The 111259-nt window shown below is 69.8% G+C and carries 106 protein-coding genes, 2 tRNA genes and 1 riboswitch (1 of these 109 only partly in view); of the genes, 67 read left to right on the top strand and 41 right to left on the bottom strand.

The annotated features are described in order from the left end of the window. Positions 1-128: 128 nt before the first annotated feature. From PKE78_RS01275 to PKE78_RS01260, 4 genes are read left to right on the top strand one after another with little or no spacing between them, the layout of a single operon-like run. Positions 129-707 carry a DUF1285 domain-containing protein gene (locus tag PKE78_RS01275; RefSeq protein WP_428981212.1) on the top strand — a complete coding sequence of 193 codons (579 nt, stop codon included), beginning with the start codon at positions 129-131 and terminating at the stop codon, positions 705-707. Next, positions 704-1342 carry an NUDIX hydrolase gene (locus PKE78_RS01270; protein ID WP_271199031.1) on the top strand — a complete coding sequence of 213 codons (639 nt, stop codon included), beginning with the start codon at positions 704-706 and terminating at the stop codon, positions 1340-1342. Before PKE78_RS01275 ends, PKE78_RS01270 begins: the two co-directional genes overlap by 4 nt. Then, positions 1342-1617, top strand: a complete 276-nt coding sequence (locus tag PKE78_RS01265; protein WP_271199030.1) for a DUF6111 family protein — start codon at positions 1342-1344, stop codon at positions 1615-1617. The genes PKE78_RS01270 and PKE78_RS01265 overlap by 1 nt, the downstream gene beginning before the upstream one ends. Further along, positions 1614-2852: a CCA tRNA nucleotidyltransferase gene (locus tag PKE78_RS01260; RefSeq protein ID WP_271199029.1), complete on the top strand. Its 1239-nt coding sequence runs from the start codon at positions 1614-1616 to the stop codon at positions 2850-2852. The genes PKE78_RS01265 and PKE78_RS01260 overlap by 4 nt, the downstream gene beginning before the upstream one ends. Positions 2853-2873: 21 nt before the next feature. Here the strand turns inward: PKE78_RS01260 and PKE78_RS01255 are convergent, their stop codons facing one another. The 6 genes from PKE78_RS01255 to PKE78_RS01230 all read right to left on the bottom strand — a co-directional run bounded on the left by PKE78_RS01255 (position 2874) and on the right by PKE78_RS01230 (position 10022). Beyond that, the gene (locus PKE78_RS01255; protein ID WP_271199028.1) at positions 2874-4475 is read right to left on the bottom strand and encodes a peptide chain release factor 3; all 1602 of its coding nucleotides are present in this window, start codon (positions 4473-4475) and stop codon (positions 2874-2876) included. 38 nt (positions 4476-4513) lie between these two features. Continuing rightward, positions 4514-4663 (bottom strand): hypothetical protein, encoded by a 150-nt coding sequence (locus PKE78_RS01250; protein ID WP_271199027.1) that lies wholly within the window; start codon positions 4661-4663, stop codon positions 4514-4516. Between the two features lie 49 nt (positions 4664-4712). Continuing rightward, on the bottom strand, positions 4713-5546 hold the full coding sequence (locus PKE78_RS01245) for a metallophosphoesterase family protein (protein ID WP_271199026.1): 834 nt from the start codon (positions 5544-5546) through the stop codon (positions 4713-4715). Continuing rightward, positions 5543-6499, bottom strand: coding sequence for a diacylglycerol/lipid kinase family protein (locus PKE78_RS01240; RefSeq protein WP_271199025.1), 957 nt, complete (start codon positions 6497-6499; stop codon positions 5543-5545). The genes PKE78_RS01245 and PKE78_RS01240 overlap by 4 nt, the downstream gene beginning before the upstream one ends. Before the next feature lie 23 nt (positions 6500-6522). Next, on the bottom strand, positions 6523-7917 hold the full coding sequence (locus tag PKE78_RS01235) for an APC family permease (RefSeq protein WP_271199024.1): 1395 nt from the start codon (positions 7915-7917) through the stop codon (positions 6523-6525). A gap of 212 nt (positions 7918-8129) precedes the next feature. Continuing rightward, a complete protein-coding gene (locus PKE78_RS01230; RefSeq protein WP_271199023.1) occupies positions 8130-10022 on the bottom strand; it encodes an OmpA family protein in 1893 nt (630 codons plus the stop codon). A 351-nt stretch (positions 10023-10373) separates the two neighbouring features. Between PKE78_RS01230 and PKE78_RS01225 the strand changes: the two genes are divergently transcribed. After that, positions 10374-11612, top strand: coding sequence for an alpha/beta hydrolase (locus PKE78_RS01225; protein WP_271199022.1), 1239 nt, complete (start codon positions 10374-10376; stop codon positions 11610-11612). Between the two features lie 190 nt (positions 11613-11802). Here the strand turns inward: PKE78_RS01225 and PKE78_RS01220 are convergent, their stop codons facing one another. The 4 genes from PKE78_RS01220 to PKE78_RS01205 all read right to left on the bottom strand — a co-directional run bounded on the left by PKE78_RS01220 (position 11803) and on the right by PKE78_RS01205 (position 17732). After that, positions 11803-12567, bottom strand: a complete 765-nt coding sequence (locus PKE78_RS01220; RefSeq protein ID WP_271199021.1) for a 2-keto-4-pentenoate hydratase — start codon at positions 12565-12567, stop codon at positions 11803-11805. A gap of 47 nt (positions 12568-12614) precedes the next feature. Then, positions 12615-13502, bottom strand: a complete 888-nt coding sequence (locus PKE78_RS01215; protein WP_271199020.1) for a LysR family transcriptional regulator — start codon at positions 13500-13502, stop codon at positions 12615-12617. Between the two features lie 66 nt (positions 13503-13568). After that, positions 13569-16199 (bottom strand): DUF2339 domain-containing protein, encoded by a 2631-nt coding sequence (locus tag PKE78_RS01210; RefSeq protein ID WP_271199019.1) that lies wholly within the window; start codon positions 16197-16199, stop codon positions 13569-13571. 84 nt (positions 16200-16283) lie between these two features. Beyond that, positions 16284-17732, bottom strand: a complete 1449-nt coding sequence (locus PKE78_RS01205; RefSeq protein ID WP_271199018.1) for a phospholipase D-like domain-containing protein — start codon at positions 17730-17732, stop codon at positions 16284-16286. A 197-nt stretch (positions 17733-17929) separates the two neighbouring features. On the opposite strand from PKE78_RS01205, the gene pqqA reads away from it, so the two are divergent. Continuing rightward, positions 17930-18010: a pyrroloquinoline quinone precursor peptide PqqA gene (pqqA, locus tag PKE78_RS18525; RefSeq protein ID WP_131002444.1), complete on the top strand. Its 81-nt coding sequence runs from the start codon at positions 17930-17932 to the stop codon at positions 18008-18010. 128 nt (positions 18011-18138) lie between these two features. Here the strand turns inward: pqqA and metC are convergent, their stop codons facing one another. After that, entirely contained in the window at positions 18139-19317 is a 1179-nt protein-coding gene (gene metC, locus PKE78_RS01200) for a cystathionine beta-lyase (RefSeq protein WP_271199017.1), read from the bottom strand. A gap of 255 nt (positions 19318-19572) precedes the next feature. Here metC and PKE78_RS01195 point away from each other — a divergent pair, with 255 nt between their 5' ends. The 5 genes from PKE78_RS01195 (at position 19573) to PKE78_RS01175 (ending at position 24261) form a co-directional block, all read left to right on the top strand. Then, positions 19573-20589 carry an amino acid ABC transporter substrate-binding protein gene (locus PKE78_RS01195; protein WP_271199016.1) on the top strand — a complete coding sequence of 339 codons (1017 nt, stop codon included), beginning with the start codon at positions 19573-19575 and terminating at the stop codon, positions 20587-20589. A gap of 162 nt (positions 20590-20751) precedes the next feature. Further along, a complete protein-coding gene (locus PKE78_RS01190; RefSeq protein WP_271199015.1) occupies positions 20752-21954 on the top strand; it encodes an amino acid ABC transporter permease in 1203 nt (400 codons plus the stop codon). Between the two features lie 25 nt (positions 21955-21979). Then, on the top strand, positions 21980-23110 hold the full coding sequence (locus PKE78_RS01185) for an amino acid ABC transporter permease (protein ID WP_428981234.1): 1131 nt from the start codon (positions 21980-21982) through the stop codon (positions 23108-23110). 105 nt (positions 23111-23215) lie between these two features. Next, positions 23216-23923, top strand: coding sequence for an amino acid ABC transporter ATP-binding protein (locus PKE78_RS01180; RefSeq protein ID WP_271200040.1), 708 nt, complete (start codon positions 23216-23218; stop codon positions 23921-23923). 77 nt (positions 23924-24000) lie between these two features. Further along, positions 24001-24261, top strand: a complete 261-nt coding sequence (locus tag PKE78_RS01175; RefSeq protein ID WP_271199013.1) for a hypothetical protein — start codon at positions 24001-24003, stop codon at positions 24259-24261. A gap of 33 nt (positions 24262-24294) precedes the next feature. On the opposite strand, the gene PKE78_RS01170 is transcribed toward PKE78_RS01175, so the two are convergent. The 12 genes from PKE78_RS01170 to PKE78_RS01115 all read right to left on the bottom strand — a co-directional run bounded on the left by PKE78_RS01170 (position 24295) and on the right by PKE78_RS01115 (position 34322). After that, positions 24295-24906, bottom strand: coding sequence for a thiamine phosphate synthase (locus PKE78_RS01170; protein ID WP_271199012.1), 612 nt, complete (start codon positions 24904-24906; stop codon positions 24295-24297). Beyond that, the gene (locus PKE78_RS01165) at positions 24903-25676 is read right to left on the bottom strand and encodes a thiazole synthase (RefSeq protein ID WP_271199011.1); all 774 of its coding nucleotides are present in this window, start codon (positions 25674-25676) and stop codon (positions 24903-24905) included. Before PKE78_RS01165 ends, PKE78_RS01170 begins: the two co-directional genes overlap by 4 nt. A gap of 1 nt (position 25677) precedes the next feature. Then, positions 25678-25875, bottom strand: coding sequence for a sulfur carrier protein ThiS (thiS, locus tag PKE78_RS01160; protein WP_271199010.1), 198 nt, complete (start codon positions 25873-25875; stop codon positions 25678-25680). Next, the gene (locus PKE78_RS01155; RefSeq protein ID WP_271199009.1) at positions 25844-26845 is read right to left on the bottom strand and encodes an FAD-dependent oxidoreductase; all 1002 of its coding nucleotides are present in this window, start codon (positions 26843-26845) and stop codon (positions 25844-25846) included. The genes thiS and PKE78_RS01155 overlap by 32 nt, the downstream gene beginning before the upstream one ends. Before the next feature lie 57 nt (positions 26846-26902). Further along, positions 26903-27003: riboswitch (TPP riboswitch) on the bottom strand. 52 nt (positions 27004-27055) lie between these two features. After that, positions 27056-28087: a CobW family GTP-binding protein gene (locus tag PKE78_RS01150; RefSeq protein WP_271199008.1), complete on the bottom strand. Its 1032-nt coding sequence runs from the start codon at positions 28085-28087 to the stop codon at positions 27056-27058. A 73-nt stretch (positions 28088-28160) separates the two neighbouring features. Further along, positions 28161-28598: a hypothetical protein gene (locus PKE78_RS01145; protein ID WP_271199007.1), complete on the bottom strand. Its 438-nt coding sequence runs from the start codon at positions 28596-28598 to the stop codon at positions 28161-28163. Positions 28599-28770: 172 nt separating this feature from the next. Next, positions 28771-29076, bottom strand: a complete 306-nt coding sequence (locus tag PKE78_RS01140; RefSeq protein ID WP_271199006.1) for a hypothetical protein — start codon at positions 29074-29076, stop codon at positions 28771-28773. 132 nt (positions 29077-29208) lie between these two features. After that, entirely contained in the window at positions 29209-30108 is a 900-nt protein-coding gene (locus tag PKE78_RS01135) for a polysaccharide deacetylase family protein (protein WP_271199005.1), read from the bottom strand. A 98-nt stretch (positions 30109-30206) separates the two neighbouring features. Beyond that, complete coding sequence (locus PKE78_RS01130) at positions 30207-31646, bottom strand: amidohydrolase family protein (protein WP_271199004.1); 1440 nt, start codon at positions 31644-31646, stop codon at positions 30207-30209. Positions 31647-31648: 2 nt separating this feature from the next. Continuing rightward, on the bottom strand, positions 31649-32674 hold the full coding sequence (locus PKE78_RS01125; protein WP_271199003.1) for an ABC transporter substrate-binding protein: 1026 nt from the start codon (positions 32672-32674) through the stop codon (positions 31649-31651). A 29-nt stretch (positions 32675-32703) separates the two neighbouring features. Next, positions 32704-33483, bottom strand: coding sequence for an ABC transporter permease (locus PKE78_RS01120; RefSeq protein WP_271199002.1), 780 nt, complete (start codon positions 33481-33483; stop codon positions 32704-32706). Next, positions 33483-34322 carry an ABC transporter ATP-binding protein gene (locus PKE78_RS01115; RefSeq protein ID WP_271199001.1) on the bottom strand — a complete coding sequence of 280 codons (840 nt, stop codon included), beginning with the start codon at positions 34320-34322 and terminating at the stop codon, positions 33483-33485. Before PKE78_RS01115 ends, PKE78_RS01120 begins: the two co-directional genes overlap by 1 nt. A gap of 114 nt (positions 34323-34436) precedes the next feature. Between PKE78_RS01115 and PKE78_RS01110 the strand changes: the two genes are divergently transcribed. Continuing rightward, on the top strand, positions 34437-35180 hold the full coding sequence (locus PKE78_RS01110) for a GntR family transcriptional regulator (protein WP_271199000.1): 744 nt from the start codon (positions 34437-34439) through the stop codon (positions 35178-35180). Between the two features lie 147 nt (positions 35181-35327). Here PKE78_RS01110 and PKE78_RS01105 read toward each other — a convergent pair whose 3' ends face one another. After that, positions 35328-35729 carry a nuclear transport factor 2 family protein gene (locus tag PKE78_RS01105; protein ID WP_271198999.1) on the bottom strand — a complete coding sequence of 134 codons (402 nt, stop codon included), beginning with the start codon at positions 35727-35729 and terminating at the stop codon, positions 35328-35330. 128 nt (positions 35730-35857) lie between these two features. Between PKE78_RS01105 and PKE78_RS01100 the strand changes: the two genes are divergently transcribed. Together PKE78_RS01100 and PKE78_RS01095 are read left to right on the top strand one after the other, a co-directional pair. Beyond that, complete coding sequence (locus PKE78_RS01100; protein ID WP_271198998.1) at positions 35858-37087, top strand: amidohydrolase family protein; 1230 nt, start codon at positions 35858-35860, stop codon at positions 37085-37087. A 16-nt stretch (positions 37088-37103) separates the two neighbouring features. Then, on the top strand, positions 37104-38312 hold the full coding sequence (locus PKE78_RS01095; protein WP_271198997.1) for a Zn-dependent hydrolase: 1209 nt from the start codon (positions 37104-37106) through the stop codon (positions 38310-38312). Positions 38313-38365: 53 nt separating this feature from the next. Here the strand turns inward: PKE78_RS01095 and PKE78_RS01090 are convergent, their stop codons facing one another. After that, positions 38366-39445 carry a D-TA family PLP-dependent enzyme gene (locus tag PKE78_RS01090; RefSeq protein ID WP_271198996.1) on the bottom strand — a complete coding sequence of 360 codons (1080 nt, stop codon included), beginning with the start codon at positions 39443-39445 and terminating at the stop codon, positions 38366-38368. Beyond that, entirely contained in the window at positions 39442-39900 is a 459-nt protein-coding gene (locus PKE78_RS01085; protein WP_271198995.1) for a RidA family protein, read from the bottom strand. Before PKE78_RS01085 ends, PKE78_RS01090 begins: the two co-directional genes overlap by 4 nt. A 221-nt stretch (positions 39901-40121) precedes the next feature. Here PKE78_RS01085 and PKE78_RS01080 point away from each other — a divergent pair, with 221 nt between their 5' ends. The 3 genes from PKE78_RS01080 (at position 40122) to PKE78_RS01070 (ending at position 43425) form a co-directional block, all read left to right on the top strand. Beyond that, positions 40122-41480, top strand: coding sequence for an 8-oxoguanine deaminase (locus PKE78_RS01080; protein WP_271198994.1), 1359 nt, complete (start codon positions 40122-40124; stop codon positions 41478-41480). A 313-nt stretch (positions 41481-41793) separates the two neighbouring features. Continuing rightward, positions 41794-42594, top strand: coding sequence for a hypothetical protein (locus PKE78_RS01075; protein WP_271198993.1), 801 nt, complete (start codon positions 41794-41796; stop codon positions 42592-42594). A gap of 165 nt (positions 42595-42759) precedes the next feature. Then, positions 42760-43425: a TetR family transcriptional regulator C-terminal domain-containing protein gene (locus PKE78_RS01070; protein WP_271198992.1), complete on the top strand. Its 666-nt coding sequence runs from the start codon at positions 42760-42762 to the stop codon at positions 43423-43425. Positions 43426-43547: 122 nt separating this feature from the next. Here the strand turns inward: PKE78_RS01070 and PKE78_RS01065 are convergent, their stop codons facing one another. Further along, positions 43548-44660 (bottom strand): BMP family ABC transporter substrate-binding protein, encoded by a 1113-nt coding sequence (locus tag PKE78_RS01065; protein WP_271198991.1) that lies wholly within the window; start codon positions 44658-44660, stop codon positions 43548-43550. A gap of 212 nt (positions 44661-44872) precedes the next feature. On the opposite strand from PKE78_RS01065, the gene PKE78_RS01060 reads away from it, so the two are divergent. The 5 genes from PKE78_RS01060 (at position 44873) to PKE78_RS01040 (ending at position 49423) form a co-directional block, all read left to right on the top strand. Next, positions 44873-45727, top strand: a complete 855-nt coding sequence (locus PKE78_RS01060; protein ID WP_271198990.1) for an aromatic ring-hydroxylating oxygenase subunit alpha — start codon at positions 44873-44875, stop codon at positions 45725-45727. A gap of 35 nt (positions 45728-45762) precedes the next feature. Then, positions 45763-46623, top strand: coding sequence for an aromatic ring-hydroxylating oxygenase subunit alpha (locus PKE78_RS01055; RefSeq protein ID WP_271198989.1), 861 nt, complete (start codon positions 45763-45765; stop codon positions 46621-46623). 11 nt (positions 46624-46634) lie between these two features. Then, a complete protein-coding gene (locus PKE78_RS01050; protein ID WP_271198988.1) occupies positions 46635-48398 on the top strand; it encodes a Rieske 2Fe-2S domain-containing protein in 1764 nt (587 codons plus the stop codon). A 45-nt stretch (positions 48399-48443) separates the two neighbouring features. After that, a complete protein-coding gene (locus tag PKE78_RS01045) occupies positions 48444-49082 on the top strand; it encodes a glutathione S-transferase family protein (RefSeq protein WP_271198987.1) in 639 nt (212 codons plus the stop codon). A gap of 131 nt (positions 49083-49213) precedes the next feature. Next, entirely contained in the window at positions 49214-49423 is a 210-nt protein-coding gene (locus PKE78_RS01040) for a hypothetical protein (RefSeq protein ID WP_271198986.1), read from the top strand. Between the two features lie 159 nt (positions 49424-49582). On the opposite strand, the gene PKE78_RS01035 is transcribed toward PKE78_RS01040, so the two are convergent. The 3 genes from PKE78_RS01035 to uraD form a co-directional block, all read right to left on the bottom strand. After that, positions 49583-52276 (bottom strand): molybdopterin-dependent oxidoreductase, encoded by a 2694-nt coding sequence (locus tag PKE78_RS01035; RefSeq protein ID WP_271198985.1) that lies wholly within the window; start codon positions 52274-52276, stop codon positions 49583-49585. After that, positions 52273-53088, bottom strand: a complete 816-nt coding sequence (locus PKE78_RS01030) for an FAD binding domain-containing protein (RefSeq protein ID WP_271198984.1) — start codon at positions 53086-53088, stop codon at positions 52273-52275. The genes PKE78_RS01035 and PKE78_RS01030 overlap by 4 nt, the downstream gene beginning before the upstream one ends. Before the next feature lie 75 nt (positions 53089-53163). Beyond that, positions 53164-53655, bottom strand: a complete 492-nt coding sequence (gene uraD / locus PKE78_RS01025) for a 2-oxo-4-hydroxy-4-carboxy-5-ureidoimidazoline decarboxylase (RefSeq protein ID WP_271198983.1) — start codon at positions 53653-53655, stop codon at positions 53164-53166. Between the two features lie 321 nt (positions 53656-53976). Between uraD and uraH the strand changes: the two genes are divergently transcribed. From uraH to PKE78_RS00990, 7 genes are all read left to right on the top strand, one after another. Next, complete coding sequence (gene uraH / locus PKE78_RS01020) at positions 53977-54330, top strand: hydroxyisourate hydrolase (protein WP_271198982.1); 354 nt, start codon at positions 53977-53979, stop codon at positions 54328-54330. A 4-nt stretch (positions 54331-54334) separates the two neighbouring features. After that, complete coding sequence (locus tag PKE78_RS01015) at positions 54335-55891, top strand: ABC transporter ATP-binding protein (RefSeq protein WP_271198981.1); 1557 nt, start codon at positions 54335-54337, stop codon at positions 55889-55891. Then, complete coding sequence (locus PKE78_RS01010; RefSeq protein WP_271198980.1) at positions 55884-56987, top strand: ABC transporter permease; 1104 nt, start codon at positions 55884-55886, stop codon at positions 56985-56987. Before PKE78_RS01015 ends, PKE78_RS01010 begins: the two co-directional genes overlap by 8 nt. 12 nt (positions 56988-56999) lie before the next feature. After that, complete coding sequence (locus PKE78_RS01005) at positions 57000-57920, top strand: ABC transporter permease (protein ID WP_271198979.1); 921 nt, start codon at positions 57000-57002, stop codon at positions 57918-57920. Between the two features lie 50 nt (positions 57921-57970). Further along, on the top strand, positions 57971-59056 hold the full coding sequence (locus PKE78_RS01000; protein ID WP_271198978.1) for a BMP family ABC transporter substrate-binding protein: 1086 nt from the start codon (positions 57971-57973) through the stop codon (positions 59054-59056). 76 nt (positions 59057-59132) lie between these two features. Beyond that, positions 59133-60464, top strand: coding sequence for a guanine deaminase (guaD, locus tag PKE78_RS00995; protein WP_271198977.1), 1332 nt, complete (start codon positions 59133-59135; stop codon positions 60462-60464). Between the two features lie 35 nt (positions 60465-60499). Further along, positions 60500-61696 carry a urate hydroxylase PuuD gene (locus PKE78_RS00990; RefSeq protein WP_271198976.1) on the top strand — a complete coding sequence of 399 codons (1197 nt, stop codon included), beginning with the start codon at positions 60500-60502 and terminating at the stop codon, positions 61694-61696. Between the two features lie 20 nt (positions 61697-61716). Here the strand turns inward: PKE78_RS00990 and PKE78_RS00985 are convergent, their stop codons facing one another. Then, positions 61717-62403, bottom strand: coding sequence for a GntR family transcriptional regulator (locus PKE78_RS00985; RefSeq protein WP_271198975.1), 687 nt, complete (start codon positions 62401-62403; stop codon positions 61717-61719). 522 nt (positions 62404-62925) lie between these two features. Here PKE78_RS00985 and PKE78_RS00980 point away from each other — a divergent pair. Genes PKE78_RS00980 through PKE78_RS00930 form a run of 11 tightly spaced genes read left to right on the top strand, consistent with a single transcriptional unit; the run spans position 62926 to position 73865 of the window. Then, positions 62926-64050 carry a BMP family ABC transporter substrate-binding protein gene (locus PKE78_RS00980; RefSeq protein ID WP_271198974.1) on the top strand — a complete coding sequence of 375 codons (1125 nt, stop codon included), beginning with the start codon at positions 62926-62928 and terminating at the stop codon, positions 64048-64050. 15 nt (positions 64051-64065) lie between these two features. After that, positions 64066-65184, top strand: a complete 1119-nt coding sequence (locus tag PKE78_RS00975) for an ABC transporter permease (protein ID WP_271198973.1) — start codon at positions 64066-64068, stop codon at positions 65182-65184. Continuing rightward, positions 65181-66107, top strand: a complete 927-nt coding sequence (locus PKE78_RS00970; RefSeq protein ID WP_271198972.1) for an ABC transporter permease — start codon at positions 65181-65183, stop codon at positions 66105-66107. Before PKE78_RS00975 ends, PKE78_RS00970 begins: the two co-directional genes overlap by 4 nt. Before the next feature lie 23 nt (positions 66108-66130). After that, on the top strand, positions 66131-66829 hold the full coding sequence (gene biuH, locus PKE78_RS00965; protein WP_271200039.1) for a biuret amidohydrolase: 699 nt from the start codon (positions 66131-66133) through the stop codon (positions 66827-66829). Then, the gene (gene atzD, locus PKE78_RS00960; protein ID WP_271198971.1) at positions 66829-67884 is read left to right on the top strand and encodes a cyanuric acid amidohydrolase; all 1056 of its coding nucleotides are present in this window, start codon (positions 66829-66831) and stop codon (positions 67882-67884) included. Before biuH ends, atzD begins: the two co-directional genes overlap by 1 nt. Further along, on the top strand, positions 67881-69395 hold the full coding sequence (locus PKE78_RS00955) for an ABC transporter ATP-binding protein (RefSeq protein WP_271198970.1): 1515 nt from the start codon (positions 67881-67883) through the stop codon (positions 69393-69395). Before atzD ends, PKE78_RS00955 begins: the two co-directional genes overlap by 4 nt. Position 69396: 1 nt before the next feature. After that, positions 69397-71205: an allophanate hydrolase gene (gene atzF, locus PKE78_RS00950; RefSeq protein WP_271198969.1), complete on the top strand. Its 1809-nt coding sequence runs from the start codon at positions 69397-69399 to the stop codon at positions 71203-71205. Beyond that, entirely contained in the window at positions 71202-71402 is a 201-nt protein-coding gene (locus PKE78_RS00945) for an AtzG-like protein (protein WP_271198968.1), read from the top strand. Before atzF ends, PKE78_RS00945 begins: the two co-directional genes overlap by 4 nt. Beyond that, the gene (locus tag PKE78_RS00940) at positions 71399-72757 is read left to right on the top strand and encodes an AtzE family amidohydrolase (protein WP_271198967.1); all 1359 of its coding nucleotides are present in this window, start codon (positions 71399-71401) and stop codon (positions 72755-72757) included. The genes PKE78_RS00945 and PKE78_RS00940 overlap by 4 nt, the downstream gene beginning before the upstream one ends. A gap of 9 nt (positions 72758-72766) precedes the next feature. Continuing rightward, positions 72767-73150: an oxalurate catabolism protein HpxZ gene (hpxZ, locus tag PKE78_RS00935; RefSeq protein ID WP_271198966.1), complete on the top strand. Its 384-nt coding sequence runs from the start codon at positions 72767-72769 to the stop codon at positions 73148-73150. 28 nt (positions 73151-73178) lie between these two features. After that, positions 73179-73865, top strand: a complete 687-nt coding sequence (locus PKE78_RS00930; protein WP_271198965.1) for a cysteine hydrolase family protein — start codon at positions 73179-73181, stop codon at positions 73863-73865. Between the two features lie 164 nt (positions 73866-74029). On the opposite strand, the gene PKE78_RS00925 is transcribed toward PKE78_RS00930, so the two are convergent. Together PKE78_RS00925 and PKE78_RS00920 are read right to left on the bottom strand one after the other, a co-directional pair. Beyond that, entirely contained in the window at positions 74030-74500 is a 471-nt protein-coding gene (locus tag PKE78_RS00925) for a DUF488 domain-containing protein (protein WP_271198964.1), read from the bottom strand. After that, entirely contained in the window at positions 74497-75021 is a 525-nt protein-coding gene (locus tag PKE78_RS00920) for a hypothetical protein (RefSeq protein WP_271198963.1), read from the bottom strand. Before PKE78_RS00920 ends, PKE78_RS00925 begins: the two co-directional genes overlap by 4 nt. A gap of 232 nt (positions 75022-75253) precedes the next feature. Here PKE78_RS00920 and PKE78_RS00915 point away from each other — a divergent pair, with 232 nt between their 5' ends. The 5 genes from PKE78_RS00915 to PKE78_RS00895 all read left to right on the top strand — a co-directional run bounded on the left by PKE78_RS00915 (position 75254) and on the right by PKE78_RS00895 (position 79943). Beyond that, complete coding sequence (locus PKE78_RS00915; RefSeq protein ID WP_271198962.1) at positions 75254-75580, top strand: usg protein; 327 nt, start codon at positions 75254-75256, stop codon at positions 75578-75580. A gap of 65 nt (positions 75581-75645) precedes the next feature. Next, positions 75646-77334: an NAD+ synthase gene (locus PKE78_RS00910; protein WP_271198961.1), complete on the top strand. Its 1689-nt coding sequence runs from the start codon at positions 75646-75648 to the stop codon at positions 77332-77334. After that, entirely contained in the window at positions 77331-77855 is a 525-nt protein-coding gene (locus PKE78_RS00905; RefSeq protein ID WP_271198960.1) for a hypothetical protein, read from the top strand. The genes PKE78_RS00910 and PKE78_RS00905 overlap by 4 nt, the downstream gene beginning before the upstream one ends. Positions 77856-77863: 8 nt before the next feature. After that, on the top strand, positions 77864-79204 hold the full coding sequence (locus PKE78_RS00900) for a glutamate--tRNA ligase (RefSeq protein ID WP_271198959.1): 1341 nt from the start codon (positions 77864-77866) through the stop codon (positions 79202-79204). A 73-nt stretch (positions 79205-79277) separates the two neighbouring features. Next, entirely contained in the window at positions 79278-79943 is a 666-nt protein-coding gene (locus PKE78_RS00895) for a hypothetical protein (RefSeq protein ID WP_271198958.1), read from the top strand. On the opposite strand, the gene PKE78_RS00890 is transcribed toward PKE78_RS00895, so the two are convergent. Beyond that, positions 79940-81202, bottom strand: a complete 1263-nt coding sequence (locus PKE78_RS00890; RefSeq protein ID WP_271198957.1) for a BaiN/RdsA family NAD(P)/FAD-dependent oxidoreductase — start codon at positions 81200-81202, stop codon at positions 79940-79942. The two genes, PKE78_RS00895 and PKE78_RS00890, sit on opposite strands and share 4 nt — an antisense overlap. Before the next feature lie 151 nt (positions 81203-81353). On the opposite strand from PKE78_RS00890, the gene PKE78_RS00885 reads away from it, so the two are divergent. Together PKE78_RS00885 and PKE78_RS00880 are read left to right on the top strand one after the other, a co-directional pair. Continuing rightward, positions 81354-83501 carry a two-component system response regulator gene (locus PKE78_RS00885; RefSeq protein WP_271198956.1) on the top strand — a complete coding sequence of 716 codons (2148 nt, stop codon included), beginning with the start codon at positions 81354-81356 and terminating at the stop codon, positions 83499-83501. After that, entirely contained in the window at positions 83498-86080 is a 2583-nt protein-coding gene (locus tag PKE78_RS00880) for a hybrid sensor histidine kinase/response regulator (RefSeq protein WP_271198955.1), read from the top strand. Before PKE78_RS00885 ends, PKE78_RS00880 begins: the two co-directional genes overlap by 4 nt. A 27-nt stretch (positions 86081-86107) precedes the next feature. Here the strand turns inward: PKE78_RS00880 and PKE78_RS00875 are convergent, their stop codons facing one another. Continuing rightward, positions 86108-87136: a crotonase/enoyl-CoA hydratase family protein gene (locus PKE78_RS00875; protein WP_271198954.1), complete on the bottom strand. Its 1029-nt coding sequence runs from the start codon at positions 87134-87136 to the stop codon at positions 86108-86110. Between the two features lie 514 nt (positions 87137-87650). Here PKE78_RS00875 and PKE78_RS00870 point away from each other — a divergent pair. Further along, on the top strand, positions 87651-88694 hold the full coding sequence (locus PKE78_RS00870) for a phytanoyl-CoA dioxygenase family protein (RefSeq protein WP_271198953.1): 1044 nt from the start codon (positions 87651-87653) through the stop codon (positions 88692-88694). 273 nt (positions 88695-88967) lie between these two features. On the opposite strand, the gene PKE78_RS00865 is transcribed toward PKE78_RS00870, so the two are convergent. After that, positions 88968-89387 carry a VOC family protein gene (locus PKE78_RS00865; RefSeq protein WP_271198952.1) on the bottom strand — a complete coding sequence of 140 codons (420 nt, stop codon included), beginning with the start codon at positions 89385-89387 and terminating at the stop codon, positions 88968-88970. A 36-nt stretch (positions 89388-89423) separates the two neighbouring features. Here PKE78_RS00865 and PKE78_RS00860 point away from each other — a divergent pair, with 36 nt between their 5' ends. The 7 genes from PKE78_RS00860 to PKE78_RS00830 all read left to right on the top strand — a co-directional run bounded on the left by PKE78_RS00860 (position 89424) and on the right by PKE78_RS00830 (position 92478). Then, positions 89424-90227: an SIR2 family NAD-dependent protein deacylase gene (locus tag PKE78_RS00860; RefSeq protein ID WP_271198951.1), complete on the top strand. Its 804-nt coding sequence runs from the start codon at positions 89424-89426 to the stop codon at positions 90225-90227. A 97-nt stretch (positions 90228-90324) separates the two neighbouring features. Continuing rightward, entirely contained in the window at positions 90325-90918 is a 594-nt protein-coding gene (locus PKE78_RS00855; protein WP_271198950.1) for a cold-shock protein, read from the top strand. A gap of 45 nt (positions 90919-90963) precedes the next feature. Continuing rightward, positions 90964-91437, top strand: coding sequence for a DUF192 domain-containing protein (locus tag PKE78_RS00850; RefSeq protein WP_271198948.1), 474 nt, complete (start codon positions 90964-90966; stop codon positions 91435-91437). After that, a complete protein-coding gene (locus PKE78_RS00845) occupies positions 91434-91841 on the top strand; it encodes a DUF2177 family protein (protein WP_271198946.1) in 408 nt (135 codons plus the stop codon). The genes PKE78_RS00850 and PKE78_RS00845 overlap by 4 nt, the downstream gene beginning before the upstream one ends. Before the next feature lie 129 nt (positions 91842-91970). Beyond that, positions 91971-92047: transfer RNA gene (locus PKE78_RS00840), tRNA-Pro, on the top strand. A 27-nt stretch (positions 92048-92074) separates the two neighbouring features. Further along, the gene (locus PKE78_RS00835; protein WP_271198945.1) at positions 92075-92380 is read left to right on the top strand and encodes an ETC complex I subunit; all 306 of its coding nucleotides are present in this window, start codon (positions 92075-92077) and stop codon (positions 92378-92380) included. Positions 92381-92401: 21 nt separating this feature from the next. Continuing rightward, a tRNA-Arg gene (locus PKE78_RS00830) sits at positions 92402-92478 on the top strand. A 217-nt stretch (positions 92479-92695) separates the two neighbouring features. Here the strand turns inward: PKE78_RS00830 and rpsD are convergent. Continuing rightward, complete coding sequence (gene rpsD, locus PKE78_RS00825) at positions 92696-93313, bottom strand: 30S ribosomal protein S4 (protein ID WP_271198944.1); 618 nt, start codon at positions 93311-93313, stop codon at positions 92696-92698. Positions 93314-93528: 215 nt separating this feature from the next. On the opposite strand from rpsD, the gene PKE78_RS00820 reads away from it, so the two are divergent. The 6 genes from PKE78_RS00820 (at position 93529) to PKE78_RS00795 (ending at position 99642) form a co-directional block, all read left to right on the top strand. Then, positions 93529-94107, top strand: coding sequence for a Uma2 family endonuclease (locus PKE78_RS00820; protein ID WP_271198943.1), 579 nt, complete (start codon positions 93529-93531; stop codon positions 94105-94107). Positions 94108-94246: 139 nt separating this feature from the next. Next, entirely contained in the window at positions 94247-96157 is a 1911-nt protein-coding gene (gene dnaG, locus PKE78_RS00815; protein ID WP_271198942.1) for a DNA primase, read from the top strand. 201 nt (positions 96158-96358) lie between these two features. Beyond that, on the top strand, positions 96359-98347 hold the full coding sequence (rpoD, locus tag PKE78_RS00810; RefSeq protein WP_271198941.1) for an RNA polymerase sigma factor RpoD: 1989 nt from the start codon (positions 96359-96361) through the stop codon (positions 98345-98347). 20 nt (positions 98348-98367) lie between these two features. Continuing rightward, positions 98368-98646, top strand: coding sequence for a hypothetical protein (locus PKE78_RS00805; RefSeq protein WP_271198940.1), 279 nt, complete (start codon positions 98368-98370; stop codon positions 98644-98646). After that, complete coding sequence (locus PKE78_RS00800; RefSeq protein WP_271198939.1) at positions 98643-98927, top strand: type II toxin-antitoxin system RelE/ParE family toxin; 285 nt, start codon at positions 98643-98645, stop codon at positions 98925-98927. The genes PKE78_RS00805 and PKE78_RS00800 overlap by 4 nt, the downstream gene beginning before the upstream one ends. 106 nt (positions 98928-99033) lie before the next feature. Continuing rightward, positions 99034-99642 (top strand): YceI family protein, encoded by a 609-nt coding sequence (locus PKE78_RS00795; RefSeq protein WP_271198938.1) that lies wholly within the window; start codon positions 99034-99036, stop codon positions 99640-99642. A gap of 48 nt (positions 99643-99690) precedes the next feature. On the opposite strand, the gene PKE78_RS00790 is transcribed toward PKE78_RS00795, so the two are convergent. Together PKE78_RS00790 and PKE78_RS00785 are read right to left on the bottom strand one after the other, a co-directional pair. Beyond that, on the bottom strand, positions 99691-101034 hold the full coding sequence (locus tag PKE78_RS00790; RefSeq protein ID WP_271198937.1) for a methyl-accepting chemotaxis protein: 1344 nt from the start codon (positions 101032-101034) through the stop codon (positions 99691-99693). Between the two features lie 101 nt (positions 101035-101135). After that, positions 101136-101858, bottom strand: coding sequence for an SIMPL domain-containing protein (locus PKE78_RS00785; RefSeq protein WP_271198936.1), 723 nt, complete (start codon positions 101856-101858; stop codon positions 101136-101138). Between the two features lie 217 nt (positions 101859-102075). Between PKE78_RS00785 and PKE78_RS00780 the strand changes: the two genes are divergently transcribed. Continuing rightward, complete coding sequence (locus PKE78_RS00780) at positions 102076-102579, top strand: YciE/YciF ferroxidase family protein (RefSeq protein ID WP_271198935.1); 504 nt, start codon at positions 102076-102078, stop codon at positions 102577-102579. A gap of 79 nt (positions 102580-102658) precedes the next feature. On the opposite strand, the gene PKE78_RS00775 is transcribed toward PKE78_RS00780, so the two are convergent. Next, positions 102659-103231 (bottom strand): DUF6481 family protein, encoded by a 573-nt coding sequence (locus tag PKE78_RS00775; protein ID WP_271198934.1) that lies wholly within the window; start codon positions 103229-103231, stop codon positions 102659-102661. A 289-nt stretch (positions 103232-103520) separates the two neighbouring features. Here PKE78_RS00775 and PKE78_RS00770 point away from each other — a divergent pair, with 289 nt between their 5' ends. Further along, positions 103521-104714, top strand: coding sequence for a glycosyltransferase (locus PKE78_RS00770; RefSeq protein ID WP_271198933.1), 1194 nt, complete (start codon positions 103521-103523; stop codon positions 104712-104714). Then, positions 104711-106777: a hypothetical protein gene (locus PKE78_RS00765; RefSeq protein WP_271198932.1), complete on the top strand. Its 2067-nt coding sequence runs from the start codon at positions 104711-104713 to the stop codon at positions 106775-106777. Before PKE78_RS00770 ends, PKE78_RS00765 begins: the two co-directional genes overlap by 4 nt. Positions 106778-106844: 67 nt before the next feature. On the opposite strand, the gene fsa is transcribed toward PKE78_RS00765, so the two are convergent. Next, positions 106845-107501, bottom strand: a complete 657-nt coding sequence (fsa, locus tag PKE78_RS00760; protein ID WP_271198931.1) for a fructose-6-phosphate aldolase — start codon at positions 107499-107501, stop codon at positions 106845-106847. 211 nt (positions 107502-107712) lie between these two features. Here fsa and PKE78_RS00755 point away from each other — a divergent pair, with 211 nt between their 5' ends. The 3 genes from PKE78_RS00755 to atpA form a co-directional block, all read left to right on the top strand. Next, positions 107713-109887, top strand: coding sequence for a primosomal protein N' (locus PKE78_RS00755; RefSeq protein ID WP_271198930.1), 2175 nt, complete (start codon positions 107713-107715; stop codon positions 109885-109887). Between the two features lie 318 nt (positions 109888-110205). Next, complete coding sequence (locus PKE78_RS00750; RefSeq protein ID WP_271198929.1) at positions 110206-110766, top strand: F0F1 ATP synthase subunit delta; 561 nt, start codon at positions 110206-110208, stop codon at positions 110764-110766. Then, positions 110766-111259 carry the 5' end (the start) of a F0F1 ATP synthase subunit alpha gene (gene atpA, locus PKE78_RS00745; RefSeq protein ID WP_271198928.1) on the top strand. It continues 1036 nt past the right edge of the window, so only the first 494 of its 1530 coding nucleotides appear in the window; it begins with the start codon at positions 110766-110768; the stop codon falls past the right edge of the window. The genes PKE78_RS00750 and atpA overlap by 1 nt, the downstream gene beginning before the upstream one ends.

The following is a 111259-nucleotide window of genomic DNA, read 5'->3' as shown; positions in this document are numbered from 1 at the left end:
AAAGGTCGAGGGCCGGGCGTTGCGCGGAGGCTGACCGCGCGCGGTCGCCGCCTTAACGTTAGGCAGAGAGCAGGAAAGGGGCGAGACCAAGGCCCATTTCCGCCCATGAGGAGCGTAAACCGAACGTGATGGCCGAAGACCACGCCGCCGCAGCCGCCGCGCCCGATCGTATGCAGGCGCTCGCCGACGCCGCCCGCGAGGCCTGTTCCCGCGGCGTCGCGCCTGTGCACAAGTGGAGCCCGGAGCGCTGCGGCGCGCTCGATCTTGTCATCCGCGCCGACGGGTCCTGGATCTACGAGGGCTCGCCCATCCGCCGTCCGGCGCTGGTGAAGCTGTTCTCGACCGTGCTGCGGCGTGATCCGGACGGCTATGTACTGGTCACCCCCGCGGAGAAGCTCGACATCACGGTCGAGGACGCGCCCTTCCTCGCCGTGGAGATGGCGAGCGAAGGCGAGGGCGAGAGGCGCCGCATCCGCTTCCGCACCAACGTGGACGAGGTGGTCGACGTGGGCGAGGGCCATGCGCTTAGGTTCGAGACGGCGGCAGACGGCGGCTTCAAGCCCTACGTCCATATCCGCTCCGATCTCTGGGCGCTGGTCGCGCGCTCGGCCGTCTACGACCTCGTCGAGCTTGCCGAGGAGCGCGACGGCGTGCTCGGCGTCTGGGGCGGCGGGCGGTTCTTCGCGCTGCCCGAGGCGTCGGCGTGAACGACGTCCGCGCCGCCGCCGCGCCGTTCTCGCTCGCCGACTTTCGCGACCGCGCCGCGTCGCGCCTCCTCGCCCATGCGCCGGACCCGGACGACCCCGAGACCGTGCCGATCGGCGAGCACGCGCTGCTCGCGCCGGACCGGGTCCCGCGCGCGGCGGCGGTGCTGGTCGGCCTGGTCGCCCGCGATGAACCGCAACTGCTCTTCACCCAGCGCGCGAAGCATCTGCCGGTGCACGCCGGCCAAATCTCGTTTCCCGGCGGCAAGCGCGAGCCGTCCGACGCCTCGTCGCTCGCGGCGGCTCTCAGAGAGGCGGAGGAGGAGATCGGGCTCGACGCCCGGCTCGTTCGACCGCTCGGCTATCTCGACCTCTACGTCACCAATTCCGGCTTCGCGATCGTCGGCTGCGTCGCGGAGATCGATCCGCGCTACGTGCTGCGGCTGTCGCCGGACGAGGTCGACGACGCCTTCGAAGTTCCGCTCGGCTTTCTGATGCGGGAGGAGAACCACAGCGTCGAGATGCGCGAATGGGCCGGCGGCTTGCGAAAAGTTCACCACATGCCGTGGCGCGAACGCCATATCTGGGGGGTGACCGCGGGCCTGCTGCGGAACCTCTACGAAAGGCTCTACGGCTGATGTCCCGCATCCTCTTCCAGGCGCTGCTGTTTCTGGCCCCGTTCATCGCCTATGGGATCTGGCTGCATTTCGCCGGCCACGGCTGGCGCGCTCCGGAGCGCTGGCGCGGCGTGCCGCTCGCCTGGCTGGTCGCGGCCGGCGTCGCGCTGACGGTCGGCAGCCTGTTCGCGCTCGGCCTCACCAGCGGCGGCTCGACCAAGGCGTCGTACGTTCCCGCGCACATGAAGGACGGCGTGTTCGTGCCGGGCCGGATCACGGAGCCGGGCCGAGAATGACTGCGACGGCGCGGATCGATGCGCCCTGGCTCGCCAAGCGGCCGCTCTCCGACCTACTCGCCGTTCTCGACTCGGACGGCGAGGAGGCCCGGATCGCGGGCGGCGCGGTGCGGGACGCCGCGCTTGGCCTGCCGCGCGGCGACGTCGACATCGCCACCACCGCCACGCCGGATGAGGTCGTCCGCCGCGCGTCCGCCGCCGGCTGGAAGACCGCGCCGACCGGGCTCGACCATGGCACCGTGACCGTGATCGCGCGCGGCCACCCGTTCGAGGTCACGACGCTGCGCCGCGACGTCGCGACCGACGGCCGTCGCGCCACGGTCGCCTTCACCCGCGACTGGGCGGAGGACGCGGCCCGGCGCGACCTCACCATGAACGGCCTCTACCTCGACCGCGCCGGCCATGTGCACGACCATGTCGGCGGTCTCGACGATCTCCGAGCCGGCCGCGCGCGGTTCATCGGGGATCCGGACGAGCGCATCCGCGAGGATTATCTGCGCATCCTGCGCTTCTTCCGCTTCCACGCCCGTTTCGCCCGTGGACCGATCGACGCCGCCGGGTTTCATGCGGCGATCGCGAACCGCGCCGGGCTGCGCCGGCTCTCGCGCGAACGCGTCCGGGCCGAATTGCTGAAGCTGCTAGTCGCCCCCGACGCGCCGGCGACCGTGCGGGTGATGGCGGAGGCGGGACTGCTCGGCCTCGTGCTGGGCGGCGTGGCGCGTCTCGTGCGTTTCGAAAGGCTGGCGGCCCTCGACGCTGGCGGCGACGCTCTTCTGCGGCTGGCCGCGCTCGGGCTGTTCGTGGCCGAGGACGCGGAGCGGCTGCAGGAGCGGCTACGACTTTCCAAGGCGGAGGCGCGTCGGCTCGCGGCGATCGGCGACGCCCGCCCCCCGCTCGCGCCGGCCATGGGGGAGGCCGCCGCGAGGGTCGCGCTCTATCGGCTCGGGGCGCCGGCGTTCCGCGACCGCGCGACGCTCGCCCGCGCCGAGGCTGGGGCCGGGGAGGGCGATGCGGGTTGGGCCGAGCTTCTCGCGCTGCCCGAGCGCTGGCCGCCGCCGGCGCCGCCGTTCGCGGCGAAGGACTTCCTGGCACGCGGCGTCTCCGCCGGTCCGGCGCTCGGACAGGCGCTCAAGGCCGCGGAGGAGGCGTGGATCGCAGCCGGCTTTCCCGCCGGCGCGGACGAGGTTTCGGCGCTGCTGGACGCGGTCGCGCAGCCTCACCTGTCCCGGCCTTGAGCCGCGACAAGAGACGCTCCCTTACGCCGCCTGCTTGCGCACGTCCTTGATGTCGGTGAAGGCGATCTTGGACCAGCGCTCCTGCGCGCGGGTCATCTGGAAGGCGGAGCCGGTCAGCAGCACGGGATCGCCGTCGAGGTCCTCGGCGAGGCTCGAGCGGTTGGCGTTCAGGAACTCGTTGAGATCGGCCTTGTTCGCCGCCGAAACCCAGCGGGCGAGGGCGTACTGGCTCTGCTCGAAGCCGACCTCGAGCCCGTACTCGCCCTTCAACCGGTCGGCCAGCACGTCGATCTGCAGAGGTCCGACCACGCCGATCAGCGACGGCGAGCCGTCGAACGGGCGGAACACCTGCACCACGCCTTCCTCGGCCATCTCCTGCAGCGCCTGCTTCAACTTCTTCGCCTTCATGGCGTCCTCGAGCCGGACGCGGCGCAGGATTTCCGGGGCGAAGCTCGGCACGCCGACGAAGGAGATGTCCTCGCCCTCGGTCAGGGTGTCGCCGATGCGGAGCAGGCCGTGGTTGGGGATGCCGACCACGTCGCCCGCATAAGCTTCTTCCGCCAAGGCCCTGTCCTGGGCGAAGAAAAACTGCGGCGCGTGCAGTCCGATCGTCTTCGCCGTGCGCGTCTGACGCACCTTCATGCCGCGTGACAGCTTTCCTGAACAAAGCCTTACGAACGCAATGCGATCCCGATGGTTCGGGTCCATGTTCGCCTGCACCTTGAAGACGAAGGCGGTCATGCGGTCCTCGTCGGGGGCGACCGCGCGCTTGTCGCTGTCGAGGCCCTGCGGCGAGGGCGCGAGATCGGCGAGGCCGTCGAGCAGATCGCGCACGCCGAAGTTCCGGAGCGCGGAGCCGAAGAACACCGGCGTCAGGTGGCCTTCGCGAAACGAGGCGAGGTCGAACGGCTTCAGCGCGCCGGCCGCGAGCTCCATCTCCTCGGTGACCTCCGCCAGCCGGTTCGCGTCGACGAGTCCGGCCAGCGCGTCCATGCCTTCGCCCGCGACCTCGCCCGAACCGTCCACGAGGCGGATGCGGCCGGTCGCGAGTTCGTAGGTGCCGGCGAAGTCGCGGCCGCGGCCGATCGGCCAGGTCAGCGGGGTGGCGTCGAGCGCGAGCGTCTTCTCGATCTCGTCGAGGATCTCGAACGGGTCGCGGCTTTCGCGGTCCATCTTGTTGATGAAGGTGACGATCGGGATGTCGCGCAGCCGGCAGACCTCGAACAGCTTCCGCGTCCGCGCCTCGATGCCCTTGGCGGCGTCGATCACCATCACGGCGCTGTCGACTGCGGTCAGCGTGCGGTAGGTGTCCTCCGAAAAGTCCTCGTGGCCCGGCGTGTCCAGCAGGTTGAACACGCAGTTACGGTATTCGAAGGTCATGACCGAGGTCACGACCGAGATGCCGCGCTCACGCTCGATGCCCATCCAGTCGGACTTGGTGCGCCGCCGCTCGCCCTTGGCCTTGACCTGACCGGCGAGCTGGATCGCGCCGCCGAACATCAGCAGCTTCTCCGTCAGCGTGGTCTTGCCCGCGTCCGGATGGGAGATGATGGCGAAGGTGCGCCGGCGGGCGACTTCTCGGGCGAGCGGCGTTTGGGGCGTGGCGAGAGCGGCGTCGGTCATGGCGGGCGGTGTGAGCGAAAAGACGCCGCGGGGCAAGTTCAATGCTCGCAGCGGCCGTCCCGCCAGGCGCCTCCGGCGTCGAGGCAGCGATCCCGCTCGATGACATCGATGACGGATGGAGCGATCCACATCGCCGCCAGAAGGATCGTCAGCAGGGCGGCGGCAAGCGCGAAAAGCCTGACGTTCATCTGGCAGGCGCGGTGTAGAGCTTCCGCCTCCGCGGCCGCCGTCGCCGCGTCACCCCAGCCCCGCCAAGTCGCCCGGCTCGTCCTTCGGCCGGCGCGCGCCCTGTTCGCGGGTGGCGACCTGGCGCCATTCCCGCCCGTCCCAGGCGCGCACCTCGAGCGCGACCGTGCCGGACTTGTCGATCTCCAGCCGGTGATAGGCGTTGGGCTCGCCGCGCAGCCGCGTCGAGGTGGCGGTGGAGGCCTGGATCACCAAGAGGGGCGGCAGCCCCTCCTGCGCGATCTCATGGGCGTGGACGTAGCCGCGGTGCAGGTGGCCGGCGAGCACCAGCCCGACGCCGTTCCTCTGGAAGCAGGCGAGCGCCTCGTCCGCGCGGCCCACGATGTCGAGATCGGGGGCGTGTTCCGGCGCGTGCAGCGGATGGTGCGCCACCACGATCCGGAACAGCTCCTTCGGCAGAGCCTCGAGCCTCTTGTTCAGCCGGTGGAGCTGGCGGAGCCCGAACCGGCCCTTGGACCAGTCGAAGCCCCAGGCCATGCGGCGCGCGGTGTTGAGGCCGACCACCGCCACGGTGTCGTCGGTCCAGGTCGGCTCGATCTCGCGCGAGATGAAGCGACGCCAGCGGGCGTAGGGGTCGAGAAAGCGCTGGGCGAGGTGGATGTAGGTGATGTCGTGGTTGCCGGGCACCGCGAGCACCGGCGCGTTCAGGCTGCGCAGAAAGGCGCCGGCGGCGCGGTACTCGTGGCGGTAGGCGTGCTGGGTCAGGTCGCCCGAGACGATGATCAGGTCCGGCGGATCGGCGTTGATCTCGGCCCTGAGCGCGTCCACCACGACCGGATCGACCCGGTCGAAGTGGATGTCGGACATGTGTACGAGGCGGGTCACGCCGCGCCCTCGGCCGGCTCCCGCACGGCCGGCGCTGCGCCGCCCGGCGCGGCGGCGGAGGCGAGGCGGGGCGCGAGCACTTTCAGCGCCAGCGGGCGGATCGCGTAATGGAGCGGCGGCTTGAGCAGCATGGTCTCCCCGTCGTTCATCACCCGCAGCAGCCGGCGTCGGCTCGTGACCTGGAGCGCGCGGACGTGGTGGGTTTCGAGGTCGACGTCCTTCGTCCATGTCCCGAGCGCCATGCGCACCGACAGGCGCACGAGCGGCCAGACGCTGAGACGCCTCGTGGCGTAAAGGACGAGTTCGCCACGGTCGAGATGCGATCGCGTGAGCACGTGGCCAAAGCCTTCGTCATAGGCGTTGTTGGCGACCACGATTGCCTTGGAGCGGAGCGCCGTCGGCCCCTCGCCGAGGTCGAGACCGATCCGCATCGGCGGGTAGCGGTAGAGCCCCTTGAGACCGGCCGCGAACAGCCGCCACCAGCCGAGCGCGCCCATGTGCTCGCGGCTCCTCTCCCGCCGCTCGGCGAGGCGCGAGGGCAGCCCGAGCATGGAGTTGCACAGGAAGACGTGGCCGTTGACCTCCCCGATGTCGATCGCCCGCGTCTCGCCGGCGGCCATGGCGGCGATCGCGGCGTCGAGCTCAAGCGGCAGCCCGAGGTCCTTGGCGAGCAGGTTCATGGTGCCGAAGGGCAGGGCGGCGAGCGCCTTGTCCGTACCGGCGAGAAGCTGGGCGGCGGCGGCGACCGTTCCGTCGCCGCCGGCGGTGACGAGCGCGTCGACCGGCAGGTCGCGCGCGCGCTCCATTCGCTCCACGATGTCCGAGGCGTCGCCGTCGGAAACGGCGCCCACCTCGAAGCCCGCCGCGGCGAGCTTTTCGGCGATCTCCTCGGCCGGGTCGGGGCGGCCGAGGAGCGCGCCCGCAGAGCGATTGACGACGAGAGCGACCTTCACGCGAACTCCTCAACCTCGGCCGCTCACGCCTCCGCCGCTTCTTCCTGGGCGATGAAGCGCTGCAGGCGCTCCTGGTCCTTGCCGGCTCCGGTCAGGAAGTACAACGCCGTGATGGCCGCGATGAGGCCGATCGCGATCGCCGGCGCCGTGAAGTCGCCGGTCTGGAACAGCCGCACCACGATCAGGCTGGAGCACACCAGCGCGCCGAGCGCCGGCACGATCACCGGCACCTCGAACGAGCCTTCCGGGGCGGGCTCGCGCTGCTTCAGGATCACCAGCGCGACGTTCACGACCGTGAACACGGTCAGCAGCAGCAGCACGGTCGACGACGCGAGCGCCTTGATGTCGCCGATCAGCGACAGCACCACCACGATCGCGAAGATCGCCATGATCGCCACATGGGGCGTGCGGCGGGACGCATTCACCTTCCCGAACGCCTGCGGCATCAGGCCCTGCCGCGACATGCCGTAGAGCAGCCGGGAGCCCATCACCCAGTTGACCAGCGCCGTGTTCGCGACCGCGAAGATGGTGATCACGGACAGGATGATCGGCGGGAACCACGGCCAGGCCTTCTCCACCACCGCGACGAGCGCGAGCGCCTTCGGAAGCTCGTTCCAGGGGATCACGGACACCGCCGTGATCGCGACCGCCATGTAGATCAGCGTGGCGGCCACCATCGCCATGATGATCGCGACCGGCATATTGCGCCGGGCGTCCTTCACCTCTTCGGCGACGTTCAGCATGTCTTCGAAGCCGATGAACGAGAAGAAGGTCAGCACCGCGCCCTGCATGATCAGGATCGCGATCGCGCCGAATTCGCCGTTGTGGCTCGCCTCGGGCGGGAAGGTCAGCAGATTTTGATCGCCCCAGTAGCTCACGCCGGACGCGATCACGATCAGCAGGCCTGTCGCCTCGATCACCGTGCAGACCGCGTTGAACCACATGCACTCCTTGATGCCGCGCAGCAGGATGCCGCCGATGACCATCAGGAAGCCGATCGCCAGAACCCAAATCGGTATGGTGAGGCTGAACAGTTTGGCGAGGCTTTCCGCCACGACGTTGGACTGGGTCGCGATCGAGGTCAGGCCCGAGCACACGACGGTGAGCCCGACCACGTAGGACAGCAGCGGAATCATGTAGGCGCGCTGGGTGACGTAGGCGGCGCCGCCGGCCTTCGGATAGCGCGACACGATGTTGGCGTAGGAGAGGCCGGTGAGCATCGCGGCGATCATCGAGACGATGAACGCCATCCACACGGCCGAGCCAAGCTGGCCGGCGGCCTGCCCGATCAGGCCGTAGATGCCGGCGCCGAGCATCGAGCCCAGGCCGTAGAGCGTGATCTGCCAGAGAGTGACGGAACGATCGAGGGTCGGTTCTCCGTCCGAACCCTTCGTTGCGGCGACGTCGCTTGCGGTCATCGTGCTCGAAGCTCCCCTTTTGCGGGCCGTTCACATTTGCGTCGGCTGCGTCATCAAAGGAGCTTAGGGCGCTGCTTGGACGCAACCAGCGCCGCGGACGTTATCCCGCCGCAATTTCGCCTTCACGGCGGGCATGCGCAAAAAAAAGGCGCGCCGGCGGTGAAGCCGGCGCGCCTCGTTTAGCTATCGGGGATCGTGGTCCCCGCGTCGTCTTACTCCGCCGAGCTGGTCTGCAGCAGCGGCGTGATGTTGCGGATCGAGACGCGGCGGTTGCGCTCCTCCGCCCCGTCCGTCTTCACCTTCAGATACTGCTCGCCGTAGCCCTGCGTCGTCAGGTTCTCGGCAGGCACGCTGAAGTACTTCGTCAGCACCGAGGCCACCGACTCTGCGCGCCGGTCGGAGAGCGACAGGTTGTCGTCGTCCGAACCCACGGCGTCGGTGTGGCCCTCGATCATGAAGATGGTCTTCGGGTCCTTCTTGACCGCGTCCTCCATCGCGAGGCCGATGTTCTCGAGCTTCGTGATCTGGTCGTCGCGGAGCTCCCACGAGCCCGTGTCGAAGGTGATCGAGTCGAGATCGACGCTGCGCACGCTCTCGCGTAGCGGCGGGTTGTAGCGCACCTCGTCGAGCGTGTACTTGCGCTCGAGCTTGCGCACCGGCGGCGCGGTGAACGCTTGTTCGATCTGGCCGTAGGAGGCCTCGTCAGCGTCGACGATGTACTCCTCGCGAGGGATGTCGATCACCGGCGGCGGCAGGTCGAGCGGCACGAAGGCGCCGCCGCGGAAGCCGCCGCGCGGCCGGTTGTCGATCAGCACGATCTCCTCGCCGCGGAAGCGGCGGCTACGGCGCAGCAGGCGGCCGTCGTCGTCCACGTAGGTGTAGATCTCCGACCCGTCCGGACGGACCGAAATGCGCACCGTCTCCGAGCCGCGGCGCTCCTCTCGCCAGTCGCGGGAGCCGTCGCGGAAGCGCAGGCCCTCGTCGCGGCGGATGTACGTGCGGTTGCCCTCACGAATGATCGTGCGGTCGCCCTCGGTGATAATGATCCGGTCGCCGTCGCGGCGCTCGCGGCGCTGGTCGCGCAGCCGGTCGATCCGCTCGTCGCGACGGTCGGCGCGGTCGCCGCGACGCTCCTCGCGAATGCGCTGCTCCAGCCGCTCGATCCGACGCTCCTGATCGGCCGTGCGGCCTTCCTCGCGGCGGTCGCGGCGGCCATCGCGGCGATCGTCCTGCGCCTGGTCGCGGCGGTCCTCGCGCAGCTCGCGCAAGCGATCGTCACGGTTGTCCCGGGCGTTGTCGCGGCGATCGCGCGGCTCGTCGCGGCGATCCTGGGCGTTGTCGCGCCGCTCCTCGCGAAGCTCGCGCAGACGGTCCTGGCGATCGTCGCGGGCGTCCTCGCGACGCTCGGGGCGGTCCTCACGGCGCTCCTGCGCGTTGTCGCGCCGGTCGTCCCGCTTGTCGCCGGCGGTCTCGCCACGCTCCTGCTGGCGCTCCTGCCGCTTCTCGCGCTGCTCCTGCTGGGCGTCCTTCAGGCGCTCCTCGCGGTTGAGGCCAGGCTTCTCGGCCTCCCGCGCGGGCCGCTCTTCGCGCTTGTCCTGCGCCTGCTCGCGCTTCTGCTCACGCTCCTGCTGACGCTTGTCCTGCGCCTGCTCACGCTCCTGCTTGCGCTGCTCCTGAGCCTGCTCACGCTGCTGCTGGCGCTGGTCGCGATCCGGACGCTCAGGGCGCTCCGGTCGTTCAGCGCGCTCGGGACGCTCCGGTCGCTCCGCACGCTCGGGACGTTCCGCGCGCTCAGGCCGCTCGGCCCGTTCCGGCCGTTCTGCGCGTGCAGGCTTCTCAGCGCGCTCGGCCCGTTCGGGACGCTCGGCGCGCTCGGGACGTTCACGCCCGCCGCTACGTTCCTCACGTCCACCGCCGCGCTCTTCGCGACCGCCGCCACGCTCTTCACGCCCGCCGCCACGGCGCGGGCCCTCTTCATCGGACTGCGCCAGAACGATCGGACGATCCGTCGCTCCGCGCATGTCGGCAAAAGCGATCGTCGGCGCAGACAGCGCCAGAACGGGCAGCGCAGCGCCCGCAAGCAGAAGAAGTCGGGTCGTTTTCATCACCAGCCTTGTGTGTCCTCTGGCGTCGCCGCACAGCGCGCAGCGCACCTTGTTCGCCCCAGTCAGTGCAGTCAGCTTCCGGCGGACGTGCCGTCCGAATGGCAATTTTGTGTCGCTTGTGAGCTATTCGACTTAGTTTCTGGCTTGATTAAACGGTATCTGACTGCCGTTGACCAAAGTCGAATGCAGACGTTAGCTCCACCGAACGCCTCAACTCACCAAAACGTTCCCTCACGATTTAAGGGCGGCGGTCGAAATGCTGCCGGTTTTGCTCATGGGCTCAGATTTGAGCTAGACGATCTGAACGCAGCATGAACCGCGCGCCGGCGCGGCCGAACGGGGTCGAAGACGATGGCGGGCGCCATGTGGGCGAAATGGGCAGCGTTGGCGCTCGCGCTGGGACTTGCCGGCTGCGCGGGCCGCGCGCAGGGCGTGTTGGTCCCATCGTCCGCCGAAGCGCCCGGCGCGTCGCGCGTCGACCTGATGGCCGCGACGACGCGCAGAAGCACCGTGCAGCCAGGCGTGCTGTTCTCGGGCGAACGCGGCACCCGGCTGGCTCTCACGCAGATCTCGGTGTCGATTCCTCCGGACACGTCTCGCAAGGCCGGCGAGGTCCAATGGCCCCGCCGTCTTCCCGCCGACCCCGCGAAGGAGTTCTCGACGGTGGCGGCCCGTCAGATGGACCGCGAGCAGGCGCGGGCGTGGTTCCGCAGCGAGACCACCGGCCGCAAGAAGCACGTGCTCCTATTCGTGCACGGCTTCAACAACGGCTACGAGGACGCGGTCTACCGTTTCGCGCAGATCGTCCACGACAGCGGGACCGACGCCGTGCCGGTGCTGTTCACCTGGCCCTCCCGCGGCAGCCTGTTCGCCTACAACTACGACCGCGAGAGCACCAACTACTCGCGCGACGCGCTGGAGGAGGTGCTTCAGAACCTCGCCGCAGCGCCCGAAGTGAAGGACGTCTCGGTGCTCGCGCACTCCATGGGCAGCTTCCTCGCGATGGAGTCCCTGCGCCAGATGGCGATCCGCGATGGCCGCATCGCGCCGAAGATCCGCAACGTCATCCTCGCCGCGCCGGACGTGGACGTGGACGTGTTCAAGCAGCAGCTCGGCGAAATGGGCGCCCCGGCTCAAAGGCCGCGTTTCACGGTGTTCGTCTCGCGCGACGACACCGCGCTGAGGGTGTCGAGCCGGATCGCGGGGCAGGTGCCGCGGCTCGGCGCGATCGACCCAAAGGCTGAGCCCTACCGCTCCGAGTTCGCGAGCCAGAAGATCGACGCCTTCGACCTGACGGATCTACGCACCGCCGATCCGCTCGCCCACGGCAAGTTCGCGGCGAGCCCGCAGGTGGTGAAGGCGATCGGCGGTCGACTTGTGGCCGGGCAGGAAATCTCCGCCAACGAGCTCAGCCTCGGCGAGCGTGTCGGGCAGGCGGCGGCGGGCGCCGCGGCGACGGCGGGCTCAGCCGCCGGCGCGATCGTCACCGCCCCGATCGCGATCGTCGATCCCGCCAGCCGGCGCACCTATGGCGACCGTCTGAACGATGTCCGCGGAAATGTTGGCGGAACGTTCGATTCCCTGCGGTAACCGCGAGGGCGGATAACGATGGACGCGCTACTGACGGTGGCGGAACTGCCACGGTCAAACTTCTGACCCGCATGGATGGGCCAAATCACTGGCGGGACGACGCGTTCGTCCCGTTCCTGATCGTCGGCGTGCCGGTCATCATCTATCTCGTCTGGTTCCAGTTCTTCCGGCGCGGCTGAGGGCGGCCGCCTCAGGACAGCGTCAGCTCCGCGGCCCCGAGCTCGGGGAACTCGGCCCGCACCGTCTGGCCGGCGCCGGCGACGTGGAACGGCGTCGCCGAGCCGGTGGTGATGACGTCGCCCGCCTTGATGTGGTTCGGTCCGCCGCGGAGCTCGTTGACGAGCCACAGCAGCGGCCGCACCGGATCGCCCGCGGTGTTGCCGCCCACATGGTCGAACACGGTCTCGCCGTCGACGATCAGCTTCACCGGCATCTCGGCGAGCGGAACCGAAGGCGGCGCGTCGACCGCGGGCCCCAGCACCAGCGCGCCGTGGCTCTGGCGGTCGGCGATCTTCCAGAGCTTGGGCGCCGCCTTCCAGTCCGCGAAAGCGCTTTCAAGAATCTCGATCGCCGCGTGCCAGCTCCCGATCGCGGCGAAGACCTCGTCCTCGCCATAGGGCTCTTCGCGCGCCGGCAGGTCGCGCGCGAAGCGGATCGCGATCTCGGCCTCGACCGCGCCAAGCGCGAAGGCCGGCAGCGTGGCGGGGCCGTCGAAGATGGTGTCCGCCGTCAGCGCGCCGTAGCCGGGCGCCGCGTCCGGCGACGGCGCGCCCACCTTCCAGCCTCGGATGGGGCCGACGAGCGCGACCGCCGCGAAATGCGCCGCATAGGCTTCCCGTTCGTCGGCAAGGACGGCGCCTTCCGGCGGGGCGGTCAGGCGCCGGCCGCTCGCGCGCGCCTCGCCCAGCGCGCTAAGGGCGGAGGCGAGGCCAGTCGGACCGTCGGACAGGGACATGGGAGCTCCTTGGACGTGTTGTCGTCGCGTGGGAATCGGGGCCTGAATCAGGCGGGTTCGCGGGTGCCTTCGAAGGCGTGGCGCCGTCGGGCGAGCTCCTGGCCGACATGGTCCATGAACGCCCGCACCCTCGCGCTCGAGCGCAGGTCCGGGTGTGTCAGCAGCCACAGCGCGGCGGGCACCTGCGCCGGCGGGTCGTAGAGGCGGACGAGGTTGGGCACGCTGCTCGCGATGAAGCAGGGCAGCGGGCCGACGCCGATGCCGGCGGCGATCGCTTCCGCCATGCCGAGCACGGTGGAGAGCCGATAGACCACACGGTGCTCGCCGACCGCGTCGCGCAGCCACTTCTGCAGCGGCCCCAGCATTTCGCCCGGCCCGATCCACGGCAGCGCGTCGAGCGCGGCGATGTCTTCGACCGGCTCCAGCGGCGCGGCGCCGTAGATTGCCCAGCCGATGCTGGCGATACGGCGGCCGACCAGCGTCTCAGGCGGGCTCGCGGTGGCGCGGATCGCGACGTCCGCGTCGCGCTTCGACAGATTGAGCGCGGCGTTCCCGACGACGATGTCGAGCGTGATGTCGGGATAGGCGCGGCGGAAATCCGCGAAGATGCCGGTGAGCAGGTGTATCAGCAGAGAATCGTTGGTGGTGACGCGCAGTTCGCCCGCAGGCGCAAGGTCCTGGCCCGACACCCGCCGCTCGAAGGCGACGATCTCATCGCCCATGCGCGCGGCGATGCCGACCATCTCCTCGCCGGCCGGGGTGAGCGCATAGCCGGCCCGGCCGCGCTCGAACAGCCTGGCGCCGAGGGACTGCTCCAGCGCGCCCAGCCGGCGGAACACCGTGGAGGCGTTGACGCCGAGCACGGTCGCCGCGCCCGCCAGCGAACGCCTGTCCGCGATCGACTTGACCAGGCGAAAATCATCCCAGGCGAGCATGTGGTCGTCGCAGCCCCGCAATCCTTTGCGCCGATGCAATGCGCTTAGCGCATCGTTCCAAGATTGTCATGCGCCCCCACGTGGCGCCAGCAGGCGCTGGTAGACCAGGCCGATGCCGACCAGCACCGCGCCGAGCCCCATGAAGGACAGCGCCCGCAGCGCGCCGCCGAGGCCCGCCATGTCGAACAGGAACACCTTCAGCGTCACGGCGGTGACGACGGCGGCGGACGCGAGCCGCAGCGCCTTCGACCGGCGCGCCACGCCCGCCGCGAGGGTCGCGAGCCCGAAGACGAGCCACACCGCGGAATAGGCGTACCATTCGGCGTCGCCAGTGACCGGGCCGTCCAGTGTGGGGCCAGCGAAAGCGCGCCGCACGACGAGGCTCGCCCAGGCGAGGCCGAGCGCCAGCGCGACGCCGCCGAAGATGCGGGCGACCCACGCCGGCGCTTCCGGAGCGGCGAAACGGGCGGCGGACGCGGCGGCGAGCGCCGGAACAAGATAGCCCGGCAGCAGCGCGTTGAGCAGGACGCCGTCGCCGACCGGCTCCCCGGTGAAGAGCGGGTTCGCGGCCAAGAACAGCCCAAGCAGCGCCACCACGACGCCTAGCCCGCCGGCGGCGAGCGCGCCATAGGCCAGCACCGGGCTCGCCCGCTTCAGCCGCAGCCGCCCGACCAGCGCCGCGAGCCCGAAGGCGACGGTGGCGTCGAGCCCGGCCTCGAGCAGCCGCACGCCGTCGCCGACGAGATCGCCATGGGCGAGATGGCGCGCCTGCGCGAAGCCGAGCAACAGCGTGAACAGCAGCGCCGCGCCCTCCAGAACCTGCGCCGGCCACGGCTGCCCCGCGCGGTCGAACCGGCGGGAGGCGAACCAGAACGCGGCCGCCGGCGCGCCATACCCCCACAGCAGGGCGTTGAACACCGGCGTCGACGACAACGCCTCGCCGACGATCCGGGGGTCGATCGCGACCCGCGCGGCCACGAGGCCCGCCGCTGCGACCGCGACGAAGCCGAGCGTCCGGATCGGCCGCGCGGTCGCGGCGTAGCCGAGCGCCGCCGTCAGGAAGGCGAGCGCGACGGTCAGCGATCCGTCGCGCATCGCCATGGCGAGCGCGAGGCCGAGGGCGGCGGCGGCGCCGGCGACATAAGCCGCCGTGGCGGCGGGTCCCCCGGACGTCGAGGCTTCGCGACGGACGGCGTCCTCGCTCAGCGCGACATAGGCCGCGGCGAGCAGGGCGGCGCACGCGGCGAAGCCGAAATCGGTCGCGAAGCCCGCGACGCGCCAGTAGGCGACGCCGAGCAACGCCAGCGGCGCCGCGACCGCGGCCGCCGCGAGGCAGCCCGCCCGCCAGAGCGGGCTCGCCGGCGCGCTGCGGGCCGCGGAGGCGCCGCCTGCCAGATGGACACCGCCTAGGATGGCCGCGAAGACAAGGAAGCGCCCGACGCCGACCGGCGTGGTGCCGGGATCGCCAGGCAGGGGATAGGCGGTCGTCTCGGCGAGCAGCGCAAGCGCGGCGTCGTCGAACGACAGCGCGGCGAGGCCGGCGAGGGCTGCGCTCGCGACCGCGGCCGGCGCGAAGGCCTGGATCCGCGCGGCGAGCCCAAGCGTGCCTACGAGCAGTAGGGCGAGCCCTGTGAGCGACAGCGTGGCGAAGCGGTCGATCACCGGGCCGGCGAGCGCGACGAGCCCGAACAATGCGACCAGCGCGTTCGGAACGACAGGAGGCCGGAGCGGGGCGGCCTCGCCCGCCCGCAGCGCGGCGGCGAGCGCCACGAGCGCCGCGGCGTAGGCCACGAGTGCGAAACCGTCCCCCCGTTCGGCGACGCCGGTCGCGGCGAGCGCGCCCCAGGCGGCGGCTGCGAGGCCCGCGGCGAGCGCGAGCGCCGGCCAGTTGCGGATGCGGGCCACCGCGAAGGCCGCGGCCGTCGGCGCGAGCAGATAGGTCAGGAGGGCGTAGAGATTGGGTTCGGTGGACGAGACCAGCAGCGGCGCCGCATGGGCGCCGACGAGCCCGACAGCGCCAAGCATCGGCCCGTGCAGCGCGGCCGCGAGCACCGTCGCCACCGCGACTGCGCCAAGCAGCAGGAAGGCCGGCGCCGGGCCGATGAAGCCGTAGAGCGCATAGGCCGCGTAGACGGTCGCGAACGCGCTGACGGCGCCGGCGGAGGTCACGACGGCGGGGATGTCGATCGCGCGGCGCGGGCGGCCGGCGCGCGCCTCGGCGCGCCGCATGCGTTCACCGAGCGCGAGCAGACCGGCGGCGAAAGCCGCGCCGAGCAGGGTGCGCGCCGCGGGGCCGAGCAGACCCTGCTCGATGGAGTAGCGCACCAGGAACACGCCGCCGAGCGCGAGCGCCAGTCCGCCGACGATCACCGACCAGCGCGCCCCGAGCCGCTCCTCGAGCGAGCGCTTCGGAGGCGCCGGCGCGGCGGCGGGTTTCGGCGTCGGGGGAACAGGGCTCGCCGGTCGGTTCGCGACCTGCGGCGCGGGCTTTGGCTGCGGTTGCGGCGCTGCGGACGGGCGGGCGTCGGCTGCGACCACGTCCGCGGCGCGTCGGCCGATTTCGGCCTCCAGCGTCGCGATCCGCCGTTCGAGCGCGGCGATGCGCGACCGAGACGCGAGACCGAGCGCGAAGCCGACGACGCCGAGGACAGGGACGACGATCAGCGCCAGCAGAAGCAGGCCGTATGCGGGTTCCAACGCAGCCTCGCGCCGTTGCGGGTGCGCGACGATAGAGGCGCGCGCCTTCGGCGCAAAGCGCTGGGCGAAGCGGCTGGAGCGCCTCTACCGGAGCCCGATCCGCCTCCGCGCCCGCCGCCACAGGCTCGGGGGGCGTTCGGGATCGACGAGATCGGTTTCGGACAAGGCCTCCTCGATCTCGCCGACCTCGCGGGCTTCCAGCGGTTCGAGGCGACGTCCGGAGCCGCGGAACGATTCGATCGTCGCGATCAGCGAGCTGGTCCGTTGGAGCTCGGCCGCGATCTCCGCGGGCGTTACGCCGAGATGTTCCGCCAGCAGATCGTCGCGGATGCGCGCTATCGTGGCGCGGCGCTCCTCGTCCTGAGCTCCGGCCTCGACCGCCACGTCGCTTTCCGTGTCGAAGCCCATGGAGCGGTTGTTGAGGTTGGACGAGCCCACCTTCAGCAACCGGTCGTCCACGATCATCACCTTGGCGTGGACATAGATCGGATCGCCTTCCGGCGTCGCCGGCCAGTAGATCCGGAACCGCCCATGCGCGTCGGCCCTGCGCACGAAGCGGATCAGCTTGGCGCGCGCCGCGCCCATGGTGCTTTCCTCCAGCCAGCCGTCTTGGGCTTCTGGATTGATCACCACGATTTCAGGTCCGTCCGGTTCGGCGAGCCGTCGGGCGATCGCCTCTGCGATCGTGCGGGAGGCGAAGTACTGGCTTTCGATGTAGAGGAACCTTTCCGCGCGGGCGATCGCCGCGAGGTAGAGCCGTTCGATCTCGGTGATCTGCGGTTGGCCGCCATACTCCGCGAAGGTGCGCGCGATCCCGACGTCGACCTCGGTCATCGTGGTCGGCAAGTCGTCCGGCCAAGGGTCGCTGTCGCCGGGCGGCGGCTCCAGCTCCTCGCCGGTGGCGATCCTCCAGCGCGCGCGGGCGAGCTCGCCGAAGGCCTGCGCCGCCGCGCCGTCCACGCAGGTGGTGGCGTCGTGCCACGGCTGCAGCTGCCGGCCCCAAGGGGAGCGCCGGCCCCTGTCGTCGGCGCGGTGCTCGCGCGTGTCCCAGCGGCCAAGCGTCATGTCGATGCCGCCGCAGAAGGCGAGCGCGTCGTCCACGACCACGATCTTCTGGTGATGGGCGGCGAGCGGCGGATGGCTGGCGTCCAGCTTGAGCCGGATATTCTTCTTCAGCATCCACTGCACGAGATAGAACGGCGTCTCGCCGCGACCGAGCGTCTCCAGGACGCCGAGGTTCCATTTCAGCAAGTGGATGCTGATTTCTGGCCTCCGGTCCGCGACGAAGCTCAGGAAGGGCCCGAGCCGGTTGGGTCCCTCGATCGTCGCGCCATGAGGCTCCAGTTCGATCCGGCTGTCGAAGTCCCAGCCGATCAGCATGACGGAGCGCCGCGCCTTGAGGATCGCCCGCTTGGCGGCGCGGTAGTAGTCCGCGGCGTCGACGATCAGCGCGAAGCGGTCTGCGCGCTCGATCCGCCAGCAGGTGTCGCCGGGCGCGAGCAGGGCGGCGGGCGGCGGAGATGGGGTCAGCATCGGGTCTCGCGGCGCAGTGACGGGCGACCGGCGTTATAGGGCGCGGGCCGCCCAGAGTCCGCATCGTGTCCTGACGTAGGCGCGGGAAGGCGTCCGAAACATGACAGAGAATTAATTGGCGGTGGAAGCGCCGGCTTCCTATATCTCAATCATCGAACGCGCGGCGACGCCGCCGCGGGCAAACACAGGAGGCTACAATGGCCGTTTGGACCGCTCCGATCGTCGAAGAGACCCCGGTTGGCCTCGAGGTCACCTCGTACAGCCCGGCTGAGCTCTGAGCTTCTAAGCTCTGACGATCAGTTTTGAAGCCCCGCGCGGCCCCGCCGCGCGGGGCTTCTTCGTTTTCGACTGGGTCGCTCGCATTCTCGCCGTCGATGGTGACCCCGTGATCCCTGCAAGGGCTGCTTCAGGGCGTCGACGTATAGCGCGCGAGGCCCGCCTCGAGGTCCGCGAGCAGGTCCTCGACCTCTTCCAGCCCGATATGGATGCGGATCGTCGGCCCTTCCGGCGCCCAGCGGCTCGCCGTGCGGATGCGGCCGGCGTCGTACGGAATCGCGAGGCTTTCGAAGCCTCCCCAGGAATAGCCGAGCCCGAACAACTCCAGCCCGTCCAGGAACGCGGCCACCGCGGCCCGCGATCCGGGCGCGAGCTCGACCCCGAACAGGCTCGACGCCCCCTCGAAATCGCGTTTCCAGAGCGCATGGCTGGGATCGGTCTCGAGCGCGGGGTGCATAACCCGCGCCACCTCCGGCCGGCTGTTCAGCCAGCGCGCGACCCGCAGCCCCGCCTCCTGCTGATGCGCGAGCCGGACGCCCAGAGTGCGCAGGCCACGAAGCGCCAGGAAAATATCCTCCGGTCCGACGTGCATTCCCATCGCGCCATGGGTCGCCTTTACCGCCGGAGCGTAAGACTCGTTCGCCGAGATGGTGCCGATCAGCAGATCGGCATGCCCACCGAGATACTTGGTGCCGGCCGTCAGCGACAGGTCGACGCCGTGATCATGCGCCTTAAAAAGCAGCGGCGTCGCCCAAGTGTTGTCCATGACGACGGCCGCGCCGCGCGCATGGGCCGCGCCGGCGATGGCCGGGACGTCCTGAACTTCAAACGTCAGGGACCCAGGGCTTTCGACGAAGACCGCCCTGGTTTCCGGCCGGATCAGGTCCGCGATCTGCGCCCCGATCAGGGGGTCGTAATAGGTGGTTTCGATCCCGAGCCGGCGGAGCAGCGTGTCGCAGAGATGCCGGGTCGGCTGATAGGTGGTGTCGACCATCAGCAGATGGTCTCCGGAGCCGAGCACGGACAGCAGCGCCGTGGTCACCGCCGAGAGGCCCGACGGCGTCAGCGCGACGTGGGCGCCGCCCTCAAGCTCCTGCAACGCTTCGGTCAGCGAGTCGTAGGTCGGGCTGCCGCGGCGGCCGTAGGTGTAGCGGCCCGAGCCGCTGGCGAGGTCGGCGACCGTCGGCGCGAGCACGGTCGATCCGCGCACGATCGGCGGGTTGACGAAGCCGTGCTGGTCGACGACGTCGCGGCCGCCGAGGACAAGGTTGGTCATCGGCCCGTAGGAGCGACCGCTCTTGCGCGCCATCGGCGAACCTCTCGCGTGGTCGTGAACGACCTTTGTTCATGCGTGCCGGTACGGGGCGCCGTCAAGCTTGACCAAGAATTGCAACTGGCGCGAAATTCATCTCGCAGCCGTCGGAGGTTCGCGCAACGATAAGGCGTCGGTCATCGGCGGCTTTCGAGCGCGGGGCTGGCGGGCGTTCAAAGGCCAAGGCAGGAAGCCCCCGCTGTTGCGACTTTGGTCGCGATTGAGCAGGCGGCGAACAAGGCGAGAAGACTTATGAAAAAAATCCTTACCGCTCTGGCGCTCGGCGCTTCGGCGGTCTTCGCGTCCGGCGCGGCGGGCGCCGCCACGCTGGACCAGGTCAAGAAGGACGGCGTGCTGAAATGCGGCGTCAGCACCGGCCTTCCGGGCTTCTCGAATCCGAACGAAAAGGGAGAGTGGACCGGGCTCGACGTCGACCTGTGCCGCGCCGTCGCCGCGGCGATCCTCGACGATCCCACCAAGGTCCGCTTCACGCCGCTGACCGCGAAGGACCGCTTCACGGCGCTCCAGTCCGGCGAAGTCGACGTCCTGTCGCGCAACTCCACCTGGACGTCGTCGCGCGACGCGACCCAGGGCCTGAACTTCACCGCCGCCAACTATTACGACGGCCAGGGCTTCCTCGTGCGCAAGGCGCTCGGCGTCAAGTCGGCGATGGAGCTCAACGGCGCCTCAGTCTGCACCCAGTCCGGCACCACGACCGAGCTCAACGTCGCGGACTTCTTCCGCACCAACAACCTCCAGTACGAAGTCGTGGCCTTCCAGGGCCAGGAAGAGACGCTGAAGGCCTATGAGTCCGGCCGCTGCGAAGTGTTCACCTCCGATTCCTCGCAGCTTTACGCGCTGCGCCTGAAGCTCGCCAACAAGGACGAGCACATGGTGCTGCCGGAGCTGATCTCGAAGGAGCCGCTCGCCACCGCCGTCCGTCAGGGCGACGACCAGTGGTTCGACATCGTGAAGTGGGTCCACTTTGCGATGCTGAACGCTGAAGAGGCGGGCGTCACGTCGAAGAACGTCCAGGAGATGCTGAGCTCCCCGAACCCCGACATCCGCCGCATGCTCGGCGTCGAAGGCAATTTCGGCGAGCAGCTGGGCCTGACCAAGGACTGGGTAGTCCGCATCGTCGGTAAGGTCGGCAATTACGGCGAGGCCTTCGATCGCAATGTCGGCGCCGGCTCGCCTCTCCAGATCGAGCGCGGCAAGAACGCGCTCTGGACCAAGGGCGGCCTGCAGTACGGTCCGCCGATCCGCTGAAGACGGTTCGGCCGGAGCGCGGGCGTCCCACGTCCCGCTCCGGCCGCCCGGTCTCCGCCACGGCGCGGGGGCCGGCTTGGACGTCGGCGGGCGCTCGTCCCGTCACGGCATCAGTCGGCCCGGAGCCGCAGCGGCCCGCCCGTCTCATTCGTGGAGCCCCGAATGGCGATCACTCACGAAGGTCCAGCCCCCGCTGAGCCGGTCCGCTCGCGCTCGTCCATCCTGAACGACGCGCGCTTCCGGGGGCTGGTCGCGCAGGCGGTCGTGGCCGCGATCGTGGTCTTCGCGATCGGCATGATGGTCTGGAACGCCCAGACCAACCTCGCCAATCAACGCATCGCCTCGGGCTTCGGGTTCCTGAACCAGACGGCCGGCTTCGGCATCAACCAGACGATGGTGGAGTACAACGAGACCTCGACCTACGGTCGCGCTCTCCTCGTCGCCGTCATCAACACGCTGATGGTCGCCGGCGTGGGCATCGTCTTCGCGACAATCCTCGGTTTCCTCGTCGGCGTCGGCCGGCTTTCGAAGAACTGGATGGTCCGGCAGGTCTGCACCGCTTATGTCGAGGTGACGCGCAACCTGCCGCTGCTGTTCCACATTCTGTTCTGGTATCTTGCGGTGCTTGCGGCGATGCCGGCGGCGCGCAACAGCTATTCGCTATTCGGCGAGATCTACATCAACAATCGCGGAATCTACATTCCGAGGTTCGTCTTCGGCGAGGGCAGCGGCGTCGGGCTGATCGCCTTCGCCATCGCGGTCGTAGGCGTCATCGTCCTGAAGAAATGGGCGACCGCCCGGCGGAACGCCACCGGCCAGCAGTTTCCGGTGTTCTGGACGTCGGTCGGCTTGCTGATCGGGCTGCCGCTGATCGCGCTGCTCGCCGTCGGCTTCCCCGTGACGATCGACCATCCGGTCCTGAAGGGCTTCAATTTCAGCGGCGGCTCGCGACTGCTGCCGGAATTCGCGGCGCTCGTGATCGCGCTGTCGATCTACACCGGCGGCTTCATCGCCGAGATCGTCCGCGCCGGCATCAAGGCCGTGAACTACGGGCAGTCGGAGGCCGCCGCTTCGCTCGGCCTGAAGTCCGGCCTCGCCACCCGGCTGGTGGTGATCCCGCAGGCGCTTCGGGTCATGATCCCGCCGCTGACGAGCCAGTACCTCAACCTCACCAAGAACTCGTCGCTCGCCGCTTTCGTCGGCTATCCCGAGTTGGTCCAGGTCTTCGCGGGCACCACGCTGAACCAGACCGGCCAGGCGATCGAGATCATCGCGATCACGATGGGCATATACCTCGTGATCAGCCTCGTCACGTCGGCCTTCATGAACTGGTACAACCAGCGCGTCGCGCTGATCGAACGGTGAGGGCGGCGGCATGACCGACACGACCATCGCGGGACCCGACCGCCCCTTCATCCGCACCGAGATGCTGACGCCGCAGCCGCCGCCGACGGCGGTGTCGGGTTTCGCCGGCTGGGCGCGGCAGAACCTGTTCTCCGGGCCGATGAACGCGCTGCTGACGCTCGTCTGCGCCGCGCTCGCCGTCTATCTCCTCTGGGTCTTCATCGACTTCCTGCTCTTGCGCGCGGTGTGGACCGGCACGAACCGCGAAGCCTGCATCGCGCCGGGCGTCGGGGCATGCTGGCCGTTCATCACCAACCGCTTCGGGCAGTTGCTCTACGGCTTCTATCCGGCGGACGAGCACTGGCGTCCGGCCACGGTGTTCTTCGTGGCCGTCGCGCTCATCGTCCCGCTGTTGACCCCGAGCGCGCCCTACAAGAAGGCGAACGCGCTCCTGTTCTTCGTGGCGTTCCCGATCTTCGCCTTCGTCATGCTGCACGGCGGCTACTTCGGCCTCCGCACGGTCGAGACCCGGGCCTGGGGCGGCCTGCTCGTCACGCTCGTCGTCGCGACGACCGGCATCGTCGCCTCGCTGCCGCTCGGCATCCTGCTCGCGCTCGGCCGCCGGTCGAAGCTGCCGCTGATCAAGTTTGTCTCGATCGCCTTCATCGAGTTCTGGCGCGGCGTGCCGCTGATCACCGTGCTGTTCTTCGCCACTTACATGCTGCCGCTGTTCCTGCCGTCCGGCTGGACGATCGACGGTCTGCTGAGGGCGCTCGTGGGCGTCGCGCTGTTCTCCGCCGCCTACATGGCCGAGGTGGTGCGCGGCGGCCTGCAGGCGATCCCGAAAGGCCAGTACGAGGGCGCGATGGCGATGGGCCTGCGCTACTGGCCGATGATGCTGCTGATCGTGCTGCCGCAAGCGCTGAAGCTGGTCATCCCCGGCATCGTCAACACCTTCATCGGCCTGTTCAAGGACACGACGCTGGTCGCGATCGTCTCGATCTTCGACTTCCTCGGCATCATCCGCGCCGCCTTCGCGGACCCGAACTGGGCGACGCCGATGACCGTCTACACCGGCTTCGCCTTCGCCGGCATCGTCTACTTCGTCTTCTGCTACGGTATGTCCCGCTATTCGAGGTTCGTCGAAGAGCGGCTCGACACCGGCCACAAGCGCTAAGCACAGGGAGCCGCCGTCATGGCCGAATCCGTCGTCGAAGCCTCCGAACTGCCGCCCGTCGACAAGGCGCCGCCCTCCAAGGAGATCGCGGTCGAGATCATCGGCATGCACAAGTGGTACGGCGAGTTCAACGTCCTGAAAGACATCAACCTCAAGGTGAAGCGCGGCGAGCGCATCGTCATCTGCGGGCCGTCCGGCTCCGGCAAGTCGACCATGATCCGCTGCATCAACCGGCTCGAGGAGTTCCAGAAGGGCCAGATCATCGTCGAAGGCACCGAGCTGACCAACGATCTCAAGAAGATCGACGAGATCCGGCGCGAGGTCGGGATGTGCTTCCAGCACTTCAACCTGTTCCCGCACCTGACGATCCTCGAGAACTGCACGCTGGCTCCGATCTGGGTGCGCAAGATGCCCAAGAAGGACGCCGAAGAGATCGCGATGCACTTCCTCAAGCGGGTGCGCATTCCCGATCAGGCCCACAAGTACCCGGGCCAGCTTTCGGGCGGCCAGCAGCAGCGCGTCGCCATCGCCCGCGCGCTCTGCATGAAGCCGAAGATCATGCTGTTCGACGAGCCGACCTCGGCGCTCGACCCCGAGATGGTCAAGGAGGTGCTCGACACCATGGTCGGCCTCGCCAATGACGGCATGACCATGCTGTGCGTGACGCACGAGATGGGCTTCGCCCGTCAGGTCGCCGATCGGGTCATCTTCATGGACGCCGGCCAGATCGTGGAGTCGAACGAGCCGAACGCCTTCTTCGCCAACCCGCAGCACGAGCGCACCAAGCTGTTCCTCAGCCAGATCCTGCACTGATCGCGCAGGCGGGCAGGGGGCTCAGGGGAACCGACCGCGGCCCGACGGGTTTCTCCCTCGAACAAGGGAGATGACGCATGGCGGGTTCGCCGAAACCTGAGAAGGACCGCAGCGCCGCGACGGGCGCGTCCGAGGCGGACGCCGTGCGGCCCGTGCCGTTCGAACGGCGGCCGGACGCAGGTCCCGGCAAGGGACCCGCTCCCGACGGCCCTCCGGACGCCGCCGAGACGGCCGGCGTGAAGCGCCGGGACGGCGACGCGCAAAAGACGCCGAAGAGCGCGCCGGGCGCGATCGATCCGGCGAAGCTCGACAGCGAATCCGACGACGGCGCGGGGTAGAGCCCCCGCGGATCGCCTACATCCTCTCGACGTTCAGGCCTGAACGCGCGTGATCTCGATCCATTCGCGGGCGCGCGCTTCCGGATCGGCGGCGCCGACCACGTCGTTGACGACGGCTACGACGTCCGCGCCGGCGGCGAGGCATTGCACGGCGCGCTCGGGCGTGAGCCCGCCGATCGCGACCAGCGGGCGGCCGCCGATCCGGCGCTTCCATTCGCCGATGCGCTCAAGCCCTTGAGGCGCAAAGGGCATCTGCTTCAGGATCGTCGGCCAGATCGGACCGAGCGCCACATGGTGCGGATCGACCGACAGCGCCCGGTCGAGCTCTTCCGGCGTGTGGGTCGAGACGCCGAGGCGAATGCCCGCGGCTCGGATCGCCTTGAGGTCGGCCTCCTCGAGATCCTCCTGGCCGAGGTGGAGGAAGGGCGCGCCGAGATCGATGGCGGCCTGCCAGTAGTCGTTGACGACGAGAGTTGCGCCGGCCGCCGCGCAAAGCTGCAACGCGCGGTTAATTTCATGGTTAATAATGTCTTGCGGCTTGTTCTTAACCCGAAGCTGGATCAGCCGCGCGCCGGCGCCCACAAGACGCGCCACCCAGTCGGCGCTGTCGACGACGGGGTAGAACGGATCGAGCCGCGCCGTCATGCGAGGCTCGCGCGGCCGAAGACCGGCGTCGAGGGCGCCGCCATGTCGCGGGGCTCGATCGGGTCGGCGAGGAAGCCCGCGCGGCCCGCCTCGATGGCGCGGGCGAAGGCGCCGGCCATGGCGACCGGATCGCCGGCCTTGGCGACGGCGGTGTTGAGCAGCACGGCGTCGTAGCCGAGCTCCATCGCGGCCGCCGCGTGGCTCGGCCTGCCGATGCCGGCGTCGATCACCAGCGGCACGTCCGGGAAATGCGCTCGGAGCGACCGCAGCCCATAGACGTTGTTGAGCCCCATGCCGGTGCCGATCGGCGCGCCCCAGGGCATCAGCAGCTTGCAGCCGGCGTCGAGCAGGCGCTCGGCCACGACCAGATCCTCGGTGGTGTAGGGGAACACCTCGAAGCCCTCGGAGGTGAGGATGCGCGCCGCCTCGACCAGGCCGAAGACGTCCGGCTGCAGGGTGTCGGCCTCGCCGATCACCTCGAGCTTGATCCAGGAGGTCCCGAACACCTCGCGCGCCATCTGCGCGGTGGTCACGGCCTCCTTCACGGAGTGACAGCCGGCCGTGTTCGGCAGCACGCGCACGCCAAGGTCGGCGATCAGCCCCCAGAAGTCCTGGCCCTCACGCAGCCGGCCGGATTCGCGGCGCAGCGACACGGTCAGGATCTCGGTCCCGGAGGCCCGCGCAGCGTCGGCGAGGATGGCGGGCGAGGGGTACTGCGCCGTGCCGAGCAGCAGGCGGGACGCGATCTCGACGCCGTAGAAGTTCAGCATGTCAGCCTCCTTGCCGGGGCGAGACGATTTCGATGCGGTCGCCGTCCTCGAGCGCGGTGGCGGCGCGGGAGGCGGCGGGCACGAAGGCGCCGTTCAGCGCCGTCGCCACCACCGCGCTGTCGAGCTCGAGCAGGCGCAGCGCCTCGGCGAGGTCGGCCGCGGCGAGATCATGCTCGTCGCCGTTCACGGTCAGCTTCATGGGACGTGTCCTCCGGTCGCGTCGCGATCTCCGCGGCCTGCTGAGCGCATGTGGGCGACAACAGAAATCCGTGACGGTAGAGACCGTTGACGTAGGTTGTTCGGCCGCGTCTTTCAACGCGCGGCAGGTTGTCGGGGAAGGCGGGACGGACGTCGGCCCGCACTTCGAGAATCTCGGCTTCGCCGAAAGCCGGGTGCAACGCGTAGGCCGCGTTCAGCAGGTCGACGACCGAGCGGGCGGTCGCGCCGCGGCGCTCGGCGCTCTCGATCATGGTCGCGCCCAGCATGAACACGCCGCCGGCCCGCGGCACCACGTAGAACGGAATGCGCGGGTGCAGCAGCCGCACCGGCCGCGACAGGCGGATCTCGTCGGTCCGCACCACCAGCATTTCGCCGCGAACGCCGCGCAGGTCCGGCAGGGCGTCGCGGGCGGCGAAGCCCCGGCAGTCCACCACGGCGTCGTCCCCGACCTCCGCCGGGTCGGCCTCGACGCCGTAGCGGAACATGACGCCACGCTCGCGCAGGGAGCGCTCCAGCGCGGCGAGCGCGCCGCGCGGCTCGAGATGCCCCTCGTCGGGGAAGAACAGGCCTGCGCGGAAGCGGCCGGCGAGGTCGGGCTCCAGCTCCGCCACCCGGTCGCCGTCGATGGTCTCGTAGCGCTCGGTGCGGCGGGCGAAGCGCGTGAACTCGGCCGAGTCCCGCGGCGGCGCGACCACCAGCGTGCCGTGGCGCGTCACGGCGCCAGTCGCCTCGTCCCACCAGTCGAGCGCGACCGCGCCGCGCGTGGCGACGACCGGCTCCGCGCTCTCCCGCTCGCACCACGGCGCCAGCATGCCGCCGGCGGACCAGGAGCAGGCGCCTGCGCCGAGCGCCGCCGCGCGGTCGACGATCGTCACCGTCGCGCCGCGGCGGACGAGCTCCAGTGCTGATGTCAGGCCGGCGACGCCGGCGCCGAGAACGGTGACGCGCATGGGCGCGGGTGCTCGCTTCCGCGTGTGGCGGATCCGGCCGGCGAAATGCGGAAAGCGTCGGTCTGGCGCCCCCGTTCCTTCGCCGGCATGACCCGGATCAGGTTCAAAGGGTTCGGCTCTCGCCGTCTCAGCCCTCGCGGGCGCCCCTCGGGTGCCGAGACGATGGGGTCGGCGGCCGGCGGTGTCAACGGTCGGCGCCGTGTTCCGTCATCAGGCCGCGGCGTGGGCGGCGGGCGGCGCGACCCGGCAGAACGCCCGAAACGAGCGCTCCACCAGCGCCGGGTCCAGCCCGTGCGCGATCACCACCAGCTTGGTGGCCGGGCGCCCGTCCGGCCATGCGTCGAGATGGACGGGGGCGTGCATCAGATGCTGCACGCCCTGGATCACGACGGGCGTGTCGACGCCTTCGACCGCGACCAGCCCCTTCAGCCGCAGGATGCGGTCGCCGTGCCGGTTCAGCAGCATCGACAGCCAGAGGCCGAAGCGCGCCCAATCCAGCGGCTGCTCCGCGGCGAGCGCGAAGGCGCGGACCGCGCCGTGCCGGCCGGGGCCCGCGGCGAGCCAGCGCCGGACCTCGCCGGCGCGGGTCGCGTCGTCATGGACGTCGGCGAGCAGCAGGCCGGGCGAGGGCGCGTCGTCGGGGCGGAGTTCGATCACCGGCGCGGCCGGATTGAGGTTCGCGAGCCGTGTCCTGACGCGGGCGGCCGCGTCCTCCGGCGCGAGATCGGTCTTGGTGAGGATCAGGCGGTCGGCGACGGCGGCCTGACGCACGGATTCCTCGTGGGCGTCGAGCGTCGCCTCGCCCAGCATGGCGTCCACCACGGTCACGATCGCGCCGGCGCGGAGCTGGTGGCGCAGCGCAGGGTCGGCGCTCAGGGTCGCGATCACCGGGCCGGGGTCGGCGAGGCCTGTGGTCTCGATCACGATCCGGTCGAAGCCGGCGATCTCGCCGCGAGCGCGCCGCCCGATCAGGGCCATCAGCGCGTCGCGCAGATCGCCGCGCACGGTGCAGCAGAGGCAGCCGCTCTTCAGCAGCACCACGTCGTCGGCGATCCGCTCCAGCAGCAGGTGGTCGAGCCCGATCTCGCCGAACTCGTTGACCAGCACGGCGGTGTTCGCGAGCTCGGGCCGCGCCAGCAGGCGCTTCAGCAGCGTCGTTTTCCCCGAGCCGAGGAAGCCGGTCAGGATGTTGACAGGGAGGCGCGTCCCCGTCATCCGGAGTTTGCCGACGGAGCGAGGCATCTCCGCTCCCTCTGTCTTGAGGGGAGAGCACGGGTAGGCGACGCAGAAATCTCAACCATGGATTTGCGCATTGTCAGTCTGCAGGTAGCTTTGAAATGATTTTTTCTAGATCATCTCCATTTCTTATGGTGATTTTCTCGCCTTTGAAACTAACAACCACCGAAGAGTGACCGCCGTTTTTTCTCAATATTTCGATTATGTCCTTTAGTGCTCCAGATGCATTTCTAAGAAATACGGCGAACGCTGCAGATCCAGCAAAAATATAGCCATAATTGTTAATGAATTCTTGTACTTCTTGAGGGTAGTTTAGCCTGTGCTTATCATGGATGCCGATCGTATTCGTATGCTCACCTAGGGAGTTTGAATCAATATTCTCTCCACCAAATTGAGAAGATTTACTTTCAACTATCGCGATAAGGTCATCAAATTGCTTATCGGTGGCGATATAATGGCCTTCCTCCGAAGCTTTCTTAACAAAAAATGTGCTATACAAGATTTTCAATTCGTACACGTCTATCTCCTGACGCCAAATTTCGAATTTCAGGGGAGTGTGCACGCTATGATAACAAAAATTCCTTGCAGCTGTATTTGATTTTTCCGTCGCGGAGCATGCGCTATGGAAAAACGATGTGCGCAAGTTTCGCATGATTGGCCATGCTGGTGGAAGTGCTTTCGGTATAGGCCTATTCTAGGCATTGGCTTTTAAGTCTGGCCAGCACCACCTCGTCGAGCGGGTCGCAGTCGCGGCGGGTCAGCTTTTCCGCCGCGGGCCAGACCGCGCCCAGCGTGTCGACCACCGCGACCTTGCCGGTGCGGGACGACAGCGTGAAGCGCCCGCCCCATTCGCGGACGCTGAGGCCGTAGAGCGCTAGCGTCTCGTTCGCCACCGCCGCGCGGCGGATGCGGTCGGCGGTCGGCGTGCGCGCCGGGTCCGCGACGCCGTCGCTCCAGTGCGCTTCCGATCCGAACGACCCGCAGAGCCCGCACATGGCCGTCTCCTGCAACTGAATGGCTGCGTCATGCCCCGGCTTGTCCGGGGCATCCGCCGGTCCGCTGCGCGAACGTCGCCGTGGATCCCCCGGACGAGCCGGGGGATGACGGCTGCGTCTGAACCCGGCGCGTCAGGACTGCGGCCGGGCGGTCCCGGAGCGCGGATAGCGCTTGGCGAAGTCCTCCGCGATCTCCTCCATCGCGACGAACTTCACGCCGGCATGGGCTCGCATGTGGTCGTAGAGCCGCTGGTGCATCTGCAGCACGTGCGGGCGGCCGGAGACGTCCGGGTGGATGGTGATCGGGAACACGGCGTAGTCGTAGTTCTCGTAGACCCAGTCGAACTGGTCGCGCCACATCCGTTCGATGACGTGCGGATCGACGAAGCCGTGGCTGTTGGGCGCCGCTTTGATGAACATCATCGGCGGCAGGTCGTCGAGATGCCACGAGGCCGGAATCTCGATCAGGTCGGTCTCCTCGCCCGAGGTGAACGGCTTCATCCAGGTCGAGGGGTGCTGCGAGTAGTCGATCTTGGTCCACTGGTCGCCGACCGTCACGTAATAGGGGTGATGGTCGTTGTGCATCAGCGAGTGGTCGTAGCGGACGCCCTTCTTCTGCAGCAGCTCGTTGGTCTTGGCGCCGAACTCCCACCACGGCGCGACATAGCCGCGGGGGCCCTGGCCGGACAGCTCGGCGATCACCTCGACGCATTTGTCGAAGATCGCCTCCTCCTGCTCCGGCGTCATCGCGATCGGGTTCTCGTGGCTGTAGCCGTGCATGCCGATCTCGTGGCCGGCGGAGGCGACCGCCTTCATCTCCTCCGGAAAGGTCTCGATCGAGTGGCCGGGGATGAACCAGGTGGTCTTGATCCCCCACTTGTCGAACAGGCGCAGCAGGCGGGGCGAGCCGACGCGGCCGGCGAACACGCCGCGGGAGATGTCGCAGGGGCTGTCCTCGCCGCCGTAGGAGCCGAGCCAGCCGGCCACGGCGTCGACGTCGATCCCGTAGGACACGAAAATCTCCTTCGGCATGGCGTCTCGTCCTCTCTGTCGTTGTTCGGCTTCTGGTCGTTCAGTTCATCCTCGCGGGGCGAGGGCGGCAAGTCACGCTTCGTCGACGGGCCTCGGCTTCAGCCGCAGCCGAGGCAGCCCCGGAACCAGTCGCGCAAGCCGGCGTCGAACGGACCCCATGCGGCTTCGAGCGCGCGATGGCGGCCGGCGTTCGCCCGGAACAGCGTCCGGAGCTCGGCCTCGACCGCGTCGAGATCGACGCCCGCGACGCGGCCGTCGGCGACGATCGTGCGGCCCGCCACCACGACCTCGCGCACATGGGCCGCGGCGCCGCGGGTGAACAGCAGGTCGAGCGGATCGACCGGCGCGATCCGGTCGCGGTCGAGCGCGTCGAGGTCGAACGCGATGAAATCCGCCGCCGCGCCGGGCGCCAGCGCTCCGTCTCCGGGCGCGCCGACGGCGGCGCGGCCGGCGGCGATCACGGCCGACAGGAAGCCAGCGCGCGTCCATGCGGGATCGAGCTTCGCGCCGGCGTGGACGCCGTGCACCAGCCGCATCTCGCGCAGCAGGTCGTCGTCCTCGTCGAGCGCCTGCCCGTCGACGCCGACCGCGACCCGGCAGCCGCGGGCGTGCGCCTCGCGGATGGGGCCGAGGCCTGAGCGCAGATACATGTTCGAGCTGAAATTGGTGACGATCCGCGCGCCGGAGGCCGCGATCCGGTCGAGCTCGTCGGGCCGCGCATGGACGCAATGGGCGAGCGTCAGCCGCGCCGACAGCAGGCCGATCTCCTCCAGATGCCGGACGACGCCGTCGGGGAAGGCCCGGTCCGCCCAGGCGCGCTGGCGCTCGGTCTCCAGCAGATGCATGTGCACGCGCCGCTCGGTGCGGGCGGAAGCGTCCGCGATCGCCTCCAGCAGCGGGCGCGAGCACCATTGCGGGCCCGCCGGCCCGTACTGCACGTCGACGAGCGGCCCCGCGATCGCCTCCGCGATCTCGTCGACGAGGTCGAGATAGGCCTGCGGCGTCGCCGGCTCGCGGACGAAGGCGTCGCGGAACAGCGCCTCGGCCGCCGGGGAAAGGCGCGCCAGCATCTCGGTCTCGTCGCCATAGACCAGCGGGTTCATGTCGCGGACGGCTGGCGCGAAGGCGATGCGCACGCCGACGTCGTTCGCGGCGCGGGCGATGGCGCGCGCCTCGTCGACCGGAGACAGCGTCCCGCTCGGCCGGGTGTAGTGGACCATCACCGCGCCGCAGCCGGCGCGCGCGGCGCGGGCGAGCGGCGCGACCGCCGCGAGATAGGGGTCCGGCGGCGTCACGAAGACGTTGCGCGGCAGCCAGGTTTCGAGCGGCAGGAAGGCCGAGCCGAACGAGGTCGTCGACAGCGGTCGCGCATGGTCGTGCGCGTTGACGAGCGCCGGCGTCACCAGCCGCCGCGGCCCGCTATGCGGTTCCGCAACCCGCTCGATCGCGGCGACGACGCCGCCCTCATGCGCGAGGGCGACGTCGCAGCGAAGGCGTTCGCCGTCGAACAGCGCCGCGGCGGCGACGGCTCCGGCCATGGTCAGTTCGCCGTGTAGACGAGCTCGCGCTCGGCGCGAGCCGGCAGGAACTCGCGCGAGAAGATCTCGGACGGCTCCGGCGCGCGCGGCAGGCCGTAGCCCTGGACCACGATGTCGATCGCCTTCTTCATGCGGTCGTCCTTGATGTCGCCGAGCCCGATCTCGGCGGCTTCGGGCGAGACCATCAGCTTCTCGTAGGCGAACTGCAGGCGGCGCTTCTCGACCGCGAGATTGACGAGATTGTCGTAGGCCTCGATCGCCTTCATGCCCGCCTCCTGGTCCTTGCCGATCTCGATCGCCGCGCGGTTGACGGCCTTGACCAGCCCCGCCACCGCCTTCGGATTCTCCTTCAGCAGCTTGCGCGAGACCATCATGCCGTTCGAGTAGAGGTCGAGGCCATAGTCGCCGAAGTTCAGCCAGCGGTAGTCCTTGTCCGGGTCCTGCCGGTTCAGCACGAGGTTGAAATAGCTCGTGAGGGTGAACACCATCGCGCCGTCGATGTCGCCGCGGATCAGCATCGGCTCCTGAAGGTTCGGGGCCATGTTGGAGAGCTTCACCTTCTCCATGTCGACGCCGTTGGTCTTGGCGAAGACCGAGATCAGGCGCGTGGTCGGCGTGCCCTGCGCGCCGCCGAGCGTCTTGCCCTCGAGGTCCTTCGGCGACTTGACGCCGGCCTCCGCCTTGGTCACGACCGCGAAGGGCGGGCGGTTCCACATCTGGTAGACCATCACCGGCGCGGCGTCCGGGCGCTGGGCGGCGTTCTGGATGATGGCGTTGACGTCGCCGAAGCCCGCGTCCCATGCGCCCGACATGATGCGCGTGACGGTCGCGCCCGAGCCCTCGCCCTGGTCGATCTGGACGTCGAGCCCTTCCTCCTTGAAGTAGCCCTTGTCCTTGGCGAGCATGAAGGCGGCGTCGGAGCCTTGGGTCTTCCAGCCGAGCGTGAACTTGATCTTGGTGTCGGCCGCGGCGGCGGGCGCGGAGACGAGGGCGCCGAGCGCGAGCGCGGCGAGGAGCGGCTTCAGCATCTGGAGGGGTCCTTCCTGTTTGGGAATCGTCATGCGGCCGCGAAGTCGTCGCGGCGGGAGGCCCAGCCGGTGACGCGGCGCTCGATGAGGGAGAAGGCGACGTAGAGGGCGACGCCGAGGCCCGCGAGCACGAACAGCCCGGCGAAGACCAGCGGCACGTCGAAGTTCGACGACGCGCTCATCATCACGTTGCCGACGCCGCGGTTCGACGCGACGGTCTCGGCCAGCACGGTGCCGACGAAGGCGTAGGTGATCGAAACCTTCAGCGCCGCGAAGAAGAACGGCATCACGCGCGGCAGGCCGACGTTCCAGAGGATGTCGGCCTTCGAGGCGCCGAGCGCCTTCAGCACGTCCTCGAGCTCGGGCTCGGTGGTGGCGAGGCCCGTCGCGACGTTCACCACGATCGGGAAGAAGCAGATCACGAGCGAGGTCAGGACGGCCGGAACCGTGCCGGAGCCAAACCACAGCACGAAGATCGGCACCACGGCGACCTTCGGGATCGACGAGAAGCCGATCAGCAGCGGATAGGCGGTGTCGTAGGCCACCTTCGAGACGCCGATCAGCGCGCCGATGGCGACGCCGATCACCACGCCGCCGACGAAGCCGATCATGGTCGTCATCAGCGTCTGCAGGATGTGCGGCCACAGGATCGGCAGCCGCGCGAACAGGGTGGCGAACACCTGGCTCGGGCGCGGCAGCACCAGGTCCGAGACGTCGAGGGCGAGGCAGAGCGCCTCCCACAGCAGGAAGAAGCCGACGATCAGGGCGACGGCCCAGAGCTTGCGGCGGACGGCGGCGAAATCGGTCATCAGCTCTGCTCCGCGCCGCCGCGGGCCTCCACGATGCGCGCCCTGAGGCGCTGGTTGAGGGCGACGAAATCCGGGTCGAACGTCATGGCGACGGTGCGCGGGCGCGGGAAATCCACCGGGCTGTCGTCGAGGATGCGGCCGGGGCGGGCGCTCATCACGCAGATGCGGCTGGCGAGGTACCCGGCCTCCTTGAGGTCGTGGGTGACGAGCAGCACGGTCGGCTTGCGCGCGAGCCACAGCTCCTGCAGCACGCCCCAGAGCTCCTCGCGGGTGAACTGGTCGAGCGCGCCGAACGGCTCGTCGAGCAGCAGCAGTCGGGGCTCGTGGATCAGCGCGCGGCAGAGGTTCGCCCGCTGCTGCATGCCGCCCGAGAGCTGCCACGGATACTTGTCCGCGAAGCCCTTCAGCCCGACCTGATCGAGCAGCGCATGGGCGCGGTCGCGGAACTCCGTCCGCCGCTTGGCGCGGTACTCGCCGCGGAACGGCCGCACGATCTTGAGCGGCAGCATGATGTTCCGCTCGACGGTGAGCCAGGGCAGCATCGTCGGGTTCTGGAACGCCATGCCGATGCGCATCGCCTTGGCGGCGGTCTCGCGGCCGCCCACGATGACGGCGCCCTCGCTCGGCTGCAGCAGGCCGCTCGCGAGCTTGAGAATGGTGGACTTGCCGCAGCCGGACGGGCCGACCAGCGCCACGAACTCGCCCTCGGCGATCTTCAGCGTCGTCGGGCTGAGCGCCGCGGTCTTCCGCGCGCCGCGGCCGAAGGTGACGGCTGCGCCGGACAAGGCGATCGCAACGCGCTCCGCGCCGAGATCGTTAGGGTAAGTTCCGGACGTCATGCATGCGCCTCCATGGCGAAAGTGCATGCAAACGTGGCGCCAGATCGTCTTGCGCGAGCGGTCCGCCCGGCGCTATCACGCTTGGGTCGGATGGAGTCGGGAGGTCGGCGCGGCATGAAGGCGGACGTGGACGCAGCGCGCCGGACCGCGCCGGACCGGGTCGGCGTCATCTGCCAGGCGCTGCGGCGCGCGATCATCGAGCGGGCGCTGGCGCCGGGCGACCGGCTGCCCGAGGACGCGCTCGGCGAGCGCTTCGGCGTCAGTCGCACCATCGCCCGCCACGCGCTTGGCCAGCTCGGCTCCGAGGGGCTGGTGGAGCTTCGCCGCAACCGCATCGCCGTGGTCGCGACCCCGAGCTGGGACGAGGCGCGCGACCTGTTCGACGTGCGCGCCGGGCTCGAACGGCTGGTGGTGAAGCGGCTCGCGGGCCGGCTGACCCGCGCGCAGGTCGCGGAGCTGGAGGAGGGCATCGAGCGCGAGCGGCAGGCGAAGGGCGGCCCGGAGCCGATCTCGATCCGGCTCGCGACCGAGTTCCACATCCGCCTCGCCGAGATGACCGGCAGCCCGGTGCTCATCCGCTACGTCAGCGAGATCGCCTACCGCTGCTGCCTGACGCTCGCGCTGTTCTCCCGGCCGCATTCCTCGGACTGCGCGGTCAGCGAGCACCTCGAGATCGTGGCCGCCCTCGCCGGCGGCGACGCGGACCGGGCGACGGCCTTGATGGACCACCATCTCGACGCGGTCGCAGGCCGCGCGCTGCTGTCGGAGGCGACGGCGAAGCCGCGCAACATCATGGACGTGCTCGCGCCTTACGCGCTCGACGCCGCGCCGTCGAAGGGCGGGCGCGGAGGGCGGTGACAGCGCGTGCAAATTAGAGGCGCGATCAAGCGCCGGTCATGCCCGGCGAAGCCGGGTATCCACGACTTGGGCGTCGGGCGCTGCGAGTGAAGGCAAGTCGTGGATGTCCGCGAAGGCGGGCATGACGGCGGACTCCTGAAAGGCCGCTCAGGCCTCGACGCCGAGGCGCGTAAGAATGCGTTCGGCGCTGTCATTCCAGACGTCCATGGTGACGATCTTGCCGCCGCGCACCAGGAAGCGGTCGACGTAGCGGTTGCCTTCGAACGGCTCGCCGTCGGGCCATGCGCCATAGAGCGTGCCGACGCTGTAGACCACGGTCTCGCCGTCGCCCGGCGCCACGTCGAACCGCTCCATCCGCTTCTTCACCCAGGCGTAGCGCATGGCGTTGAAGGCGGTGGGACCGCTCGGATGCGTGAAGGGGCGGCCGCCGGTGAAGGTGATCCGCACGTCGTCGGCCATGTAGCTCGCGGCCCGCTCGGGATCCGGGACCATCGAGGCCTCGAGGAAATCGCGCACCAGCGCGGCGTCAGGGGACAGGGCGTCGGACATCGGATTCATCCTCACGGCTGCGGGACGTCCAAGCTTTAAGCAGAATGCGAGGCAAAGTGCATGCAATTAGTTCATGCATTTTGCGCCCCCGGCGCTAGTTTTATGGGCATGTTCCGCGGACGCTGCGCATGACCCTCGATCTCGTCGTCACCAATCTCAACACGCGCGACGCCCCGGCGCCGGTCGCAATCGGGATCGCCGGAGGACGGATCGCGGCGATCGAGCGCGAGATCGTCTGCGACGCGCCTGTGATCGACGCCGGCGGGCGGTTTGGCCTGCCGGGCTTCGTCGACACCCACGTCCATCTCGACAAGGCCTGCCTGCTCGGGCGCTGCGGCCACGCCCATGGCGACCTGAAGGCCGCGATCGCGACCGTCGCGCGGCTGAAGGCGGACTTCACCGAAGAGGACGTGCTCGCCCGCGCCGGCCGCTGCCTCGACCGCGCGATCGCCCACGGCACGACGCGGATGCGGACCCATGTGGAGGTGGACCCGCGCGCCGGCCTTCGCAGCTTCCGCGCGCTGGCCCAGGCGAAGCGCGATTACGCCTGGGGTATCGACCTCGAGCTCTGCGTGTTCCCGCAGGAGGGGCTGACCAACGATCCCGGCTGCGAGGAGCTGCTGGTCGCGGCGCTGGAGGAGGGCGCCGATGTTCTCGGCGGCTGCCCTTACACCGACACGGACCCGATCGCCCAGCTCGACCGCCTGTTCGAGCTCGCCGCGGATTATGACGTCGCGCTCGATCTCCATCTCGACTTCGATCTCGACGCCTCCACCGGCCATCTGGAGGACGTCTGCCGGCGGACGGAGGCGTTCGGCCGCGGCGGCCGGGTCGCGGTCGGCCATGTGACCAAACTCTCCGCCATGACGCCGAGCGCCTTCGAGCGCGCCGCCGCCCGGCTCGCGGGCGCCGGCGTCGCGCTGACGGCGCTGCCCGCCACCGACCTCTACCTGATGGGGCGCGACCGCTTCGCCGACCGGCCCCGCGGCGTGACGCCCGCGCACGAGCTCGCGCGCCGCGGCGTCACCGCCTCGATCGCCACCAACAACGTGCAGAACCCGTTCACGCCGTTCGGCGACCTGTCGCTGATGCGGATGGCGAACCTCTACGCCAACGTGGCGCAGGTCGGCCCCGACGGTTTCGACGCCTGCCTCGACCTCGTCACCGACGGGCCGGCGCGGCTGATGAACCTCGACGACTACGGCCTGCGCGTCGGCGCCGCGGCCGATCTCGTCGTGCTCGACGCGGCGGACGCCGGAGAGGCCTTCGCCGACATCGCGGCCCCGCTCTGGGGCCTGAAGCGCGGGCGGCGGAGCTTCGAGCGGCCGCGCGCCGCGCTCAACCCGCCTGCCGCCTGATCCTCGAGGACACGCAATGACCGCCCCGACCGTCGACACGGCCCGCTTCCTCGCCGACCTCCACGAACTGCGCCAGATCGGCCGGTTCAAGACCGGCGTCCATCGTCCGACCTATTCGCCGCAGGACATGGAGTCCCGCGAATGGCTGATGCGGAAGATGGCGGAGATCGGCCTCGCCCCCGAGATGGACGGCGTCGGCACGGTGATCGGCCGCGGGGAGGGCGCCGGCCGCCGCCTGCTCGCCGGCAGCCATATCGAGAGCCAGAACGAGGCCGGCTGGCTCGACGGGGCGCTCGGCGTGGTCGCGGCGCTCGCGCTCGCCCGCTCGGGGCTCGCGGTCGATCCGATCGCCTTCGCGGACGAGGAGGGGCATTTCGACGTCGGCTTCCTCGGCAGCCGCTCGGCGATCGGCGACCTGACGGAAGCCGAGATCGACGGCTCCCGCAACCGCACCGACGGCACGCCGCTGCGCGCCGCGCTGAAGGCGGCCGGGCTCGAAGGCCGCCCGCGCCTGACGCTCGATCCCGCCCGCTACCGCGGCTATCTCGAAATGCACATCGAGCAGGGCACGACGCTGGAGAACGCCGGCGAGCGCGTCGGCGTCGTCACCGGCATCGTCGCGATCTGGCAGTTCCGGCTGATCGTCGAGGGCGCGCAGGACCACGCCGGCGGCACCACCATGGCCGAGCGCCGGGACGCCGGGCTCACCGCCGTGCGCCTGCTGGCCGCGATCGACGCGGAGTTCCCGCGCGTCTGCGGCGAGCGCAGCACCTGGACCACGGGCCGCATCGCGCTCGACCCCGGCGCGCCCAGCATCATTCCGGGGACCGCCGACGTGCTGTTCCAGTTCCGCGACGTCGAGATCGCGGTTCTCGAGCGGATGGAGGACTGCCTTCGCCGCCTCGTTCAGGAGAGCAACCGTCGCGAGCGCTGCCACACCACAATCGAGGTCCTGAGCCGCGCCGTCCCCGCCGTCTGCGATCCCGGCCTGATGGACGCGCTGTCGGCCGCCGCCGAGCGCCTGGCGCCGGGCGCGTGGCGGCGCATGCCGAGCGGCGCGGGCCACGACGCCCAGAACCTCGCGCGCATCATGCCGGCCGCGATGCTGTTCACGCCCTCGATCGGCGGCATCAGCCACCACTGGTCGGAGGACACCAAGGAAGAGGACCTCGCGCTCGGCGTCGAGGTGCTGTTCGAGGCCGCGCGGAGCGTGCTGGCGGGGTAGGGGGCGAAGCGCGGGCAAGACGTGCGTTTGACGGCGGCGCGAACCGCCGCGCCTCACACGCTCAGGCCGCGGGCGACGACCGGGATCTCGCCGACGATCGTAGCCCCGCGCACGGCGACGAGGCGGTCGACCATGTTCACCACCACGCAGACATGGTTCGGCACGATCCGCACCACGTCGCCGACGGCGGGCTTCGCCGCGCAGGCCCGGAGGTCGAGGAACCCGTGCTCCTCCGAGAGCGCGCCGATGCGGGCGTCGGGGTGTTCGAGGATGAGGCCGTGGCCGTCGAGGCCGCCGGGGTCGCTGGTCAGCGTCTTGGAGCCGGCGTCGACGATGCCGCGCTCAGGTCCCGCGCGGCTCACGACCGTGGCGTAGACATGGGCGGCGCAGTCCCGAAGCGTCGCCACCCCAGCCGCCATCTGCATTCGGTCGTTGAAGATATAAGTGCCGGGACGGTGCTCGGTCGCGCCTTTCAGCGCGCCGAGGTTCTTCAGGTTCGGCGAGCCGCCGGTCGACACGATGCCGGGCTTCAGCCCCTCCGCGGCGAGGCCCGCGCGGGCCGTGTCGAGGAAGCCTTGCGTCTCCGGCCAGCGGTCCGGCGGCGGATAGAGCAGCAGGCCGGCGAAGCGGAGCCCCGGCGTCGCCGCGATCCGCTTCGCGAGCGCGACGGCCTCCGCCGGCGTCTCGACGCCCGCGCGCTTCAGGCCGGTGTCGCATTCCACGACGACGTCGAGCGGCCGGCCCGCGATCTCCGCCGCGGGTGCGAGGCCGTCCACGGTGACGGGGCTGTCGGCGGCGACCGTCACCCGCGCCCGCTTCAGAAGCGCGCCGAGCCGGCCGACGTTGCGCTCGCCCAGCAGGTTGTAGCTGATCAGGATGTCGTCGAGCCCGCCGTCGGCCATCGCCTCGGCCTCGCCGAGCTTCTGGCAGGTGACGCCCTTCGCGCCCGCCGCGACCTGCAGCCTCGCAAGCTCCGGCGACTTGTGGGTCTTCACGTGCGGGCGGTTCGCGACGCCGGCGGCGTCGCACAAGCCTTGCACGCGCGCGACGTTGGCCTCGACGACGTCGAGATCGACCACGACCGCGGGCGTGCCGAGCGTGCGGGCGATCTTGGCGCCCAGCGGCGTCGTCATGGCAGGATCCGGACGATCGCCTCGATCTCGACCGTCATGCCGTTCGGCAGCGAGCCCATGCCGACCGCCGAGCGGGCGTGGCGGCCGCGCTCGCCCAGCACCGCGACCAGCAGGTCCGAGCAGCCGTTGATCACCTCCGGCTGCTGCGTGAAGTCCGGCGTCGCGTTGACCATGCCGAGCAGCTTCACGATCTCGACCTTGTCGAGGTCGCCGGCCGCGGCCTTGATGGCGGCGAGCAGGCCGAGCCCGACCAGCTTCGCGTGCTCGTAGGCCTCCGCGACCGTGACCTCGGCGCCGACCTTGCCGACATGGTGCGAGCCGTCGGCGAGGCGGGGGCCCTGGCCCGAGAGGAACAGCAGATCGCCGACGCGCTTCGCCGGAACATAGGTCGCGACCGGGGTGTAGGTCGCCGGGAGCTCCAGTCCGAGCTCGTTCAGTCTGTCTTCCGCGCTCACGCCGCCTCCTTAATGTCGTCCGCGCCGGCGCCCCGCGAACGGCGCGCCGCGCACCCGTCATAGGCCGGCGACGCGCGGGGACATAGCCGGGCGGCCCCATTTTCCGCGCGGGTTCGGCTTGGGTGGCGGGGCGCCCGCTGGCACGGCGCTTGAATTGGCGGCGCGCGGGCCGGATCGTCGCGGCCCGCCGCCTCAGGCCTCCCGACACAGGTGACCCGCCCGTGCCCACGCTTCTGATCCGCCACGCCGACGTGCTCGTGACCATGGACGCCGCGCGCCGCGAGATCGCCGACGGCGGCCTGTTCGCCCGCGACGGCGTCATCGAGCAGGTGGGGCCGACCGCGGAGCTGCCGGCGGAGGCGGACCGGGTGATCGACATGAGGGGCCGCGTGGTGACGCCCGGCCTCGTCAACACCCACCACCACCTCTACCAGAACCTGACCCGCGTGGTGCCCGCGGCGCAGGACGCGCTGCTGTTCGGCTGGCTCAGGACGCTCTACCCGATCTGGGCGCGGATGGGGCCGGAGCACATCCGCGTGTCGACGCTGGTCGGGCTAATGGAGCTCGCGGAGACCGGCTGCACCACCAGCTCCGACCACCTCTACATGTATCCGAACGGCGCGCGCCTCGACGACTCGATCGAGGCCGCGGTCGAGAGCGGCGTGCGGTTCCATCCCACCCGCGGCTCCATGAGCATCGGCGAATCCCAGGGCGGCCTGCCGCCGGACGCGCTGGTGGAGCGGGAGGACGCCATCCTCGCCGACTGCCGCCGCGTCATCGAGACGTTCCACGACCCCGCGCCGTTCGCGATGGTGCGCGTCGGCGTCGCGCCGTGCTCGCCGTTCTCGGTCAGCCGCGACCTGATGCGGGCGTCGGCCGAGCTCGCCCGGAGCTACGGCGTCGGGCTGCACACCCATCTCGCCGAGAACGTCGAAGACGTGGCCTATTCGCTCGACCAGTTCGGCGTTCGACCGGGCGCCTATGCGGAGGAGCTCGGCTGGTGCGGGCATGACGTCTGGCACGCCCACTGCGTGCAGCTCGATCCCGGCGAGATCTCCCTGTTCGCCCGCAGCGGGACCGGCGTCGCGCATTGCCCGTGCTCGAACATGCGGCTCGGCAGCGGCGTCGCGCCGGTCCGGGCGATGCTCGACGCCGGCGTCACGGTTGGCCTCGGCGTGGACGGTTCGGCCTCGAACGACTCCGCCCACATGCTGAACGAGGCCCGTCAGGCGCTGCTGCTGCAGCGGGTCGCGCGCGGCGGCTCGGCGCTGTCGGCGCGGGAGGCGCTGGAGCTCGCGACGCTCGGCGGCGCGAAGACGCTCGGCCGCCCGGACATCGGCGCGCTCGCGCCCGGCATGGCGGCGGACCTCGCCGCCTTCGACATGGGCGCGGTCGCCTTCGCGGGCGCGCAATGGGACCCGGTCGCGGCGCTGGTGTTCTGCGGACCGGCGCGCGCGGACCTCACCGTCGTCAACGGGCGGGTGGTGGTCGAAGGCGGTCGCTGCGTCACGGTCGACCGCGACCGCGCCCTCCGGCGGCACGCGGACCTGGCCACAGCGCTGATCGGCGCCGCGCTTTGAGGCGCCTAAGCCCGTCAAAGAGAGCCGGCGGGCCGCCCATGACTATTTTGTGACCAGTAACCGTGCGATCAGCCTTGCATATGGGCATTGTGTTTGTCCGGTTACACTTGTCGATTACGGGCGGACCGGCAATCCAGTCTTATTGACCGTTCGGTCAGGTCGTGTGACCTTTCGTTTCGCATCGGGGATTGATGTATCCGAAACACAGATTCGCGCATGAATGCTGCGCGACATCATGAATCTGCGACCATATCGGGGGCGCTTAACAATGACGTCTGCTTTGAATACATGCCGGAACTGGAGCGCTGGCCTTGTGACCGCGGCGGCGCTTGCGTTCGGCGCCACGGCCGCCTCCGCCGCCGATCTCGCTGACCCGGCCGCGCCCGCGGCGCCTGCGCCGTTCTCATTCAGCGTCACCGAGATCCAGTTCCAGTACGGCAGGCTCGACAACCCGTTCAACGACACCAAGAGCTGGACGCCGATCGTGACGCTTCAGCACGCCTCGAGCTGGGTGTTCGGCGACGTGTTCTTCTTCATCGACTATCTCGACGACCGCCGAACCGACGTCACCAACTTCAACGACAAGGACTTCTACGGCGAGTTCTACGCCTATTTCAGCTCGGCCAAGCTGCTCGGCATGACCTATCCCGGCCCGATCAAGGACGTCGGCGTGGTCGCCGGCGTGAACGCGGGCGCGGACGCGAACTATCTGGGCTACCTGCCGGGCGTCTATGTCGATTGGAAGGTGCCGGGCTTCGTCCACTTCCGCACCCAGTTCACCGCCCTCATCGACGACAGCGACTTCCCCGCCGAGCAGAAGGACGGCTGGCAGGCGGACTGGTCGTTCGTCGCGCCGTTCGAGCTGGCCGGCCAGTTCTTCAGCTTCGAAGGCCACGTCGAATACACGGCCAACTCGCGCAACAAGAGCTTCGGCACCAAGCAGAGCGACTGGATCCTCGGCCAGCCGCAGCTGCGCTGGGACGCGGGCTACGCCTTCACCGGCAAGAAAGACGTGCTCTTCCTCGGCACCGAATACCAGTTCTGGATCAACAAGCTCGGCAACAAGGACATCGACGAGAGCGCGTTCCAGGCGCTCGCGGTGGTGCGCTTCTGATCCGGACGTCCTGACCCTTATCGCTTCCTCCCGAACTGGCGGCCGGCGCGTTCCACGCGCCGGCCGTTTTTTCGTGGGCGGGCGGACGCACTGGCGCCGGGCCGGCGGCATGGGGTAGGAAGGCCCTCGACGGCGACGCCGCCGTCGCCAGAGGTCGAGGCGCAGTTGGATCAGGCGAGGCCCGGACGCGATCACGGCGATGAACCGGCCGAGGCGGGCGCGCGCGAAAAGACGACCAACGCCGAGGCCAAGATCCTCGACGCCGCCGAACAGGTCTTCGCGCAATACGGCTTCCGCGGCGCCACCACGGCGATGATCGCCGAGCGGGCGGGCGTGACGAAGTCCAACATCTACTATTATCACCGCAGCAAAGAGGCGCTCTACCGGGCGCTGCTCAACGGCATCCTGAAGGTCTGGGCCGACACGCTGCGGCTGATCGACGAGGATAAGTCGCCGGAGGACTGCATCCGGCTCTATCTCCGCCGGAAGATGGAGTTTTCGCGCGCGCGGCCGCAGCTGTCGCGCATCTTCGCGAACGAGATCATCAGCGGCGCGCCGCACATCGGCGACCAGATCGCCGCGGCCACGCGCCCGCTGCTCGAGGAGAAGGCGGCCCTCATCGCGCGCTGGATCGAGGAAGGCCGGATCAGCCCGGCGGTGAACCCGACCTTCCTGATCTTCATGCTGTGGGCCTCGACCCAGGCCTACGCCGATTTCGCGGCGCAGATGCAGATCCTGCTCGGCAAGACCAAGCTGGAGCCCGCCGACTACGACGGCGCGCTCGACACCATCACCGCCGTCGCCCTTGGCGGCGCCCTGCCGCGCGACTGAGCGCTCGCGGGCGGGGGGCTGCTCAGGACTGCTCAGGACTGCGGATCAGATCGACCGTCATGCCCGCCTTCGCGGGCATGACGGAGACGCGGCCTCAGCCGCCACTTGGCCGCCCGAAAACCTCAGCCGAGGTTGCCGGTCATGCCCTTCACGAACCAGTTGATGCTGCGGATGCCCTTGGCGTCGAGCACGCCGCCCGCGGCGACGCGGGTCGCGCCCTTTTGGTCCTTGATCTCGCCGGCGAAGGGTTGGAGCGTCCCGGCCTTGATCGCCTCCTCCTTGGCGGCGAGCATGGCCTTCACGTCGTCGGGGATCGCGGCGTTGTAGGGCGACATCTTCACGACGCCCTCCTTCAGCCCGTCCCAGCGCTCCTCCGAGATCCAGGTCCCCTCCAGCACCTTGCGGGTCGCGCCGACATATTCGCTCGTCCAGTCGAGCGTGAAGGCGGTGAGGTGCTTGGTCGGCGCGAATTTCGACATGTCGCTGGCGTAGCCGATGCCCCAGACGCCGGCGGTCTCCGCCGCCTGCACGCTCGAAGGCGTGTCGGTCATGCCGCAGATCACGTCGCAGCCCTGCGCGATCAGCGCCGCCGCGGCGTCCTTCTCCTTGCCCGGGTCGAACCAGGAATTGAGGAAGATCGTCGAGCAGGTCGCCGCCGGATTGACGCTCTGGGCGCCGAGCAGCAGCGCGTTGGCGGGGCCGACGATGTCCGGGATCGGGAAGCCGCCGACGAAGCCGATCTTGCCGGTCTTCGACATCTTGCCCGCGGCGACGCCGGCGAGATAGGTGCCCTCGTAATACTTGGCCTCGAAGGTGCCGAGGTTCGGCAGGTGCACGATGCCGGAGCAGTGCTCGAACTTCACCTTCGGGAACTGGCGCGCGACCTTCTGCAGCGGCGTGCCGTGCGAGAAGCTGGTGCCGAAGATGAGCTGGTGGCCGCCGGCCGCGAGGTCGCGGAAGGTGCGGTCCGCGTCCTGCGGGTTCGCGATGTTCTCGAGCACCGTCATCGCAACCTTGTCGCCGAAGGTCGATTTGATCGCTTCGACGCCGAGCGAATGCTGCTTGGTCCAGCCGATGTCGGAGATCGGAGACACGTAGGCGACGGCGATCTTGAGCGGGGCCGCCGCGCGGGCGGGGGAGCCTGCGAGCGACGCGGCGGCGAGGCCTGCGCCCGTGGCGCCGAGGCCGGCGAGCATCTGGCGGCGGTCGAGGACGTTCGGATCGAAGGGGCGCATCTCGGGTGTCCGATGACAGGAGTTGAAGCCGCCGCGGCGGGCGGCTGCGCTTCCTCGCGGACATGCGCGTTCGTCACGCTAGCGGACGCCGCGGCTTTCGATCAATCTCTCGTCACGATTAAAATAAATGCAGAGCTGGCCGCAATTATGTGCTTGGCAAAATTCGCGCGCGCCGGCTAAGTCCTCGACAGTACAAGAACGCGAGCTTTCAAATGACCGGACGCGCTCCCGACAGGGCGCTGGTCGATGATTGGCACGTCGTTGTGGATCGGTCCTGGCTGACGTTCGGCCAACTGTATCGAACGAAGCTCTTCGGCGCAGCGCTGCAGATCTCCCCCGACGTCGACGGACGGGCGAGGGTCAGCCTCTCCGCGACTGGGGCGGTGTTGCCCTCAGTGGAACGCTACGGGCTGGTGTTCGCCTCCGTCGGCCGTCCGGCGCGGGACGTGCTCGACATCCCCGAGGCGCGGGAAAGCGATCGGCTGATCGTGACCGGCGGCTCGATCGGCGTCGGCGTCTCCGGGCTTCGGGCGGTCGAGAACTTTCTCGATCTCGGCCATCTGCCCTTCGTGCATGCCGACATTCTCGGCGACGAAGCCCACACCGAGGTCGAGGACTACGACGTCGCGCGCGCCGAGGACGGCGGCATCCTCGTCACGAACTGCCGCTTCTTCCAGCCGGTCGCCTCGCCGAGCGCGTCCGGCGGCATCATGGCGGATTACGCCTACCGCGTGTTCCGGCCGTTCACGGTCGGGCTCTACAAGACCAACCCGAAGCAGCCCGACCGGCGCGACTTCATCGCGCTGTTCGTGCAGCCGGTGGACGAGGAGCGCTGCGTCGCGCACTCGCTGCTCGCCTATGTCGAGGACGGGCTGACGGCCGCCGGAGTGCGGGCGTTCATGCAGCTCATCTTCGCGCAGGACAAGCCGATCCTCGAGAACCATGTCCCGAAGCGGCTGCCGCTCGACCCGCGGGCCGAGACGCCGATCCGCGCCGACAAGTCCTCGATCGCCTACCGCCGCTGGCTGAGCGAGCTCGGCGTCACCTATGGCGCGATCCCGGCCTGAGCCGGCTTTCGCGACGCATCCGGATTAAGATCGCAATGACCGAACCCGCTTCACTGTCCGCCGCCGAACGGGACGCCTGGCAGGTGGTCTCCCCGCTCGACGAGATCGCCGCGGGCCGCGAGGTCGCCACGGTCCTGTTCGGCGAGCCGGTCACCGTCGCGCGCGAGGGCGGCTCCGCGGTCGCGCGGCGCGCGGACGGGGCGGCGATGCCTACGATCGAGCGCTACGGCTATGTCTGGACCAGCGTCGGCGCGCCCGAGGGCGACCTGTTCCCGCTGCCGGAATTCGCCGAGCCCGACCGCCGCAACCTGCACGGCGCGACCATCGGCGTCAGGGTCTCGGCGCCGCGCGCGATCGAGAACTTCCTCGACATGGGCCACTTCCCCTTCGTGCACACCGGCATCCTCGGCGAGGAGCCGCACACCGAGGTGAAGGACTACGACGTCGAGGTCTCGGCCGAGCGCGACGAGGTGCTGGCGACCGGCTGCCTGTTCTACCAGCCGATGGCGGCCGCAAGCGCCAAGGCCGGCATCGAGGTCGAGTATGTCTACCGGGTGCCGCATCCGTTCTGCTCGGTGCTTTACAAGTCGAGCCCCGGCGCTCCGGGGCGGCGGGACGTGATCGCGCTGTTCCTTCAGCCGGTGGGCGAGGAGCAGGTGAGGGCGCACATGCTGCTGTCGCTGATCGACGATGTCAGCACGGACGCCCATCTCCGCAATTTCCAGCAGACCATCTTCGCGCAGGACAAGCCGATCCTTGAGAACCAGGTGCCGAAGCGGCTGCCGCTGGACCCGCGGGCCGAGACGCCGATCCGCGCCGACAAGTCCGCGATCGCCTACCGACGCTGGCTTTCGGCCAAGGGCGTCGGCTACGGCGTCATCCCGGCGCGCGGCTGAGCGGGCCGATCATGCAGCAGGATCTTCGCGCGCTCTGGTTCCCGGTCGCCTCGAGCGGCGATCTTCCCCTCCGCCACGTCTACCAGGGACAGCTTCTCGGGCTCGAATTCGCGGTCTGGCGCGCCGACGACGGCGCGGTCAACGTTTGGGAGAACCGCTGCCTGCATCGCGGGGTGCGGCTGTCGATCGGGCTCAATCTCGGCTCCGAGCTCAAGTGCCAGTACCACGGCTGGCGCTACGCCAATGGCGACGCAAGCTGCCTCTACATCCCGGCGCATCCTGCCAACGCCCCGGCGCGGACGATCCGCAACCGGGTCTACCGCTCGGTCGAGCGCTACGGGCTGATCTGGTCCGCGATCGAGCCGCTGGCCGAACCGCCGGTCATCCCGGAGCTCGAAACGGCTGAGCCTCTCGCGCTGCGGCCGATGCCGGTCGCGGCGCCGGCGTCGCGCGTCGTCGAGGCGCTGCGGAGCTACGCCGCGCGTCTCGGCGCCGAGGCCGTGGAGCCGGCGGCCGAGGTTCCGCCCGCCGGCGCGTTCGCGCTGCGCGCGTCTTGGCGGCGGGACGGCGAGGTGGAGGCCGCGGCGTTCTTCGTGCAGCCGACCGCCGCGCGCGCCTGCGTGATCCGCGGCCTTCTGCTCGGCGACGTCGCAGAGGCGGAGCGCGTCGCGACGCTCAAGGCGCACAACGCCGCGCTGACCGCGTTGCGCGAGGAGGCGGAGGCCGCCGACGCGCGGGAGCCGGACGCCGCAGCCGCGGTCGAGGAGGCCAAGATCCCGCTGTCGCCCCGGGTCACGACCGTCGCAGGCGGCGAGCGCGCCGCAAGCGGCGAGGCGATCCGGGTGCGGGTCGCGCGCAAATGGCGGGTGGCGGCCGACGTCGTCGCGCTGCGGCTGGAGCCGATCTCCGGCGCGCTGCCGCCCCCTGCGCCCGGCGCGCATGTGGACCTGCATCTGCCGAACGGTCTGGTGCGGCAGTATTCGCTGACCAACGGCCCGGCCGAGCGCGACGCCTATGTCGTCGCCGTGAAGCGCGAGCCGCAATCCCGCGGCGGCTCGGCGGCGGTCCATGACGCGGTGCGCGAGGGCGACCTGCTCGCCGTCAGCCCGCCGCACGACAATTTCCGCCTCGCGCGCGGCGGCGGCCGCCACGTGCTGCTCGCGGGCGGCATCGGCGTCACGCCGCTGCTCGCCATGGCGAAGGCGCTGGCGGCGACGGGGCGATCGTTCGAGCTGCACCTGTTCGCGCGGTCCGAAGAGCATGCCCCGTTCGCGGACGATCTCGGCGGGCTAGGCGCATCCGTGCAGATGCACACAGGGCTCGATCCGACGGCGACGGGCGACTGCATCTCCGCCATCCTCGCCGACCGCGCCGACGACGCGTATGTCTATGTCTGCGGACCGGCGCCGATGATCGAGGCCGCGGTCGCGCGCGCCGAGCAGGCCGGCTGGCCGGATTCCGCGGTGCATTTCGAGCATTTCGGCAACGCCAAGGCGGTCGACGACAGCACGGCCTTCGAGGTCGCGTTGGCGCGGTCCGCGATCACGGTCGCGATTCCCGCTGGGCGCACCATCACCGACGTCCTGCGCGAACACGGCGTTTCGGTTCCGACCTCCTGCGAGCAGGGCGCCTGCGGCACGTGCATCACCACAGTGCTCGAGGGCAAACCGGATCATCAAGACGTGTTCCTCTCCAAGGCCGAGCGCGCCAGCGACGCCTGCATGACGCCCTGCATCTCGCGCTCGCTCACCCCGCGCCTCGTGCTGGACCTCTGAGATGTTCGCTCATTCGACGCGACGTCCTGACTGGCGGACCCTCCCGTGCTGATCCTCCACGACTACGAGCTCTCGTCCGAGGCCTATGCGGCGCGGCTGATGCTGGGGTTCCTCGGCCTCGCGCATGAGTCGCGGCCCGTCGACGTCTATCCCGGCGCGGCCAACGAGGCGCCGGCGTTCCGGCGGCTGAGCCCGCTCGGCCGCGTGCCGGTGCTGGAGGACGGAGGCCTCGCGCTCTGGGACTGGCAGGCGATCCTGATCCATCTCGCGGCGACCTATGACGAAAGCCGTCGCTGGCTGCCGCAGGATCCGGCGCGGGCCGGCGCGATCGCGCAGTGGATGGCCGTGGGGCGCGAACTGGAGGACAGTTCCGGCCTCGCCCGGCGCCATCTCGCGATGTTCGTCGACGCCGACCTGCCGCTGGCGCAGGAGCGCGCGCATCGGCTGATGCGCCAGATGGACGAGCATCTCTGGTTCCAGGAGCAGGCGGGCCAAGACTGGCTGGTCGACGGTCCGCATCCGACGCTCGCCGATCTCGCGCCGTTCCCCGCCGTCATGCTGTCGGAGGAGGGCGGCGTCGACCGCCGGGACTATCCCGCCATCCGTCGCTGGTCGGAGCGCTTCCGCCGCACGCCGGGCTTCGTCACCATGTCCGGCGTGTTCCCCGCGGCGCCCTTGGGCTGAGCCGCAAGCCCCGCGCGCCATGCGCGGGACGCGCGCCTTCCATGCCGCCTCTGCGGCCTTCGCGGGGAACTCCCCCGCGCCTCCGCGCATTTTGCAGCCGAACGTCTCTCATGACGGATTGGAGAAGCGCGATGCGCAAGACAGCATTCATCCTCGCCCTCGCGGCGATGCCCTTCGCGGCCCCGGCTTTCGCCGCGACCGACAGCCTCTCGACCCAGCAGCGCAACATCGCGGCCTGCAACGCGCTGGCCGATTCCTACGGCGTGACCGGCTACGCCCGCAGCGGCATCGTTCAGCGCTGCTTCGAGCAGAAGACCACCGCGGAACACCGCGCGGGCTGAGCTGCGCATAAGCTCGGCGTCATGGTCCGGCTTGACCGGACCATCCATCTCAGGCGTGGAGCTTGACGTCAGGGATGGGTCCTCCGGTCAAGCCGGAGGACGACGAGCGACAAGGTCGGCGCATCGTCGCCACGGCAAAGCGGTTCGCCGACCGCTCGTCTAAGTCTCACCATCCCGCGGCGGCAGCCGATCGAAAATCCGGTCGGCCGCCAGCGGCAGGGCGCAGAAGCGCCGGCCGGTCGCGTCCCGCACCGCGTTGGCGAGGGCCGCGGCGACGGGGTTGAACGGGCTCTCGCTCATCGACTTCGCGCCGAGCGGCCCGAGCGCGTCGCTGGTGTCGGCGAAGAGCACCTCGGTGTGCGGCGCGTCGGCGAATGCGGGGATGTGGTAGTTGCGCAATGTGCGCGTGACGACCTCTCCGCCAGGGCCGATGTCCACATGCTCGTAGAGCGCGGCGCCGACCGCCTGCGCGACCCCGCCCTCGATCTGTCCGCGGCACTGCAGCGGATTGATCACCACGCCGGCGTCCGCGCCGTGGACGCTCCTCAGAATGCGGATCGCCCCCGTGACGCGATGGACCGCGACGCGGAACGCCTGGACGTTGAAGGCCACGGATCGCGGGCTGCCATCTGAAAAGCCAGTGGCTGACAGCCCGCCCGGCGACCCGATCTCGGACAGCGACAGTTGGGCGTTGCCGGCCGCCACCCCGTCCTCAGCAAGCTCACATCCTTCCGGCGTCACGCCGAGACGCTCCGCCGCGACGTTCAGGATCGCCGCGCGCAGCCCGGTCGCGGCGATGTGCGCGGCCTTGCCGGCGACGACCGTTCCGGTCGATCCGAACGCGCCGGTGTCGTATCCGGAGGCGTCGGTGTCGGACTGCACGATCGCGATCCGGTCGGGCGTGGTGTTGAGCGCCGCGACCGCGAGCTGCGCGTGCACGGTGGTCGAGCCGTTGCCGAATTCGGCGGTGCCGACCGCAAGTTCATAGGCGCCGGCCGGCGTCAACCGCGCTTCGGCGTTGGCGTAATGGCCGCGCGGCGGAATCGTGTCGAGCATGCCGATCGCCATGCCTTCGCCCACCAGCCAGTCGGGCGACGGCGCGCCGGCCGCGCCGCGGTCCTCCGCCATCGCCGCCTCGACGAAGTCGAGGCACTGATCGAGGCCGTAGGAGCCGTACTCGACGTCATGCGGGTGGTCGTCGAAGGCGACCATGGCGTTGCCCGGCCGGATCGCGTTGATGCGGCGCATCTCGTAGGGGCTGATCCCGAGCGTGCGCGCCAGCTCGTCCATCGCGGACTCGATCGCGAAGTTGGTCTGGCTCAGGCCGTAGCCGCGGAAGGCCCCCGAGGGCACGACATTGGCGTAGACCACATGGCCCTCGACGCGCTTGGCGGCGCAGCGGTAGAGCGCGACGCTCTCGTTGCAGCCGTGGAAGAACACGCCGACGCCGTGGTTGCCATAGGCGCCGGTGTTCGACAGCACCTCCATCTCCATCGCGGTCAGCGCGCCGTCGGCGGCGGCGCCGAGCTTCACGCGCACCCGCATGGGGTGGCGGACGGTCGCCCCGGTGAACTGCTCCTCGCGCGTGAATTCGAGCTTCACCGGCCGGTTGAGCTTCAGCGCCGCCAGCGCGACGACGTCCTCGGTCAGCAACTCCTGCTTGCCGCCGAAACCGCCGCCGACGCGGGCGCACATCACCCGCACCTGCGCCTCGGGCAGGCCGAGCACAGATGCGAGGCGCCGGCGCGCGAGGAACGGCACCTGGCTGCTGGTGCGCACGTTCAGCCGTCCGTCCGCGCCGATCCAGGCCAGCGAGCCGTGGGTCTCGAGATGGACGTGCTGGATGCGGTGGCTCTCGAACACGCCCTCGTAGATCGAAGCGGCCGCCGCGAAGCCGGCGTCGGAGTCGCCGAGGTTTCCGTGGACATCGGCGAGCACGTTGCTCGTTCGACCGGGGCGGTCGTGGACAAGCGGCGCGCCCGGGCGAAGCGCCGCCTCGGCGTCGAACACCGGGGCCAGGGGTTCGTAGCTCACGCGGATCGCGCGGCAGCCGGCCTCCGCCGCGGCCTCGCTGTCCGCGACCACCGCCGCGACCCGCTGGCCGACGAAGCGCACGACGTCGTCGAGCACGCGCATGTCGGCCGGATCGTCGGCGTCAAGCTCGTGCAGCCCGGTCGACATCAGCGTCGCCGGCGCGTCCTCGTGGGTCAGGACCAGCCGCACGCCGGGCACGGCCAGGGCGCCGGAGACGTCGATCGACAGGATCTTTGCGTGCGGGTGCGGGGAGCGCAGCAGCTTCATGTGCAGCATGCCCTCCATCGCGAGGTCGAAGGTGTAGGGCTCCGATCCGGTCACGATCCGCCGGCTCGCCGGCGCGGGAGCGTTGCGGCCGGGCGCGGCGCCGGGGGGAGGGGCCTCCACATGAGCGACGCCGCGCACCGCGTCCTCGATCGCGCGGTAGCCGGTGCAGCGGCAGAGATTGCCCTTGAGCGCCCCGGGGAGATCGTCGAGCTGCGCGGGGGTCAGCCGCGACGCGGTCATGATCATGCCCGCGGTGCAGAAGCCGCACTGGAAGCCCTGCGCCGCGACGAAGCGCTCCTGCGTCGGCGACAGCGCGCCGTCCGGGGCGGCGAGGCCCTCGATCGTGGTGACGGCGCGCCCTTCGGCCCGGTGGGCCGGGAAGATGCAGCTGTGCACCGGCGCGTCGTCCACATGCACGGTGCAGGCGCCGCAGTCGCCGGCGTCGCAGCCTTTCTTGACGCCGAAAAAGCCCTGCTCGCGCAGGAACGTGCGCAGGCACTGGCCCGGACGGGGCGCCGCGTCGAGGTGTCGTCCGTTGACGGTGAAGCTCATGCCGCGAGTTCGGCCCTGATGTCTTCGGCGAGGTGAAAGGTCAGCATCCGGCGCCAGTCGGGGCGGCCGTGGACGTCGTCGTGCCAGAGCGCCGACGGAACCGCGCTCTCGATCGCGCCTGCGAGGGCGTCGGCGTCCGGCGTCTCCGCGAAGACGAGCCGCACCGGCCGCCGGGTCGAGGCGGTGATCGTCAGCGCGAGCCCGCCTTGGCCGTCGCGCATCCCGATCAGCAGCGCGGCCGAACGCCCGCGGGGCGTGAGCGAGGCCTGCCGGAACGCCGAGCGCGCCCGGAAGCTTGCGACGGGAAAGGCGACGGCCCGCAGCAACTCGCCCGGCCGGAGCGCGTTCGTGCGGTCGCCGGTGACGAAGTCGGCCGCCTTGACTCGGCGTTCGCCGCCCTCCGGCGTCCAGATCAGGCAGGTGGCGTCGGTTGCGGCGGCGAGCGAGGTCATCGGTCCCGCGGGAAGCGCGAGGCACATGTTGCCGCCGACCGTCGCCATGTTCCAGATCTTGAACGAGCCCAGCAGCGCGCCGCAGCACTGCGGGATCAGCCGGGCCGACGTCCAGTCCGCCGGCGCCGCGAAGTCGTGGAGCGCGCGGATCGTGCAGGTCGCCGCGACCGTCAGCGCGTCGTCCGTCAGCTCGATCGGCGCCCAGCCGAAGCCGGCGAGATCGATCAGCCGGTCGAGGCCGGGCTGCGGCTCCGAATAGAGCCAGGTGCCGCCGCCGAGCCAGGCGTCGCCGGCGCGCCAGCCGGCGAGCGCGCTTCGGTCGGGGCGCGTCACCACGTCGGTGATGGTGTTGATGTCCAAACCTTGAGCTCCCCCGGCGCGTGTCGGCCGCCCGCTGACGGCGTGGCAAACCGCATGCCAGATTTGACCGATCGGTCAGGCCTTGGCGAGCGCCTCCAGCCGCAGGCGCGCGATGCGGTGCACCTGATCGAGCGCGGTGCGGAACTCGGCTTCCGGCGCGTTGGCGACGCGCGCCTCGAACACGGCGAGGATGTCGCCCCGCGTCAGCCCGGTGACCGCGACGATGAAGGGGAAGCCGAAGCGGGCGTTGTAGGCGTCGTTGAGGGCGTGGAAGCGCGCGAACTCGTCCGGAGTGCATTCCCCGAGCCGTGCGGAGGCCTGCTCGCGCTGCGATTCCGGCGTCAGCCGCTCGCCGACGCCGAGCTTGCCGACGAGCTCCGGATGCAGCCGCAGCAGCGCGAGCTGGCGGTCGCGGCCGGCGGCTTCGACGAGGGCGGCCATGCGCGCGGCGAGATGCGCGGGGTCGTCGTCGGCGGCGGTGAGCCCTTGCGCCGCGATCGCCTCCGCGACCCAGGGCGAGTGCTCGTAGACCCCGCCATAAGCGGCGACGAAGGCGGCTTCGGACATGGACGACGGCGTAAGGGCAGGGCTGTCCATGGCTTCGCACGCGGCTGCGGGTGACGGGAGATAAGGTTGTACCCGCCGGAGCCGCGGCGGGGCCAGCGCGGCGGGCGCCGATTTCGACGGCGCCGATCGTCTCCCGGCGCCGAACTTTTATTCCTGCGCACGGATTGCGCAGTTTCCCAGTTTGGTGGCAGCTTTCGCCTGCGGGCCGGGGCGTCTCGCATCCAGACAATCGACGAGAGGCCGCGTGTTCAATCGCATCCGCTTTCGGGTCCTGATTTTACCGATCGTTCAAATGGTCGTCGCGCGGGTCGCGGCCTGACGATGGGACGCCTCAGCACGCATATCCTCGACACCGAACGCGGACGCCCGGCGGCCGGCGTCACGATCGAGGCGTTCCGGATCGCGGGCGACGCCGCCGAGAAGGCGGCCGAAGCGGTCACCAACGCGGACGGGCGGACCGACGCCCCGCTGCTGGAGGGCGCGGCCTTCACGGCCGGCGTCTACGAGCTGCGTTTTCACGTCGGAACCTATCTCGCGGCGTCGGGCCGGACGCCGGCCTCGCCGGCGTTTCTCGACGTCGTGGTGATCCGCTTCGGGGTCGCCGCGGCGGAGGAGCATTTCCACGTGCCGCTGCTGCTGCAGAGCTTCGGCTACGCGACCTATCGGGGAAGCTGAGGCCATGAGCGGCGTCCCGATTCTGAAGCTCGACCGCATCACCAAGACCTTTCCGGGCGTCGTCGCCAACGAGAACGTCTCGTTCGAGGTCGGGCAGGGCGAAATCCACGCGCTGCTCGGCGAGAACGGCGCCGGCAAGTCGACGCTGGTCAAGATGATCTACGGCGTCCAGAAGCCGGACTCCGGCGAGATGAGCTTCATGGGCGAGCCGTTCGCGCCCTCGAAGCCGTCCGAGGCCCGCGCCAAGGGCATCGGCATGGTGTTCCAGCACTTCCTGCTGTTCGAGGCGCTCACCGTCTACGAGAACATCGTGCTCGGCCTGAGCGCGGCGGAGGCGAAGACCGGCGACCTGCGTCAGCGCATCATCGACGTCTCCACCACCTACGGCCTGAAGGTCGATCCCGACCGGCTGGTGGGCACCCTTTCGGTCGGCGAGCGGCAGCGCATCGAGATCGTGCGCTGCCTGCTGTCGGAGCCGAAGCTGCTGATCATGGACGAGCCGACCTCGGTGCTGACGCCGCAGGAGGTCTCGGTGCTGTTCCAGACGCTGCGGCGGCTGGCCTCCGAAGGCTGTTCGATCCTCTACATCTCCCACAAGCTCGAGGAGATCCGCGCCCTCTGCTCCAAGGCCACGGTGCTGCGGGGCGGCAAGCTGGTCGGCTCCTGCGACCCGCGGCAGGAGACCGCGAAGTCGCTCGCCGAGATGATGATCGGCGCGACGCTGAACAAGCCGGTGCGCCAGCTGCCGGCGCCGGGGGAGATCCGCCTGAAGGTGCAGGAGCTCTTCATGGAGAGCGAGGAGCAGTTCGGCGTCGATCTCGAAAACATCACCATGGCGGTGCGCGCCGGCGAAATCCTCGGGATCGCCGGCGTCGCGGGCAATGGCCAGACCGAGCTGATGGAGGCGCTGATCGGCGAGCGCGCCTGCCGGTTCGGCCGCCAGATCCAGCTCGACGGCGTCGACATCGGGACCCAGGGCCCGCGCGAGCGACGCGCCCGCGGCATGTGCTTCGCGCCGGAGGAGCGGCTCGGCCACGCCGCGGTGCCGGGCATGGCGCTGTGGGAGAACACGCTGCTCTCGGCCGGCAAGACCAACGACCTCGCCCGCGGCGGCCTGATCAGCCTGTTCAACGCCAACCGCTTCGCGACCAAGGTGGTCGACGACCTGAAGGTGAAGACCGCGAGCGTGAAGTCGGCCGCCCGCTCGCTCTCCGGCGGCAACCTCCAGAAGTTCATCATGGGCCGCGAGATCATGCAGAACCCGAAAGTGCTGATCGCGTCGCAGCCCACATGGGGCGTCGACGCCGGCGCCGCGGCGGCGATCCACGGCATCCTGATCGACCTCGCCAAGGGCGGGACGGCGGTGGTGATCATCAGCCAGGACCTCGACGAGCTGTTCACGATCTCGACCCGCATCTCGGTGATCGCCGGCGGCTATTTGTTCCCGTCGCAGCCGACGGAAGAGCTGACGGTCGAGAAGCTCGGCCTCGCCATGGGCGGCCGCGCCAAGGAGGTCGACGCGGCGAAGCACGCCGCGAACGCGGAGACGGCCGGTGCTTAAGCTCGTCCCGCGCAAGGAGCCCAACCGGGCGATGCTCTACGCCACGCCGTTCCTGGCGGTCCTGATGACGCTCGTCGCGGGCTTCCTGCTGTTCACGCTGCTCGGCAAGGACCCGCTGCACGCGATGTACCTGATTTTCGTCAAGCCGCTGACCGACTTCAACAGCGTCGCCGAGATGCTGGTGAAGGCGACGCCGCTGGTGCTGATCGGCGTCGGGCTCGCGATCGGCTTCCGGGCGGGCGTCTGGAACATCGGCGCGGAGGGCCAGTTCACGATCGGCGCCATCACCGGAGGCAGCGTCGCGCTCGCGGCCTATCCCGAGGGCGGGCCGCTGCTGCTGCCCGCGATGGCGCTCGCGGGCGCGCTCGGCGGCATGGCCTGGGCGGCGATCCCGGCCTTTCTCCGGACCCGCTTCAACGCCAGCGAGATCCTCGTCTCGCTCATGCTGGTCTATGTCGCGACGCTGCTGCTGAGCCTGCTGGTCCACGGCCCCTTGCGCGATCCCGACGGCTTCAACTTCCCCGAAAGCCGCCTGTTCCAGGAGGACGCGCTGCTGCCGGCGCTGATCCCCGACACGCGGGCCCACTGGGGCTTCGTCGTCGGGCTGTTCGCGGTCGTCGCGGCCTATGTCTACCTCGAGCGCATGCTGCTCGGCTTCCAGGTCAAGGTGCTGGGCCAGGCGCCGCGCGCCGCCCGCTTCGCCGGCTATTCCGAGAAGAAGATCGTCTGGACCTGCTTCATGATCTCGGGCGGGCTCGCGGGTATCGCGGGGCTGTTCGAGACCGCGGGGCCGGTCGGCCAGCTCGTGCCGTCGCTGCCCGTCGGCTACGGCTTCACCGCGATCATCGTGGCCTTCCTCGGCCGTCTGCATCCGGTCGGCATCCTGTTCGCAGCCCTGCTGATGGCGCTCACCTACATCGGCGGCGAGACCGCGCAGATCGAGATGAGCCTGCCGAGCGCGACCACCAGCGTCTTCCAGGGAATGCTGCTGTTCTTCCTGCTCGCGACCGACGTGCTCGTGAACTTCCGCCTCGCCCGCGCAGGCAAACCCGCAGCCGCGGCCGTCCGGCCGGCGGCGCCGACCCCCGCCGAGTAGGACACGGAGCCGATGGACCTGCTGCTCAACGTGCTGCTCGGCGTCGTCGTCGCCGCCACCCCGCTGGTGTTCGCCTCGATCGGCGAGCTGGTGGCGGAGAAGTCCGGCGTGCTCAACCTCGGCGTCGAGGGCATGATGATCGTCGGCGCGATCGCGGCCTTCGCGGGAACGGTCGCGTCCGGCAGCTACGTCGTCGGCATCCTGACCGGCGCGCTCGCCGGGGCCGCCATGGCCGCGCTGTTCGGCGTGCTGACGCTGACGCTGATGTCGAACCAGGTCGCCTGCGGCCTCGCGCTGACGCTGTTCGGCCTCGGCCTTTCGGCGCTGATCGGGCAGGCCTATTCCGGCGTCTCGCTGCCGCAGTTCCCGCGGCTCGACATCCCCGTCCTGAGCGAGATCCCCTTCGTCGGCCCGCTGATCTTCGGGCAGGACGCGCTGGTCTACCTGTCCTTCGCGCTCGTCGCGGCCGTGGCGTGGTTCCTGACCAGGACCCGCGCCGGCCTCGTGCTGCGCGCGGTCGGCGAGAACCACGACGCCGCCCACGGCATCGGCTACCCCGTGATCGCGATCCGCTACCTCGCGGTGATGTTCGGCGGCGCCTGCGCGGGGCTCGGCGGGGCCTATCTCTCGCTGGTGCAGACCCCGCTCTGGGTCGAGAAGATGACCGCCGGCCGCGGCTGGATCGCGCTGGCGCTGGTGGTGTTCGCCTCGTGGCGGCCGCTGCGCGTGCTGGGCGGCGCCTACCTCTTCGGCGGCATCACCATCATGCAGCTCCACAGCCAGGCGCTCGGCCTGAAGATCGACGCCCAGATCCTGTCGATGCTGCCTTACATCGCGACGATCGTGGTTCTGGTCGTGATCTCGCGCGACCGCGTGAAGATGAAGCTCAACGCGCCGTCCTGCCTCGGCAAGGTGTTCTACGCCACGAGCTGAGGCCGCCGCAGCGACGCCCCTGCGTATCCTTTTTTCTGAGGAGACATGAGATGAAACGCGCTTTCCGCATGTTCGCCGCTCTCGGCGCGGCGCTGACGCTGGCGCTCGGGGCGACCGCCGCGGCGCAGGCCGCGGACCCGCTGAAGGTCGCCTTCGTCTATGTCGGCCCGATCGGCGACCACGGCTGGTCCTACCAGCACGACGTCGGCCGCAAGGCGGTGGAGAGGGAGTTCGGCGACAAGGTGAAGGTCTCCTACGTGGAGAACGTCTCCGAGGGGCCGGACGCCGAGCGCGTGATCGCCCAGCTCGCTCAGGGCGGCGCCGACCTGATCTTCACCACTTCGTTCGGCTTCATGAACCCGACCATCAAGGTCGCCTCGCGCTTCCCCAAGGTGAAGTTCGAGCACGCCACCGGCTTCAAGACCGCGAAGAACGTCTCGATCTACAACGCGCGGTTCTACGAGGGCCGCTACATCGCCGGCATCATCTCCGCGAAGCTGAGCAAGACCGGGACGATCGGCTACATCGCCTCCTTCCCGATCCCGGAAGTGGTGATGGGCATCAACGCGGCCTATCTCGGCGCCAAGACCGTCAATCCGGACATCAAGATCAAGACGATCTGGGTGTCGAGCTGGTTCGATCCGGGCAAAGAGAGCGACGCCGCCAAGGCGCTCGCCGACCAGGGCGCGGACGTGCTGATGCAGCACACCGACAGCCCTGCCGCGATGAAGTTCGCCGAGGAGCGCGGCATCCACGCTTTCGGCCAGGCTTCCGACATGGCGGCTTTCGGGCCGAAGGCGCAGCTCACCTCGATCCTCGACGACTGGAACTACTACTACATCGACCGCGTGAAGGCGGTGATGGACGGGACCTGGGCGACCAAGGACACCTGGGACGGCCTCAAGGAGAAGATGGTCGAGCTCGCGCCCTACGGCCCGGCCGTGCCCGAGGACGTCCGGACGCTCGCGGACGCCACCAAGGCGAAGATCATCTCGGGCGAGCTGCACCCCTTCACCGGCCCGATCAACAAGCAGGACGGCTCGCCCTGGCTGAAGGCGGGCGAGAAGGCCTCCGACAAGGACCTGCTCTCAATGAACTTCTTCGTCCAGGGCGTCGAAGGCTCGCTGCCGAAGTGACGCTTCCTTCAAGAACGGTCGTCGCGCCGCGGCTGGCGCGTGGCGCGACGGAAACGGCGGAGCCGGACGTCGGCTGATGAACACTTCTGCGACCTTCGCCCTCCGCGGCCGCACGCTCGCGTTCCGGGACGATCCATTCCGCGTCCCGCCGGATCAGGCGATCGCGACGGAGGAGGATGGCGCGGTGGTGATCGCCGCCGGCAGGATCGTCGAGGTCGGGCCGGCGGCGCAGGTGCTCGCCCGCCATCCCGGCGTCGCGGTCGAGGCCTATGACGACGCGCTGATCATGGCGGGCTTCGTCGACAGCCACGCCCACTACCCGCAGATGGAGATCATCGGTTCCTACGGCGAGCAACTGCTGGAGTGGCTGGAGAAGTACACCTTTCCGACCGAGACCAAGTACGCCGACTACCAGTACGCCCGCGCCGGCGCCGAAGCCTATCTCGACGGCTGCCTGTCGAACGGGATCACCTCGGCCTGCGTGTTCGCCGCGACCTATCCGGGCTCCGTCGATGCGCTGTTCGAGGCCGCGCTCGCCCGCGGCATGCGGATAGCGACGGGCAAGAACATGATGGACCGGCACGCGCCGGCCGCGCTCTGCGACACCGCCGCGAGCGGCTACGACCAGTCGAAGGCGCTGATCGAGGCCTGGCACGGCCGTGGCCGGCTCGTCTACGCCGTGACGCCGCGCTTCGCCATCACCTCCACGCCGGAGCAGCTCGAGGCCGCGGGCGCGCTGTGGCGCGAGCATCCGACCACGCTGATGCAGACCCACATGTCGGAGAACCTCGCCGAGATCGCGTGGGTCCGCGAGCTCTATCCGGACGCGCCGGACTATCTCGGCGTCTACGAGAGCTTCGGGCTGATCGGGGAGGGGACGAACTTCGGGCACTGCATCCATCTGACCGAGCGGGAGATCGCGCGGCTGAGGGAGAGCGGCTCGGCCGTCTCGCACTGCCCGACCTCCAACGCCTTCATCGGGTCCGGGCTGTTCGACATGAAGGGCCTGCGCGACGGCGCGGCCCCGATCCGGGTCGGGCTCGCGACCGACATCGGCGGCGGCTCCTCGCTGTCGATGTTCGACACCATGAAGGCGGCCTACGAGATCGCGCAGCTCCGCGGCTACAGCCTGCATCCGGTCAAGGCGTTCTGGCTTGCGACGCTCGGCAGCGCCGGCGCGCTGCGGATGGACCACAGGATCGGCAACCTCGCCGCCGGCTACGAGGCGGACGTGGTGGTGCTCGACCTTGAATCGACGCCGCTGATCCGCCGGCGCATGCGCACGGTCGAGACCCTGTCCGACGCGCTGTTCGTGCAGATGATCCTCGCCGACGACCGCGCGGTGCGCGCGACCTATGTCGCGGGCGAGAAGCTCTACGATCGGGATCAGTCCAGTGCCGAGCGCTGATCCAACCCACCGTCCGTCTCCCGGAGCCTGAGCCCATGGACGTGATCTTCTGGGAATGGCTGAGCTTCTTCGTGCGCTGGACGCATGTGATGGCCGGCGTCGCGTGGATCGGAAGCTCGTTCTACTTCGTGCATCTCGACCTCAGCCTGAAGCGGAGGGCGAGCCTGCCGCCGCAGGCCTATGGCGACGAGTGGCAGGTGCACGGCGGCGGCTTCTACCACATGGTCAAGTATCTCGTGGCGCCGCCCCAGCTTCCTGAGCACGTCACCTGGTTCAAATGGGAGGCCTACGCCACCTGGCTGTCGGGCTTCGCGCTGCTCGTGATCGTCTATTACCTCGGCGCGCGGCTCTACATGATCGATCCGGCCGTGCTCGACATCGATCCGGCCACGGCGGTGGCCGCGAGCCTCGGCGGACTGTTCCTCGGCTGGTTCATCTACAACGTCTTCTGCGAATCCGACCTCGCCCGCAGCGACCTCAAGCTCGCGCTCGCCGGCTTCGCGATGATCGTCGCCTTCGCGCTGATCTACTCGTTCGTGTTCTCCGGCCGCGGCGCCTTCATGCAGGTCGGCGCGATCATGGGCACGATCATGGCCGCGAACGTCTTCATGGTGATCATCCCGAACCAGCGGAAGGTGGTCGCCGCGCTGAAGGCCGGCGAGACGCCGGACCCAACGCTCGGCGCCAAGGGCAAGCAGCGCTCGCTGCACAACAACTACCTGACGCTGCCGGTCGTGTTCGTGATGATCGGCAACCACTACCCGCTCGCTTTCGCCACCCGCTACTCGTGGATCATTCTCGCGCTGGTGATCGTGATGGGCGTCGCGATCCGCCACTTCTTCAACACCCAGCACAAGGGCGGCCCGGCGCCGTGGTGGACCTGGGGCGTGACCGCGCTCTGCGGCCTCGCGATCATGGCGCTGTCGAGCTTCGGCCCCAAGCCGGTCCGCGCCGCCGCGGCCTCCGCCGGCCCGACGACCGAGCTCGCCGAGAACGCCGAGATCGTGATCCAGAGCCGCTGCGCCATGTGCCACGCGGAGCAGCCCGCATGGCCCGGCGTCGGCGTCGCGCCGAAGGGCGTCAAACTCGAGACCTTCGCGGAGATCGAGACCCACGCCTCGGGCCTGCGCACGGTCGCCGTGCTGACCCATTCCATGCCGCCCGGCAACATCACGGAGATGACCCAAGACGAGCGCGACACGCTGCGCGCCTGGCTTGACAGCCTGCGCTGACCGGGCAACTCCCGGGGCTTTCAGCCCTTGTTTCTGGCGCGGCGGGGGGAGGCGGCGTAGGTCGCTGCGAGGCGTTCGAACGAGTCCTCGACCAGGCTGACATGGCGCAGCATCGCGGCGTGGGCTGAGGCCGCGTCCGCGTTCAGGATCGCCGTCACCACGGCGCCGTGCTCGGCGTGCGAGCGCGGCAGCCGCCCGGGGGTGTGGAACTGCGCGCGGCGGTAGGGCGACAGCCGCTCGCGCAGACCGCGCGCGATGTCGGCGAGCGGCGCGTTGTGCGCGCCGGCGTAGATCAGCGAATGGAAGTCGACGTTCGCGGCGGCGAAGCCTTCGGCGTCGTTCGCCTCCACCAGCGCAGCCATCGAGTCGTGGCGCGCCTCCAGCCTGCGCCGCTCCACCGGCGACATGCCGATGGCCGCGAGCCGCGAACAGGTCGCCTCGAGCTCCGCCATCGCGCCGAACAGTTCGCCGAGCCGCTCCGGCGTCAGGCTCGCCACCACGGCGCCGCGCCGGGGCCGGACGTCGACGAGGCCGGTCGTCGCGAGCTGCCGCAGCGCCTCCCGCACCGGCGTCCGCGACACGCCAAAGCGCTCCGCCAGCGAATGCTCGTCGAGCCGCTCGCCGGGGGTGAACTCGCCGGCGATGATCGCGTCCGACAGGTCGCTTATGAGCTGGTCGGTGCGGGTGGGGGACTCAACGAGGCTCATCTCGTCTCGCAGGCTGTCGGGTCGGCGCGGCCGCGCGATTCGAAACGCGTGCGCCCCGCTTCCGAATGAAATGGCCGATGCCGCCCGCAAAATCCAGCGCGCGCCCGCCGTCCGAACGCGCCGGCGCGGGGCGGGCGCCTAAGCCGCGGGCACATCCGGCTCCGGCGCCCTCGCGATGCGCGCGGCGCGCGGCGCGTCGCCGCCGACACGCGCCTCAATTCCGAACGGGCTTCGCGCGCCAAGCCGGCATTCGCCGCCCGCGCGTCCAGGCGTGAATCTTTGTGCATTCATGACAGCCATTTGCGCATGCAAAACAACATGATTGCATGCAAGTTTGGGGTCATCAGATCGTGTTGCGCATGGCTTCACGCCGGCTTGGGCGCTGCGAAACCCGCGCCCTGAAACCGGCCCCGACATTGCATTCCCGCTGAATGATCCGCGCCGCGCTCCGGCGCGCGAGCTCGTGCATACCGCTGGCGTGGGCCGAGGGTCCGCGCGTTCCGCACCGAGAGGCGTCGCTCCATGTCCCATTCGCTGATTTCCCGCCGCACCCTGCTCAAGACCTCGGCCGCCGGCGCGGCGTTCGGCGCTGCGGGCCTGCCGTTCTCGCTCCGCCCCGCGCGCGCGGCCTCGGCGACCATCGGCTTCATCTATGTCGGGCCGAAGGACGACTACGGCTACAACCAGGCCCACGCCGAGGGCGCTAAGGTGCTGAAGGGCATGTCGGGCGTCACGGTCGTCGAGGAGGAGAACGTTCCGGAGTCGGTCGACGTCCAGAAGACCATGGAGTCGATGATCAACCTCGACGACGCGACGCTCGTGTTCCCCACCTCGTTCGGCTACTTCGACCCGCACATGCTGGCCATGTGCAAGAAGTTCCCCGACGTGCAGTTCCGCCACTGCGGCGGCCTGTGGCACAAGGACAAGCATCCCGCCAACGCCGGCTCCTACTTCGGCTACATCGCGATGGGCCAGTACCTGAACGGCGTCGTCGCGGGCCACGCGACCAAGTCGAAGAAGATCGGCTTCGTCGCCGCCAAGCCGATCCCGCAGGTGCTCAACAACGTCAACTCGTTCCTGCTCGGCGCGCGCTCCGTCGACCCGTCGATCACCTGCCAAGTGATCTTCACCGGCGAGTGGTCGCTCGCGGTCAAGGAGGCCGAGGCCACCAACGCGCTGGTGGATCAGGGCGCCGACGTGATCACCTGCCACGTCGACGGCCCGAAGGTGGTGGTGCAGACCGCCGCCAACCGCGGCGCCTTCGTCTGCGGCTACCACGCTAGCCAGGCGCCGCTCGCGCCGGAGAAGTACCTGACCGGCGCCGAGTGGAACTGGGCGACGGTCTACGAGATGTACGCCAAGCATCTGCTGGCCGGCGAGCCGCTGCCGAACTTCACCCGCGGCGGGCTCGCCGACGGCTTCGTCAAGATGAGCCCGCTCGGGCCGGGCGTCTCCGACGCCGGCCGCAAGCAGTTCGAGGCGACGCTCGCCGAGATCAAGAAGGGCGGCTACGCCGTCATCAAGGGGCCGCTCAAGGACAACAAGGGCAAGGAGATCGCGGCCGCGGGCAAGGCCTTCCCGGAGACCGCGATCGAGCTCGAGAGCACGGGCTTTCTCGTCGAGGGCGTGCAGGGCTCCACGTCCTGAGCCGGGGGAGCGGGGATGGCCGACGTGACCGCCTCTGACGTCCCGGCGCCGCTGGCGCCGCCCCGCCTCGCGGCGGCGCTCGCCTTCACGGCGCGCCGCGCCGAGGGGATCGTGATCCCGCTCGGCGCGCTCGTCGCCGGCATGGCCGCGTTCAGCGTGTTTCTGCTGCTGCTCGGCAAGTCCCCCGCCCAGTTCTTCGAGCTGATGTGGCGCGGCGGCTTCGGAAGCTGGTTCTCGATCCAGAACGCGCTGCTCCGGGCGACGCCGCTTCTGCTCGCGGCGCTGTGCGTCGCGCTGCCGGCGCGGCTCGGCCTCACCGTCATCGGCGGCGAGGGCGCGATCGTGCTGGGCGGCGTCGCGGCGGCGGCCTTTGGCCACGCGCTCTCGGGCCTGCCGTACCCGGTCGTCATTCTCGCGATGGGTCTCGCCGCCATGGCGGCCGGCGGCCTGTGGATCGGCGCCGTGGGCGCGCTGCGCCACTACCGCGCGGTCAACGAGACCATCTCCAGCCTGCTGATGGCCTACATCGCCATCGCGCTGATGAACCAGCTCGTCGAGGGCCCGCTGCGCGACCCGGCGTCGCTCAACAAGCCGTCGACCCATCCGCTCGACGCCGCCTACCGCATCGGGCCGATGCCGGGCATGGACGTGCATTGGGGGCTCGCGGTCGGGATCGTCGCCTGCGTCGCCTGTTGGGTGCTGATCGACAAGACGCGCTGGGGCTTCGCCGCGCGGGTGGCGGGCGGCAACGTCCGCGCCGCGCAGATCCAGGGCCTGGCGGTCGGCCCGCTGATCGTCGGCTTCTGCGCGCTCGCCGGCGCGCTCGCCGGCCTCGCCGGCATGTTCGAGGTCGCGGCGGTGCAGGGCTCCGCCAACGCCTCGCTCGCCGCCGGCTACGGCTACGCCGGCATCCTGGTCGCCTTCCTCGCCCGGCAGAGCCCGCTCGGCTGCATTCCGGTCGCGTTCCTGCTCGGCGGCATCGCCGCGGCTGGCGGGCTGATCCAGCGCCGCATGGGCCTGCCCGACGCGACCATCCTGGTGCTGCAGGGCATGCTCTTCATCGTCGTGCTGATGAGCGACACGCTCTACGGCCGCTTCAAGATCTTCAACCCCGACCGCTGGGCGAGGGCGTGATGGAGAACGACATCGGCCTCTGGGGCGTGCCCCTCGCCGTGCTCGGCGGCGCGATCCGGGTCTCGACCCCGTTCATCTTCGTGAGCCTCGGCGAAGCGATCACCGAGCGCTCGGGCCGCATCAACCTCGGCCTGGAAGGCACGCTGGTGTTCGGCGCCATGGCGGCCTACGCCGTCGCGGTCGAGACCGGCTCGCCCTGGCTCGGCGTGCTCGCGGCGATGGTCGCGGGGTCGGGCTTCGGGCTGCTGCACGGCTGGATCTGCTCGTTCCCGCGCGTCAACGACATCGCGGTCGGCATCGCCCTGATGCTGTTCGGCATGGGCCTCGCCTTCTTCTTCGGCAAGCCGTACATCCAGCCCTCCGCCCCGAACCTGCCGGCGATCCCGCTCGGCGACTGGTCGTCGATCCCGCAGGTGCGCGCGGCGCTCAACGTCAACGCGCTGTTCGTCATCGGCGCCGCGCTCGCGCTGTTCCTGTGGTGGGCGTTCAAGAACACGAAGCTCGGCCTGATCGTGCGGGTGGTCGGCGACAGCGCCGACTCGGCCCGCGCCATGGGCCTGTCGCCGACGACGGTCCGGCTGTTCGCGACGGCGGCCGGCAGCGCGCTCGCGGCGGTCGGCGGCGCCTACCTCTCGCTCTACTACCCCGGAAGCTGGAACGAGCGCATCTCGTCGGGCCAGGGCCTGATGGCGGTCGCGCTCGTCATCTTCGCGCGCTGGAACCCGCTCGGCTGCTTCGCGGCGGCGCTGCTGTTCGGCGGCGCCGGCGCGCTCGGGCCGGCGCTGCAGTCGGTCGGCGTCACCCAAGGCTACTACCTGTTCTACGCCGCGCCTTACATCCTCACCCTCGTCATCATGATCGCCACCTCCTCGCCGGGCCGGCAGCTCGCCGGCGCGCCGGGCGAACTGTCGATCACCAAGTGAAAGCCGGAGCCAGCGCCATGAACATGCACGCTCGCCTCGACCAGCAGCGCTTCGTGGAGGCCGAACCCTATCGGTGGCCCTACAACGGCGATCTCAGGCCCGAAAACACCGCGCTCATCGTCATCGACATGCAGACCGACTTCTGCGCGCCCGGCGGCTATGTCGACGGCATGGGCTACGACCTCAGCCTCACCCGCGCGCCGATCGAGCCGATCAAGCGTCTGCTCGCGGCGATGCGGGCCGGCGGCTACCACATCTTTCACACCCGCGAGGGGCATCGGCCGGACCTCGCCGATCTGCCCGAGAACAAGCGCTGGCGGTCGCGCCAGTTCGGCGCCGGCATCGGCGACGCAGGGCCCTGCGGGCGCATCCTCGTGCGCGGCGAGCCGGGCTGGGACATCATCCCCGAACTCTATCCGATCGAAGGCGAGCCGATCATCGACAAGCCCGGCAAGGGCTCGTTCTGCGCCACCGACCTCGAGCTCATCCTGAAGCAGCGCCGCATCGACAACATCGTGCTGACCGGCGTGACCACCGACGTCTGCGTCCACACCACCATGCGCGAGGCCAACGACCGCGGCTTCGAATGCGTGATGCTGGAGGACTGCTGCGCCGCGACCGACCCGGCCAATCACGAGGCCGCGCTCAGGATGATCAAGATGCAGGGCGGCGTGTTCGGCGCGGTCGCGACGTCGGCGAGCCTGATCGAGGCGATCTCCTGATGGCGTCGAGGCGCGCCGTCGTGCGTCGCGTGCCGGCGTCCGGGCCGGACGACGTCTCCGGCGTCGAGGCGCTGTTCGAGGAGGGGCTCGATCCGGCCTCCGTCGTGGCGGTGCTCGGCAAGACGGAAGGCAACGGCTGCGTCAACGACTTCACGCGGGGCTACGCCACGCGCCGCTTCGAGGACCTGTTCGCCCGCCACGGCGCGGGCGGCGCGGCGATCGTGATGTCCGGCGGCACCGAAGGCGCGCTGTCGCCGCACTGGACCGTGTTCGCGCGCGAGGAGGTGGACGACGAGCCCGAGGGCGCGCTCGCGATCGGCGTCGCCCGCACCGCGGCGGTCGCCGCCGAAGCGCTCGGCCGCCGGGAACACGCCGAGATGGTCGCAGACGGCGTCCGCCGCGCCATGGCCGACGCCGGCGTGACGGACGCGGCCGACGTCCATTTCGTGCAGGTGAAGTGCCCGCTGCTGACCATGGCGCGCACGGAAGCGGCGGAAGCGCGCGGCGCGACGACCGCGACGCGGGACACGCTCAAGTCCATGGGGCTTTCGCGCGGGGCGTCGGCGCTCGGCGTCGCGGTCGCGCTCGGCGAGATCGAGTTCGACCGGCTGGCCGACGACGACGTCTGCGGCGACTACGGCCTGTTCTCCTCCTGCGCGTCGGCGTCTTCCGGGGTGGAGCTGCTGGACAACGAGATCGTGGTGCTCGGCATGAGCGCGGCGTGGTCCGGGCCGCTCGCGATCGACCATGCCGTGATGCGCGACGCGATCGACGTCCGCTCGGTGGCCGCCGTCCGCGAGCGGATGGGTCCGGGCGCGCTGGTCGCGGCGCTGGCGAAGGCGGAGGCCGATCCCTCGGGGCTGGTCCGCGGGCGCCGGCACACCATGCTGGACGATTCCGACATCGCCTCGACCCGCCACGCCCGCGCCTTCGTCGGCGGCGCGCTCGCGGGGCTCTTCGGCGAGACCGAGATCTACGTCTCCGGCGGCGCCGAGCATCAGGGGCCGCCCGGCGGCGGCCCGGTCGCCATCATCCTCGACAGGAGCGGTTCATGAGCGACGCTGTCGCCGTCGAAGCGGTCGGCATGACGATGCGGTTCGGCGCCTTCACGGCGCTGGACGACGTCTCGATCAAGGTCCCGGCCGGCTCGTTCCACGCGCTTCTCGGCGAGAACGGCGCCGGCAAGTCGACGCTCGTCAAATGCATGATGGGCTTCTACACGCCGACCTCCGGGCAGATGCTGGTGGACTCCAAGGAGGCGGTGATCCGCAACCCTAAGGACGCCGCCGGTTTCGGGCTCGGCATGGTCTATCAGCACTTCACGCTGGTGCCGTCGCTGACCGGCGCCGAGAACCTCGTCATCTCCCGCGAGGACGCGCCGCGGGTGATCGACTGGCGCAAGGAGCGCAAGGCGCTCGCCGCCTTCATGGAGACGATGCCGTTCAAGATCCCGCTGGACCAGCCGGTCTCGGCGCTCGCGGCCGGCGAGAAGCAGAAGCTCGAAATCGTCAAGCAGCTCTATCTCGGCCGCCGCTTCATCGTGCTGGACGAGCCGACCTCGGTGCTGACGCCGAACGAGGCGGAGGAGATGCTGGGCCTCGTGCGCGGCATGACCCGAGCCGGCGCGCTGACCGTGCTGATGATCAGCCACAAGTTCCACGAGGTGACGTCGTTCTGCGACGACGTCACGGTGCTGCGCAAGGGCCGCCGCACCGGCGGCGGGCGCATCGCCGATCTCGACCGCAAGCAGATGGCCGCGATGATGATCGGCGACCAGCCGATCGTCGCCCTCGACAGCCGGTCCGAGACGCCGGCGGACGCGACGCCCGTGCTGACCGTGAAGCAGCTGAAGGCCAAGGACCGCACCGGGCTGAAGTCGATCGCGATCGACGGGCTCGAGGTGCGGGCCGGCGAGATTGTCGGGATCGCCGGCATCTCCGGCAACGGCCAGAAGGAGTTCCTCGAGACCATCGCCGGGCAGCGGGCGCGCGAGGGCGGCGCCGTGGTGGTCAAGGACACGGTCTACGACGCGAGCCGGGCCCAGTCGCGCGCGCTCAACGTCCGCTTCATCCCGGAGGAGCCGCTCCGCAACGCCTGCGCCCCCCGGATGACGGTGGCCGAGAACATCGCCTTCCGCACCTTCGACCTCAACGCCGACGGCAAGCCGGTCGCCTGGATCAGCGCGCGCGCGATCCGCGCCTACGCGACGCGGCTGATCGAGCAGTTCAAGGTCAAGACCGCCTCGCTCTCGTCTCCGATCCAGTCGCTCTCCGGCGGCAACGTGCAGCGCGCCGTGCTCGCCCGCGAGCTCACTGGGCAGGTCGACCTGCTGGTCGTCTCGAACCCGTGCTTCGGGCTCGATTTCGCAGCGGTCGCGGAAATCCGCGCGCGCATCATGAAGGCCCGGAACGGCGGCGCCGCGGTGCTGCTGATGTCCGAGGACCTCGACGAACTTCTCGAGCTGTCGGACCGCATCTTCGTGATGTCGGACGGCGCGCTCGTCTACGAAACGCCGATCGCGCAGGCCGACGTGCACGTCATCGGCGAACACATGGCAGGGCATTGAAATGACGACGCCGCTTGCGGAACTCCGGTTCGATCTCGCCTCGCTGGCGGCCGCCTACGCCGGCGGCCTGTCGCCGGTCGACGTGGTCGACGAGGTGTTCGCGCGCATCGAGGCCTGCGGCGACGCAGGCATCTTCATCTCGACGTTCGACCGCGCGACCGCGCGCGCCGCGGCGGCGGCGCTTGGGAGCGCGCCGGACGGGCGCCCGCTCTGGGGCGCGCCCTTCGCGGTGAAGGACAACATCGACGTCGCCGGCGCGCCGACCACCGCCGCCTGCCCGGATTTCGCCCACGAGGCGACGGAGGACGCGGTCGCGGTGGCGCGGCTGAAGGCGGCGGGGGCGATCCCGGTCGGCAAGACCAATCTCGACCAGTTCGCGACCGGCCTCGTCGGCCTGCGCTCGCCCTACCAGCCGCCGCTGAACGCGGTCGACCCCGCGCTCGTGCCGGGCGGGTCGAGCTCCGGCTCCGCGGTCGCGGTGGCCCGCGGGCTCGTCAGCTTCGCGCTCGGCACCGACACCGCCGGCTCCGGCCGCGTTCCCGCGGGCCTCAACAACATCGTGGGCCTCAAGCCCACGGTCGGGGCCGTGCCGACCAAGGGCGTGCTGCCGGCCTGCCGGACGCTCGACTGCGTGTCCGTGTTCGCGCAGTCGGTCGACGACGCCTACCGGGCGTTCGCGGCCATGGCGGGGCTGGAGCCGTCCGATCCGTTCTCGCGCTCCGTCAGGACGACGCCGATCGGCCCGGCGCCGTCGCGCTTCCGCGTCGGCGTGCCGACGCCCGCGAGCCGCAGCTTCGGGGGCGACGTCGGCGCCGAGGCCGCCTTCGCCGCCACGCTCGAGGACGTCCGCGCGCTCGGCGGCGAGGTCGTCGAGCTCGACTTCGAGCCGTTCTTCGCGGTGGCGAGCCTGCTCTACAACGGCCCGTTCGTGGCCGAGCGCTACGAGGCTATCCGCAGCTTCATCGAGAGCCGCGGGGAAGCGGTCCATCCAGTGACGCGCAAGATCATCGAGAGCGCGCGCCGCTTCGACGCCGCGAGCGCCTTCGGCGGGCTCTACGAGCTCGCCGCCATGCGGAGGACGCTCGCGCCAAGCCTCGGCGCGGTCGACATGCTGCTGGTGCCGACCTTCCCGCGCCCGCGCACCGTCGCCGAGGTGACCGAGCATCCGGTCGGCCTAAACAGCGAGTTCGGCACCTACACCAACTTCGTCAACCTGCTCGATCTCTGCGCGCTGGCGGTGCCCGGCCGCCCGCGGCCGGACGGGCTGCCGGCGGGCGTGACCCTGATCGCCGCGGCCGGCGCGGACGCACGGATCGCCGCGGTCGGCGAGCGGCTGCACGAGCTGGGCGGCACGTCGATCGGCGCGCTCGGCCTGCCGGCGCCCGCCGCCCCGGAGCGCGCGCCGACGCCGGCGCCGGACGAGATCGAGATGGTGGTCGTCGGCGCGCATCTCTCGGGCATGGCGCTCAACGGCGAACTGACCCGGCATGGCGGCCGCTTCCTGCGGGCGGTCGACACCGCGCCGCTCTATCGCCTGTTCGCGCTGCCCGGCAAGGTCGCCCGGCCAGGATTGCTGCGGGTCGGGGAGGGCGGCTCCGCGATCGCGACCGAGGTCTGGGCCCTCCCGGCCTCCGCGGTCGGGCCGTTCATCGCCGGCGTCCCGTCGCCGCTCGGCTTCGGCACGCTCGTCCTCGCCGACGGCTCGACTGCGCTCGGCTTCCTGGTCGAGCCCAAGGGCGTGGAGGGCGCGGACGACATCACCCGCTTCGGCGGCTGGCGCGCCTACATGCGCGAGAGGGCCGCGGCATGAGCGCCGTCCCGCCGCTCTCGCCGGCCGAACTCGAGGCGCATCTCGACGCGGCGACCGCGCTGCTCGGCCTGACCGTCGCGCCGGAGGCCCGCGCCTCGACCCTCGCCCATCTCGCCGCGACGATGGCCGCGGCGCGTCTCGTGTCCGGCTTCGCGTTCGACGACGAGCTGGAGCCTGCCCCGGTGTTCCGTCCATGACCGCGTCCGCATCCGTCAAATCCCAATCGTCCGGCGCCATGGAGCAGACGGTTTCAGCGGCGCTCGCCAGGATCGCGACGCATGACGGCCGTGTCGGCGCCTTCACCGACGTCACCGCCGACCGTGCGGTGGCGGCGGCGCGCGCGCAGGACGCCTCCGGCGCCGGCGGCCCGCTCGCGGGCGTCACCTTCGCGGCCAAGAACCTGTTCGACATCGCCGGCCTGCCGACCCGCGCCGGATCGAAGATCAACCGCGAACGCGCCCCGGCGGAGCGCGACGCGGAGCTCGTCCGCCGCATGGAGGCGGCGGGCGCGGTCCTGCTCGGCGGGCTGAACATGGGCGAGTACGCCTATGACTTCACCGGCGAGAACGTCCATGACGGCCCGTCGCGCAACCCGCACGACCTGACCCGCATGACCGGCGGCTCCTCCGGCGGCTCGGGCGCCGCGGTGGCGGCCGGCTTCGTCGACGTGGCGCTGGGCTCGGACACCAACGGCTCGATCCGCGTGCCGTCGGCGCTGTGCGGGTGCTTCGGCCTGAAGCCGACCTACGGCCGGCTGACCCGCGCCGGGACCTTTCCCTTCGTCCACAGCTTCGACCATGTCGGGCCGCTGGCGCGCTCCGTGCGGCTGCTGTCGCTCGCCTATGACGCGATGCAGGGGCCGGACGCGGCCGACGCCGCGACGACCACGCGCGATCCGGAGCCCGCGACCGCGTCGCTGGAGGACGGCGTCGCCGGCCTCCGGATCGCGACGCTCGGCGGCTATTTCGCCGAGAAGGGCGAGCCCGACTGCTTCGAGGCGGTGGCGCGCGTCGCGAACAGCCTCGGCGCGGACCGGGCCGTCACCTTGCCCGAAGCGGCGCGCGCACGCGCGGCGGCCTATGTGATCTCCGCGACCGAGGGAGCGGCGCTGCATCTCGACCGGCTAAGGACGCGGCCGGACGACTTCGACCCCGCCGTCCGCGACCGCCTGATCGCGGGCGCGACGGTGCCGGCCGCCTTCGTCGCGCAGGCGCAGCGCTTCCGCCGCTGGTTCGCCGGCGCCGTCGCGAAGGCGTTCGAAGAGGTCGACATCCTGATCGCGCCGGCGACGCCCTGCCGCGCGCCGAAGCTCGGCCAGACCACATTCACGCTCGGCGGCGAGACGCTGCCGGTGCGGCCGAACCTCGGCCTGTTCACCCAGCCGATCTCGTTCATCGGCCTGCCGGTCGCGGCCGTGCCCGTTTGGCTCGACGACGGATTGCCGCTCGGCGTGCAGATCATCGCGCCGCCGTGGCGGGAGGCGGACGCTCTGCGGGTCGCCCGCGCGCTGGAGCGCGACGGCGTCGCTGGCGTTCGCGTCCCGGCGTTTTAGGAGGCGACGTTGGAGATCGACATTCCCGAGGTGAAGGCCGAGGTAGAGGCCGCCTTTGCGACCTACGAGGCCGCGCTCGTCGGCAACGACGTGCCGACGCTCGAGGCGCTGTTCCGCGACGATCCGCTGACGCTGCGCTACGGCGGCGGGGAGAACCTCTACGGCATGGACGCGATCCGCGCGTTCCGGCGGGCGCGCTCGCCGCAGGGCCTCGCGCGCACGCTCGAACGCACGCTGATCACCACCTACGGCCGCGATTTCGCGGTCGCCAACACGCTGTTCCGCCGCGACGGCGCGCCGGGCCGCATCGGCCGGCAGAGCCAGACCTGGGTCCGCTTTCCCGACGGATGGAAGGTCGTCGCGGCCCATGTGAGCGTGATCGACGAGGCTTGACGCCTCATTCCCGGACGAGGAGTGCGCCGTGATCGAAATCGCAGCAGAGCCGCAGCCCATCCTCGTCGACCTCGCGAGGACCGGGCTCATCATCATCGACATGCAGCGCGACTTCCTGGAGCCGGGCGGCTTCGGCGAGACGCTCGGCAACGACGTCGGCCGCCTCGCCGCAGCGGTCGGGCCGTGCCAGGCGATTCTGGCGGCGGCGCGCGGGGCGGGCCTGCTCGTGGTGCACACCCGCGAAGGCCACCGGCCGGACCTCTCCGACGCGCCGAAGGCCAAGGTCGAGCGCGGGGACCCGTCGCTGCGCATCGGCGCGCCCGGCCCGATGGGCCGCATCCTGATCCGCGGCGAGGCCGGCCACGAGATCATCGCCGACCTCGCGCCGGCGCCCGGAGAGCCGGTGATCGACAAGCCGGGCAAGGGCGCCTTCTACCAGACCGATCTGGAGCTGATGCTGCGGAACCGCGGGATCGACACGCTGCTCGTCTGCGGCGTCACCACCGAGGTCTGCGTCAACACCACGGTGCGCGAGGCGAACGACCGCGGCTACCGCTGCGTGGTGCTCGGCGACTGCTGCGCCTCCTACTTCTCGGAGTTCCACGAATACGGGCTGAAGATGATCAAGGCGCAGGGCGGCATCTTCGGCTGGGTGTCCGATTCCGCCTCCGCCATTGCCGCGATCTCCGCCGGAACCGCGCGCTCGGCCGCATAAGGGCCGGCTTGAGGGTCGACTGGGGCTGGTCCACGCTCGCCGTCATGCCCGCGCCTTCGCGGGCATCCAGGACTTTCCTCCGCCGCAGCGTTCGACGCCCAAGTCGTGGATGCCCGGCTGCGCCGGGCATGACGGCGGGTTCGCAAGAAGCGCCGCGCGCGGCTTCAGTCCGGAACGAAGCCGGCCGGCAACGGGTGCAGATGCGCGATCGTGACGTCGTCGAGCGCGGCGTCGACGCGTTCGGCGATCATCTGCCGGTGGCAGTGCTCCGGCTCGCGCTCGAAGCAGAGGAGGCACAGCCGGCGACCGGTGCGGACGAGCTCCTTCAGATCGCGCAACTCGTCTTGGGCGCCTTCGGTGCGCAGGTGCTCCTCGAAGATCGTCCGCATCTCGGCGTGACGTCCGGCGCGGGCCGCGGCGCGGCCGTCCGCCGGCGTGCCGAGGGCGCGCAGGTGCAGATAGCCGACGCCGCGCTCGTCGAGCCCGGCCGCGAGCGCCCGTTTGGAGAAGCCGGGCCGGCGCGAGTTCGCCACCGCGCGCACGTCCACCAGCACCTCGACGCCGGCCTCCACCAGCGCGTCGGCGAGCGCCGACGGCGTCGCGCCCTCGTAGCCGATCGTGAACAGTTCGCTCATTTCACCTCGCACGCCCAGATCGCGCGGATCTTGGCGGTGAAGCGGACGGCGGGATAGCCCTCATAGAACTCCGGGATCACGAAGGTCGCGGTCGAGGACGGCGGCGCGAGGCCCGTGCCGGTCAGGGTCAGCTCCTGCAGCTCCAGGGTCTGGGTCGAGACCTCGATCCGGGTCAGCGCCTTGTCGGGGTAGGGGTTCACCACATCCCACAGGAAGATGTTCGACTGCACCCTATAAGACGGGCTTGCGGCGCGCACGTCGCGGAACTGCGCGAGGCTGAGGCGCTCGGCCTTGCACGCCTTCAGGCGGGCGGGGTCCAGGCCGGCGCGCTCCATCCGCTCGGCGGACTGCGCGTCGCAGGTCGCGCGGCATTCGCGGGCGAAGTCCTTCGCGACGATGTCGTCGGTGTCGCTCTGCATTTTCGAGCCGAAGCAGTCGTCGAAGCAGCCGGCGCGCGCTTCGGGCGCGGCCAGAACGAGGACGGCGGCCATGACGGCGAAGGCGAGGGCGGCGGAGCGCATCGGGACCGTCTCTTGTTGTTGTTGTCGGCGCGGAAGCCAAGTCGACATACGGCGGCGGCTTGCTCCCGGATCGCCGGATGCTTAGCCGCCTGCTGGCACTCGCCGGAAAATGCTGCTAACAACATGATATCAATAGATTTTTAACTTCAGAGAATTGTCATGATGGGTGTCGACGTCTCAACATGAGGTCAGGGCGCGCTGGCGACCGCGCCCGCCAGCGAGGGAGCTTGAAATGAGCGGACGCGAAATCTCCTCAACCCCCCACGAAGCGACGAAGCCCGCGCTGACGCGGCCGACGGGCGAGTTCGCCCGCCAGCTCGACGGTTTCGGCCTGACGACCGCCGAGATTCTCTATCGGTTGCCGGACCATCCGGCGCTGCTTCAGACCTATGTCTGGCAGGAGTACGACCGTGCGCCGGACTATCCGGTCCTGCGCTCCTTCCTCGACTGGTGGCGGCGCGAGATCGAGGGGATGCTTCATTCCGTGCGCGTCGGGCACAAGGCGCTGATCGGCCCGGCAGATTTCCGGCCGGTGCGCACCGAAATCCGCCTGAACTGAGGATGGTGCGCGTCACCGTCCTCGCCGCGATTGCGGCGGGAGCGGCTTGGCGCTAGACGGGCGGCATGGCCGCAGCCCACACGCCCGACACGCTCCGCATCGCGCTCGCCCAGGCGAATCCGGTCATGGGCGACGTGCGCGGCAACCTCGCGCTCGCCCGCCGGCTCCGGGCGGAGGCCACGGGGCAGGGCGCGGACGTGGTGATGTTCTCGGAGCTGTTCCTCGCCGGCTATCCGCCGGAGGACCTGGTGCTGAAGCCGGCCTTCCAGGAGGCCTGCCGCGCCGCGCTGGACGAGCTCGCCGCCGACACCGCCGACGGCGGGCCGGACGCGCTGATCGGCCTGCCGTGGAAGGACGAAAGCGGGCTCTACAACGCCTACGCCCACCTCGCGGGCGGCGCGGTGGCGGGCCTGCGCTACAAGGTCGACCTGCCCAATTACGGCGTGTTCGACGAGAAGCGCGTGTTCGCGGCCGGTCCCCTGCCGGGGCCGATCGCGGTCCGGGGCGTGCGCGTCGGCGTGCCCGTCTGCGAGGACATCTGGGGCGACGAGGTGGTCGACTGCCTCGCCGAGACCGGCGCCGAGATCCTGCTCGTGCCGAACGGCTCGCCCTACTGGCGCGGCAAGGCGGAGACGCGCGTCAACGTGGTCGCCGCCCGCGTGGTCGAAAGCGGGCTGCCGCTGGTCTACCTCAACCAGATCGGCGGGCAGGACGAGCTTGTCTTCGACGGCGGCTCCTTCGCGCTCAACGCCGACCGCTCGCTCGCCTTCCAGATGCGCGGCTTCGTGGACGAGGTCGTCACCACGGTCTGGCGCAAGGGCGCGGACGGCCGCTGGCGTTGCGAGGGCGGGCCGAAGGCGACGCTGGAGGAGGGCGACCGGGCCGACTACCGCGCCTGCGTGCTGGGCCTGCGCGACTATGTGAACAAGTCGGGCTTTCCCGGCGTGGTGCTCGGCCTGTCCGGGGGCATCGACTCGGCGCTCTGCGCCGCGATGGCGGTCGACGCGCTCGGGCCCGAGCGCGTGCGCTGCGTGATGCTGCCCTATCGCTTCACCTCCGGCGACAGCCTGCGGGACGCGGACGCTTGCGCCCGCGCGCTCGGCGTCCGTTACGACACTCTGCCGATCGCGCCCGCGGTCGAAGGCTTCGAGGCCGTGCTCGCGCCGCTGTTCGAAGGCCGCGACCGCGACGTCACCGAGGAGAACCTGCAGAGCCGCGCCCGCGGCATGCTGCTGATGTCGATCTCCAACAAGTTCGGGCCGATGGTCGTGACCACCGGCAACAAGTCCGAGATGTCCGTCGGCTACGCCACGCTCTACGGCGACATGAACGGCGGCTTCAACCCGATCAAGGACCTCTACAAGACGCAGGTGTTCCGCCTTTCGGCGCTCCGCAACGGCTGGAAGCCGGAGGACGCGCTCGGGCCGGACGGCGACGTCATCCCGGTCGCGATCATCGACAAGCCGCCGACCGCCGAGCTGCGCGAGAACCAGAAGGACGCCGACAGCCTGCCGCCCTACGACGTGCTCGACGCGATCCTGAACGGGCTCGTCGAGGATGAGCGGCGCGTCGGCGACCTGGTGGCGGACGGCTTCGACGAGGAGACCGTGCGCAAGGTCGAGCGGCTGCTCTACCTCGCCGAGTACAAGCGCCGGCAGGCCGCGCCTGGCGTGAAGGTGACGGCGCGCAACTTCGGGCGCGATCGCCGCTATCCCATCGTCAACCGCTTCCGCGATCCCGGAGCGGCGAGGTGAAGGCGGCCGCGGCCCTCGCCATGCTCGCGGCGCTGTCGGGACAGGCCGACGCCGCCGGCTGCACGCTGGGCGCCGCGACCTACCGGCCGGCGGAAGGCGAGACGGGGGCGCTCCGCTTCGCGCCGATCAGCCGCGCCAGCGCCGAAAGCCCGTTCGGCTTCGCCATGTCGCTCGGCTCCGGCGCGCAGTACCGATTCCGGCTCGCCGCCGCGACCGGCACGGGCGAGAGCTACGCCGAGCTGGTGCTCGATCCGCGTCGGGCCTCGAAGACGCCGACGACGCCCGGCGGGCGCATCGGCGCCCGGTCCGAGGCCGAGGCGCAGGACGACGACGCCCCGGCCTCGCCGATCCACTTCTTCGACGAGCGCTTCCGCCGCGCGGAGCCCGCCGGGCTAGACGCCCCCGCGCCGGCGGCGGTGTTCCTGCCCGAACTGCAGCGCGCCTTCGCCTACTGGAGCGGCAATCCCGATCCGGAGCTGACGCCGACCGGCGGCATGTGGCTCCGCGACTGCGGCCGGTGAGCGCCGGCATGGCCGTCTACCGCTTCGCGCCGTCGCCTACCGGCTTCCTCCATCTCGGCAACGCCCGCACGCTGCTGCTGAACGCGCTGATGGCGCGCAAGCAGGCCGCGCGCTTCGTGCTCCGGCTCGACGACACCGACCGCGCCCGCGTGAGCGAGGAGTATGTCGATGGCATCCGACAGGATTTGGCCTGGCTCGGCCTGACGCCGGACGCCGAGGTGCGGCAGTCCGATCGCGACGACGCCTATGCCGCGGCGTTCGACCGGCTGGTCGCGGAGGGCAGGGTCTATCCGGCCTACGAGAGCGAGCCGGAGCTCGAACTCGCCCGCAAGCTCGCCCGCGCGTCAGGCCGACCGCCGGTCTACGACCGCGCCGCGCTCCGCCTGACCGCCGAGCGCCGCGCCGCGCTCGAGGCCGAGGGCCGGCGCCCGCACTGGCGCTTCCGGCTGTCGGGCGGCCGCGTCGAATGGCCGGACGGCGTGCGGGGAGCGCAGGGCTTCGACCTGTCCAGCCTGTCGGACCCGGTGGTCCGTCGCGACGACGGCTCGTTCCTCTACGTCTTCACGAGCGTCGTCGACGACGCCGGCATTGGCGTGACCGCCGTGGTCCGCGGCGAGGACCATGTGACCAACACCGCGGCGCAGATCGACATGTTCGCGGCGCTCGGCGCGCCGCCGCCGGCCTTCGCCCATCACAACCTGCTGACCTCCGCCGACGGGGCCGGGCTGTCGAAGCGCGAGGGCAGCCTGTCGCTCCGCACGCTGCGGGAGCAGGGGATCGAGCCGCTCGCGGTCGCGGCCTACGCCGTGCTGATCGGCTCGGCGGAGGCGGTGCGGCCGGTCTCCTCGCTCGACGAACTGGCGGGCCTGGTCGAGCTTTCGCGGCTGTCGCGCGCTCCGGCCCGCGTCGACATGGAGGAGCTTGCGGCGCTGTCCGCCAAGACGCTGCACGCCTTGCCGCACGACGCCGTGGCCGATCGTCTTGGCGCCCTCGGCGTCGAAGGCGGGCCGGCGTTCTGGGAGGCGGTGCGCGGCAACCTCGCGACGCTCGGGGAGGCGGCCGACTGGTGGCGCATCGCGACCCGTCCGCTTAAGCCCGAGGCCGCGCGGCCGGCGCCGGAGGACGCAAGGCTCGTGGCCGAAGCCTTGGCGCTGCTGCCGACCGAGCCGTGGGACGAGACCACTTGGAAGGCGTGGACCTCCGCGGTCTCCGCCGCCACGGGCGCCAAGGGCCGCGCACTGTTCGCGCCGCTGAGAATCGCGCTGACCGGCGAGCCGCACGGCCCGGAGCTCGCGAAGCTGCTGCCGTTCATCGGTAGGGCGCGGGCGCTGGAGCGGCTGTCGAGATAGTCACAACCCCTAATTGAATTCCCGTCGAAGTTCGCCTGATGTGTCGGTTCTTTTCTTAAGGAGGGCTGCCGCGGTGGATCTGTCTGAGGGGGTAACAACTGCCATCGCTGTTATCGGCGTTATCGGCGGCCTTTGGCGCTATTGGAAAAACAGCGAGGAACAGGCCGAACAGCGACGTAGAAATGACGGACTGCGCGTCGCCGACGAGATCGAGCTTCTGAACAAGGACCCCGCCGTCGTTGTCGCGTTCCGGCTCATCGATTGGTGTCCTACTTACGTCGATCTCGTTGTCGATGGAGTGCGCAAGCCAGTTTTGGTTGGTCCGGCTGAGTTTTGTGACGCCTTACGCCATCACGGTTCCCCGCGGGCGATGCTCGGACAGGAGAGCGCCGCTCCTGACGCACTTATCAAAGAGGTCGGTGGCGAAGCCGTCGTCGAACCATCGCGCGCTGATGGGTTTTCGATAGAACAGCAAGCGATCCGAGATGTGTTCGACGCCTTTCTTGGCCGACTCGAGCGCGTGGAGATGCTGATCAGGGTCGGCGTGATCCCGCAGGACCTATTTGGCGACCAGTTTTCATACTGGCTTGAAGCTATGGGGGAGATCGAGCCTACGGCAGGAGAGGTGGCCGGGCTCGATGACGCACGCCGGCGCGCGCTGTGGCGATTTATCAGGGCGTACCAGTTCAACGGCGTGATCAGGCTGTTTGGTCGTTACGGTCGAACTCTGAGCATTTAAGTCTCGACCCGCGTCGAACTGCCGGCGAGCCAGTCCGCGGCGCCGTCCGCCGCGGCGACGGCGGTGGCGAAGGTCGCCTGCAGCAGGTAGCCGCCGGTTGGGGCCTCCCAGTCCAGCATCTCGCCGGCGACGAAGCATCCCGGCCGGCGCGTCAGCATGAAGCGGTCGTCGATCTCACCGAAGGGCACGCCGCCGGCGGTGGAGATGGCGCGTTCGAGGCCCTTCGTCCCGACGAGTTCGAGCGGCAGAGCCTTGATCCGCCGCGCGAGCGCCGGCGGCTCCGACGGGAGCGACGGCAGGCCCTCGCGCAGCAGGGCGGCGGCGACCGGCGCGAGGCCTGCGGTCTTGCGGAGGTGGGTGGAGAGCGAGCGCCCCCCGCGCGGCGCGGAAAGGCGCCGGGCCAGCTCCTCCTCGGTGAGGTCCGGCCTGAGATCGAGCGTGGGCCGCGCCGCGCCGTCGCGGTCGATCGCGTCGCGCAGACGGGCGGAGAGCGCGTAGACCGCGCCGCCCTCGATCCCGTCGACCGTCAGCATGGCTTCGCCGCGGACCGTGGCGCCCTCGAAGCTCAAGGCGATGCGCTTCAGCGGCTGGCCCTCGAAGCGCTCGACGAGGACGGGTGACCAGCGCGCCAGGAAGCCGCAGTTCGACGGGCGGAGCGGGGCGGCGGGAACGCCGGCCTGCGCGAAGGGCGCGACCCAGGAGCCGTCGCCGCCGAGCCGCGGCCAACTCGCGCCGCCGAGCGCGAACACGACCGCGTCGGCGTGGACCGTCTCGACGCCGTCCGGTCCCTCGAAGACGAGCGCGCCCTCGGGCGTCCATCCGGTCCAGCGCCGGCCCGCCTGGAGCTCAACGCCCAGGCTATCCAGCCGGTGCAGCCAGGCGCGAAGCAACGGCGACGCCTTGAAGGAACGCGGAAACACGCGCCCGCTGGAGCCCACGAAGGTCTCGACGCCGAGGCCCTCGCACCAGGCGATCAGGTCGGCGGCGGAGAACCGGGCGAGCGCCGGCTCGAGCGCGGCCCGGGCCGCGCCGTAGCGGTCGAGGAAGGCCTCGGTCGGCTCGGAATGGGTGAGGTTCAGGCCGCCGCGGCCGGCCAGCAGGAATTTGCGCGCGACGGAGGGCATGCGCTCGAACAGCGTCGGCCGGAATCCGAGGCTCGCGAGCCGCTCCGCCGCCATCAGTCCGGCAGGCCCGCCGCCGATGACGCAGACGACGGGTGGTTTGGAGAGGCCGTCTCCGGAGGCGGATCGGTTGGTCATCGACGTCCTTGGCCGCGAGCCGTTAACCGGCTGCGGGCGACCTGATTCTCTTTTCCTTAAGCCGCTCTTGATAGAGGGAAGCCATCAGCCGGCCCAGCACTAAGCGGCCTGAAACCGGAACAGCGGTCGGCGGAGGCGGTAGCGGCGAAATATGACGCTCGTTGTCATCCTGGACGACCGGGTCACGAACCGGAACATCTTCGCGAAGCTCGCCGCGTCGATCGAGCCGGACGTGGAGGTGCGGACGTTCGGCGGCCCTCACGAAGCGCTCGACTGGCTGTCGGAGCGCACGCCGGACCTCGTCGTCACCGATTACAAGATGCCGGAGATGGACGGCGCGGAGTTCACCCGCCGCTTCCGCGAACTGCCGAACTGCGCCGACGTGCCGGTCGTCGTGCTCACGGTCTATGAGGAGCGCAGCTTCCGTCTGAGCGCGCTCGAAGCCGGGGCCACCGATTTCCTGCAGAGCCCGGTCGACCATCACGAATTTCTGACCCGGGCGCGCAATCTGCTGAAGATGCGTCGGCAGCAGGTGCTGATCGCGAGCCGCGCCGTGCAGCTCGAACGCAAGCTCCAGTCGAGCGAACGGTCCCGCGAGGAGGCGCTGCGCGACAGCTCCGAACGCCTCGGGCAGGTCATCGACACCGTGCCGGCGATGATCAGCGCGATCGATCGTTCCGGCCGCTGCATCTTCGTCAACGCCTATCAGGCGCGCATCAAGGGCGTCGAACCGCAGGCGCTGCTCGGCCGCACGGCGGTCGAGATGTTCGGCCCCGAGCACGGGGGCCGCAGCGCGGCGCTCGACCGGCTGATCTTCGAAAGCGGCGCGGCGCTGCCGAGCTTCGAGGAGGAGATTTTCACCCGGGCGGGCGAGCGGCGGCATTTCCTGACGACCAAGGCCCCGCTCCGGGACGGCGCCGGCGAGATCGTGGCGGTGCTGACCACATCGCTCGACATCAGCGACCGCAAGCGGGCGGAAGGCCATCTGCGGCATCTCGCCCATCACGACGCGCTGACGGACCTGCCGAACCGCGCGCTGCTGCACGAGCGCGTGCGCCACGAGATCGCCCATGCACGCCGCAACGGCCGCAAGTTCGCGCTGCTGCTGTTCGATCTCGACCGCTTCAAGGGCATCAACGACGTTCTCGGCCACCACATCGGCGACCGCCTGCTGAAGGCCGTGGCGGACCGCTTGCGCGTCACGTTGCGGGACACGGACACCGCGTCGCGGCTTGGCGGCGACGAGTTCGCGATCCTGCAGTCCGACGTGACGACGCTCGAGGACACGATCGATCTCGCGCGGCGGGTCCGGGAGGCGCTGACCGAGCCGTTCCGTCTCGACGGCGAGGAGATCACCACCTCCGCCAGCATCGGCATCGCGATGTTCCCGGACCACGGGTTCGATTTCGACGAGCTGCTGAAGAACGCCGACCTCGCCATGTACCGCGCCAAGGCGAGCGGGCGGGACGGATACCGGGCCTTCGCGTCCGACATGGACACCAGCGCGCGCGCCGTCACGGTGCTCGAAAGCGATCTCCGCAAGGCGCTGGCGCGCGAGGAGCTCGTGCTGCACTACCAGCCGCAGGTGGCGCTCGCGTCGGGCAGCATCGTCGGCGCCGAGGCGCTGGTGCGGTGGCGCCGGGAGAACGGCGACCTCGTTTCGCCGGGCGATTTCCTGCCGCTCGCCGAGGAGTGCGGCCTGATCGCGCCGATCAGCGAATGGGTGCTCAACGAGGCCTGCGCGCAGGCGGCGTCCTGGCCGCAGTCCGGGCTGCCGCCGCTGCGCATCGCGGTCAACCTGTCGGCGAGCCAGTTCCGGCGCCAGAACGTCGAGGAGGTCGTGCTCGCGGCTCTGGCCGCCTCCGGCCTCGATCCGGCGCGGCTCGAACTGGAGCTGACCGAGACCATCCTGCTGCAGGACACCGAGCGCGTGGTCGCGACGCTGAAGGCGTTGCAGAGCCGCGGGGTGACCTTCTCGATCGACGATTTCGGCACCGGTTACTCCTCGCTCGCCTATGTGAAAAGCTTCCCCGTCGACCGGCTGAAGATCGACAAGTCGTTCATCCACAACCTCAAGACCGACGCGAACGACGCCGCGATCGTGCGCGCCATCGTCAACCTCGGCCACAGCCTCGACCTCGACGTCATCGCCGAGGGCGTCGAGAACGCCGCCCAGGTGGCGCATCTCAGGGCCGAAGGGTGCGACGAAGTCCAAGGCTTCTACTTCGGCCTGCCGATGCCGGCGCCGGACTTCGTCGACCTTGTCAGACGCGAGTCCCTGCTCGCGCAGACGGCATGAGACGGCTCGCCACGGCCGCGTCGCGGCTCCGGCGAGCGTCCGAAATCGCGGCCGCCCTGCGCCTCCGGCTGCGCGAAAGCCCGAACGGCGAGCACGAGATGGCGCTGAACCGCCTCGCGGCGGGCCTGCTGCTGCTCAGCTACTTCACGTTCGCGGACCCGTCGGGGGAGGTGTTCCTGCTCGCCGCGACCTACGGCGTCGGCGGCGTGCTGTTCTTCGGCCATTTGGTCGCGCAGCCGCGGAACGCCGCGCTGCGCCAGAAGCTCGCGCGCTTCTTCGACCTCGGTCTCCTGTCCTACGCCATGCATGTGGGCGGCCAGACCACGGCGGTGCTCTATCCGCTGTACCTCTGGATCGTCTTCGGCAACGGCTTCCGTTTCGGGCTACCTGCGCTGCGGATCTCCGCCGCGATCGCGGTGGTCGGCTTCGCCCTCGCCGTCGCCTTCACCCCGTACTGGCGGGAGAACTACAGCCTGTCGCTCGGGCTCCTGCTCGCTCTCGTGGTGCTGCCGGCCTATGCGGCGACCCTGATCCGAAAGCTGTCGCACGCCAAGGTCGCCGCCGAGGAGGCGAGCCGGGCCAAGAGCCTCTTCCTGGCGAGCATGAGCCATGAGCTCCGGACCCCGCTGAACTCCGTCATCGGCATGACCGAGCTGCTGGTGGGGACCGATCTCGACGACGACCAGCGCGACATGGCGCGGACCGCCCGCGACAGCGGCCGCGAGCTCCTGGGCCAGATCGACGAGTTGCTGAACTTCAGCCGCATCGAGGCGGGGCGGATGCCGGTCCGCCAAGTCGACTTCGATCTGCACGCGCTGCTTGCGGAAGCGCGCGGGCTGCTTTCCGCTCAGGCGCGCGCCAAGGGCCTCCGGCTCAACGTCCACGTCACGCCGCGCACGCCCTACTGGCTGAAGGGCGAAGCCCGGCAGATCAAGGACATCCTCGTCAATCTCGTGGGCAACGCGGTCAAGTTCACGGAAACCGGCGGCGTCGTGGTCGCGGTCGACGCCGTGGTCGCGACCGATCAGCGTCTGCGCCTTCGTTTCGAGGTGACCGACACCGGCATCGGCATCGCGGAGGCCGCGCGGCAACGCATTTTCGAGACCTTCGCCCAGGCCGACGAGACGGTGATCAACACCCATGGCGGCACGGGGCTGGGGCTCGCGATCTGCAAGCAGCTCGTCGAACTGAACGGCGGCGAAATCAACGTCGAGAGCGAGGTCGGGTTCGGCAGCACGTTCTGGTTCGAGCTGGATCTCGAACATGGCGCGCCTATCCCCGAGATGGACGAGCGTCCGCGCTCGCAACCCGTCATCGCGATGGCGGTCACCGACTCCCGCGCGCAGGCTCTCGCCGCTTCGGTCGTCGCCGCGGGATGGCCCTCGACGCCCGCGGTCGGTCTGCGCGAGGCGCTTCGCCTGCTTCGCGCGCGCCCGAACGGCGAGCGCGGCCCATCCGTGATCGTTCTCGACGCCGAGGGTTCGGAGGTCGACGGTCAGGCGCTGATCGAGGCCCTCCGCGCCGGCCACAACGACGATGCGGCGGTCGCGCTGATCGATCCAGGCTTGGGCGCGGGCCTGCCGGCTTTCGAGATCCGCATGGCCTGCGCCTCGGCGACCGGGGCGTCGCCCGACCCCGACCAGCTTCGCGCGATGCTCAGGGGCGCGACCGCCGGCGCGCCGGCGGACCTTCTCATGCGTCCCGCGCCGGCCGCGGTCGCCGGCCTTCGCCGCCTGTCAATCCTCGTCGCCGAAGACAATCGCACCAACCAGAAGGTGATCCGTAAGGTGCTGGAGCGGGCCGGGCATGAGGTCCGGATCGCCGACAACGGCGAACTCGCGCTGGACGCCCTGACCGAGCGATCGTTCGATCTCGTGCTGATGGACGTCAACATGCCCGTGCTCGACGGGCTCGAATGCACGAAGCTCTATCGTTTCGCGTCCTTGGGGAAGCCCCGGATTCCGATCGTCGCCCTGACGGCGGACGCCACGTCCGACTCGCGCGTGCGTTGCCTCGACGCCGGCATGGACGCCTGCCTCACCAAACCGATCGAGCCGGCGCATCTGCTCGCCACCATCGACGAGCTGGCGTCGAGCGGCCGCGGGGCGGCCACGGAGACGGCCGAAGGGCAGACCGAGACGTCGCTGGCGGCGGCCGAGGTCGACGACGAGATCGTCGCGAACATCGCGAGCCATCCGAGATACCGGGCGACGCGTCGGGCGGTGATCGACCGTGTCGCCCTCGACGAACTCGAGGAGCTTGGCGGCCGCGAATTCGTCGCCGACCTCATCGACGAGTTCATCGGAGACGCCGCCGCGGTCCTGACGGGGCTGCGCGAGGCCGTCGCGCAGCGGCAGGCTGGCGATTTTCGGGAGCACGCTCACGCCCTGCGCAGCGGAGCCGCGAACATCGGCGCGCGCGGCATGTACGAGCTTTGCCTCTCCTACCGCAATCTGGACGCCCAGACGCTCGCCGCGTCCGGGGCCGAGCACGTGAGGCGCCTCGAGGCCGAGTTCGAGCGTGTCCGCAAGACGCTCCAGCACGAACGCGCCGCCCGTTCGGGCGACACGCCCCGCTGACTTCGCCAAACGGCGAAACGCGGCCGTTCAGGCGATCTCCGCCTCGGAGGCGGGGCTCCGGACCCCGGCTGCGGTCATCCGCCGATCCTGCGCCGTGACGAGCCGCTGCATCTTCCGGAGATCGGCCGGGTGCAGCTCGAGCGCGGCCTCCACCCAGATGTCGGTGACGTCGCGCAGCTCCTCGTACGGCATCGGGGACACGCGCGCGCTCGCGCGGAGCATGGCGGTCAGCCCGTTGTGGCGCTTCTGGTTCTGACGGATGAGCCGGCGCGTGGCGTCCACTCCGTCGCCGGGCTCCGCCAGCACCTGGACCAGCCCCATCTCGTAGAGCTCCTCGGCGGTGAAGATCCGCCCGCTCGCGATCATGTTTTCGGCCCGGGCGAGGCCAACGCGGCGCGTGAGCAGGCTCGACGCGCCCATGCCGGGGAACAGGTTGAACAGAATCTCCGGGAACCCGAACTTCACGCCCCGCTCGGCCACGATCATATGGCAGGACAGCGCGGTCTCGAAGCCGCCTCCAAGCGCGTCGCCCTGCACCAGCGCGATCGTTAGGATGGGATTGCCGAACCCGATCGCGTTGTCATGCAGCACGTGAATGCAGGAATAGGCATATTCGGTGAGCGCCTCCCTGTCCCGCGCGACGATCCAGCGCGAGAAACGCTCGAGGTCTCCGCCGAGATTGTAGACGCCGGGAATCCGCGACGCGAGCACCGCCTGCTTCGGCGGGCTGACGCCGGCGTCCGTTTCGGCGCGCGCGCAATGAGCGCGGATGGTCGCAGTGTAGGAGGCGAGCTCCGTGAGCATGCCCGGCGTGAAGCTCGGGGCGCCCTTCGGGTTCATCCAGCACCAATAGGCTCCGTCGGCCGCATCGAAGCTGAAGTCGATCTCCTCGTAAGTCGAGGGCGTCGGCGTCGAAGGTTCGGCGGCTCCGGCGCGCGCCGGCGCGCTTCGATGATCCGAAAGCCCGCGCGCCTCACGCGCCGCGGCTAAGCGGGCGCGGGCGCGCTCCAATCCAAAAAAAGGCCGATACCCGGACAAACTGATTGGAATTGCCATCTCAGGCCTACAACTAAAGGCTGCGCCACCGGACAACGAAGAGATTAACTGATTATTTACTAATTGATAGGTCCTCGGCGATCGGTCGACAACGTGGATCTTTTGTCGTCGTCGGCGCACGTGCTTCCCGCCTCGCTCCGAGAATCGATGCTTAAGTGTGTCATTCCGGGATTGAACTATAAGAGACGTTCAAGTTCTCGAGAGCCACTAGATCATCAGGGCCGGTCCCGAGCGTGCGGGCGCGACTGGAGGCAGCTATGGCCGCTTTCGTCCGCTTTCGTTTGGGGACGTGAGACCTCGGATGACGAAAAGCGGCGACTGCGCATCGCCATTACATCGCTGTGCAAGCACACATTTGACACTCTTGGCCGGCATACTTCGCACCCCGCCGGCGCAGCGCGCCGGGGCGCGTCGCCTCGCCGCATGGCGCCGGTCTCGAAGCGACCCTCGGGCCCGCCTTGCGCAGCGAGGCCGAACCGGGTTTGTTCGCGCGGACGTGACGAGGAGACGGCGCATGGCGGCGAAGGGATTGAGATGGCTGCTGGCGCCGTTGTGGGCGGCGCAGATCTTCTCCGGCGCCAAATCGTTCACGGACAACGGCGTCCTCGGCAGCGAGCGGCTGAACCGGCGCGGGCTGCACGCCTGGCGCGTCGCGCTGGCGCAGCGCATGGCCGACGCCCGCCGCCGCAAGCTCGAACATCTCGTGCCGGAGGAGGACCGCGCCGCGTTCTTCCGCGACGGCTTCGTGCTCAAGCGCGACTTCCTGCCGCCGGAGCTGTTCCGCTCCGTCGTCGCGGAGCTCGATAGCTTCACGGCGCCTGCGCGCGAGATGAAGCAGGGCGACGCCGTCACGCGCCGGATCGCGCTCGATCCCGATGCGCTGAAAGCGCTGCCGGCCTGCGCCGCCATGGTCCGGCTGCCGGCGTTTCAAAACCTGATGCGCTACATCGCGAGTTTCGACGCGGAGCCGATCATCTATGTGCAGACGGTGTTCGCGCAGGTGGATTCGTCCAAAACCGATCCGCAGACCGCGCTGCACGCCGACTGCTTCCATCCGAGCCTGAAGGCGTGGCTGTTCCTGCACGACGTGGAGGAGGACGCCGGGCCGTTCGTGTACGTGCCGGGCTCGCAGCGGCAGACCCCGCGCCGTCTCGCCTGGGAAAAGCGCATGAGCGTGCTAGCGTCGTCGCTCGACCGCCTATCGGCGCGCGGCTCGTTCCGCGTGCGGCCGGGCGATCTAAAGCGCATGCGCCTGCCGGAGCCCAAGAAATTCGCGGTTCCCGCGAACACGCTGGTCGCCGCCGATACCAGCGGTTTCCACGCGCGCGGCGCGAGCGCGCGGCCCTCGGTCCGCGTCGAGATCTGGGCCTATTCCCGCCGCAACCCTTTCCTGCCCTGGGTCGGCCTCGATCCCTGGTCGCTGGCGCCGCTCCGCGGCCGGCAGGCGCCGATCTTCTGGCGCCTGCTGGACGGGCTCGAAAAGCTCGGTCTCGGCCGCAGCCCATGGCGCAAGGCGGGGCGTATCACCGCGGCGAGCCCGGTGCGCAAAGCGCATTGATAACGTGGCCGTGAGCGGGCCTCGCCACGGTCACGCTTGCTTTCCGCCCCGTCTCCGCCGTAATTTCCCAAGGCTGACGCTTCGGCGTCGAAAAACAGCTCAGGGCTTCGTAACGTTTCGCGAGGCCCGGAAAATCGCCACTGTCGAGGCGCCGGGGAGCGGGGGCTACCGCGGCGCAGTCCAGCGGCGATAAGGCGAGGCCCGCGACCGGATCCTGATCCGCGATCCGCCGCGGGCCTCACCGCTTTTCCCTGCCGCGCCACGGCGGCTCCGTCACCAGGCTCCGGTGTTCGGCATCGACGCCCAAGGCTCCGCCTTCGGCTTGGCCGCGCCCTTCTGCAGCAATTCGATCGAGATGTTGTCCGGTGAGCGGACGAAAGCCATGCGCCCGTCGCGCGGCGGCCGGTTGATGGTGACGCCCGCCTTCTGGAGCCGCTCGCACAGTGCATAGATGTCGTCGACCTCGTAGGCGAGGTGACCGAAGTTGCGGCCTTCCCCGTAGGCCTCGGGATCCCAGTTGTAGGTGAGCTCGACCTGGGCGTCGGGCTGGCCGGGCGGCGCGAGGAAGACGAGGGTGTAGCGTCCCTGTTCGTTCTCCGCGCGCCGCACCTCCTCAAGGCCGAGCTTGCCGCAATAGAAGTCGAGCGAGGCGTCGATGTCGGTCACGCGGACCATGGTGTGCAGATATCGCATGGGCGTTCTCCAGCCGTTCGGTTCCGCGGGGTAGCTATGGACCGGAACGACATCCTCAAGGCCGAAGAGCTGCGCGCGCTGATCGCGACCTCGCGTCAGGCGGTCGCTTTCACCGGCGCGGGCCTGTCGACCGCCTCCGGCATCCCCGACTTCCGGTCGCCCGGCGGGCTCTGGTCGCGCAACCGGCCGATCGCCTTCGACGCCTTCGTCGGCTCGGCCGAGATGCGTCGCGAGGCCTGGCGCCGCAAGTTCGTGATGGACGACGCCACACGCGGCGCGGAGCCGAACGCCGCCCACCGGGCGATCGCGCGCCTCGTGGCCGACGGCGTGATCGCGCTGGTCGTCACGCAGAACATAGACGATCTGCACCGCCGATCCGGCATTCCCGAGGACCGGCTGGTCGAGCTTCACGGCAACGGGACCTACGCCACATGTCTGTCGTGCGGCTTGCGGCACGAGCTCGACGACATTCGCCGGACCTTCGAGGCGACGGGCGATCCGCCGCCGTGCCGGACCTGCGGCGGGCTGCTGAAGAGCGCGACCGTATCGTTCGGCCAGGCGATGCCGCAAGCGGCGATGCGCGCCGCCGAACGGGCCGCGGCGGAGGCGGACCTGTTTCTCGCATTCGGCTCGTCGCTCGTGGTCTATCCGGCCGCCGGCCTCCCGCTGGTCGCCAAGCGCGCAGGCGCGACGCTGGCGATCGCCAATCGCGAGCCGACCGACCTCGATCCGTGGGCCGATCTGGTCTTGCGCTGCGATCTGGTTGATCTGCTCCAGCCGTTCGATCCCGAGGTTTCGACCGCCTCCGCCTCAGCTTTGCGCGAGGATCGCCTTGATTGAGCCATTTTCTGCTTTCCCCGGCCGAACCTGATGCTATCGTGTCCGCTGTCGAGTCGAGGCTTCGGCGGCGTTCCGGGTGTTTGGGCGGGCGGTTCGTATGAGTGCTGACAGGCCGCGGGGCGTCGCCCCGGACGATCACGAGGGGCCGGGCGTTCTGGCGGACGAAGCGCCGCTCGACCTTTTCGAGGTGTCCGGCGTCATCAAGTGGTTCGACGTCGCCAAGGGGTACGGCTTCATCGTGCCGGACGGCGGCGGCGCGGACATCCTGCTTCACGTCACCTGCATGCGCCGCGACGGGTTCAACACCGCGAATGAGGGCGCGCGCATCGTCTGCGAGGCGCAGCGCCGGCCGAAGGGCGCCCAGGCCTTCCGCGTGCTGTCGATCGACGACAGCACCGCACGCCACCCCGGCGAGATGCCGCCGGCGCGGACGCACGTGAACGTGACCCCGACGAGCGGGCTCGAGGCGGTCGAGGTCAAGTGGTTCAACCGGCTGCGCGGGTTCGGCTTCCTGACCCGCGGTGACGGTTCTCCGGACATCTTCGTCCACATGGAGACGCTGCGCCGCTACGGCATCATGGAGTTGAAGCCCGGCCAGACGGTCTATGTCCGCTATGGCCCCGGGCCCAAAGGCCTGATGGCGGCCGAAGTGCGCGCCGACGAGGTCGGAGGCGGTCCCGCCTCCCATTGATTCCGGCCCATTGACGTCCGGGGGGCGCCGCCCGACAACCGGACCATGCCGCTCCCGATCCGCGTTTTCCGCGCCGTCGCCCTCATCGCTGCGCTTTTCGTCGTGGCGGCGGGCGGGACCGTCCGCGCGGCGGCTGAACGGCTGACCTTCGAGACCGCGAGCGGCTCGCACGCCTTCACCGTCGAGGTGGCCGCGACCCCCGAGCAGCGCCAGACCGGGCTGATGTACCGGCGCTCCCTCGCGCCCGAGCACGGCATGCTGTTCGACTTCGGCAAGGTCGAGCCGGTCGCGATGTGGATGAAGAACACCTACGTCTCGCTCGATATGGTGTTCGTGCGCGCCGACGGGGCGGTGCAGCGGATCGCGAAGGGCACGGAGCCGCTGTCGCTCGAGGTGATCGAATCCGGGGGGCCGGTGCGTTTCGTGGTCGAGATCGCAGCCGGCGAGGCCGACCGCATCGGGTTGAAGCCGGGCGACCGGGCGATTCACCCGGTCATTCAACAGAGGGCCTCCCGATGAAGACCTGGATCGTCGCCTATGTCGCGACTGCGGTTGTGTTTTTCGCGCTCGATCTGCTGTGGCTCGGGGTGATCGCGCGCGATTTCTACCGCGACCAACTCGGTCCGCTGATGCTGGAGCGGCCCAACCTCGCCGCCGCGGGCGCCTTCTACGCGATGTATGTGGTCGGCGTCGTCATCTTCGCGGTCCTGCCGTCGCTCGGCGGGACCTGGGCGGGCGCGTTCCTCTGGGGCGCGCTGTTCGGCGCCTTCTGCTACGCGACCTACGACCTGACGAACTTCGCGACCCTGAAGGGCTGGCCGGTGGCGATGACCTTCGTCGACATCGCCTGGGGGACGTTCCTGACGGGCGTCTCCGCGACCGTCGGCGTCCTCGTCACACGCTCCGTCGTCGGAGCGCCCTGACCCGGGCCGGCTGGAGGCGGATCGAGAACCCGTCTGAGACGGGGAGGCGGGACGGCATGCTTTTCCATGCTTCGTACCGGTTGCCGGGGCGCGCATGAAAAGGCTAAAAGCCCTGTGAATGGCAGTGTTCGGGGCGTAGCTCAGCCTGGTAGAGCGCCTGCTTTGGGAGCAGGGGGTCGCATGTTCGAATCGTGTCGCCCCGACCAGCGCCTTCACATCTTGGGGACCAGCGCATGACCGCACGCATCTTCAAGCCTGCGCGCAACGCCATGCAGTCCGGCGCGGCCAGAACCCGGCGCTGGGTGCTTGAGCATGAGCCCGCCGAGGCGCGCCGCGTCGAGCCGCTGATGGGCTGGACGTCCTCTGGCGACACCCGCCAGCAGGTTCGGCTGTATTTCGCGACGCGGGAGGAGGCGGTGGCCTACGCCGAGCGCGAGGGGCTCGCCTATCGCGTGCAGGAGCCGAAGCCCGCGACGCCCCGGACGGCCGCCTATTCCGACAACTTCCGGGCCGGCCTGCCCGAGCCCTGGACGCACTGACGACGCCCGCGCGCCGCGTCAGGCCCCGTAGCTCAGCTGGATAGAGCACCGGCCTTCTAAGCCGATGGTCGCAGGTTCAAATCCTGCCGGGGTCGCCAGCGCATTCCCGAACGCGGTCGTCATGCCCGCGCTTTCGCGCGCAGCGTCCGCAATTTCCAAACTGAGTTCGAGGCATTGCTCGGGAATGGCCGGGCATGACGGGCGCTCGGTGAGCCGACGCGCTGCAGCTGCGGCCTGACGGCGCACTGGTCCCTCAACGAAAAAGGCCGCCCCAAAGGGCGGCCTTTTGTAATTCCGTGGGTCCGGAGGACCTGATCAGCGCGAGTAGTACTCGACGACCAGGTTCGGCTCCATGTGGACCGGGTAGGGCACCTCGGTCAGGGACGGCACGCGCACGTAGCTCGCCGTCATCTTGTTGTGGTCGACCTCGAGGTAGTCCGGCACGTCGCGCTCGCCGGAGGCCGCGGCCTCGATCACAATGGCGAGCTGCTTGGAGCTCTCCTTAACCTCGATCACGTCGCCGACCTTCACGAGGTAGCTCGGAATGTTGACGCGGCGGCCGTTCACCTTGACGTGGCCGTGGTTCACGAACTGGCGCGCGGCGAACACGGTCGGCACGAACTTGGCGCGGTAGACGACCGCGTCGAGGCGGCGCTCCAGCAGGCCGATCAGGTTGGCCGAGGTGTCGCCCTTGAGGCGGGTCGCCTCCGCGTAGACGCGGCGGAACTGCTTCTCGGAGATCGAGCCGTAATAGCCCTTGAGCTTCTGCTTGGCGCGGAGCTGCACGCCGAAGTCGGACAGCTTGCCCTTGCGGCGCTGGCCGTGCTGGCCCGGGCCGTAGTCGCGGCGGTTGACTGGGCTCTTCGGGCGGCCCCAGATGTTCTCGCCGAGACGGCGGTCGATCTTGTACTTAGAAGCGTGTCGCTTCGACATCGCGTCCTCCTTGGACTGAGTTGAGGAACGCGCCCTCCTGCTTCCCCGGTGCGGGGACGACAGGTCCGGTCGTCGCGAGTACGCCGGACCACGGGTGCGCAAAACGCCGACGCGGAGCCTCATCGGCCCCGCGCGACGTCGCGGCTCTGTAGAGAAAGACCGCCTGCGTGTCAACGAACTCGCCGGGGACGCCGCCTTGCGGTAGCATGATATCCATGAACGCGCCCGTCCGAAGCCTCGCCGAAGGCCTGCCGCGTCGCCGCTTCACGGTGGCCGACGTCGTGCGCATGGTGGAGGTCGGGCTGATCGATCCCGACGAGCGGCTGGAGATTCTCGACGGGGAGATCGTGCCGATGTCGCCCAAGGGGAACCGGCACGAGGGGATCAAGGTCGCGCTCAACATGGCGTGGGCACGCGCCTGCCCCGAGAGCCACACCGTCGCGCCCGAAACCGGCCTCTATCTCTCCGACCGGACCTATCTCGAGCCGGATTTCGTCGTGTTCCCGCGATCGGTGCGCAAAGCGGACCTGAAGGGCCCCGACGTATTGCTCGCGGTCGAGGTGTCGGATTTCTCGCTCGACTACGATCTAAACCGAAAGCCGCTGATTTACGCCGCGTTCGGCGTGGCGGAGCTCTGGGTGATCGACGCCGCGCGACGCGAGATCCACCGCTTCGCGGAGCCCGGGCCGGACGGCTACGGCCGGCGCTGCCGCTCCGCGGCGACCGAGCGGCTGCTTCCGGAACGCGCGCCGGAGGCTTTCGCGCTGAGGCTGGACGACCTGCCCGAGGTGTGAGAGCCGGACCGCCGCCTCGTCGGAAAACACGGCCTGCGCCTTGTGAATAGCGGGCGCCACGGCGGCGCGCGTTCCGGGCTATTATATAAAGGTCGATCGTTCCGGCCGGACCCGTCGCCCATCTGAGTCGCCCGCCCCCATGCGCTTCACGCCCGCTTTTCTCGACGAGCTTCGCGACCGGGTGCCGGTGTCGGAGATCGTCGGCCAGCGCGTGAAGCTGAAGCGGCAGGGTCGGGAGTACGCCGGGCTCTCGCCGTTCAACGCCGAGAAGACGCCGTCCTTCTTCGTCAACGATCAGAAGGGCTTCTACCACTGCTTCTCGTCGGGCCGGCACGGCGACGTGTTCAAGTTTCTGATGGAGACCGACGGGGTCTCGTTCCCCGAAGCGGTGGAGCGGGTCGCGGAGCTCGCGGGCGTGCCGCTGCCGAAGGAAAGCCCGGAGGAGGCGCGGCGGGCCGAGACGCGGGCCGGCCTCGTCGAGATCATGGAGATGGCCGCGCTGTTCTTCGAGGCGCAGCTTCAGGATCGCGGCGGCGCGGCGGCGCGCGGCTACCTCGCCGGCCGGGCGCTGTCGCCTCAGCTTCAGGCGGCGTTCCGCATGGGCTACGCGCCGAACGACCGTTTCGCGCTGCGCAACCATCTGCGCGCGAAGAACGTGCCCGTCGCCGACATGGTCGAGGCGGGGCTTCTCGTCTCCGGGCCGGACATCGCGGAGCCGTTCGACAGGTTCCGCGACCGCGTCATGTTCCCGATCCAGGACGCGCGCGGCAAGGTGATCGCGTTCGGCGGCCGCGCCATGAGCGCCGACGCGCCGGCGAAGTACCTGAACTCGCCCGAGACGCCGCTGTTTCACAAGGGCGCGACGCTCTTCAACCACCACCGCGCCCGTGCGGCCGCGCATCCCGCCGGAACGGTGATCGCGGTCGAAGGCTATGTGGACGTCATCGCGCTGTCGGGCGCGGGCATCGCCCACGTGGTCGCGACCAACGGCACGGCGTTCACGCCCGAGCAGCTCGAACTCACCTGGCGCATGGCCCCGGAGCCGATCCTGTGCTTCGACGGCGACAAGGCGGGGCGGCGCGCCGGCTTCCGGGCGATCGAGACTGCGCTTCCGCTGCTTCAGCCCGGCCGGTCGCTGCGCTTCGCCTTCCTGCCCGAGGGGCGGGACCCGGACGATCTCGTGCGGGCCGAGGGCCGCGCGGCGATGGAGGCGGTGCTGGCCCGCGCGAGCCCGATGATCGACGTGCTCTGGGCCAAAGAGCTCGAGGCCGGCCCGACCGACACGCCGGAGCGCGCGGCCGCCTTCGAGCATCGGCTGAGGGCGGCGCTCGCGGCGATCCGCGACGAGACGGTGAAGCGCCATTACCAGACGGCGATCCAGTCCCGGCTGCAGGCGTTCGGGCGGCCGGCGCAGACCTCGCGCCGCGGCCCGGCGGCGGCCCGTCGTCCGGGCGGCGGGGGCCGTTCGCGCGCCGGGGCCTCGCCCGAGCCGGTCCAGATCGCCGCCTCGGCGACGCTCCGGCAGAGCCCCCTTCTCGGCGCGGCTTCAGGCCGCCTTCCGGCCCGCGAGGTCGCGCTGCTGCTCGCGCCGATCAACCATCCGAGCCTGCTCGAAAGCCTCGCGGAGGCGTTCGCGGAGCTCGATCTGTCGACCCGCGACCTGGACCGGCTGCGGCGCGCGGCGCTCGACGCCTACGCCCATGGCGCGTCCGACCGCGACGAGATGCGGGAAGCGCTGCGGGCGGCGGACTGCGGGGCGCTGCTGGACCGGGCGGACGCGGCGTTGCTTTCGAGCAACTGGTGGGTCGGCGAGGGAGCCGATCCTGTTGACGCGGCGGTCGCTTGGCGCCATGCGGCTGCCTTGCACAACAAGGTGCGCGCGTTACATAAGGAGCTCCGCTCGGCGGAGCAGGACTTTGGTCGTGATTTCACGGACGACAACTTCCGTCGGATCGTGGAAATTCAGAGGCAACTGTCCGCGGCCGAGGGCTCCGAGGCTTCGATTGAGAATTTTGGCGGCGCGTCCGGCCGGTCGGTCAGGGCGATGTGACGCGATTTTCGAAGGCTGGGATGACAGCGGGGCGCGGCCCTTGATCCGCAAGGGCTCGCGTAGGGTTAACATGGACGTAAAGCGTCGCGGCTTTACCTACATGTCAGGTGATTCGCTGCGGTCGGCGGGTTGACGGCGTGGGCCGCGGCCCGAGATCGGTTGCGTTGCCGGCGGACGCGCCGGCGCGGAGACTGGAAAGATATGGCGACGAAATTGCAGGCGAAAGACGAAGCCGAGGCGAGCGCGCCGGAGACCGAAGCCGGTCCCCTGCTCGATCTCAGCGATCAGGCCGTGCGCCGCATGATCAAGGCGGCGAAGAAGCGCGGCTATGTGACCTATGACGAGCTGAACGAGGTCCTGCCCTCGGATCAGAACACGACCGACCAGATCGAAGACATCATGTCGATGCTCAACGACATGGGCATCAACGTGGTCGAGTCCGAGGACGCCGAGGACAAGACCGAGCGCGAAGAGGGCGCCGCCGCCGAGGACGACGAGGTCGAGGGCGGCGATCTGGTTGAAACCTCGCGGCCCGCGCCCGTCGCCGTGGTCCAGAAGGCCGAGCCGACCGATCGCACCGACGATCCCGTGCGCATGTATCTGCGCGAGATGGGTTCGGTCGAGCTGCTGTCGCGCGAGGGCGAGATCGCCATCGCCAAGCGCATCGAGGCCGGCCGCGAGGCGATGATCGCGGGGCTCTGCGAGAGCCCGCTGACCTTCCAGGCCATCATCATCTGGCGCGACGAACTGAACGAGGGGAAGATCCTGCTCCGCGAGGTCATCGACCTCGAGGCGACCTACGCCGGGCCGGACGCCAAGAACGGCGCCGCGGCGGGGGAGCAGGAGGCCGAAGAGGCCGAGGACGGCGAGTCCGAGACGCCGGCGCCCGAGGGCGATCTCGACGACGACGACATGGAGAACAACGTCTCGCTCTCCGCCATGGAGGCCGAGCTCAAGCCGCGCGTGCTCGAGACGTTCGACGCCGTCGCCGACGACTACAAGAAGCTGCGTCGCCTGCAGGACCAGAACGTCGAGAACCGTCTCCAGAACAAGACGCTGTCGCCGGCTCAGGACCGCAAGTACAAGAAGCTGAAGGACGACATCGTCCTGAACGTGAAGTCGCTGTCGCTGAACCAGCACCGCATCGACGCGCTGGTCGAGCAGCTCTACGACATCAACAAGCGGCTCGTCGCGCTCGAGGGCCGGCTGATGCGGCTCGCCGAGAGCTTCGGCGTCGATCGCATGGACTTCCTGAAGCAGTACCAGGGCTACGAGCTCGACCCGAACTGGATCCGCCGCGTCGCCATGCTCGGCACGAAGGGCTGGAAGGGCTTCGTCGCGGCCGAGAAGGACCTCGTCAAGGACATCCGCGGCGACATCCACAATCTCGCGACCGAGACCGGCCTGGAGATCCAGGAGTTCCGCCGCATCGTCCAGATGGTGCAGAAGGGTGAGCGGGAGGCCCGTCAGGCCAAGAAGGAGATGGTCGAGGCGAACCTGCGCCTCGTGATCTCCATCGCCAAGAAGTACACCAACCGCGGCCTGCAGTTCCTGGACCTGATCCAGGAGGGCAACATCGGCCTCATGAAGGCGGTCGACAAGTTCGAGTACCGCCGCGGCTACAAGTTCTCGACCTACGCCACCTGGTGGATCCGGCAGGCGATCACCCGTTCGATCGCCGACCAGGCCCGCACCATCCGCATCCCGGTGCATATGATCGAGACGATCAACAAGATCGTCCGCACCTCGCGGCAGATGCTGCACGAGATCGGCCGCGAGCCGACCCCGGAGGAGCTGGCCGAGAAGCTGGCCATGCCGCTCGAGAAGGTCCGCAAGGTCCTCAAGATCGCCAAGGAGCCGATCTCGCTCGAAACGCCGATCGGCGACGAGGAGGATTCTCACCTCGGCGACTTCATCGAGGACAAGAACGCAATCCTGCCGATCGACGCCGCGATCCAGAGCAATCTGCGCGAGACGACGACGCGCGTGCTCGCCTCGCTCACGCCGCGCGAGGAGCGCGTGCTGCGCATGCGCTTCGGCATCGGCATGAACACCGACCACACCCTCGAAGAGGTCGGCCAGCAGTTCTCGGTGACGCGCGAGCGCATCCGCCAGATCGAGGCGAAGGCGCTCAGGAAGCTCAAGCACCCGAGCCGCTCGCGGAAGCTCCGGAGCTTCCTCGACAACTGAGGTTGCGCTAGGCTGAGACCATGGAAGGCCGCAGGCGCACGATCGAGGTGGACGAGGACGTGGCCGTCGCGCTGGAGAAGCGCGCGGCCGAAGGGGCGATGTCGGTCAGCGATATGCTCGCCGCCGACTATCTGGCCCCCGACATCGACGTTTCACCCGAAGACCTCGCTGAGCTTGAAGAGCGAGCCCGCGAGTGGGAGCGGGATCGGCTGGGCTACGACGCCGATGACGTCGCCGACTGGCTGAGAGCCAGCGTTGCGGGACGTGACGCTCCGTTCCCGAAGCTTCGCAAATATTGAGGGTCGTCGTCTCGCGCGTCGCCCGCGCCGACATCGAACGCGTCGTCGGTTTTCTGCGACATGAAGACGACGTACTGGCGCTGCGGGCCGCGGAGCTGATCGCGGATGCGTTCGTTCGACTTCGAGAGCTGTCCGACCGAGGCGTGGTCGTAAATCGCCGCGGTGACCGCCGCCTAGCCATTCCGTTCGGCCGCGCCGCTTATCTGCTCGACTACCGGGTGGAGCGGGGGCAGGGGACCGTCACCATCCTTCGCGTCCGCCACAGCCGGCAGGCAAGGTGACGATCCCGCCTCTGGCGTCCGTGCAAACGAAGGCGTGAACCCTTGCGCCTTCATCTTGACGGGCGGATGGATCAGAACGGGGCCGACCTCACAAAGGAAGCCGCCCATGAAGCTCCTCTCATCCGCCCTGCTCGCCGCCGCGCTGGCGTTCGCCGCCGCGCCCACCTTCGCGCAGGAGGTCCCCGGCAAAGCCGACGTCGCGCGCGTGACGGCGGGGACCTACAAGGTCGATCCGAACCACACCCAGGTCGCCTGGTCCGTGGATCATTTCGGCTTCTCGACGCTGTTCGGCCTGTTCGGCCAGCCGACGGGTTCGCTCACGATCGACCCCAAGGAGCCCGCCAAGGCGACCGTCGAGGTGACGTTCCCGATCTCCGGCCTGTCGGTCACGTCCGACAAGTTCGCGTCGCATCTCGCGGGCGGCGATTTCTTCGACGCCGAGAAGTTTCCTTCGGCGAGGTTCAAGTCGCGCAGCGTGACGGTCTCGGGCGAAAAAGCCGTGATCGAGGGCGACCTGACCGTGCGCGGCGTGACGAAGCCGGTGCGGCTCGACGCGTCGTTCCACGGCGCGGGCGTCAATCCGATGAACAAGGCGGAGACGGTCGGCTTCTCCGCGACCACCAAGATCAAGCGCAGCGATTTCGGCCTCGGCGCCTATGTCCCGGCCGTGTCGGACGAGGTCACCGTGACGATCGTCGCCGCGTTCGAGAAGTAGGTCGGAAGCCGCGCGCGGACGCCGAAGCCGCGCGCGGCTTGCTGGGCTTCAGGAGGCGCGCGCTCCCGCGGCCTTGGCGATGGCGCCAAGCGCCGCGTCGCACTTCTGGAAGGCGTCGGTCGCCGCGTCCCAGTTCTGCGCGCGGATCGACGTCATCATGCGCTCGGCGTCGCGCCGCACGGCGTCGCGGAGACGACGGAGCTCGGCGAGCGAGCCGTCGTCCTTCGCTAGATCGAGACGGGCGCCGAAGCCCGTCGCGTCGACGGTCGCAGGCGCGAGGCCGACCAGGGTGGCGGCGAGCTGCCGGCGCAGCGTCGCGGCGTCGGCGGGGATGCGGATGATCTCGTAGTCCGGAATGCCCTTCGCCGCTGCGGCGTCGACGCTCGCGAGCGCGGCCGCCTCCGAGGCGACGAGGCGGTTCAGCGCCTCGTCGATCTCGCCGCGCGTCTTACGGGCCGTTTCGGCGATGCGGGTGACGTTCTCGGAGATCTCGTTGGTCGCGGCGCGTTGCTGACCAAGGACTTCGGCGAGGGCGTTCATGTGATTTGTGATGATCGCGACCCGGTCGCCGACCAGCTCCACCTTGCCGCCGGTAGCGCGGATGCGCGCGTCGCCGGCGGAGACCGCATCGGCGCTCTCGGTGGTCGCGAGCTTGATCGCCTCGGTCTCCTCCATCAGCGTCGCGATGCGGGCCCGGATCTGCTCGGTCGCCTTCGCGGTCTGGCCGGACAGCGACTTCACCTCGTTCGCGACCACGGCGAAGCCGCGGCCGGCTTCGCCCGCGCGCGCCGCCTCGATGGTGGCGTTCAGCGCCAGCAGGTTGGTCTGGCTGGAGATGGCTTCGATCGTGCCGGCCATCTCGGCGATCTGGCGCACGGCGTCCTCGAGCACGCTCATGCGCATGGCGATGCCAGCAACCCGATCGTGGATCGTCTCCATCGAGCCGGCGGCTTCGCGCATCTCGTCGACGCAGAGGCGGGTCTCGTCGCGCACGGCGAGCGCGTCGTCGGCGCCGGTCCGGCTGGTGGATGACAGCTCGGCGATGGAGCTTGCGAGCTCCTCGACCGCGCCGGCGATGGTGGAGGTGCTTTCGGCGACCTGGCGGATGTCGTGGGTGACCCAGCCGACGAAGCCGCCGCTGTCGGCGGCGTTTGCGGCGAAGCCGACGATGGCGTCGAGATCGCCGCGGCCCCGCCGCGTCAGCTCGGCGGCGAAGGCCTGCAGCGCGGCGCCCAGCTCGCCGTCCGGCCATTCCGACACCGGCGCGCCGCGCTTCATCGAATCGAGCGCGGACACGAGCGCCGAATGATCGATCACCCCGGCGGAGGCCGCCGGCGTGAGGTCGGGCGCAGGTTTCGCGGACGTGACGAACCGACCAAAACCGAACGACATCGAACAGGATCCTCGCGACTTGTCGTTGGGCGCTCGCCTCGCGGCCGCGCCATGCGCAAGAATGCTCCGGACCTCGTTAACGCGTCGTCACTCGGACGCCGTCAGCGCGCGATCGCCCACCGCACGCTGACCTCGGCGCGAAGCTCCTGCTCGCCACGAGCGATCGGGGTGCTGGGCGCGGCGTCCATCGCCTTGGCGCGCATGAACACGGGCGTCGGGGGGCTGGCTTCGGGCGACCGACGCTCTTCGACCGTGAGCGGCTCGCCCAGCGTCACCTGCAGCCCTTCCGCGTAGAGCTCCGCCTTGCGGCGGGCGTCCTTGACGGCGGCCCGGCGGGCCTCGTCGAGGCGCTTGTCGCGATCGCTGACGTCGAAGACAAGCCCCTCGATCTGGTTCGAGCCGGACTCCACCAGCGAATCGAGCAGCCCGCCGAGCGCGTCGAGATCGCGGGCGCGGATCGTCACGGTGTTGCGCACCTCGTAGCCCGACAGCTTCGGCGCGCGGTTCTCCCCGTAGTCGTACTGGGGCTGCACGGACACGCCGGACGTTCCGACGTCGCGGTCCTCGATCTTGGCGGCCTTCAGGGCTCCGATCACTTTCGTCATCGCGGCGGCGTTGGCCTTCAGGGCCGCCGCCGCCGTCGGGGCGCGGGTGACTACGCCGCTCGTCACGACGGCGAGATCGGGGGCGACGGAGACCGAGCCTTCGCCCGTCACGCTGATCGTCGCGGGCCGGGCGTGCGGGCCAGGCGCCGGTTCGGCGCGGGCGGCTCCGGCTGCGACGGCGGCTGCGACGGCGGCGGCGAAAAGGCTGGCGGCGCGCATGGCGAACTCCTGACCGCGGATCATGATCGGACGCGCGCGCCCGCGATTCACGCGCGTCTCATCCATGCCGTCGATTGCGGCGCCGCCGCGGCGCCAGGGCTGATGCAGTCCTCGTCGTCCGAAAGTTCGGAACGTCTCCGCGGCTGGCGTGTTGACACTGTGAGGTTCAGCCGCCTCGGCGGTCTGAGCTCATGGACAACAAAGAAGGAGGCGCGAGATGGGCCTGTTCTCGAAGGACATCAAAACCATGGACGACCTTTTCGTCCATCAGCTTCGCGACGTCTATTACGCCGAGCGGCAAATTCTGGCTTCGCTGCCGAAGATGATCGATAAGGCGACCAGCCCGACATTGAAGCAGGGGCTCGAAAGCCATCGTCTCGAAACCGAAACGCACGTCAAACGCCTGGAGCAGGTGTTCGAGATGCACGGCGCGGAGGCGAAGGCGATCAAGTGTCCGGCCATCAACGGCATCCTCGAAGAGGCCGATGACATCGTCGGCGACGTCGACGACAAGCAGGTGCTGGACGCGGCGATCGTCGCCGCCGCGCAGGCGGTCGAGCATTACGAGATCGCACGTTACGGCACCCTGATCGCCTGGGCGAAAGAGCTTGGCCGGGCGGACTGCGCCGCCGTGCTTGAACAGACTCTCCGCGAGGAGAAGGCGGCCGACGACAAGCTGAGCGCGGTCGCGCTTGGCGAGATCAACCGCAAGGCCGCCTGAGGCAGCAGATCACGTCTTAGAACGAAGAAAGCCCGCCGTGAGGCGGGCTTTCGCATGTTTCGGCCGTGACGCGTAGGCTCTACGCGCGGCGCGCGTTCTTGCGCGCGGGATAGCCGACGCCCCGCGCCATGTCCGCAAGCGCCCGGGCCGCCATGGCGGTGGACGAATTCCGGAAGCGCGCGGCTTCTTCCTCAGCCTTGACGGCGCGAATGCGCTCCTCTTCGGCCCGCTTCGCGGCTTCCTCGGCTGCGATGCGACGCTCTTCCTCAAGCACCTTCTGCCGCGCGGCCTCCTTGATGCGCTCGCGCTCGTTGCGGGCATCCAGGATCGCCTTGCGCTCGGCGGCGCGCTTGGCCGCCTCCGGATCGTCCGCCGCCGAACGGAACTTGGCTAGGAGCTGCTTCTTCGCCTCGAGGGAGCTGTTGCGGCGGGTCTCGAGGCTGTCGTCGTTCGGCATGTGGCGAAAGGACCTTCTGGATTGTTTGATGTGTGCAGGGAGATAGGCGCTGCGGACCGAAAGCACAATTGCAAAGCGCGATGGTGTGAACCGCGACAGGCGCGCAGCGGCCCGCTGTGGCGCGGCGGCCTCGCTTTTGAGGCGCCCGAACCCGCTGCGGCTCAGCCGGCGACGCCGCGCCGGCCGGACGGCCAAGTCGCGACAAAATTCTCTGGGCGGCTCGGCGCCAGGTTCACGCGTCCTCACGTCGCTTGCTCTACCTTTGCGACGCCGTGTATCAACAGGGAGTTCCGGCGCCGAAGGTGATCGGACGACATCCAGACCGGGTTTCGTCGCGCATCGGCTGTATCGATGTTTGTGGCTTACTTGCGCGATGATCGGATCTGCTGTCCGCAGCCCGCATCGGCGCAGTGGACAAAGATTTGGGAGACGGATCGGACGTGAGTAACTCGTCTTCGGCCGGAACCCGGGTTCGCGGGGGCGAATGAGAATCCTCCTCGCCAATTCGTTGTTCCCCGACCTCGGCATCGGCGGATCGGAACAGTCCACCTATTACCTCGCCCGCGGGCTGCAGCAGCTCGGGCACGAGGTCTGGGTCTTCAGCCAGAACGTCCACGACGAGACGATCGTGGAGGACAAGGACGGCGTCCACGTCATCCGCGTCCAGACCAAGCGCGGCAGCGAGCCCAACGTCTACGCCGAGCCGCACTATCAGCGGCTCGCCGCCACGACGCAGAAGGCCTATCCGCTCGACAAGCAGCTCGCCGAGACGCTTAAGCAGTTCCGTCCCGACGTGGTGAACACGGCGGTGATGGGCCGCGTCACCTCGCTGTGGAGCGTGATCAAGAAGAGCGGCGCCACCTGCGTCCACACGCTGCGCAGCTACACCGCGCTCTGCCACCGGCGGATGATCATCGAGCACCAGCCGTGCCTGCGGCAGTGCCGCGACTGCGCGGCGACCCGCGTCGCCGGCCGCGAGCGCTCGAACGTGGTCGACGGCGTCGTCGGCATCAGCTCGCACATCCTCAAGATCCACCTGCGCTCCGGCTGGTTCCGCGACACGCCCCAGCGCAACGTCATCGCCAACAGCTACGAGATGGCGGACGGCGGCGCGGCGTCGCAGGCCGGCTTCGCGAAGCCCTACGAGTTCGGCTACATCGGCCGCCTGCACCACACCAAGGGCGTGGAGCTGTTTCTCGAAGCGCTCGCGACGCTCAGGGCCGAGACCGGGCGTCCGCACCCCGCGCTTATCGCAGGCTCGGGCGAGCCGGGCTTCGAGTGGAAGCTGCGGAACCGCTACGAGGACGAACACACCCGCTTCGTCGGCTACGTGACGCCGGCCGAGTTCTTCGAGCAGACGCGGTACTGCGTCGTGCCGTCGATCTGGTTCGAGCCCTTCGGGCGCATCTTCATCGAGAGCCTGCATCACGGCGTCCCGGTGATCGGATCGAGCCGCGGCGGCGGCTCGGAGATCATCCGCGAGGGCCGGACAGGCTGGCTGTTCGACCCGACCGTTCCCTCGCTCACCGACGCGCTGCGACGCAGCAGCGAGGTCGACGCGGCCGGATACGCGGCTCTGCGCCGGGAGGCGCTTGCGAGCGCCGAGGACTACAGCGTGCTCGCCATCGCCCGGCAGTACGAACGGTTCTATCTCGCGGCGCGCGAGACCGCGCGATGACCGCGACCCTGATCATCCTGACGTCGCCGCTGCAGGCCGCCCACGCCGAGCAGTACCTCGCCCACGCGCGGATCGACCCCGACCATTGCTGGGTCGCTTTCGTGAAGAGCCGGCTCGAGTCCGATAACGACCGGACCCGCGCCATCCTCCGGCGCATCGGCTTCGAGCGCGTGCGCGAGTTCGAGCCGCTGGTGCGCGCTGGCATCCCGCCCTTCACGAAGGACGGCAAGGAGCACGCGCTCGCGATCCGCGAGTTCGCGGACTACGACAGCCGCCGGTCCTTCCGGGAGCGGGTGAACCAGTATTTCGCCGGGCTGGACGTCGCGTTCGACCGTGTCGTGCTCGGCGACTACCGTCCCGTGTCCTACCGGCAGTTCCTGGCGCATGTGGACCTGAACAAGGCCGAATGCGTGCTGCTGGACGACGGCTCGGTCTCGCAGGCCGTCATGGGATTTCGCGAGAACAAGAAGAACGCGAAGGAAGTGTTCCGCGCGTCTCCGTTCAAGGGGACGGCGCTTCGGGCGACCGACCCGCTGTCCTATCCCGATCCCTCCCAGCTCACCTATTTCACCATCTATCGCGGCCGCCTCGCCGACGGCGACACGATCGTCCCGAACGATCACTACGACCGCTTCCTGGAGGGCGGCGAGCCGGCGCTGCTGGACGAGCTGTGGATCGCCGGCTGCAGCCATGTCGAAAACGACATCACGAGCGAGGAGCGCTACCTCGAACTCTGCATCGCCGCGCGGAAGCTCGCGCCCGAACTGCGCTGCGTCTACCTGCCCCATCGTCGCGAGGACCCGGTCAAGGTCCGCAAGATGGGCTTCATCGTCGGCGCCCAGATCCGCCAGACCGACGGCATCGAATCCGCGATCGCCCGCGACAGGATCGCGCCCCGCATCCTGGTCTCGTTCGGCTCCACGGTGCTCGACACGGTGTCGCGCATGGTCGGCACGCTGACCTCCTGCGTGCTCGTCGCGCCGCCGCCGGCCTATTTCCTCGGGCCGCGGCGCGAGCACATCGAGGAGGTCGTCCGCGCCAACGTGCGGGACAACACGCATGTGGTCGGCCTGTTCGGCGACGACAGAGCCGCCGCCGGCCGCTGGAAGGCGGCCGCGATCGTCCAGCCGTCGGGCGAGCCAAAGGGAAGCGCGGCTCCCTCGGAGACCAGCGCGCTGTCGGGAGCCGCCGCCCAAAACCTCGAAAATCTCGAGGCGCAGCCGGAGCCCGACGGCGGCGTCCTGCTGCTCGAGTCCGGCGGCCACGGCCTGCACCGCTTCCAGATCGCCGACGTCGGCCTCGCCTCGGGCGAGCGGGCCTTGCGGGCCTTCCGCATCGCCGGCGAGGGCCGGTCGGACATCCGGCTGCGCATCGTTTCGGAGCTCGACCGCAACGTCTATGCGGAGTGCGATCTCAACCTCGACCTGTCGAACTCGGCCGAAGCGCTGAAGGACGGCGTGCGGGCGCTCGCGTCGGTGCGGGTCGACGAGCAGCGCCGCGCGGTCGTCACGGTCGTGTTCTCGGCCGAACGCGCCGGACGCTACCTGATCCAGATCATCCATCGGCCGAGCGCGACCGCGAAGTCGTCGTTCATGCTCGGCAACACGGACATCGGCGTCTCGCTGCCGCCGCAGGTCGAGCAGGTCGGGGAGACGGTCCGGCTCGACGGCGACGCCGTCCTGCAGGTCGCGGCCGGCGACGCCCTGGTCGGCGTCCTGCGCGTTACGGCCGGCGGCAAGCCGTTCGACGTGGCGCTCACCGCGGCCCCAAAGCCGGAGACGGCCGCGCCGTTCTCCCGCTCAGCCTCGTGGGCGCTGCTCAACCACGCCGCGGGCGGGCCGGAGGAGATTCTCTACCGCACGACGCCCGTGCTGGTGCGTCGCGAGCCGGAGCGCCTGGTGCTCAGCACCTGGGTCGACGCGATCGAGATTCCGCTTGGCGTGGCCGACGCCGAGGTCGCCGTCTCGGCGGTCGATCCCTATTCCGGCGAGCGTCGGATCGTCGAGGTCGCGCATGGCCCGCAGGTGGAGAACGCCGCGGCCTGCTACGCGGTAGCCTATTAAAAAAACGGGCGCGGGGGCCGAAGCCGCCGCGCCCTTTCCGATCAGGCGTCGATTGGGGTGAACTGCGTCACTCGATGGTCTGGCCGGTCTGCTTCCAGTCCGCCACGAACTGCTCCAGCCCCTTGTCGGTCAGCGGGTGCTTCACGAGGCCCTTGATGACCGCCGGCGGAATGGTGGCGACGTCCGCGCCGGCCATGGCGGCGAGCTTCACGTGATTGCCGTTGCGGAGCGAGGCCGCAAGGATCTCGGTGCCGAGCTCCGGGAAGTTGTCGTAGATCGTGCGGATCTCCTGGATGAGCTCCATACCGTCGAGGCCAATGTCGTCGAGCCGGCCGACGAAGGGCGAGATGAAGGTCGCGCCGGCCTTCGCCGCCAGCAACGCCTGCGCCGCGCTGAAGCACAGCGTGACGTTGACCATCGTGCCCTCGTCGCTCAGCGTCTTGCAGGCGCGCAGGCCGTCCCAGGTGAGCGGGACCTTCACCGTGACGTTCTCGGCGATCTCCGCGAGAATGCGGCCCTCGCGCATCATGCCCTCGTAATCGGTCGAGGCCACCTCGGCGGAGACCGGGCCGTCCACCACTTTGCAGATGTCGGCGATGATCTCCTTGAACGGGCGGTTCGCCTTCAGCACCAGCGAAGGATTGGTGGTGACGCCGTCGAGCAGGCCGGTGGCGGCGAGATCGCGGATTTCGTTGATGTCCGCGGTGTCGACGAAGAACTTCATTGTGAAAACCCTCTGGCGAATAAGGCGCGCCGGGCGCGGCGCGAAACTGTCGTTCCTCAAGTGGAGCAGCCGGCGGGGAGACGCAAGACGCAACCGAGGGAGACGCCTGCGCGTATCGCGCATGCGGGGGAGGGCGCGGCTTGACCTCCGCGGGTCTAAGCGCCGAAGAGGCGGGGGCTGACCCGTAACGCTCCGTGAGATCTCTTCCGCGATGTCGCCGCCTTCCGCCGTCGAGGTGCTGCTGCCGGTCGCTCTCGACCGCGCGCTGACTTACGCCGTGCCGGAGGGGCTCGTCGTCGCGCCGGGCGACGTGGTGCTGGCCCCGCTCGGCAACCGGATCGAGATCGGCGTGGTGTGGGACGGCGCGCCCGCGGCGTTCGATCCCGCCCGGCTGAAGCGCCTGCAGGGCGTGGTCGCGGCCGCGCCGATGCGCGAGCCGATGCGCCGCTTCGTGGACTGGATCGCGGACTACACCGTCAGCCCCCGCGGCCAGGTGCTGCGGATGGCGCTCCGGGGGTTAGGCGTCGACGCGCCGGCAGCCGCTCCGAAGATGGGCGTGCGCGCGGCCGGCCGCCCTCCGGCCCGTCCGACGCCGGCGCGTCTGCGCGTGCTCGACGTCGCGGCCGACGGCGCTCCCCGCGCGAAGTCCGCCCTGGCGGAGGAGGCGGGCGTCTCAGTCAGCGTGATCGATGGCCTGCTCGCCGACGGCGCGCTGGTCGCGGCCGAGCTGCCGCCTCCGCCCTCAGCCCCGCGGCCGGACCCGTATCGCCCCGGGCCGAAGCTCTCGACGGGACAGGCGTCGGCGGCCGAGGCGCTCGCGGCGCTGACGCTTGCGCGCCGGTTCCACGTCGCCCTGCTCGACGGCGTCACCGGCTCCGGCAAGACCGAGGTCTATCTCGAAGCCGTGGCCGCGGCGCTGAAGGCCGGCCGCCAGGCGCTCGTGATGGCGCCGGAGATCGCGCTGACGGGCGCCTTCATGGACCGCTTCAGCGCGCGTTTCGGCGTGCGCCCGGCGGTGTGGCACGCGAGCGTCGGCGAGAAGGCGCGCGGCGCGATCCGCCGCGGAGTCGCGAGCGGGGAGATTCCCGCCGTGGTGGCGGCGCGCTCCGGGCTGTTCCTGCCGTTCGCGGATCTCGGCCTGATCGTCGTCGACGAGGAGCACGACGCCGCCTACAAGCAGGAGGACGGCGTCCTCTACAACGCGCGCGACATGGCGGTGCTGCGCGGGCGGTTCGAGCAGGCGCCGGTGATTCTGGCCTCCGCCACCCCCTCGCTCGAAAGCCGCGTGAACGCCGAGCGTGGGCGCTACGCCCGCCTGGCGCTGCCGGACCGATTCGGCGGCCGGACCCTGCCGGACGTGTCCGCGATCGACATGCGCTCCGCCGGTCCAGACCGCGGCGACTGGCTGAGTCCCAGGCTGGTCCATGCGATGGCGGAGACGCTCCGGGCCGGCGACCAGGCGCTGCTGTTCCTCAACCGCCGGGGCTACGCGCCGCTGACGCTGTGCCGCAAATGCGGCCACCGCCTGAAATGCCCGAACTGTTCGGCCTGGATGGTGGAGCACCGCTTCCGCGCGCGGCTCGTCTGCCACCATTGCGGCCACACCGGACCGACGCCGGACTCCTGTCCGTCCTGCGGCGCCTCGGATTCGCTGGTCGCCTGCGGGCCGGGGGTGGAGCGCATCCGCGACGAGGCGGTCGCCCGATTCCCCGGCGCCCGCGTCAGCGTGTTGTCGAGCGACGTCGTCGGCGGACCGGAGGCGCTGCGCGCGGAGCTCGACGCGATCGAGCGGGGCGAGGTCGACATCGTCGTCGGCACCCAGATGGTCACGAAGGGGCACAACTTTCCCAAGCTCACGCTGGTCGGAATCGTCGACGCCGACTTCGCGCTCGGCGCGGCAGACCCGCGCGCGGCGGAGCGCACCTTCCAGACGCTGGAGCAGGTGGCGGGGCGCGCCGGCCGCGGCGAGCGGCCGGGGAGGGCGCTGCTCCAGACGCACGAGCCGGAACATCCCGTCATTCGCGCGCTGGTCGCCGGCGACCGCGAAGGCTTCTACGCGCTGGAGACCAAGGCGCGGAAGGCGGCCCGCATGCCGCCGTTCGGCCGGCTCGCCGCCCTGATCGTCTCCGCGCCGACCCGGGAAGAGGCGGACGCTCACGCCCGCGCGCTGGCGCGCGCCGCGCCGAAGGCCGACGGCCTGAGGGTGCTGGGCCCCGCCGAGGCGCCGCTCGCCATGGTGCGGGGGCGTCACCGTATGCGCCTGCTCGTCCAGGCCGACCGCGCCGCGGACGTGCCCGCCTATGTGCGGAGCTGGCTCGGAGCGGCCCCGAGGCCGAAAGGGCAGGTCCGGGTCGCCGTGGACATCGATCCCCAGAGCTTCGTTTGATGCGCCGGCCGCGCCAACCTCTCGGACGCGTGACCGGCGGTGTGACATCGTGTCGACTCCGAGACTTATGCTTAAGGCGCGAGCGGGCTCGCCAAGCTTCTCGCCAAGATTTTGAAATAAAACGACTTTCCACGCGTCGCCACATGGGCGCCACGATGTTGCGCGGTCAGTGCAGCCGTGTTAGTCAACCGCCGTTTCGCGGGGTCAACGCCTCGCGAACGTGTCGTGTCGAGCCGAGAAAAACATCGGCTTTTCCGGGAGGTACGGAGCGTCCGCTCCGGTTTCAGCCCTAGGCTCCAACCAGCGAGAGAACGCTCGGTGGCAGGTAAAGACACCATCGTGTCCGGAATGGCGGGGCGCTACGCGTCCGCCTTGTTTGACCTTGCCCAGGAGGCGGGCCAGATCGACGCTGTGGCGTCCGATCTGAAGACGGTGAGCGCGCTGCTCGACGAGAGCGAGGATCTGCGCCGCCTCGTCCGCAGCCCGGTGTTCTCCGCCGAGGAGCAGGAGAAGGCGATCGCCGCGGTGCTGGAGCGGGCCGGCGTCGGCGGCGTGGTCGCCAACTTCGTCCGGCTCGTGGCGCGCAACCGCCGCCTGTTCGCCATCGAGGCGATGATCAAGGGCTTCCACGCCCTCGCCGCCGCCGCCCGTGGCGCCGTCACCGCCGAAGTCACCGTGGCCGAGCCGCTGAGCGACTCGCGCCGGGCTTCGCTGTCGGAGGCGCTCGCGGCCGTGACCGGCAAGACGGTCGATTTCGACGTCAAGGTCGACCCCAAAATTCTCGGCGGTCTGATCGTGCGGCTTGGCAGCCGCATGGTCGACGCGTCGCTCAAGACCAAGCTCAACGCCATTAAACTCGCCATGAAAGAGGTCGGCTGATGGACATTCGCGCCGCCGAAATCACCGCGATCCTGAAGGATCAGATCCAGAACTTCGGCCAGGAAGCTGAAGTTTCCGAGGTGGGCCAGGTTCTCTCCATCGGCGACGGCATCGCCCGCGTCTACGGCCTCGACAACGTCCAGTACGGCGAGATGGTCGAGTTCCCGGGCGGCGTCCGCGGCATGGCCCTCAACCTCGAGAACGACAGCGTCGGCGTGGTCGTGTTCGGCTCCGACCGCGGCATCTCCGAGGGCGACACCGTCAAGCGCACCGGCGCGATCGTGGACGTGCCGGTCGGCAAGGGCCTGCTCGGCCGCGTGGTCGATGCGCTCGGCAACCCGATCGACGGCAAGGGCCCGATCGTTTCCGAGCAGCGCTCCCGCGTGGACGTGAAGGCGCCGGGCATCATCCCGCGCAAGTCCGTGCACGAGCCGATGCAGACCGGCATCAAGTCGATCGACGCGCTCATCCCAGTCGGCCGCGGCCAGCGCGA

Origin of the sequence: Methylopila turkensis (genome assembly GCF_027922325.1) — a bacterium.
Taxonomy (GTDB): Bacteria; Pseudomonadota; Alphaproteobacteria; order Rhizobiales; family Methylopilaceae; genus Methylopila; species Methylopila turkensis.
The sequence above is the reverse complement of the archived record's forward strand: the minus strand, read 5'-3'. Positions and strand labels throughout refer to the sequence as shown.

What these genes read in the sequence shown, in the direction of transcription:
- PKE78_RS01180 (WP_271200040.1), top strand. Translation starts at nt 23,216, where the DNA reads ATGCACAAGTGGTACGGCGAGTTCAACGTCCTGAAAGACATCAACCTC.
- PKE78_RS01040 (WP_271198986.1), top strand. Translation starts at nt 49,214, where the DNA reads ATGCGCAAGACAGCATTCATCCTCGCCCTCGCGGCGATGCCCTTCGCG.
- PKE78_RS01205 (WP_271199018.1), bottom strand. Translation starts at nt 17,732, where the DNA reads ATGCTGACCCCATCTCCGCCGCCCGCCGCCCTGCTCGCGCCCGGCGAC.
- fsa (WP_271198931.1), bottom strand. Translation starts at nt 107,501, where the DNA reads ATGAAGTTCTTCGTCGACACCGCGGACATCAACGAAATCCGCGATCTC.
- PKE78_RS00860 (WP_271198951.1), top strand. Translation starts at nt 89,424, where the DNA reads ATGGACCGGAACGACATCCTCAAGGCCGAAGAGCTGCGCGCGCTGATC.
- PKE78_RS00870 (WP_271198953.1), top strand. Translation starts at nt 87,651, where the DNA reads ATGGCGGCGAAGGGATTGAGATGGCTGCTGGCGCCGTTGTGGGCGGCG.
- PKE78_RS01195 (WP_271199016.1), top strand. Translation starts at nt 19,573, where the DNA reads ATGAAAAAAATCCTTACCGCTCTGGCGCTCGGCGCTTCGGCGGTCTTC.
- PKE78_RS00925 (WP_271198964.1), bottom strand. Translation starts at nt 74,500, where the DNA reads ATGAGCGAACTGTTCACGATCGGCTACGAGGGCGCGACGCCGTCGGCG.
- PKE78_RS01120 (WP_271199002.1), bottom strand. Translation starts at nt 33,483, where the DNA reads ATGACCGATTTCGCCGCCGTCCGCCGCAAGCTCTGGGCCGTCGCCCTG.
- PKE78_RS01095 (WP_271198997.1), top strand. Translation starts at nt 37,104, where the DNA reads ATGACCGCCCCGACCGTCGACACGGCCCGCTTCCTCGCCGACCTCCAC.
- PKE78_RS01220 (WP_271199021.1), bottom strand. Translation starts at nt 12,567, where the DNA reads ATGTCCCTGTCCGACGGTCCGACTGGCCTCGCCTCCGCCCTTAGCGCG.
- guaD (WP_271198977.1), top strand. Translation starts at nt 59,133, where the DNA reads ATGAACACTTCTGCGACCTTCGCCCTCCGCGGCCGCACGCTCGCGTTC.
- PKE78_RS01250 (WP_271199027.1), bottom strand. Translation starts at nt 4,663, where the DNA reads ATGAACGTCAGGCTTTTCGCGCTTGCCGCCGCCCTGCTGACGATCCTT.
- PKE78_RS01135 (WP_271199005.1), bottom strand. Translation starts at nt 30,108, where the DNA reads ATGCCGAAGGAGATTTTCGTGTCCTACGGGATCGACGTCGACGCCGTG.
- PKE78_RS00765 (WP_271198932.1), top strand. Translation starts at nt 104,711, where the DNA reads ATGACCGCGACCCTGATCATCCTGACGTCGCCGCTGCAGGCCGCCCAC.
- PKE78_RS01060 (WP_271198990.1), top strand. Translation starts at nt 44,873, where the DNA reads ATGACCGGACGCGCTCCCGACAGGGCGCTGGTCGATGATTGGCACGTC.
- PKE78_RS00875 (WP_271198954.1), bottom strand. Translation starts at nt 87,136, where the DNA reads ATGGCAATTCCAATCAGTTTGTCCGGGTATCGGCCTTTTTTTGGATTG.
- PKE78_RS01255 (WP_271199028.1), bottom strand. Translation starts at nt 4,475, where the DNA reads ATGACCGACGCCGCTCTCGCCACGCCCCAAACGCCGCTCGCCCGAGAA.
- PKE78_RS01165 (WP_271199011.1), bottom strand. Translation starts at nt 25,676, where the DNA reads ATGCTGAACTTCTACGGCGTCGAGATCGCGTCCCGCCTGCTGCTCGGC.
- PKE78_RS00845 (WP_271198946.1), top strand. Translation starts at nt 91,434, where the DNA reads ATGAAGACCTGGATCGTCGCCTATGTCGCGACTGCGGTTGTGTTTTTC.
- PKE78_RS00990 (WP_271198976.1), top strand. Translation starts at nt 60,500, where the DNA reads ATGGACGTGATCTTCTGGGAATGGCTGAGCTTCTTCGTGCGCTGGACG.
- PKE78_RS01215 (WP_271199020.1), bottom strand. Translation starts at nt 13,502, where the DNA reads ATGCTCGCCTGGGATGATTTTCGCCTGGTCAAGTCGATCGCGGACAGG.
- PKE78_RS00795 (WP_271198938.1), top strand. Translation starts at nt 99,034, where the DNA reads ATGAAGCTCCTCTCATCCGCCCTGCTCGCCGCCGCGCTGGCGTTCGCC.
- PKE78_RS01170 (WP_271199012.1), bottom strand. Translation starts at nt 24,906, where the DNA reads ATGACGGCGCGGCTCGATCCGTTCTACCCCGTCGTCGACAGCGCCGAC.
- PKE78_RS00755 (WP_271198930.1), top strand. Translation starts at nt 107,713, where the DNA reads ATGTCGCCGCCTTCCGCCGTCGAGGTGCTGCTGCCGGTCGCTCTCGAC.
- PKE78_RS01090 (WP_271198996.1), bottom strand. Translation starts at nt 39,445, where the DNA reads ATGACGACGCCGCTGGGCGCCAAGATCGCCCGCACGCTCGGCACGCCC.
- PKE78_RS00855 (WP_271198950.1), top strand. Translation starts at nt 90,325, where the DNA reads ATGAGTGCTGACAGGCCGCGGGGCGTCGCCCCGGACGATCACGAGGGG.
- PKE78_RS00920 (WP_271198963.1), bottom strand. Translation starts at nt 75,021, where the DNA reads ATGCGCTCCGCCGCCCTCGCCTTCGCCGTCATGGCCGCCGTCCTCGTT.
- PKE78_RS01110 (WP_271199000.1), top strand. Translation starts at nt 34,437, where the DNA reads ATGAAGGCGGACGTGGACGCAGCGCGCCGGACCGCGCCGGACCGGGTC.
- PKE78_RS01225 (WP_271199022.1), top strand. Translation starts at nt 10,374, where the DNA reads ATGGCGGGCGCCATGTGGGCGAAATGGGCAGCGTTGGCGCTCGCGCTG.
- PKE78_RS00850 (WP_271198948.1), top strand. Translation starts at nt 90,964, where the DNA reads ATGCCGCTCCCGATCCGCGTTTTCCGCGCCGTCGCCCTCATCGCTGCG.
- PKE78_RS01230 (WP_271199023.1), bottom strand. Translation starts at nt 10,022, where the DNA reads ATGAAAACGACCCGACTTCTTCTGCTTGCGGGCGCTGCGCTGCCCGTT.
- PKE78_RS01125 (WP_271199003.1), bottom strand. Translation starts at nt 32,674, where the DNA reads ATGCTGAAGCCGCTCCTCGCCGCGCTCGCGCTCGGCGCCCTCGTCTCC.
- uraD (WP_271198983.1), bottom strand. Translation starts at nt 53,655, where the DNA reads ATGTCCGAAGCCGCCTTCGTCGCCGCTTATGGCGGGGTCTACGAGCAC.
- PKE78_RS00770 (WP_271198933.1), top strand. Translation starts at nt 103,521, where the DNA reads ATGAGAATCCTCCTCGCCAATTCGTTGTTCCCCGACCTCGGCATCGGC.
- pqqA (WP_131002444.1), top strand. Translation starts at nt 17,930, where the DNA reads ATGGCCGTTTGGACCGCTCCGATCGTCGAAGAGACCCCGGTTGGCCTC.
- PKE78_RS00945 (WP_271198968.1), top strand. Translation starts at nt 71,202, where the DNA reads ATGAGCGCCGTCCCGCCGCTCTCGCCGGCCGAACTCGAGGCGCATCTC.
- PKE78_RS00790 (WP_271198937.1), bottom strand. Translation starts at nt 101,034, where the DNA reads ATGTCGTTCGGTTTTGGTCGGTTCGTCACGTCCGCGAAACCTGCGCCC.
- PKE78_RS01055 (WP_271198989.1), top strand. Translation starts at nt 45,763, where the DNA reads ATGACCGAACCCGCTTCACTGTCCGCCGCCGAACGGGACGCCTGGCAG.
- PKE78_RS00835 (WP_271198945.1), top strand. Translation starts at nt 92,075, where the DNA reads ATGACCGCACGCATCTTCAAGCCTGCGCGCAACGCCATGCAGTCCGGC.
- PKE78_RS00805 (WP_271198940.1), top strand. Translation starts at nt 98,368, where the DNA reads ATGGAAGGCCGCAGGCGCACGATCGAGGTGGACGAGGACGTGGCCGTC.
- PKE78_RS01260 (WP_271199029.1), top strand. Translation starts at nt 1,614, where the DNA reads ATGACTGCGACGGCGCGGATCGATGCGCCCTGGCTCGCCAAGCGGCCG.
- atzD (WP_271198971.1), top strand. Translation starts at nt 66,829, where the DNA reads ATGGCGTCGAGGCGCGCCGTCGTGCGTCGCGTGCCGGCGTCCGGGCCG.
- PKE78_RS01005 (WP_271198979.1), top strand. Translation starts at nt 57,000, where the DNA reads ATGGACCTGCTGCTCAACGTGCTGCTCGGCGTCGTCGTCGCCGCCACC.
- rpoD (WP_271198941.1), top strand. Translation starts at nt 96,359, where the DNA reads ATGGCGACGAAATTGCAGGCGAAAGACGAAGCCGAGGCGAGCGCGCCG.
- PKE78_RS00980 (WP_271198974.1), top strand. Translation starts at nt 62,926, where the DNA reads ATGTCCCATTCGCTGATTTCCCGCCGCACCCTGCTCAAGACCTCGGCC.
- PKE78_RS01015 (WP_271198981.1), top strand. Translation starts at nt 54,335, where the DNA reads ATGAGCGGCGTCCCGATTCTGAAGCTCGACCGCATCACCAAGACCTTT.
- rpsD (WP_271198944.1), bottom strand. Translation starts at nt 93,313, where the DNA reads ATGTCGAAGCGACACGCTTCTAAGTACAAGATCGACCGCCGTCTCGGC.
- uraH (WP_271198982.1), top strand. Translation starts at nt 53,977, where the DNA reads ATGGGACGCCTCAGCACGCATATCCTCGACACCGAACGCGGACGCCCG.
- PKE78_RS01150 (WP_271199008.1), bottom strand. Translation starts at nt 28,087, where the DNA reads ATGCCTCGCTCCGTCGGCAAACTCCGGATGACGGGGACGCGCCTCCCT.
- PKE78_RS01140 (WP_271199006.1), bottom strand. Translation starts at nt 29,076, where the DNA reads ATGTGCGGGCTCTGCGGGTCGTTCGGATCGGAAGCGCACTGGAGCGAC.
- PKE78_RS01100 (WP_271198998.1), top strand. Translation starts at nt 35,858, where the DNA reads ATGACCCTCGATCTCGTCGTCACCAATCTCAACACGCGCGACGCCCCG.
- PKE78_RS01155 (WP_271199009.1), bottom strand. Translation starts at nt 26,845, where the DNA reads ATGCGCGTCACCGTTCTCGGCGCCGGCGTCGCCGGCCTGACATCAGCA.
- PKE78_RS00985 (WP_271198975.1), bottom strand. Translation starts at nt 62,403, where the DNA reads ATGAGCCTCGTTGAGTCCCCCACCCGCACCGACCAGCTCATAAGCGAC.
- PKE78_RS00885 (WP_271198956.1), top strand. Translation starts at nt 81,354, where the DNA reads ATGACGCTCGTTGTCATCCTGGACGACCGGGTCACGAACCGGAACATC.
- PKE78_RS01265 (WP_271199030.1), top strand. Translation starts at nt 1,342, where the DNA reads ATGTCCCGCATCCTCTTCCAGGCGCTGCTGTTTCTGGCCCCGTTCATC.
- PKE78_RS00865 (WP_271198952.1), bottom strand. Translation starts at nt 89,387, where the DNA reads ATGCGATATCTGCACACCATGGTCCGCGTGACCGACATCGACGCCTCG.
- PKE78_RS00940 (WP_271198967.1), top strand. Translation starts at nt 71,399, where the DNA reads ATGACCGCGTCCGCATCCGTCAAATCCCAATCGTCCGGCGCCATGGAG.
- PKE78_RS00975 (WP_271198973.1), top strand. Translation starts at nt 64,066, where the DNA reads ATGGCCGACGTGACCGCCTCTGACGTCCCGGCGCCGCTGGCGCCGCCC.
- PKE78_RS01065 (WP_271198991.1), bottom strand. Translation starts at nt 44,660, where the DNA reads ATGCGCCCCTTCGATCCGAACGTCCTCGACCGCCGCCAGATGCTCGCC.
- PKE78_RS00915 (WP_271198962.1), top strand. Translation starts at nt 75,254, where the DNA reads ATGAGCGGACGCGAAATCTCCTCAACCCCCCACGAAGCGACGAAGCCC.
- dnaG (WP_271198942.1), top strand. Translation starts at nt 94,247, where the DNA reads ATGCGCTTCACGCCCGCTTTTCTCGACGAGCTTCGCGACCGGGTGCCG.
- PKE78_RS01105 (WP_271198999.1), bottom strand. Translation starts at nt 35,729, where the DNA reads ATGTCCGACGCCCTGTCCCCTGACGCCGCGCTGGTGCGCGATTTCCTC.
- PKE78_RS01130 (WP_271199004.1), bottom strand. Translation starts at nt 31,646, where the DNA reads ATGGCCGGAGCCGTCGCCGCCGCGGCGCTGTTCGACGGCGAACGCCTT.
- PKE78_RS01115 (WP_271199001.1), bottom strand. Translation starts at nt 34,322, where the DNA reads ATGACGTCCGGAACTTACCCTAACGATCTCGGCGCGGAGCGCGTTGCG.
- PKE78_RS01235 (WP_271199024.1), bottom strand. Translation starts at nt 7,917, where the DNA reads ATGACCGCAAGCGACGTCGCCGCAACGAAGGGTTCGGACGGAGAACCG.
- PKE78_RS00880 (WP_271198955.1), top strand. Translation starts at nt 83,498, where the DNA reads ATGAGACGGCTCGCCACGGCCGCGTCGCGGCTCCGGCGAGCGTCCGAA.
- PKE78_RS01050 (WP_271198988.1), top strand. Translation starts at nt 46,635, where the DNA reads ATGCAGCAGGATCTTCGCGCGCTCTGGTTCCCGGTCGCCTCGAGCGGC.
- PKE78_RS00820 (WP_271198943.1), top strand. Translation starts at nt 93,529, where the DNA reads ATGAACGCGCCCGTCCGAAGCCTCGCCGAAGGCCTGCCGCGTCGCCGC.
- metC (WP_271199017.1), bottom strand. Translation starts at nt 19,317, where the DNA reads ATGGCGCGCAAGAGCGGTCGCTCCTACGGGCCGATGACCAACCTTGTC.
- PKE78_RS01035 (WP_271198985.1), bottom strand. Translation starts at nt 52,276, where the DNA reads ATGAGCTTCACCGTCAACGGACGACACCTCGACGCGGCGCCCCGTCCG.
- PKE78_RS00910 (WP_271198961.1), top strand. Translation starts at nt 75,646, where the DNA reads ATGGCCGCAGCCCACACGCCCGACACGCTCCGCATCGCGCTCGCCCAG.
- PKE78_RS01275 (WP_428981212.1), top strand. Translation starts at nt 129, where the DNA reads ATGGCCGAAGACCACGCCGCCGCAGCCGCCGCGCCCGATCGTATGCAG.
- PKE78_RS00890 (WP_271198957.1), bottom strand. Translation starts at nt 81,202, where the DNA reads ATGACCAACCGATCCGCCTCCGGAGACGGCCTCTCCAAACCACCCGTC.
- thiS (WP_271199010.1), bottom strand. Translation starts at nt 25,875, where the DNA reads ATGAAGCTGACCGTGAACGGCGACGAGCATGATCTCGCCGCGGCCGAC.
- biuH (WP_271200039.1), top strand. Translation starts at nt 66,131, where the DNA reads ATGCACGCTCGCCTCGACCAGCAGCGCTTCGTGGAGGCCGAACCCTAT.
- PKE78_RS00780 (WP_271198935.1), top strand. Translation starts at nt 102,076, where the DNA reads ATGGGCCTGTTCTCGAAGGACATCAAAACCATGGACGACCTTTTCGTC.
- PKE78_RS01175 (WP_271199013.1), top strand. Translation starts at nt 24,001, where the DNA reads ATGGCGGGTTCGCCGAAACCTGAGAAGGACCGCAGCGCCGCGACGGGC.
- PKE78_RS00900 (WP_271198959.1), top strand. Translation starts at nt 77,864, where the DNA reads ATGGCCGTCTACCGCTTCGCGCCGTCGCCTACCGGCTTCCTCCATCTC.
- atzF (WP_271198969.1), top strand. Translation starts at nt 69,397, where the DNA reads ATGACGACGCCGCTTGCGGAACTCCGGTTCGATCTCGCCTCGCTGGCG.
- PKE78_RS01000 (WP_271198978.1), top strand. Translation starts at nt 57,971, where the DNA reads ATGAAACGCGCTTTCCGCATGTTCGCCGCTCTCGGCGCGGCGCTGACG.
- PKE78_RS00955 (WP_271198970.1), top strand. Translation starts at nt 67,881, where the DNA reads ATGAGCGACGCTGTCGCCGTCGAAGCGGTCGGCATGACGATGCGGTTC.
- PKE78_RS00785 (WP_271198936.1), bottom strand. Translation starts at nt 101,858, where the DNA reads ATGCGCGCCGCCAGCCTTTTCGCCGCCGCCGTCGCAGCCGCCGTCGCA.
- PKE78_RS01190 (WP_271199015.1), top strand. Translation starts at nt 20,752, where the DNA reads ATGGCGATCACTCACGAAGGTCCAGCCCCCGCTGAGCCGGTCCGCTCG.